This window comes from Methylophaga sp. UBA2513, assembly GCF_002341285.1.
Lineage (GTDB): Bacteria > Pseudomonadota > Gammaproteobacteria > Nitrosococcales > Methylophagaceae > Methylophaga > Methylophaga marina.
Genome location: NZ_DDNT01000021.1, coordinates 233,543 through 325,135, shown reverse-complemented (window position 1 = coordinate 325,135; position 91,593 = coordinate 233,543). Strand labels below are relative to the sequence as shown.

Below are 91,593 nucleotides of genomic sequence, written 5' to 3'. Positions count from 1 at the left end.
ATGCGTTGTTTGGGGATCCCCAACATCTCAACTTCGACTAAAGCGGTAATGCGGCTTTCCACCTCTTCCGGCGTCATACCCGGGGCTTTGAGGATAATCTTTACCTGTGTTGTCGAGACGTCTGGAAAGGCATCAATCGGTGTATCGTTAAAGGCTTTCCAGCCAAAGCCGATCAGAACGACTACCAGAATCAGCATCATCAGACGCTGCATCAATGAAAAACGAATAAGACCATCCATGTCTATTCTCCTACTGCTTGCCAGGCAGATTTAAGTGAGGACACGCCTTCTTCTACCACATAGCCTGTACTTAAGAATTCATCTGATACAGTCACTTTATTGTCTGATTGAGAAATGATATGCACAGGGCGCAGACTGATGGATTGACCATCAAAATAAAAGATATGGGTTATGCCGTCGATACGTAATATGGCTTTGTAGGGAATCTCATAAAGCACAGAACTGTTATTTTGCACAAAACAAACCTGTACAAATTCACCGGGCGTCAACAATTCTGTATGTACTGACGTTTGTGCGCGAACTAACACGCCCTGATCAATATCATGAACTTGCCTACCGACTGTCATAACAGCAGCTGAGACATCTCTGTCGCACACTACCACTTTTGTGCCAGTATTAACGTTACTGGCGATGGCAAGTGGTACATGGATTTCCAACCAGAGCGTTGATAAATCGGCCACTTCATATAAAACATCTGATGCCATTACCCGTTGGCCAATCACCGCATTTTGTGCCATGACCACACCATCACTGGCGGCGCGAACGTGTAAGTGGCTGTCCATGGTTTGTTGTTGCTTTAATGTTTTAATGGCTTCTAATGGCATTCCAGCTAGCTGCAGCGTTTTAATTTGACTATCAACCAGTGTTTTTTGCTGTTGGTAGCGTGTTTTGGCATCCAGATAACGACGCTCGGCAATAATGCCTTCATTAAATAATTGTTTATCACGCTGCATCTCGGTCAGTAATTGCGATAACAAGCCCTCAGCCTGTAAATATTGGGTTTGTAGCGTCAACAAGGCTGGACTATTAAGTGTGGCCAGCACTTGACCTGCCTTAACAACATCGCCTTCAGCTACTAACATTTGGGTGACGACACCTTCCTGACTGGTATGAACAATATGGCGGTTCGCATTAGGCACAGACACTTTGGCGGGATAATGATGACTTTTAGTTTCAGAAACGGATACCGCAGCCTGATATGACACCCCAAGATTGTCCATTTGGGTTTTATCCAGCTGCAAACTTTGCGCATATGCAGGGATCGATGATAAACCAAGAGTCATCGTCATCAATAAGGGGCGCAATATATTACTAAACATCATGTTTTCCTGAATAAAAGAGAGATGAAATAAGCGTAAAGACCAAAGAGTGTATGTGGGGAGCCAGAGCTTGTATGGTCGTTATCAGATAGCCGAATAGATGGCAGTTTTGAGGAAAAAACACAGGTGATTTTTTCAAACGGAAAGTCAAAACTGTGTTTGTCAGATGTGGTATTTGAAGATGTGTGTTGATAAGGCTTGCCAGCCCACTGTCTATCTCGATCGGGTGTTTTATTATCCCTGTTTGCATCACTTGGCTCTACTCTCATGAGATAGTCGTCATATTAGTGATGGCTTATTAACAAAACCTTAAATGATTAACAAAACTTTACATTGACTAAAATTCAAACTCAGTCAGAAAACGTAATGTGGCATCAGGGGACTGTTTGCCCACACCAAATAATACCCCGGTTTCCCAGTGAAGTTTTTTTCCTGCAGAAAAGCGAATATCGCCCAGTGCAACCGGACCAATAGCACGAGTTTCATCACCAGCATAATATTCGACAGCAGGTTCAAAGCTGGGGGATAAACGATAACGAGCTTGCATGCCTAAGGCTGTTTCAAGCTCTTCCTCAATATCATCACCCCACTCGTATTCTAACCACAGATTCGCAGCGCCTACCCATCTACCCCATTGTTTTTCCATGAGTAGTCCAGTAGCTGCTTCCCATTGATCACGAATATTGGATTTTTCAAGCTCGGTGACCAGTCCCCAGTCTATCGAGTACTCTCCCTGCTCGCTTAGTTGCCACTTTGCTTCGAGTTCATAGCTATGCAAACGAAAATTATCGTTTTCTTCACTGGCGGTAAGATAGCCTTCAACATAGAGTCGATCAGACAATGACTGCCCATAACTGAGTTTTTGTAAACTGTCGCCTTCAGCGCTAATCATCCGCCACTCGACTTCTTTTTCTAATGGCTGCACATAGGGATGGTAGATTTTATCAATGGATGAACCATCAGCCTGCACCAGGAGAGGTGTAAGAAATAAAGCACTAGCAATGGTGATTAAACGGTATTTCATGAGTTTCGGTCTCGCTTTATAAAGCTGAACATCGCCACACAAAACAAGGTAGCCATACTGAAAAGGTAGGCAATAACCTGACTAATTTGAGGGGTGGCTTCATAGCCTACTAATGCAAACAGAAGTTGCCCGGCCACAGAATGTTCATCAATGATATTAGAGCTATTCCAGATAGGTTCTGATGAGGTGAATAGATCTGCCTGAATCAGGAACTCTATCGCTTGCGACATTAAGCTTCCCGCCACAAATAACAATAATAGATAGCCAACCCACACACCATGTCGGGGGATAAGGTTCACAATAAAATAATAAATGAACACCCCCACACTGACACCCAGACCGGCGCCAACCGCACCGCCCATTAATACTGGCCCTAGTAAATCCGGTACGCCAAAGAATCCAGTGATAAATAACAACACTTCAGATCCTTCGCGCATCATAGCCAAAATAACGGTGCTCATAATGGCCAGAATGGTCAAAACTCGACAACGTCTGTCATTTTGGTGAGGCACCACATAGACAAAAAAGAGCAAGGCTATAAAAATCAGAATATTTATCGAGGCATTGACAAGCTCCTGCCCAATACCACCAAAAGCCATTGATACATGACGAATCGTTAGCGCATAAATAACGCCGCTTATCAGCCCCAGGATTAATGCCAATAACATCCATTTTAAACTGCGATTCAAAATCTGACTCAGCGCCAGAAATACACTAATAATTAATGAGGCTTCTAACACCTCGCGCAAAACAATCACTACTGCATTCAGTAACACGTCATTTACTCCGCTATGACCTTGCCTTGTGCCGTTTTAGGGAAAAATTCGCCAAAGAACGGATACACACCGGCCGGAAGTGGACCAATAAAGATAAATGCCTGACTATTGCCTGCAATTACCTTCTCCCGGTTTAGTTCATAACTTTCAAACTCTTCAGCTGTCGGATCCATATTTTTCACCAACAGTTTGACTTTGGTATTGGCAGGGATTTTGACTTCATCGGGAAAGAAAAGATGATCACGAATTTCGATTTCAATCACGGGAGGGCCAGCCAACACCGGCATTACCAAAAACGATAAGCATAAAAACAAACCAACTCTACGCATAATTGACTGCTCTCAGAGGAAATATAACATCGACTTTTAATCCATGGCCCCAAGCGGATGTCCCCAACTGAATATGGGCATGATGTAAATCAACAATATGTTTAACAATAGTCAAGCCAAGTCCACAGCCAATGACACCACTATTGTGCTGATCACCATGCAGGCGATAAAAACGTTCAAATACACGCTGATACTGTTCTTCAGGTATGCCTGGACCAGAGTCTTCGACTCGAAATAACACCCCTTCTTCATGACGCCTCACCACCACATGAATACGACCTTTCTCCGGTGTGTATTTATTCGCATTATTTAGTAAATTGCTTATCAGCGTTTCCAGTGCAAACACATTACCTTCGATGATGTGTGACTCCCCATCCATTTCTATCTCTTGCTGTTTAGACTCAAAAGCATGATAACTTCGAGCGATAAGTGATTGAACTAATTTAAATAAATCCACACTCTCAAACTTGACTGCCGCCTGATCGGGTGATGTTCGGTATAAAGCAAGAATCTGTTCGATCAGATGTCCCATACGTTCAACACCATCACGCAATAAGATGATGTCTTCGTCATCATTACCCAATCTTGCTCGCAAATTATGTAAATGCACTTTGAGCACGCTGACGGGGGTACGTAACTCATGTGCCGCATCGGCTGAGAAACGCTGTTCTCGGTCAAAAGCCTCTGCCAAACGCAATAACAGACTGTTCGTATTATTCACCACAGTCGTTAATTCTTTTGGCACACGCTCCAGTTCGATAGGCCGGAGATCATCTGCTCTTCTCTCACTCAATTGGCTGGCAAAGGTATTGAGCGGTTTAAGGCCAATCCCTACTGCAAACCAGATAATTAATGCGGCTACAGGTATTACCATCACAATAGGCAGTAATGATTCCATCACCACATCTTCAGCCAGCATATAACGAATATCGATACGCTCGGCTACTACGATCCATCGCTGTAAAACCTTGTCACGGTATACATAATTTCGCCAGCGATAGCTACCAAAATTCGTATTCTGAAAGCCTTCATCAAGGTCGCTAAGTACGCTATCGGGTGCATTTTCCGAACGTGTTAGCAAAGCCCCTTTATCATCAATTATCTGAAAAAAGGTATAAGGCGTTTGCTGATTGGTAACGGTTGCTTTACCAAGCTGACGCGAGTTGGCAGAGGCAATCAAAATCGCGGTACTTTCTAACCGGGAATCAAACAATGTTTGTGCTTTATGCATGCTTGATTGGTAGCCATGCAATAACGATACAAAGTTTACCAGCGTTATTGTGGCCAATAACGCCAATAATAAATACAGACGAATAGACTTCATTGCGTTTTAATTGTGTAACCCACACCACGCACGGTTGTGATGAAGTTCTCAGGGAGTTTCTTTCTTAAATGATGAATGTGGACTTCAATCGCATTACTGGCGATTTCCTCTCCCCAGCTGTAAAGCTTACTTTCCATGCTATCGCGGGTCTGCACTCGGCCAACATTCTCCATCAGCATTTTTAACAGCATGTATTCACGACGAAAAAAGTCGACATTCTCACCGTTAACTTTCACCTGCTGGGCACGAGTATCGATGGACACATTACCTACGGTCAGATCAGCATGTTTCAGGCTACTGAGCCTGCGTTCCAGTACACGCAGGCGCGCAAGTAACTCATCCATTTCAAACGGTTTGGCCAGATAATCATCTGCGCCACTATCGAGCCCTGCGACTTTATCCTGAATAGAATTACGTGCCGTTAAAATTAATACCGGTAATTCAGCATTACGCCGTCGAATTTGTTTCAGGACTTCATTACCGTCCATATCTGGCAGGCCCAGATCCAACACCACAATATCCGGCTCAGAAGAAGCAATACTATTAATGGCTTGCTTACCTTCACTCAAATGATTAACGATAAAACCTTCGTTTTTCAGACTGGTTTGTAAGCCTTTTGCGAGTGAAACATCATCTTCAATGAGTAATACCTGCATGTTGATCATTCCCTAGTTTGTATCTGACCTGCTGTAAGGCTTTTTCGATTTCTTGCTGTCTTCCTTCATCTGCAAGGGGTCTAGTTAGTCTGGCAGGTGCTTGTTGAGCTTTTAACAGATAAGTTTCTGCTTCTTTATACTGGTTATTATCTATTAAATACTGTGCATAGAAAAAATTACTATCTATGCCCGTTGGATTGATGGTCAAGGCTTTTTTCAACATCACTTCGGCTTTGTCATCATCGCCAAACCCAATAGGCCAACCAGGCACTTTTGCATACAAGGTTCCAAGGCTGGTATAAGCCGAACCGTCCAGTGCTGTATCATCTAGTTTCATCGCCTGTTCAAGGTCTGCTTTTGCGGCTTTGGCAAGTGATAAAGCACCAAGACCACCTTTGGCACCGGCATAACTTGATTCGATAATGCCACGCCAGATATGTGATTCCGCCGCATCTGGATATTGCTTCACCACGCTATTCGCTTTTTCAACCAAGCTTTCAAAGGCTTTTTCTTGTGCATCACCTGTTAAAGTGTAATTCACTTTAGCCCAGTCATGCTGCAAATCAGCAACACTTTGCATCACATCGGCACTGACAGGTAGACTCACCAGCCCCAGAATCATTGAGAATATATACGCTTTCATCATTTTCTCCATTAAAAATAACGTTTTATGATAGGTAGTTGTTTGATAATTGATTTATCAACAATGCCTGGCAGGATACTGTTGATTCTGACAAACAGTTTTTCAGGCCAGCCAAAATAATGTCTTCGTTTATCCGTAAGCAAAAAGTCGACAATGGCATTCGCTACTTGCTCAGGGCTGTCCATCGCACTGCCTAATGCTTTGTTCAGTTCATTGACATTGTCGTTATTAAGCGCTGTTTTTGTGGCGCGAGGTGCAAAGTAACGCACATCCACTCCGCTGCCAGCCAGTTCACGATGAAGGGCTTCACTAAAACCCCGCAAGCCAAACTTGGTAGCACAATAGACGCTATAACCGGGCATGCCGATACTTCCCAGAATAGAGCCAACATTGACGATGGTTGATGGTGCATTTTTTTCCAGTAAAGGAATGAAATCGCGTGTCAGTGCAATCTGTGAACTCAGATTAATTGTTAACATCCGTTCAATATCGTTATCTGAATGATCGGTGATGGCAGCAAAACGGTTGATACCCGCCAGATTAATGATCATTTGCAGCGGATAAGGCAGGTTTTCACAATAATCCACCAGTGACTGGCGCTGCGTTGTCTCACTAACGTCAGCGACAAAGTCGTCATGCTTTTCGCCTAAGCTGGCTTTCAGTTCAGTTAGTTTGTCTGCATTGATATCCGTCAATATCAGCTTAGCCCCCTGATCGTGTAATGCCTTAGCTAACTTTTGCCCGATACCACCGGCTGCACCGGTAATCAGAATGGTGACATCTCTCAGACTGTGCATGGCATCTTCTCTTCAGTCAGGCTACGGAAGATATTGCCGTAGAGATAATAAAAGCGTTTGGCACTGTGAATAATGAGATCTTGTTCGGCGGGATCGGTGATTTGATTCATCAGCCCTTCGAAGAATTTGACATGATCCTGATCCAGCGCCCCATGTGATCGCAGATAACTAAAGGCTTTAGTCGGTAAACCTAGTGCATTTTGAATACTTTCTGCGGCTTTATCCGCTGTGGTGATACTAGTGCCTTCCAAGACATGTACCATGCCAAAAAAACCTAGTGGATTGATGCGATGTACCATGTCATAAGCATAGGCGACCATCATTTCTGTCTGCAGATTTGGTTGACTGTGTCTGACCGCTTCTTTATCAGCACCACAGGCGGCGATATCGTTCAGTATCCACTCCTGATGGCCTAATTCTTCTTCAATATATTCAGCCACCGCATTACGTAACCATTCTTTTTGTTCAGGTAAGACACCACCAACACTCATCAAAAGTGGCACGGTATGTTTAACGTGATGATAGGCTTGTGTCAGAAAGTTAATATAAAGCTCGGTAGTGATATCGCCTGTCATCGCTTTGGCAATGATCGGTGCACTGAATAATTGCTCACGTGCTGCCGCTGTTTCTGTTTGTAATCTATCGAAAAAAAGCATTTATGCCTGCTCCTTGTATAAAGCATTTATTTGGTGAGAGTAGCTGTCTAGAATTTGTGTTCTGACGGGACGACCATTTGCCGTCAACGTGCCGTTTTCCACACTGAGTGGCCATTCAAAGCGCTGCCAGTCTGCTAGTTGCGCGTAATCCGGTAGGCGTTTGTTGACCAGGGCTATCCATTGGTCAATCATCGCATCGGTGGTAGTGTCAAAACGAGGCTGAACTAAGACACTGCAATGTGATTTTGCATCTCCAATCACCGTGCAATAGGCCAGAATAGGATTTGCCAATAACTCGCTTTCCACCCACTCCGGATTGATATTTCTGCCAAAGCTACTGATTAATAGATTTTTACGGCGCCCGTTAATATGCAAATAATGGTTGTCATCTATAAAACCTAAATCGCCGGTATTTATCTGCTGCGGATACCAACTATCAGGATGATTGATATAGCCTAAAAAGCAGTTACCTTTAACAATGATTTCACCGGACTCAATACTGACTTTTACATGGTCAAGACACTGACCGACACTGCCTATTTGCCGATAATTTGGGCTATTCAGACTGACCACCGAGCTACATTCAGATAAGCCATAACCCTCAAAAACCGGTAAGCCTAAATCACCAGCTTTCCGTAACAAGTCTGCAGATACACGGCTGCCACCCACGGCAATAAATTTCAAACTATCAGGTACTGGCCAGCCTGTTTCAGTGGCTGACACCAGAGTCAGTAATAATTCGGGTAATAACACCACACTTTCTGGCTGATGTTTGCTCAGCGTTTGTAAAAATTGCTGAACATCAAAACCTCGTCCACCATTAAAGCCAAGCTCGGCTGCTGGTAATAAGGTGACCGATCCTCTGCTTAGCAAAGGTGCGTAAATGCCGGCTAGGTTTTCCAATAAGGTGGTCAGCGGTAATACACACAGGTGTTTGATAGCTTGTAATTCTGTACGTTGGATAATGGCATCAGCCACAGCTAATTGATTATCTGTGCTCATACACACCCCTTTAGGCTGACCAGTAGAACCCGATGTAAAGGTAATTTTTTGGGTTTTCTCTGGAATTTGACTATGACCTTTCTTGGCTAATGGAAACAAAATCAGATTGTCCGTTAACGACAGATGCAACTGGTCAAACAGCTTGAGTGATTGAAATAATGTCGTGCCTTTCGATTCGATTAACGCTAATGTGCCACTTTCACTGATGGCATGATGTTGTTGTTCTGCCGAAAAAAAGGCTGGAATAGGCAAACTGATGACGCCGGCTTCATAACAGGCCAGATCAATACACGCCCAGTCGACACTGTTGTCGGCATATAAGGCAACGACATTCTGTGTATAAGGTAATAGCAGTTCAGTTAGTCTATCCACTTCGTCTATCATCTGACGCCAAGTCAGCTGATGATATGGGTCCTGCAAGGCCAGTGCGTTCGGCTGTTGTGTCGCAATCCGACGTAAACGTTCGACTAACTCAGTCATGACGAAAACTCGCGACAAATTCATTTAATTGATGTTGGTAGCTCTGACGTAAATACAACATAAGGGGGTTGTTGTTAAGTTTTGCCATGGTCTGGCGAATATGACTGGCCACCACAACAGGCTTATCATCGTAATAACTACCCCAGCTTGCCCCTTTATCTGGCAACCTGGTTGGGTCTGCAACACGGATGGCAATAGTCTCAATATCTAATTTCGCCAACCACTGAGAAACGGCTGAATTAGCCGTAAACACAACCCATTCATAACCGGCTTGATAGAACAACTCAGCAAGAAGTAAAAATAAGGTCTGAGTCGCACGTTGTCGTCCTGAGGCCAAGTTTCCGATTTCTACAATGGCATCACGTTGAACGACTGTTTGGGTAAGAATACTGAGCGTCGTTTGAATATCATTATCAAGATAATATTCAAGAAAAAGATGTGATGAATAACTGGCTGGCTGGAAACCAAGTGCTGCTGAAACTAAACCACCTGTCCTGGCAGACAAGATAAACGGCAGAAAATGGCTGATCTCTGCACCGTGTTGTTTTTCAAAGCGCTGATAAATAAATTGTTCAGCGTCCATTCGTCCCGGCTCATTGGCTTTTGCCAGTGTGAGTGGAAAAACAGGCTGAATAATTTGTCGCTCTGCGACGCGTTCAGAGCGGCTTTTATTGACAGACTGTGCCAACGATCTAGCTTCCATAAAATTCCCCTTTGGAGGTGGTATGGAGGCTAGATTAAAAAAGAAAGCTTAACGAAAAATTAAGCTTAAAAAGCTTTATTAATTATTAGACAGGATTATCCCATGCGATTGATTTAATTCAGAAATCTGTTGCTTTATTTGTACTTCCAACAGGCGCTTTCTGCTCTCATTATCATTAGCCAACGCCTGACTGCGCAATAAATCAATCAAATTAATTTCACCTAAATCAAAGGCGCGCTTTTGTAATTGATAATACTGCTGGGTAGTTTTATTTTGTTCCGTGATCAAATCCAGCTGCTGCCGACTACTGTTTAATTCTTCATGAGCAGCGACTTGTCGTGTTTTTAGATCACGCCATAATGATTGACGTGTCACCTGAGCATCAGCTAGTTCGGCTGAGGCTTGAGCGATGGCAGGCTGCCTGTATGCCTTATCATCCAACGCCATGCTAAACCCGATACCCAAGCTATTGGTATAGTCTTCCGCTCTATCACCCCGTTCTCGTCTGACGCCAACAGACAGGCTAGGATTTACTGCACCGTCATATTGTGCCAGTCCCATTTGTGCCTGTAATCTGGCTATCAACTGATCCTGTAACTGCAACTGTGGATGTTGTTGTACGTCTTCGGAAGGGGTGATGACGGTTTCTTCGACCTGTTTTGGCAGGGTGTTTTCACCGGTAATCAGTTGATAAATTTTCAACCGTTGTTGAAGCAACGATGCTGCATTGACCATTTTGCTATGTGCTTCCAGCGTGTTACTGCCTGCCAGTAGTCGTTCAGTTGAAGCAAGATCCCCCGCTTTTACCCGGGACTCCACATCGTTTTGTAACTTTTTCGCGGTTTCCCAAGTCAGTTTCGCTTGTTCTAACTGCGCTTCAGCTAATTTTACTTGCCAGATTTGCTGCCTCACTTCACCCGAGGCTTCCAGTTTCAATGCTTGCTGATAGGCAGGAAGTTCAGCCGCTATTTTTGCTGACAATGCTTGTTGCTGTTGTTTTTGGCCGGGTAACCAAAGCGGTAAGTCCACTCCCCCTTCCCACTCTTGAGAACCTCGTCCAGTACCAACTTCATCACTAAACAGACTTAAATTACCGGTGATAGGTTCTGCAAATAAGCTATTGCTGTATGAGTCATTTGCCTGCTGCAGCTGCTGATACTTACCTTCAGCTAGCAGGCCGGGTAGACGCTGATACACTTTATCAGTGAGTGAAGCCAGATCCAGTCCGGCAGAATAAGGCACTTTGCTGACGGATTCTGCATCGTTTGCAAAAGAAGTGAGCGGGCTGAAAGTGCTTATAAAAGCGGCCATCACAATAGGTGTATATCGTCGCATGTAAAATCCTTAACTCAATGCTGTTCGCTCAAATTTAAGCAGCATGCACCGTGATTATTAAGTCAGACTTAATACAGTATCAAATTGTCACTGTTTGTGTTCGCTTCGGTAGAAACTTATCTGCCATCTGCTCATAAACAGCCAGCATCGCAGGTATGACCAATAACACTAATACTGTTGAAAACATCAAACCAAATGACATAGATACAGCCATTGGAATGAGAAATTGTGCCTGTAACGAGGTTTCAAATAATAATGGTGTCAATCCGGCAATGGTGGTCAGTGAAGTCAATAATACCGCGCGAAGTCGTTGTGTAGACGCTTCGATAATGGCTTGATGTGTCGCAAGGCCAGACTCTCTCAATTGTTTGAAAAACGTCACCAGAATGATGGAATCATTCACCACAATGCCTGACAGACCAAAAATACCAAACAAAGACAAAATGGTCAGATCAATACCCAATAACCAATGACCGATTAAAGCACCGATAAGACCAAATGGAATGGCTGCCATGACAACCAATGGCCAGCCGTAAGAGGAAAAGACCCAAGCCAGCACCAGGTAAATCATCACAAAAGCCAGCAACGTGCCTTGGGCCATATCAGTCATGGTCTCTGCTTGTTCTTCGGCACGACCTTCGTACGCTATTTTCACCCCATACTTAGAGGATAAGGCCGGTAAAAACGAAGCTTTCATATCATTTAGAATGGCATTATTATTATTCACCACAGCATCAACGGTCGCCGTGATATGTATGGCTAGTTGGGTATCGGTATGTCTGAGTACATCAAAGCCTCGCCGAGACTCAAACTCAACCACACTGGATAACGGTGCACTGCCACCGTTAGGCAATCTGAGCATAAAATTTTCTAATGTCGCTAGCGTATTGCGTTCTGCATCAGGTAGCATAATGCGCACTTCTACTTCATCATCACCATCCTGAAATATCTGAACTAACTGACCATCAAATGCTGCTCGTAATTGACGTCCCACATTTTCAACAGTCAATCCCAGCACATCGCCTTGCCCTTTGATGCGATAGATTAACTGTTCCTGACCATAGGGCATATCATCTTCAATCGCACTGACACCGGCATAGTTTTTTAACTTCTCGGCGATCTCATGTGAGGCTTTTTTTAACTGCTCAGCTGTCGCGCCACTCAGACGAATATCAATATCACTACCCGGTGGACCGCCACGCATTTCACTAATCGTAAACGTTTCAATCCCGGGCGGAAGCTCGATATATTGTCGCCAGTCATGAATGAACGCTTTGTTTCTAATATCGCGTTTATCAGGCGAAATCATCTCCAGTTGAACAGAGCCAAAACGCTCATCCGCCTGACTGCTACTGACATTAGAATTGGCAGAAGATGCACTCCCTAAACGTGTCACAGCCATCTTGACGATATTTTGCTCGTAATCAGCCTCTGCTTTATCCAAAGCCAGATTGATGTGCTGCAAAAATTGCTCAACATCTTGCTTCGGGGTGCCTGCCACGAAACGGGCATTCGCTGTAATGGTTGTGCCTTCTGGCGAGGGGAAAAAGTTAAATAAAATTCTACCACTGGCCAGCAGGCTGATAGACAGAATCAATATCGCCAATGTGAGACTGATCGTGACCACACTATTTTTAACAGCCAGAGTAACCAGAGGCCTAAAAAATTGTTCACGAAATTGTTCAAATTTATCATCAAGCCAGACTCTCAACTGACCTGGCTTATCATGATGCATACTGTGAAAAGTGTGGCGTAAGTGCCCGGGAAGTATTAAAAAACTCTCCACAAGCGAGGCAATAATCACACAGATCACCACAAAAGGAATATCAAACAGAATATTGCCAATCACACCGCTTATCAGCATCAATGGCAGAAAAGCAGCAATAGTCGTTAATGACGATGAGATAACCGGCGCTAACATGCGCCTTGCGCCACCTTCTGCAGCGGACAAGGACCGCTCTCCACTTTGGTAGTGAGATAACGCATCTTCGCCCACCACGATGGCATCATCGACAATAATGCCCAATGCCATGATCAAAGCAAACAAGCTGATCATATTGATGCTGCCGCCGAGCATGTACAAAACGGTCAACGCTGCCATGAAAGACACGGGAATACCCACGGCCACCCAGAAAGCGACTCTGCCATGCAAAAATAAAAAGAGAATCGCTAATACCAGGAGAAGTCCGCCCAAACCATTACTGAGAAGCAGATTTATACGCTCCTGAATCAATGACCAACTGGCATCATAGACTCTAATATCCACGCCTTTGGGTAAAGTGGGTCTGGCTTGTTCTAGCCAGTTTTCCATAATCCTGGCAGAGGCCAATGCATCAGCATTTTCGGTTCGCAGCAGTTCAATCTCAACGGCGGGTTGGCCATGATAAAACACCTTGACCTGATCACGCATGGCACGACGCTCAACATCGGCCACATCCTCAATCAGTAAAACGCGCCCCTCATAATCACTTTTTAGGGAGATATCACCAAAGGCATCAGCATCACGGCGTTGATCGAGACTACGGATTTGGCGTGCAGTTTCACCATTACCAATCTCCCCGGCAGGCAAATCCTGACTTTGGTCAGCGACACGTTGACTGACATCACCAAAACTCAAACCCAATGACTCTAGTGTTGAAGTGCTGACTTTAATCGCCATTTCTTCATCAGGTAATCCAGTGATATTGACTCTGGAAATGCCGGCATCAAGCAACTCATGCTCAATTTGATGCACCAGTCCACGTAACTCATCTAAGTGGCCATCTGTCGTCACCAATAATCTGGCGACGTTATCGTATCGCGTCACAATACTGATTTCAGGTGTTTCAGCATCACTAGGCAGATTTCGCAAACGAGCGACATGATCTTTTACCTGATCAAGCGCCTGTCCCATCTCTGTACCCTCTTCAAACTCCAGAGTCACCAGAGACGAGCCGTAGGATGAAGTTGAGGTCATTTTATCGACGTAGTCGATGGTGCGGAGCTCTTGCTCAATGCGACTGGTCAACGCATCTTCTACATCTTCAGCGCTGGCCCCACGCCAGACAACACTGACGGTAATCACATCAAGTGCAAAGTTAGGGAAAAATTGCGTATTGAGTTTACTTAACGACACAAACCCACCGATTAACATCATCAGCATGAGTAGGTTTGCCGCTACCTTATGCTGGGCAAAAATACCAATGATATCTGTGCGATGTGCCGGCAGGCTCACAGGGCAGTCTCAACCGCTAAACCCGTGATGGCATTAGGAAGCTGTGTCGTCACGATTAAGTCACCCGCTTGTATAGCATCACTTCGGATTAACAATTGCTGAATATTATCTTCCGTGATGACTTCCCCCACCCGCTCGATGGTCATGGCTTTTAAATGTCCATCCTCTATCACATAGATACGATCCAGCCCGTATAGCGCACTAAAAGGCAGTTTAATAACATGCTGTTGTTCTGCGAGTTGGAGCTGCAGTTCGACAAACGTGCCTAAAGGTAATGTGTTGCTATGATTCATTAGCCGGAACAAGCCATCAACCCCTCCACTATCAAGTCTGACTTCTCCTGAGAGTCGCTTTAATTCTAACTTGATTGGCTCACCGTCAATGACAGTGGAGGCGATGATTTGTTGCCCGTTTTCCAACATCTTACGAATTTTCTGGCTGTAACGGCCGGGAATTTGGGCTCGTACCTCTAGATTATTTAGATCATAAACCTTAATCAGACTATCGCCTGGCCTAACACGATCGCCAATAGCAACATTCAATGTCGCAACACGACTCGCAAAAGGAGCAAGTATATCGGTACGTCCCAGATTCACCTCACTCTGTTTGAGTAAGGCTTCAGCTCGTTTTTTAGCCGCTTCTAGCTGTGCCAGTCGTGAAGGATGCTCGGCGATATCATTCTGTAATTGTTTAAGTGCCAGCACTTGTTGTTGGTAAGCTGATAAGGACTCATCCAGTGTGGCGCGAGATGTCAGCTTGTTTTGCTCGAGTTTTTTAGCTCGCTGAACCGCATTATCTGCCAGATTGACTAACTGCTTCTGATTATCCAGCAAGTTAAGGTCGCGTTGATAACGCACATTTTCATTGGCAATTGAAGCAATAATTTCATCCACATCAGCTTGGCGCTGCTGCTTGACGAGTTCAACATCCGTTTTATCAAGCTGCAGTAGTAATTCACCTCGATCAACAGTTTCACCTTCCAGCACCATTACTGATTCAACATCAGCTTCAACAGCCGCTTTAAGATTGGCATCACGTGGAGTTTCAATCCGACCATACACAGTTATTTGTGGACGTATTGTTTGGAACTCAGCGGGAATGGCATTCACCAGCCAGGCTTTTTGTTTGGTGTCTTTGGCTGTTGCTTTTGGTTTAGTGGCAATAAGTGCAGCCACAATCAGAACAGTCAGGCCAAAAATAATGAGTGGTATAACAACTTTTTTCAGCTTGACCATTCTGATATCTGTCTCTTTAGTTAGTGGGATCAGTCACAATAGCCACCCGTATGGCATCCAGCGATAATGAGGCTGATTGAATGCCAGCATTCAACTTTTCCTGGCGCTGTTTCAAATAATCCAGCTCTTGTTGTCGGATATTCGGGTTGACTTTTGCCAAGGCACTCAAACGCTGATACTCCTGCTCCAACTCATTATTCATATTAGCCAGTGCTTCCTGCTTTAATGTGTCTTCCATGTCTGTCACCGCATTTTTGGCCTGGGCGAGCAAGTTCTCGACAGGGCCACGGGCATGACGAATCAATTCCTGAGCTGTTGCTCTTGGGATGCGACCGGCTATTTTATTGAAATCATGCTCATCAAACACGGTTTGGTATTGTTTACCACGTTCATCCACCACCAGTCTAATGTGGCTTTCAGAAATAAAGCGTTGAATCTGTAGATCTCGTTCCGAAATAGTGCGCATAACAAATATGGCTTCCAGTAATAAACTGCCGGCTTTCACCTCATCAGTTGCTAAGGTACAAAATGCACTATTGCCTAAATCACTATTCAATACCATATCCATTGCGCCCAGCACCATAGGATGTTCCCATGTCAGAAAGCTCATATCCTCACGACCCAGTGCTTTGTGGCGTTGATAGGTCGCAGTCAGTCCTTCATCTGGCAGTTCCGGGAACTGTGTCTGCATATGCGTGCCAGGTTCGATGATAATGCTGTCTGTGCTATGAGGATGTTGATCTACGCCGAAGGCATCAAACACATCATCCATAAAACCGGCCAACTCAAGTGAACGGGATAACATTTCAACATCCGCCACAACTGATTCTGCCTGAGTCTCATTGAAGGAATGACGCTCAAGTAAGCGATGGCGCCCAGACTGAAGTTCTGTCAGCGTTTGCTCGGAAACTTCCTGTGTTTGTTGTATCAGACTATCTAATAAACCCTGGTTTGCTGGTTCAGCCATGGCGGCTTCCAGTGCTGGTTTTGTCACATTCGCAATACGCTGTCCTGCAGCCAACACCTGTTCAAACGCATTCATACCCTGGTGATACCACTGCAATAAAATGGATTGTGCTGTATCGGCGTAATAAGGGACATGGATATGCACATCATGATGCTGCCCGATACGATCCAATCGACCAATCCGTTGTTCCAACAAATCCGGATTAACCGGTAAGTCAAATAACACCAGATGATGTGAAAACTGAAAGTTACGTCCTTCACTGCCGATCTCGGAACAAACAAGGCACTGCGCCCCATCTTCATCATCTGCAAAATAAGCTGCAGCACGGTCACGATTCACCAGGCTCAACCCTTCATGGAACACTGCTGAACGTATGCCTTGACTGATATTGAGATGGTTCTCAAGCTGTTGGGCGGTGTCAGCCTGAGCACAGATGATTAAGATTTTATCGTCGCGATGCGCTTTAAGAAAATCAACCAGCCAACTGACGCGGCTATCGTGTTTTAACCAGTCAACATCGGTGAAATGTTGTTCAGGCAAAATAATATGACTCAGATCTTCATCAGACAAAGCATCCGGAAGCGGCAATTCATATTGGTGAAGTAGTCGATTCGGGAAGCCTTTCACCACATCACGTGTATTTCGATACAGCACCCGACCGGTGCCATGTCTGTCGAGAAGTTGTTGAATGGCATCCACTTTTGTATCGATGTACGCTTCTTCAGCACTTAACTGCTCAAATAACATCTCATCGAGATATTCCTTAAGCTGTGACTGCTGCGCTGGTGATAATTGCGTCCAACTTTCTGCGGCATCAAGCTGTTCGATTAATTCGCTGACTGGTTGATATGCTGCTTCTTGCTTCACAAATGCATCAAAATCATAAAACTTATCAGAGTCGAGCAAACGTAGGCGCGCGAAATGACTTTCAATACCTAATTGTTCAGGGGTGGCCGTTAACAATAATAATGCCGGAATCTGAGCCGCGAGCGTTTCAACCAGTTGGTAACCCTCACTTGATTGTTCAGGTGACCATGCCAGGTGATGCGCTTCATCCACAATCAACATATCCCACTCTGTCGCCAACATGTCGACCTGCATCTGTGGGTTAGCCAATAGGTTATTTAACCCACACAACACCATTTGAGCACTCTCAAAAGGATTGCCTTCATCAAGTTCTTGCAGCGCGTCGTGCCTTTCGTGGTCAATCAAGGTAAAAGTCAGATTAAAGCGGCGGAGCATTTCCACTAACCATTGATGCAATAACGCATCTGGCACAACGATAAGTGCTCGTCTGACCTGACCGGATAAGACCTGTTTGTGCAAAATCAGACCTGCTTCAATGGTTTTACCGAGTCCGACTTCATCTGCCAGTAACACACGTGGTGCAAATCGTTGCGCTACCTGCTGAGCAATATATAGCTGATGTGGTAAAAGTTGAACACGGCCGCCTAATAAGCCATATGCCGGCGATTTTAGGAGTTCATGCTGATAATTGAGTGTTTTTGCACGTAATTCAAACTGACTGTTTTTATCGACCTGACCAGCGAAAAAGCGGTCTTGAGGCTGGTTAAAGTGAACACGGCTATCCAGATCCATTTCATGGATACTGATGGGTTCACCCGTCTCGGTATCGCCTTGATAGATATAACAACCATTAAAGGGTTGCACGGCGCTAATCACAAAACTCACATCCTCACGCGTGCTGACTTTATCCCCTTCAGAATAGATGACACGGCTTAAAGGCGCATTATCAGCAGCATAAAAACGACTCTCTGCCGCCGCGGGGAAGAATACTTCAATACGACGTCCACTGCTTTCCTGAATGATACCCAGACCAAGCTCTGCTTCGCTATTACTGACCCAGCGTTGGCCTACGATAAATGCACTTTCTGACAATGTGTTTTGCTCCGTTATCTCGATGTTTAATGTTCAACGGTTATCATCGCCAAACTGATTACTGAAGCATAATGATAACCGTCTGCTCAAACGCTTTTTATGACGGATAATATGTAGCCTCGTTGACGACAAAAATGTTGTTAGGCTCGATATGGTAAATTGTTGGCTTGTTTTTTCCTATAGCCGAGTGTTCATGGCCACAGAATTTTACACCGTTGAGACCACCACTGAGGTGGAATATGAAATAAAAAAGTCCCGTTTTATTGGCGTTATTATGCCCTGCCAGAGTGAAGATGACGCCCTCCGTAAATTAGGTCAACTCGCTCGACAACATCCACAAGCCAATCACCTCGCTTTTGCCTGGCGCATTCGCCAACCAGAAGGCTTTTTAACTGAACGTTTTCATGATGCCGGTGAGCCATCAGGTACAGCGGGTCGTCCGATACTCGCTCCTTTGGAAGGACAAAGTCTTATCAATACAGTCATTGGCGTAATTCGTTATTTTGGCGGTGTAAAACTGGGCACTGGCGGACTTACCCGCGCCTATGGCGCAGCAGCAAAACAAGCGATTGCTGAGGCTGATATCGTTAAATGGGTAGAAATGGCAGAAATGACATTAGAGATTGATTACTCACAGCTACAACTCCTCGAATACCAGCTCAAACAACTACGTGGAGAAATTATCGATCAGAGTTTTACGGATAAAGTCGTGGTTAGCATCATACTGCCTGCACAACATCAGCAAGCTATCCGACAACAATTTATTAGCGACTATTAGCCTCTAACATAATCAGTCGTCCATTAATATACGGTTTATTAAAGTGACATTTATCAGCAATATAGCTGATTGTATTACGGTGATATATGAATACATGCGTCGGATCATTCTTATAATTCCAGCGATGAAAATCGATCGCCTCATGATAGATCTCCGTCATACAAAATAGTCGCCCGCCTGGTTTTAAACAATCTCTGAGCAGAGCAAAACTGTTTGCCGGTTGATGGAAATGCTCGATGACTTCACAGCTGCAAATATAGTCGTATTGTTGCTTCAACAGCTCATCATCATTAAAAAATAACGGGTCATAGGCTGCAATGGTGAAACCTGACTGATTTAAGACATGTGTAATCACCGGTGCATGTCCTGCACCGAAATCAAGCCCCTGATGATGCGATTTAAAAAACTGTTGAACAGCTTGGGTAATCGGAGAAACAAAGTGTTGAAAGCGTTTATCTTCTACATCATTTAAATGTTCCAGATAACGGCTCTGTTCTGCTTGGCGATCCGGCCATAAGGCCGGATCCATAAACACGCCATAACAAAAATCACACTGATGATATAAACGGTGTTTGAACTGATAAAACACCCTGGCCTGATGTTGGCAGAGTGGACAGGAAACCGTCATCTAAATCGGTAAAAAGCTGGTAATAAAACCAATCAAGCCGCCAAACACCCCACCCCAGACCACTAGCCAGCCTAAATGAGTGCGTATCATGTCTTGAACCATATTCTTCACCATTAGCGGCGTGAGTTCATCAAGACGTGATTCCACTATATGTTCGATTTGCATATGGATATCATCAAACACGGCATGGCTGTTGAGTTTTGAACGAATACTTTGCTGAAATGAGTCACTGTGAGCAATATCATCCAAAGAACGTGTCATTTTTTTAATAAACGGCTCACGCAGGGGTTCGAGTGCAGACTTACCACCAAACATAGAGAGCATGCTGCCAAAAGACGACTCCATAATCGTCGCAACCAGACTATCGTAGACGGGTTCTAAATCCGTATTCTCAATAACATCCGAGAAATCCAGCGGGTGTTGCGCATTATCAGCGACCAGTTCAGCCAGAAATCTATCGACATTTTCTTTGCTAAAAAACTGTTGCATGACCAGCTTATGAATACCGGCCTTAAACTCAGCAAAACGCTCTACCACGACACCAGAACCATACAATCCCGGTACTTTCTCAAATAGCATATGAATGGCTATCCAGTTTGTCAGACTACCGGCCAGTGCAAACAAGCCGGTAGCCAGAATCGCCTTTGAGGCGTTTGAATCAATAAATAATCCGGTAGCAACAAATGTGGCTGCTACCAAGTGGGTTATTAAACTCTTATTCATCGGTCCATTTAGTGAGTGCGTTGATAATTTGTGAAGCTTGGTCACGGCTTGAAATATTAAATTTAGAACGCTGGCTGTACTCGCCATTGCGTTTTTGATAACGACGAATGGTGTATTTATCAGGACCAAAGTCACCGGTTTTACGATCAAGATCCTGATAACGGAACATTACTGTTGCCCATGCGCCTTTTGTCAGAATCACTTTGTCTAGCTCTTTAACCGTCATCGTGTCACCTTCATGGTATTCAACGGTTAATTCGTCCACTGTCTCAGCCATATGGATAAAAACTCCTCAATTATTTTTGATTGAAATAGGCGGTCAATACTTTATGTAGCATCACCGCATCCTGACTACCTGCTAATTCGCGAATGGAATGCATGGCAAATGTTGGCAAACCGATATCGATCGTCTTTACACCGATATGAGATGAAGTAATAGGCCCAATGGTACTCCCACAAGCCATATCTGTTCTGACCACAAAATCTTGAACCGGTACATCATTCTGCTCGCATAATTGCCTGAATAAGGCACTGGTCTGACTACTGGTAGCATAACGCTGATTGGCATTGGTTTTAATAACCGGTCCTTTGTTTAGTAAAGGACCATGTTCAGCATCATGTTTATCTGCATAGTTAGGATGAATGGCATGGGCATTATCCGCTGAAATCATCAACGACTGTTCGACCATACGCTGATACGCTTCATTGCCATCGACGAGTCGCTGTAATACGGCTTGAAGGAAAGTGCCCTGTGCGCCAGAAACAGATTGACTACCAACCTCTTCATGATCATTACATACCAGTAATGCCGATCTTGTATTGTCTGCAGCAAGTAAAGACTGCAACCCCACATAACAGCTCAGTAAGTTATCCAGTCTGGCGCTTGTTATAAAATCTGCAGACAAGCCCATTACTGCTGCTTTTTGCGTGTCATAAAAACACATTTCATAATCCAACACCCGACCGATGTTGATCTCAGGATGCTGCTGTCGGCATTGCTGTTCTAATAGCGCCCGGAAATCAAGTTTATCTCCGTCATCCATCTGAGCAAGAATCGGAGGCAGATGCAATTGCGGGTTGATACTGCGATTTTGATTCGCCTCTCTGTCCAGATGAATGGCCAGACTGGGGATAGTGGCAATAGGGTCTTTGAAATCGATAATGACTTGAGCAATTTGGCCTTGTGGATCCTCATAACTCACTCTGCCAGCAAGTGACAAGTCACGATCAAACCATGGGTTTAATAAGGCACCACCATACACTTCAACACCAAGCTGAAACAGGCTTTGTTGCACTTTTTCTGGCTTAGGTTTCACTTTCAGGCATGGGCTATCCGTATGTGCTCCCACCATACGAATCCCCGTATTGCTTAAATCATTCCCAGTTAAGGTGAATGCAATAATCGAAGCCTCACGAATAACAAAATAATGGCCTGCGTTTAACTGTCCCCAACTATCGGCTTCATGAAGCTGCTCAAAGCCCTTATCTTCTAATAACGTCTGCAGAGAAGCTACTGCATGGTACGGGGTCGGTGAAGCATCGAGGAATTGGCATAAACCCTGGTTAAAGTCGCTTGGCGAATATTTCATAATCAACGTCACATTACATGGGAGTAATAAAAGATTGGCTTATGATACCGATTTTCAAGCGGGCTTGTTACTGATGTTAATCATCAATTATCTGACCACGGTAGATTCGCAATGGCTTTTTGACTTTCGGCGATGGTGTTTGTGACACTACAGTTCGTTCATTTTCCTCAATTTCGACGCCGCGATAGATGCGTTTTTTACTGGCTGAAACCGGGTGAGGCACATCGTCACGATCAGAATCAAATGATACATTTAAAAAACGAAATATATTGGTGTCATCATCAAGAAAACTTCGGCCAGCCAATGGCATTTTGACGTTAGGTTTAAACGAATAACGCTCTACCTCCATCTCAGACCAATGTTTTAATACTTGTTCGCCACGATGAGGACCATGAGATAAAGCCACTACCCTGCCTTGTTCAAGCAAGATATGACAGGCACGATTTTGTATTGTGGTTATAAAGAAAGTCCCAGTCTGTTCTGCCTGAGACAGCGTGTAGAGTTGTTTGAGCACTTCCATATTATCTATCATAGATTGCAGAGCGAGGGTTGATGAGTTCGGTTTAGCTTATTACAGCTCGTCATCCTCTTTCACTTTTTTTCTGGGTCGTTTCGATAAACCACCATGTAAACGACAGCGATCAGCGAGTGCGCCCATCCCCCATCCTTCAGGTGAACGGATGGCGACAGATCGTTTGCAACGCTTACCACCTGGCAGGCGCGCACCGCATTCTGGTCGATAACGTTTTACTTTTTCCCAGCCTTCTAGTGTTTGTGATGCTTTTCGAATCACTTTCACTTCTCGAGGTGCTAACTGGTTCTGGTCAACCGGATGTGTTTTCTGATCAGTTTGTCGCCACCAGTAACGCACAACAGGAACAGGGAGACCAAATCGGCGAGCCAGATCATCAGGTTTACGGTAAATCTCCATTTCAAGCAGCAGGATGGCTGCTTGCTCTAATCTGGCTGTAAACTCTCGACTCTCTTGTGGTGTCATTTAACTAGTCAGCCTCGTAACTCAGGGAAATGATGGCTTCGGTTAACTCTTCTACATCATCTTCTGGCTGTGCTATTTCACGAACTGAAATGCCGGCTTGGTGAACACTGTCTGGGTTACCAGTTATAAGAGGATGCCACTCGGGTAAATCTTCGCCTTCGGCTAAGAGACGATAGGCACAGGTCGCGGGTAACCAATCGAAATAATGCGCGTTTTCAATACTTAATTGAATACAGTCAGGTACGATGGTTTGACGATTATCGTAGTCTTTGCATCGACAGCTGTTGATATCTAATAAAGAACAGGCGGCTTTTGTGTAATACATGCGCCCATCATCTTCATCTTCTAGTTTATGAAGACAACAACGTCCACAGCCATCACACAGGCTTTCCCATTCATCGTGTGTCATCTGACTGAGACGTTTATGTTTCCAGAACTCAGTAGATGTTTTATCCTGCTTAGTCATGACTGATTCAATCGCCCTATCCAGCTTACTGACACCTCTCATCGAGCAGTTTAATCCTAAAACGATTTTAACGGCTGGAGAGACAGCAGCAAGTTGTCTGCAAACCGATAATGATACTAGATTGCAGCATCTCGCGACACCGTTTACACAGCAGCAACTTCAACATATCGAAGCGGTAGACTTGGCTGTTATCAGTCATTTAACGGAGTCCATCGACAAACCTGCTGCTCAGGCGTGGCTTGGCACAATCAAGAATCAATATGCGCCTCATGTTATTCTGATTAGCCACACTGAATTAGCGACAAACAACCAATGGCAATTTACTGATTACCTGGCGATGGGATTTAAGCATATTGCGGGAACAGAAGAAGGTTTGCGCATCTTCAGTTATGCAATAGAAAACTACCAGCCCAAACGAGATTGGCTGAACAGTCGTTTTTGGGCAAATCCGGAAATGTATGACAAATACCGCTGGTAATTCATCGCATTGTCATAAAACTGCATTATTATAAAAAAATCTGTGTAATAACGATCTGCAAAGGCAATATGACTGAAGAAAACACTCTCGATTTAAATAACCCGGCTCTTTACATCAACCGTGAATTAAGTTTACTCGAATTCAACTGGCGTGTTTTGCAGCAAGCACTTGATACCAATGTGCCTTTGCTGGAACGTCTCAATTATTTGTGTATCTCCAGCACCAATCTGGACGAGTTTTTTGAAGTACGTGTTGCTGGTTTGATTCAGCAGATTGAAATTGGTGATCCCTACATCGAGTCCGATCAAATCACGGCTCAGGAATGCCTCAAATTAATCAACCAGCGCGCGCATGAGCTGGTTGAAGAGCAATATCGTGTGCTCAATGAAGTGCTTTTACCAGAATTAGAACAAGAATCGATTCAGGTTCTACCTCGTTCACAGTGGACAGACGAGCATAATGCCTGGCTGAAAAACTACTTTCAGGAAGAAATCTTACCGATTCTCAGCCCAATGGGCCTAGATTCGGCACACCCCTTCCCTCGCTTACTCAACAAGAGTTTGAATTTTATTGTGTCACTGGTGGGTAAAGATGCATTTGGCCGTGACCGTGGTTATGCCATCTTGCAAGCACCTCGTGCACTGCCACGTGTGATTCAGCTTCCAGCTGAAATGCATGCTGAAGGCGAATATAAGTTCGTTTTCCTGTCATCCATCATCCATGCCTTTGCTGAAGATTTATTTTTTGGCATGAAAATAAAAGGCTGTTTCCAGTTCCGTGTCACACGTAACAGTGATTTAGCCATTGATACAGAAGAAACCAGTGACCTGCTGGCCACCATTGCTGACGAACTCACCCAGCGTAACTACGGTGATGAAGTTCGTTTGGAAATTGCACACAACTGTCCGGAAGATATGGTGGAATTCCTGCGTAATGAATGTGCGATGGAGCGTGATAATGTCTACCTGGTGAATGGTCCTGTCAATTTGAGTCGAATTCAAACTGTCTGCTCATTAGTTGATAGACCTGATCTGAAATTCAGACCGTTCACCCAAGGTCGTCCAAGTGGCTTAACTCTGGATGTTGATATCTTTGACGCGCTGCGTAAACAAGATATGCTTTTGCACCATCCTTACCAATCGTTTACCCCCGTCATCGACATGATTCGTCAAGCAGCAGCTGATACCAGCGTGCTTGCAATCAAACAAACCCTCTACCGTACAGGTGCTAAATCACCGATTGTAGATGCCTTGGTCAGTGCGGCTCAGGCGGGGAAAGAAGTCACAGTTGTGGTGGAATTACGTGCTCGCTTTGATGAAGAAGCCAACGTCGCGCTGGCATCTCGCTTACAGGAAGCTGGCGCCCATGTAGTGTATGGCATTGTGGGTTATAAGACACATGCCAAAATGCTACTTATTCTAAGACGAGAAAATGGTAAGTTACGTCGCTACGTTCACTTAGGTACCGGTAACTATCACCGCAGCACCTCACGCATTTATACCGATTACGGTTTACTGACCTCTGATAAACAAATTGGTGAAGATGTAAACAATCTGTTTATTCAGCTCACCAGCCTCGGTAAAATTCCGCAAATGCATAAACTGCTGCATGCCCCCTTTACCTTGCATGAAGGCTTACTGGCCAAAATTGAAAAAGAAATCGAATCTGCCAAGGCTGGCAAACCGGCCAGAATCATTGTAAAAGTCAACGCGGTTGTTGAGCAGGAAATGATTCAGGCGTTCTACCGTGCATCAATGGCTGGGGTAAAAGTCGATTTAATCGTCCGTGGTATCTGCTGTCTCAAACCTGGTGTTGAAGGCTTGTCTGACAATATTCAGGTCAGAAGTATTATCGGACGTTTCCTGGAGCATACGCGGGTTTTCTACTTTGAAAATCAAGGTTCACCTGAAATCTGGGCTGGCAGCGCCGATTTAATGAAACGAAACTTATTACGTCGTGTGGAAACCTGCTTCCCGATTGAATCTAAGAAATTACGTAATCGCATTTTGGACGACTTGGAAATCTATCTTTCAGATAATTCACAGGCGTGGATTTTAAATGCTGATGGCCGTTACCATCGTGTTGAAAAAGAAGATGACGCTCCATCAATTTCTGCGCAAACGACCTTATTAGAGCAAATGGCCAAGTCGTTCTAATCTCGTTATGGAAACTATTGCTTTTTTCAATCTGAAAGGCGGCGTCGGTAAAACGACGTCCGCCGTCAATATCGCCTGGCATGCCGCTAATGAAGGTATCCCCACACTGATATGGGACTTAGATCCACAAGGCGCATCCAGCTGGCTGTTGAATACCGATGCTCAATCGGAAACAAAACCCAAAAAATTACTCTCGGGCAAAACGCCTATCGGTGATTTGGTCAGAACTACCGAGTTTGACCACTTGGATATCATTCCCGCTGACTTTTCTTTCCGTCACTTGGATAAACAATTGAGCGAACAAAGTGATCAGGGTAAAAAGAACCTGATTGCCAAACTGGTAGAACCGTTCAGTGAAAATTATGCGTTGATGATTTTGGACTGTCCGCCTAGTTTTTCCCTACTGACAGAACAGATTTTTGCTACGGCTGATTCCTTATATCTACCGTTGATTCCGACGCATCTGTCGTTAAGAACATTTGAGCAAACCCGTGACTTCTTTAAAGAACATAAATTAAAGCCTAAACGTCTACATGCTTTTTTTAATATGGTGGACAGACGTAGAAGCATGCATCGCGTGATGCTTGCCCATCCACCTAAGATGCTGAAAAATGGATTAAAAACAGCGATCCCCTACGCTGCTGTGGTAGAAAGAATGGGGGATCACCGTCAACCATTACCGGCGTTTGATAAACAATCAAACGTCAGTCAGGCTTATGCTGAATTATGGCAAGAAATCAAACACACCTTGTCTGAATTCTAAAATCATACGGCAGGTTTGATTCGCCAGCATCGATGAATCTTTTTATTTCGCTCAAAATCACGCGGTATGGTCGTTACGCTGATATCGTTGATCGTCATTTGAATCAAAGCATCAGTATCTAATTCAAAATCACGACGGTTAGTCGAAAATATCAATTCGCCGTCTGCTGTTAATAATGCCGCTGCTTGTTTGATAAGCGCGACATGATCACGTTGAATATCAAATACGCCTTCCATCCGACTTGAGTTAGAAAACGTCGGTGGATCCAGAAAAATCAGGCCATAACGTTTGTCATCTTCTATCGCTTGTTGCAACCACTCAATACAGTTCGCACGAACATATTGATGTTGTCCACCGACGAAACCATTTAAATTCATATTATCTTCTGCCCAAGACAAATAGGTATTGGACATATCGACACTGGTCGTTGATTTTGCTTGACCTGCAGCCGCATAAACACTGGCTGAACCGGTATATGAGAACAGGTTGAGAAAGTCTTTGTCTTTGGCTAAGTCTCTCACAAGTTGTCTGGTATCACGGTGGTCCAAAAACAAGCCTGTATCTAAATAATCGGTTAGGTTGACCCAAAAACGCAGTCCATTTTCACGCACTTCTATGCGTTGATTTTTGGCTGCTTGAGCTTCGTACTGCTCTTTACCACGTTGTTTCTTCCTGACTTTCAGTGCCACCTGAGTAACAGGGACTTCTAATACTTCAGGAATGATCTGCATGGCTTCCTGTAGTCGCTCTATCGCTTTCTCAGGATCGATTTGTTTTGGGGGAGCATATTCCTGAACATGGATATGTTCGTCATAAAGATCAATCGCCAAAGCATAATCAGGCAAGTCAGCATCATAAACACGATAGCAACTGATATCTGATTTACGCGCCCATTTGGCCAGATGCTTTTTGTTTTTCTTTAAGCGATTAGCAAACATCGTTCCCTGCTCTGTCATCTCAACAGGTGCATGTTCTTTATCATCGAACTCTTCGTCCACAAATTGTGTAGGTGTTGAGCTTAACTCATTAAAACGAACAGGTCGTGGCGCACGGTAAAACAGGACATCACAGGCAATTGGCCCATTATCAAACGGCACACTGTCGAAAAGTGTTAAGCCAGTAAATTTACCTAATTGTGCATTATCGGTAATCAGTGCCGTTCTCCAGCCTGAAAACGATTCATTAATAATATTTCCCAGGCTTTCGTACAGATAATGTAATTCATCAGCACGACCGATTCGTTCACCATAGGGAGGGTTACACACAAACAAGCCTGCTTTAGGTAAATCTGCAGCCAGTTTCGGCCATTCAGTTAAATCGCGCTGATTAACCTGAATACGGTCATCTAATCCTGCTTCAGCAATATTATTTTTGGCCGCTTCAATGGCTCTCGCATCAGCATCTCCGCCGACAATAACTGGACATCTGGCCAGGCCAGACTGTCTTCTTCGCTCGGCATCGGCTTTGAGTTGTTTCCAACTATCTTTGTCGTGTTGTTTCCAGGCGGTAAACCCGTAATAGTCACGCAAAATACCGGGAGCGATGTCGGCAGCTATCATGGCAGCTTCTATCAAAAAAGTGCCAGAGCCACACATCGGATCAATCAATGCCCAACCCTGCCTGGCTAATTTTTGCCACTCCGCACTGAGCAGAATAGCGGCAGCTAAATGCTCTTTTAATGGTGCAGTCGTATTGCTGACTCGATAACCACGCTTATGCAGGCTGTCACCGGATAAATCGATACTCACAGTGGCTTGATTGTGTTTGAGGTAGACATTAATTCGCACATCCGGCTGGTATAAGTCTACCGAAGGTCGCAGACCAAACAGTGTACGAAAGCGATCGACAATCGCATCTTTCACGCGCTGTGCACCGTATTGGCTGTGTTTTATTTTTGACCGGAAACTATTGAAATCAACAGCAATGGTGCTATCAAGTTCGTGAATATGTTCTTCCCAGGGAAGTGCATTCACCCCTTCGTATAACTGCTCTGGTGTCTCAGCATGCAAATGGGCAATAGGTAATAATACCCTGATGGCTACACGAGACCATAAACAGACCATGTAAGCGTCAGCCAACGTGCCGGTGAAACGGATATTTCCCTGATCTTGCTTGGTATTTTTGATACCTAATTGTTTTAGTTCATCCGCAAGCAGTGGCAACATACCTCTTGCTGCTGTTACCGTAAACTTGTGTTGTTTAGCCATATTGCCTTCCTGATATAATCAGATCATTTTAATACAGGTGAGCACACTAATGGCAGTTACTGACAAACAAAGACGTTATCTAAAAGGGCTTGCCCACACATTAAAACCGGTTGTTATGATTGGTAACAGTGGTTTAACAGAATCTGTTCTTGCTGAAATCGATAATGCACTGGAACACCACGAGCTCATAAAGGTCCGAGTTAGTGGGCAAGAACGCGCAGATAGAAAAGCCATGTTAGACAAAATTGCAGAAGAAAGTGGCGCAGATTTAGTTCAAGTGATCGGACATATTGGCGGTTTTTATCGCCCATCAAAAAAAGCTTTAATTCAACTACCAAGGTGATTGTATGATTCAAAAACCCGCTGACACAGCTCAACCCATCGAAAAAGTCATGGCAGAACGCTGGAGTGGTCGTGCATATGACCCTACCGTTATGGTGTCCCAAGAAGAAATCACTGCACTTTGTGAAGCTGCACGCTGGGCCCCTTCATGTTTTGGGGATGAGCCATGGCGTTATCTGGTTTGCGATAAAAATACTGACCGCACTGCATGGGAAAAACTGTTATCAGCCTTGGCCCCCGGCAATCAGGAATGGGCAAAGAACGCCCCAGTGTTAATTTTAACGGCTTCAGTCCCTCTCTTCAGCCAAAATGATAAACCCAACCGTTGGTCAGGGTATGACACGGGTGCTGCCAGCATCAGCCTTTGCTTGCAAGCAACATCTATGGGGTTAATGAGCCATCAAATGGGCGGCTTTGACGATAAAAAAATCCGTGAGGCATTTGCCATTTCCGATGATATTCATATGTGGTCAGTGATCGCCATTGGTCATCAGGCGGTACTGGACAATTTGACCGAGGAACAATTAGAAAGAGAACTTTCTCCTCGTCAACGTCGTCCTTTAGAACAAGCATTTTTCATGAATAAGTGGTCATAAAAAAATAACCTTATTAGGAGAGAGAAAATGAAAAAAATGCTGATTGTGCTCGGTTTATCCATGATAGCTACCACGGCTTCTGCTTATGAAAAAGTCTATCTGGATAGGTTACTTAAATCCTTACAATGTAATTATTGTAATCTGAGCGAAGCCGATCTAAACGGCCATGAATTAAATGGTGCTGATATGAGTGAAGCTAATCTCAAGGGAATCAATTTAAGCAACGCTAAACTACATGGTGTTTGGTTCACACATTCCAGAATGCAGGGTGCGATTCTCGAAGGTGCGACCGTTACCAATGCACTGATGGATTATGCTGAATTGAATGGTGCAAACCTAAGAAAGGCCAATCTTTCTGGTGCTCAGCTCATTTTCGCGGATCTCACTGATGCGGATTTAACCGGTGCAAACCTTGAAGGCGCAAAATTACGTGGTGTGATGTACTGCAACACTACGATGCCAGATGGTGAAGTCAACAATAGCGGATGCCCATAACCGCACAACAGTATGAACGTTCAAGCAGCCTGATTCAGGCTGCTTTTTTTATGTAGGATGCGGAGGAATTCGCTAGTGTCGCCAATCAGATATCTATTATTAGCTATTTTGTTAACACCACTAGTTACGCATGCAGCCCGAAGTAAAATTGAATTGATTAACGGTGATACGCTTACCGCTGATGTCGTCGCTGAAACAGACGACACATTAAAACTTAATCACCCCTTGCTTGGTGTGATGGTTATCCCGAGAGCACGTATAAAAAGCCTTGTCTCCTCAACAGATACAACGCCTACACCGCCGCCACCAGAAAAAAAACCAGAAGTGAAACATGTAGAGGCTGACAGAGGTTTGTTCGGAACCGGGCTTTACACCAACTGGAAACGTCGGCTTGACCTTGGCTTTGGTGGTACTGCCGGTAAGTCCAGCACAAACCAACTGAACGTTGGATTTAATGCCGATTATGAATCAAAACAAATGCGGACTGCGCATAAAACCGCGTTCTTCCGAGCCGAATCTGATCATGAATTATCTTCACAAAGTTTTTTTACTTCAATGAACCGAGACTGGTTAAGACCCAACTCTCTCTGGTTTCAGTTTGCTGGTGGACGTTTTGATCTGGATGAATTCAAAGACTGGGATTACCGTGCTAATGCCAGTTCTGGATTTGGTTATGAGTTTGTGAATACAGATTCTTGGTTATTCGTGGGGAGAAGCGGTCTCGGTTTTAATAGAACCTTTGGCGGTGAGCAGCAGGACTTTACACCAGAGGGAATGTTAGGAATTGAAACCAAGTGGAGTATGAATCAATATCAGCATGTAGAGTTTTCTAATACGTACTACCCCAGCCTCAATGACCGCGATTACCGTAATCTCACCTCTTTCGACTGGATTCTGGACTTAAATAGCTTCGTGGGTGTAGCACTCAAGCTTGGTATTACCAACGAATATGACTCCACCGTACATGATGATACTGACCCCAATGATTTTAAATATACTGTCTCGTTAGCCTGGAAGCTGTAGAATACCTGCTTTTTGCTGTAAACATACTGTGAATAACGCTGAGCAAAACTTAACGCAACTTATCCAGTCCTCCATGCTATCTGATCGTTACCGTCTTCAACGTCAGTGGCAGCAATTACGTAAAAATAAGGCAGATGCTGAAAAAATCAGCGCCTTCACTCAGCGTGTGTTGCGATCCGTTGAGCGTGCGCAACAGCGCTTGAACCAGATACCCAAACCGGATTTCAGTGCTGACTTACCCGTTATCGAACGTCGACATGAAGTCGCCAAAGCCATTGAAGAAAATCAGGTCATTATTCTTTGTGGTGAGACCGGCTCAGGTAAAACTACTCAGTTACCCAAAATTTGCCTGGATTTAGGCCGTGGTGTAACTGGCATGATAGGCCATACTCAGCCACGCCGAATCGCGGCCAGAACGGTAGCGACACGTATTGCCGAAGAGTTAGGTTCAGAAATTGGGCAAACCGTGGGTTACAAAGTCCGTTTTCATGATCAAGTGAATGCTGAAAACAGTTATATCAAACTGATGACAGATGGTATTTTACTGGCTGAGACACAAAATGATCGCTTCCTGAATCAATACGATACCCTGATTATCGATGAGGCCCATGAACGCAGTCTCAATATTGATTTTTTACTCGGTTATATCAAACAGCTGTTACCCAAACGCCCTGATTTAAAAGTCATTATTACTTCGGCAACAATCGATACCGAACGCTTTTCCAAACATTTTGAGCATGCCCCGGTGATTGAAGTCAGTGGTCGTACCTACCCAGTAGAAATTCGCTACCGCCCTCTCCTCACAACCGATGAAGACTCACCCGATTATGATATGGTCTCAGGTATCGTGGCAGCAGTTGATGAGCTGTGTCGAGAAGGGCCCGGAGATGTATTGATATTCTTGGCCGGCGAGCGTGATATTCGTGATGTATCAGAAGCTTTACGCAAACATCATCCGCCACAAACTGAAATTTTACCTTTATTCGCCAGACAATCTGCTGCTGAACAAAACCGGGTGTTTAAGACCGGTGGGCAACGACGAATTATCTTATCTACTAATGTTGCTGAAACCTCATTAACGGTGCCAGGCATTCGCTACGTTGTTGACCCAGGAAATGCACGTATCAGTCGTTACAGTGTTCGCAATAAAGTACAACGTCTCCCGATAGAAAAAATTTCCCAATCCAGTGCGAATCAACGATCAGGGCGTTGTGGCCGTGTAGCCGCTGGCGTGTGTATACGGTTGTACGACGAAGAGGATTTTAATAACCGCCCGGCATTTACTGATCCAGAAGTTCTACGCACTAATCTGGCATCAGTCATTCTACAAATGTCAGCGTTGAAACTGGGTAATCCAGCTAAGTTTCCTTTTATTAATCCGCCGCCACAAAAAATGATCAACGACGGTTATCGGCTTTTAGATGAATTGGGTGCCGTCGATAAACAACGTCGTATTACTGACATTGGCAGACAGTTATCCAAGCTGCCCATCGATCCTAAAATAGCCCGGATGTTGCTTGCAGGTGCAGAACAAAACAGTCTGACTGAAGTGCTCATTATTGCCAGTGCTTTGAGTATTCAGGATCCACGTGAAAGACCGATGGACAAGCAGCAGGCGGCGGATGAGGCCCATTCTAAATATAAGGACGAACGTTCTGATTTTATTGCTTTTATTAAACTCTGGAATCATTATCACGATAAGAAAAAACACCTTAGTCAGAATAAACTAAGAAAGTATTGTAAAGAGCAATTTCTCTCCTTCTTACGCCTTCGTGAATGGCATGACATCCATCAACAACTGCATGTGCAACTGGCTGAACTGGGCTTAAAATTCAATCAACAAGAGGCCAGTTATGACAGTATTCATCGCGCACTGCTCGCTGGTTTACTGAGTCACATCGCCACAAAAACAGATAAGTTTGAATACACAGGCGGACGAAACCTCAAGCTACAAATATTTCCTGGCTCAGCTTTGCATAAAAAAGGGCCTAAATGGATCATGGCGGCTGAGCTGGTTGAAACCGGTAAATTGTATGCGCGCATTGTGGCTAAAATCGAACCCGAATGGATTGAGCCAATTGCTGGTGACCTGGTCAGACGTCAATACACTGACCCACACTGGGAGAAAAAACCCGCCCAGGTGGTTGCCTTTGAGTCAGTCACACTGAATGGCTTACCCATTGTTAATCGCAGGCGTATTCACTACGGACCTATTGACCCTTCTTTATCAAATGAAATTTTTATTCGCTCAGCATTAGTTGAAGGTGACTGGCATTGTCAGGCAAAATTTTTCCAACATAACCAACGTCTCATTGAAGAAATTGAGTTACTTGAACAAAAGTCTCGTCGCCGAGATGTGTTAGTCGATGACGATACCTTGTTTGATTTCTATCGCAGCAAAGTACCGGATAACATCATTAACGGTGCCGGTTTCGATAAATGGCGTAAGCAAGCAGAAAAGAAAGATCCTAATCTGCTCATGCTAAGCAAAGACATTCTGATGCAACATCAGGCTGAACAAGTCACCGTCGATCAGTTTCCCGATCAGATTCTTATCAATCGTGTTCCCCTGCCGCTTGAATATCATTTTGAACCCGGTAAAGCCGAAGATGGCATCACCCAGACAATTCCGCTCTCTCTGTTGAATCAGACAAGTAAAGAACGTTATGAGTGGTTGGTACCAGGCTTACTTCGCGAGAAAGTGGTTTTCTTGATTAAAGCGCTACCTAAATCATTGCGTCGTCATTTTATTCCAGTACCACAATATGCCGACCAATGCATCAAATCCATGTCGGCTGACTCGGGCGCTCTATTACCAGCGCTCAGTGAACAACTGAGAAAACTGACAGGTATTGAAATTGATGTGACGGATTGGCGTACTGAAGATCTGCCGCTATATCTGCAAATGAATTTTAAGCTGGTAGATGAGCAAGGTGAACTATTAGATGAAAGTCGTGACCTGGATAAACTAAAAGAAAACTGGGCACGAGAAGCCGCTGCCAGTTTCAGGCAAATTCCTGACAGTGACTATGAAAAGAAAGGACTGACAACCTGGTCATTTGACTCACTACCAGAACATATCACACTAGAACAAAACGGCTTACAAGTCACCGCTTATCCAGCGCTTGTCGATAGAGGGGATTGCGTTGATTTAACCTTAATGGATACAAAACCTCAGGCTCAGGCCTTAACACGACAAGGACTTCGCCGCCTTTTCATGTTAAATCAGGCAGATGCAGTCAAGTATTTACATAAAAATCTACCCGATATCAAACAGATGTGCTTGCACTATGCCAATGTGCCACCATCGCCATACTCAGATGATGCACAAACAGACCTGACGCCGTGTGAGCAACTTAAAACCGACTTAATTCATGTGGCCTTTGACCGCTGCTTTATTTTGGATAAACCGGCCGTCACAGATAAAAATGCATTCGAACAACGTATTGCCGAAAGAAAAAGTGATCTGATTAATCTAGCCGCTAAACTCGCTCAGAGTATTGCTAAGCCGCTTGCTGAATATCATGCAATTGCAAAAAGACTGTCTGGCAACATCCCACTGGCCGCCATTAACTCTGTAAACGATATCAAACAACAATTAAGCTTTTTGATTTATCAGGGGTTTGTGCATGATACGCCAGATGAAGCCTTGACCAGGTTGCCAGTATACTGTCAGGCTGCAGGTATCAGATTGGATCGTCTATTGACCGCTCCCAATAAAGACAAGCAACGCATGTCAGAAGTCATGCCTCACTGGCAAAAGTTCATCAATAAGGTCAATAAAATCGAAACACCAGCCTTTAAAGAATACCGTTGGATGCTGGAAGAATTTCGTATTTCAGTCTTTGCTCAGGAACTTAAAACGGCTTACCCCATCTCGGGTAAGCGCCTGGAAAAGCAGTGGCAAGAATGTTGATTATTATTAAATAGTCCATGGTGCGGGGCGCCCCACATGGTAGCCCTGCACAAAATCAACACCAATATGTTGCAAGCTGACTAGCGTCGTATCATCCTCAACAAACTCTGCGACCGTTTTAAGCCCCAGTACCTGACCTATACCGTTGATAGAGTTGACGATTTCCAGGTTAACTGAATTCTCCACACAATCTTTAACAAACATGCCATCAATTTTGAGGAAATCAATGGGTAATTGTTTCAAATAAGCAAAAGACGACAAACCACTACCAAAATCATCCAAGGCAAATAAACACCCTACTTTTCTCAGTTCATTAATAAAATAAAGAGCACTGTGCATATTGGTAATGGCAGCTGTTTCTGTAATTTCGAAACACAGCACCGCGCCAGAATCAACTAAATCAGCAGCATGGATTAACGAGATAATTTTGTCATAAAAGCGTGTATCGCCCAGAGATTGGCCTGATAAGTTAATACCATATACACCACTGACGTCTCGCCCTTCACTACGGGCATTATCAATACGTGACAAAACATGACTCACTGTCCACATATCAATCGATGCTGCCAGGTTATAACGCTCAGCTGCAGGTAAAAAGTGGCCTGGTGGAATAATTGAGCCATCATCATCAAGCATTCGTATCAATAACTCACAGTGAGGTAAGGTACTGTTTTTCTTTTGTGTAGCCACTATAGGTTGACTGTAGAGTACCAGCCGGTCATTACTTAATGCCTGTTGTATTCTTGAGACCCATCGCATTTCGCCACTACGTTGTACAATTTCCTGATCATGACTGCTAAACACATGGATTCGATCTCTGCCTGCCTCTTTTGCGGCGTAACAGGCGTTATCTGCTTGTTTAAAGATATCAGTCATCGTGCTCGTGGGCATGATGTTGACCATGCCAACACTGATAGAAGAGTTAAACGACAAATCATGATCAATAAATTCAAAATGACGAATTTTATCCATCACTTTGTTCAACTTCGCTTGTGCCTGTGTTGCAGACGTATCCATGAAAAGAATGGCAAACTCATCCCCACTCAGCCTGGAAAGCACATCAGAAGGCTGAAGTTCACATTTGATGAGGTGCGCGATTTGTATCAGTAATTTATCACCTGCTTTATGACCACAGGTATCGTTGATAACTTTAAACTGATCAACATCGATATAACAAAACACATGATTAGGTTCTGTTTGCTCCTGAAGTAGCAGTTGTAGGTGTTTCTCTATGGCAAATCGATTAGGTAATCCTGTCAATGTGTCATGTAGCGCAAGATACTGAAGATCTTCTGAAAGTAATTTTTGTTCCGTAATATCTTGTGCATGGATAACAATGTAATCAACTTCGTTTTTATTATTTCTCACTGCTGAGACGGTGCCTGATAACCATAATGGTTTTTTGTCACGACCCAAGCATTTTTTGGTGATCTGATATTGCTCAACATCCCCCTCAACTAATTTATAAAAATCATTTCCTGGTTGATCAGGTTCATCATCATGCAGTAGTTGCAGCATATTGATGCCTTTGAATTCTGTCTTGCTATAACCAAATAAATCGCAACCCGCTTTATTCACATCAAGAATAATTAAATCAGCATTGGTGACAAAAACGGGAACACCAGCATTTTCAAAAGTCTGTGTCAGAAATACTTCTTTATTTTGTAGCGTTTCAACAAGGTGGGTTTGTGCTTCATTTATCTGAGTTAAATGTTCTACTAGGTTTTCATTTTCTTGACGCAACTGCAGACTTTCCATGACCCTTGCATGCAGATTCTTAAATAACATTGTGCAAGCGATCATATAGGTAATTAATGTCAGCGCTTCTACTTTTAAATCAACATAAAACATAGCGGCTATGATGCAGATTAGCATCGGATAGACATAAGCGACATAACTGATGAAACTGCTTAATAAAGAATAAATTGCGCCAGAACAGAGACCAGCAATGACGAGAGGAATAATCAATTGATGATTAAATTGTGAATCACCATCAAAAGCAAATCCCAGACTACCCCACGCCAGTCCCGACAACATTACACCTGCAGCGTATATTTTCTCATAACGAACTACTGACGACTCTGTGTGATCATGTTTGACGAAATGACTCTTGAGATAGTGCACCAGTATGATTCTAAAAAGGATCGCTAAAAAAGTGACTGTAGCCCAAATAAATAGCAAAGTCGCATTTGCCGATGAATACAAAGCGATCACCGTCACGATAAGGATGACAATATTTGTCATACTGGCAATAAAGCCCTGCTGTAACAAAATGCCGACTCGCATTTTGTTGATTTCAAATTTCTGAGCATGTTGCTCTAAATGAGTTTGGCTAACCGTTTCCAACTTTATTCCAGAATCGTAAATGTATTTAATTATTTGAACTAATTCACACGATGACACAGTTAATCATACTTATTGATAATTTACGTGTGAGACAGTTCACGAGAATACGAAAAATTGATATTCAACACCAGCTTTATTCAGGAGTAGTTCAGTTTAAGTCTGCTATTGTTTTCATAATGACTGAGACGAGATGAATACGTTTTGATGGTATCTTTTGTTATTGCTATAAGGCATGAGCAATTGTATCAATTCTGCAGCGGAAGTTAAGCACGTACATTTATATGGAAATGAATAGAATAATCATGACCTGTGTCATGGCATGAAAATACGCATTAAACGAAGATAGATAGCATCAATAAACAGTACGCCAAGTGAAACTATACCATGCACATTAATGGTAATGACCATTGAGTTGAACGTATAAATAAGACAGGCTGTTGATGTTCTTTATCACTTCAATAACCATATTAAGAGCGGATATGAACCCTATAAAATCAGTTGCCATTTTGTTTTCATTCGCCAGTACACTATTAGCATCATGTCCATTGTTTGCGGATGGTAGACCATATACAGTGAAAGCAAATAACAAAGTAGACTCTGATACCTTCATTGGCTACAAAGTCTATCGAACCTGGTGTGCAAGATGTCATGGCACCTTCGGACAAGGATTGGCAGCCAGTGACTTAACAAAAACCTTAAAAACAACGGATAGAGATGAGTTTTTTACTGTTGTTGCCAGAGGAAAAAAAGGCCGAATTGGGGTAATGCCTGCTTGGCAATCGAATGATAGCGTTATGAAAAACAGAGATAGAATTTATAGTTACTTAAGGGCCAGAGCTGATGGCGCGCTTGGGGCTGTAACACCCGAGTTGATCGACTGATGTCAGTATTTATGATGAACCTTTACCATTCAATTCAGCTGCTTATATTTACACACGGAATAGTAAGGCCAAGCCATGTATAGAGTTTTATTAATACTTCTTTTTACCTGTCCACCACTCCTTGCATTAGCGGATGAACACCGACCTTACGAACAAGAGCCGGGCAACAACATTAATGAAATTGCTTTACCCTTAACGACACATACAGCAGCTGAACTGGCAAAAGTTGAAACAGGCGGAAAAATCCTTTCCGTTGAAGAAGAGCACTACGGTAGCAAAACGGTATTTCGTGTTAAAGTGCTGCATAACGATGGAAAAGTAAAAAATCACCGATTTGATCGTGACTCCGGCCATTCAGTTCCATGAGGTTGCATGCGCGTTTTATTAGTAGAAGATGAGAAACATCTTCGTGAACAAATTACCCAACAGTTAAAACAACAAAATCTCACTGTCGATGCTGTGGCTGATGGTGAAGAAGGCCTTTTCATGGGGGCAGAGTATCCCTACGATGTGGCTATTATTGATTTGGGGCTGCCGAAACTGTCTGGTATTGAACTGATTCAGTCATTACGCAAACAAGGATTTGACTACCCTATCCTGATATTAACAGCACGAGGTCGATGGCAAGATAAAGTTGAAGGCCTTGAATCTGGTGCTGACGACTACTTGGTCAAACCATTTCATTTTGAAGAGCTCATCGCACGTATCAATGCACTTAGCCGCCGCGCATCAGGTTGGTCAAATCCAACACTAAGCTGTGGTCCAATCACACTCAACCCGGCCACGCAAGAAGTCACCAAAAACGGTCAGCTAATTGAACTAACAGCTTACGAATATCGTTTACTTCATTATCTATTACTGCATGCGGGCGAAGTCATTTCAAAAACAGAACTCACCGACCATATCTACGAACAAGATCAAGATCGTGATAGTAATGTCATTGAGGTATTTGTAAAACGTTTACGTAGTAAATTGGATCCAGATAAACAACTTAATCCAATAGAAACATTACGTGGGCGTGGTTACAGGCTTAACCTGCCCCGTGAAAGTCATTAATTTCTCTTTATCCAACCGGGTTCTTGTTGCTGTCAGTCTCGTACTAACAGCGTTTCTGGGTATCTCTGCCATCAGTCTGAATAATGCATTTAAAACCAGTGCAGAGCTGGAACAAAAGAAACGTTTAAAAAACTATGTTTATACTCTACTCACAGCCGCCGAGATCAATGATAAAGGTGAGTTAAAAATGACTCACGATTTGGCAGAACCGAAATTTTCTATACCTAACTCCGGTCTTTATGCACAAATCACCAGTAACGGTAAGATTGTCTGGCAATCTCCTTCAGCAATCGGTCATTTTTTATCTCTGCCTTTTCAACCCGGGCCATCGAATGAACACTACACTGTCGTTGAAATAGATGCAGGAATGAAATTACAAAACCTGGCTTTCGGCATCGTCTGGGAAACTGAAACCGGTAAAGAGCTTGACTACACCATTAATGTGGCTGAAGACATGTCTAACATTAAAGAAACCACAGCCAGTTTTCAGCGTAGTTTGTGGTATTGGTTAGGGGGAACGGGATTAATGCTGTTATTAGCACAATGGTTAATCCTCAAGTGGAGTTTGCGCCCATTACATGACGTTGCCAAAGATTTGCATGCGATTGAAACCGGTGAGCATGATCGTTTAAATGATGAGTACCCACGTGAACTCAAGCAACTCACCAACAATATTAATGCGCTGCTTGATCATGAACAATCACGCCGTCAACGCTACAAGAATTCACTAGCTGATCTTGCACATAGTTTAAAAACGCCCTTATCTGTTTTTCGTGGCGAACTGGCTAATAACCACGAGCTGGAAAACTTGAAGAAAACAGGCTACGAGCAGCTCGACAGGATCAGTACCCTGGTTGATTATCAACTACAAAGAGCATCAACAGAAGGTAAGAGCAGCCTGCTCGCTCCCGTTTCTGTCGGTGAGATTATTCATAAAATCATAGGTAGCCTTGATAAAGTCTACAAAAACAAAAATATACATGCACAATGTGAGATTGAGCGTGATGCGTACATTCATGCAGACGAAGGTGATATGTATGAGTTATTAGGCAACTTATTGGAAAATGCTTACAAGTACGGTAAGCAAGAAGTACATGTCATTGCCACCAGTTCAGGGAATATGGTCAAAATCCGTGTCGAAGATGATGGGGCCGGAATTCCGACCCGTGCAGAAAGCTATATCATCAAACGCGGACATCGTATCGATACCCAGGCTGAGGGACAAGGCATTGGCCTGGCCATCGTCAGCGATATCATCATGGCCTATGAAGGTAATATCCACCTAGAACGTGGCCGCTTAGGTGGGGCTAGTTTTATTGTCGAATTGCCGAGAATTTAACCTTGCTGCTGTGATTGAAGGTACTGAAATAACTGCCTCGCTGACTTTGGAGGCTTGTCCTGTTTCGCTTCACGCTGTGCATTTCTGACGAGTTGTCTGACATGCTGAACATCAAAGTCATCAAAGGCATGAATAAGTTCAGCATAGACTTCATTTTCACCAGCCAGCAAACGATCACGCCATTGTTCTAGTTGATGAAACTGCTTTACCTGGCCCTGATGAGGTTGCTTTAATTGCTGTAACTTCGTATTTATCGCTTCGTGATCACTGTTTGCAATCAAGCCACCGATATAACCAACTTGTCTTTTTAATGCACCTTTGCTCATTGATTGTGCACTCAGAATAGCATCGTATAGATCTTCAGATAAATCTAGCTTTTGTAAATCTTTTGCAGGTAAAGCAATTAACGCTCGCCCAAGGTCTTTTAAGGCATTGAGCTCTTGTTTTACTTGTGTTTTACTTTTCTCAAATTCCCAATCAGCTGGCCAATCTGCATCCTGATCATGTTCAAACTCTGACATAAATTTTACTCACCTATAATGGTCACGATCACGCGACGCCGCTGTTGATGGGCACGATGTTCCCATAAATAAATACCTTGCCAAATACCGAGATCACACTGTGCAGCACTCACAGGCATGGTCAGATCGGGATTGGTTAATACCGTCCGAATGTGAGCACTCATATCGTCAGGTCCTTCGTCTTGATGTCTGAACATGGGATCACCATCCGGCACTAAATGCTGCATAAAGGTTTCAAGATCGTGACGAACATCGGGATCGGCATTCTCACAGAGCATTAATGAGGCACTGGTATGTTGAACAAAGACATGGCAAGTACCTGTGCTTATTGCGGACTCTGCAACCAATTCTTGTATATCGCGGGTGATATTGGTGGTGCCACGTCCTAGCGTCTTGAATGTTAATGTACGTTGAAAAACCATTATACGAGTCCAGCCTCAAAGTGTGATTTGGCCTGACCACTATCAATGACTTGTCTAACAATATCAGCGGCTTTTCGCTGTGACTCAATCAGGCCACAATGCCAAAGTATGATCGCCGCACCATACACTAAACTGTCGTATGCCGCCCCTTTCTCACCGGCTAGGGCTTGCAGCCCTTCATCCAATGTTCGTTGAGCTGTGACCGTATCATCCGTCTTAACACCACGCGTATCTTGTTCGATGTCAAAGTTTTCAGGTTCCAGTGTGCAGGCATCAACTGCGCCATTCACTAATCGATGATTATTTGATGCTTCTCTCAGCGTCGGGACTAGACCACCTTCCAGACCCCGTGCAATAAACGCAGAATCATAACCAAAAGCTTTTGCTAACCAAGCTAAAATATCGGGATATTCTTTATGAACAAAACCAATACCTAAATGTGTTTTTTGCTTAGCTTTAAGTGGCATAATCATTTTTTCTAATGTTGCCAAGCTCGGACGTTTAATCATTTGTGTCCGTAGCGTTTCTAATGCAAATAATGCTGGACTTGCCTGAGCTTGATCTAAATAGGCCCAGCCAATCTGGTTATTCTCTATCGCTTCAGCCGCTTGAGCTGTCGACTTTTCAGTACTATAGCCAGCCAGCTTTAAAACCTGAGCATGGGTAACACCAAATTTTGGCCCCATTTCAAATACGCCTTGTGACATTGCAGGTAAACCACAGGCTGCCAGAACAGCCGGTAAAAAGGCTGTCATCGGACAATGACGATTAAAACCATTGAATGGGTCAGAAAAAATAAATAACTGGTCGACATTGACTGATTGGCTATCGGTAATGGACTGACAGGCTCTGAGAATGCCTAAGTTCTCTTCATTAGTCTCCCGTTTCATTCGCATGGCAATAAAAAATATAGCTGCACGAACAGGGTCAGCCTGACCAGACAGAATTTCCATCATGACATCAAATGCTTCTTGCTCCGTCAGATCTTTACTGAGATGCGGTCCAGTGGCGACTTTTTTAATTGCGTCTGCGAGTGCTGTCATTATTTTTCCTGTGTTAACCAGTTTTGTAATGTTGCTTCATCAACTACATCAATACCTAATGATTCTGCTTTGGTGAGTTTCGAGCCTGCATCAGCGCCGGCAACCACATAATCGGTTTTTTTCGACACGCTCCCGGCTACTTTTGCACCGAGTGCTAATAATTTTTCCTTGGCTTCACTGCGCGATAAAGTCTGTAGCGTTCCAGTTAGCACAATAGTCTTACCACTCAAAGCCGTATTAGTCTGTTTTTTCTCTTCGTTTTGCCAGTGAATACCGACGCTTAACAAACGTTCAATCACTTCACGATTATGCGTTTGTTGGAAAAAGGTCTCAATGTGGTGAGCCACAACAGGGCCCACATCTTCAATCTCCATAAGACTCTCAGATGAGGCCTGCATCAATTCTTCCAGCGATGCATATTGCAAAGCCAAAGCACGTGCCGTGGCTTCACCCACTTCACGAATACCAAGCGCATACAGAAATCGTTGGAAACGTGTTGATTTTGCTGCATTCAACGCATTCACCAGATTTTCAGCAGATTTCTGCCCCATACGTTCCAAACTGGCGATAGTGTCGACATCTAATAAAAATAAATCGGCGACATCTTTGATGTGTCCGGCATCCACAAGTTGTTCAACTAACTTATCCCCAAGACCGTCGATATCCAGGGCTTTTCTCGATGCAAAGTGTTTGATCGCCTCTTTCCGTTGTGCGGCACAAAATAAGCCACCACTGCAACGCGATACCGCTTCCCCCTCTTCCCGCTCTACATCTGAGCCACAAATGGGACAAGCCGTTGGCATGACAAACTCACGTGCGTCATCAGGACGTTTAGTGATGATTGACTTCACGACTTCCGGAATCACATCTCCTGCACGTCGAACAATCACTGTGTCGCCGATACGCACATCTTTACGGCGAATCTCATCTTCATTGTGTAATGTGGCATTAGACACGGTTACACCACCGACAAATACCGGCTTCAAGCGTGCAACCGGAGTCAAGGCACCTGTGCGACCGACCTGGATTTCAATATCTTCTACCGTAGTCATCTCTTCCTGTGCAGGAAATTTATAGGCAATTGCCCAGCGTGGTGCTCGCGAAACAAAGCCAAGTCGTTCCTGCAAAACGGTGTCATCGACTTTAAACACCACACCATCGATATCATATTCAAGGCTGTCGCGACGTGCTGCCAGCTCATCGATATATTGCTGGCAGGCTTCTAAACCCTCTAATACTTTGAGTTCAGGTGAAATTCGACAGCCCCACTCTGCTATCAAATTCATAGCGGCAAAGTGACTGCTGGGACGCGACATACCTTCAATCACGCCAAGGCCATAACAGTAAATTTCCAGCGGTCTGGATGCGGTGATCTTTGAGTCAAGCTGACGCAACGATCCGGCCGCTGCGTTACGTGGATTGACAAACGGTTTTTTATTATTTGCCAACTGAGACTGGTTCAACTTTTCAAAACCAGCTTTAGGCATAAAAATCTCACCACGAATCTCAACAACCGCAGGAATAGGTCCACCTTGTAACTTCAATGGCACAGAATTGAGCGTGCGTACATTGGCAGTCACATCCTCACCTGTGGAACCATCGCCACGCGTTGCTGCTTGAACCAGGACACCATTTTCATAACGGATACTGATGGCAAGACCATCAAGTTTGGGTTCCGCCGCATAGGTTTGTTCTTTATCGGTATTCAACCAATCCCGCACACGTTTATCAAATGCAGCTAACTCTTGCTGATCAAACACGTTGTCCAAAGACAACATGGGGATGGCATGCTGAACTTCATCAAACTTATCTAACGCTTGACCACCAACACGCTGTGTAGGCGAATCGGCAGTGAGTAACTCAGGATGCGTTTGTTCTAAGCTCTGCAGTTCCCGAAATAAACGGTCATATTCACTATCCGGTACTTCTGGATTATCCAATACGTAATACTGGTAACTGTAGTGATTGAGAGTATCGCGCAACTCGGCAGCACGCTGCCTAACATCAATTGAAATAGTCATTCGACAGGTGATCACTTTCAGCTTGAACGGACATTTGGTACTCGAAAATTTTCGTACGCATCGACTCTATGGCGGCATCACTCACAGGCTGTCGAGTTTCATCACACAGCACGCCACCTAATGATTGCGTCATATTCTTAGCGGTATCCAGTAGGTCATCAAATAATGCCAGACCACTTATTGGTGCGGGTAATCGCGCAAAAATCAGTAAGCCCGGGGTCGACATGGACACAAATTTATCAGGTAAAAGTGTGCCAGGATCAATGATATTCGCCACACTGAATAACGACTGTTTGCGTGAACCTTGGGTAAACCGATGATAAATCTGCATATCACCAAAATGTAAGTCCTGATTTTCCAGCGCGGCCTTGACCTGCTTACCTGAAAACATCGTGCCTGACTCAGCCATAATCGTAAACGCAATAACCATGTCCCAGTCTTGCGCTGGCGCAGGTTCTGGTTTGGCTTTCTTAGCTGGTTTTTCTTGCTGAATATCCTGGAGTGGTGGCTCTGGTTCTGCACTCACAGCTTCTTCATTGGAGAGTGGCTCATCAAACAAGTCCATGTCGACTTCGCTGGATTCTGTTTCACTAAATGACGAACTTGGGCGTGGCGTCTGTTCATGCAACTCTTGTTCAAAAAGTGCGTCAAAGCGTTCTTTGAATTCGTCGTCTTCATCGTTGTGAAGATCCAGTTCACGCTCAAATTCCCTGGCACGTTGCTGGCTCTTATAATTGGCGTACCAACTGACGCCAACAAACGCGATGATAATAACGATAATGAGGATAATTATTTCAGACACTTAATATAATCTTTCACTTAAGAGATAATAGTCATTTTATTTTATTACTTTAGAGAGCATCCATGTCTACACAGCCAAGCAAACAATTAGAAACTTTCGATAATGCAACACCGGAGCGCGATTATACCATTCACATCGAAACATCTGAATTTACCTGTCTGTGTCCCAAGACCGGACAACCCGATTTTGCCACCATCAAACTGGACTATGTACCAGATGAAAAATGCGTTGAATTAAAGGCCTTTAAACTTTACATGTGGTCATACCGCGATCAAGGCGCATTTCATGAAAAAGTAACCAATACCATTCTGGATGATTTGGTAGCGGCATGTCAGCCGAGATTCATGCGCATCACAGGCATATTTAACGTTCGTGGCGGCGTTTACACCACAGTAGTCGCGGAATATCGTAAAGAAGGCTGGGTCGCACCAGAACCTGTCACACTTCCATAAATGCATAATGAGCGATACTGGTTCCAGCCAGTATCGCTTTTTTCTATATGACGCTAGTTATCAAATCTAAACACTGAATGAGGCCATTATGCGAAAAATGATCCAGGGCGCACGATACTTGATTCAGGGGTTTAGCTTAATCAATCAGCCTGGCATCAGACGATTTGCCTATTTGCCGATGCTCATTAACACCTTGCTGTTCAGTGGTGCCATCTGGTTTGGCTTATCTCATTTTGATGGTTGGCTTGAGGCGTTGATGCCCGACTGGTTACCGTCATGGTTGGAAAGTGCTCTGACCTGGATCATCTGGCCGCTGTTTGTTGTGCTACTGGCATTAATTGTGTTTTTTACCTTCTCCATAATCGCCAATATCCTTGCAGCCCCTTTTAATGGCATTCTCGCTGAAATGGTTGAAACCAAGATGTCAGGAGCCAGTCCACCCGATATGCCATGGACACAGGTGCTCAAAGACACACCAAAAATGGTGATGAATGAACTGCGTAAAACCGCTTATTTATTACGATGGATGCTGCCATTATTACTGTTGTCCTGGATACCCGGTTTAAACCTTATTGCGCCAGTCTTATGGTTTTTCTTCTCAAGCTGGACGCTTGCACTTGATTATCATGATTACCCCATGGGGAATCATTTATTAGGTTTTAAAGAACAACGTGAGAAACTTCGCCAACACCGAAGTCTGGCGCTGGGATTTGGTTTTGCTACGTTGCTTGCCACCATGATTCCTATCGTTAACTTTTTAGTGATTCCAGCCGCAGTCGCTGGGGCAACGATGCTTTACATAGAAAACCTAAAAACTTAACCATCTAAGCCCTGAACTAATTCATCCAACAATGCTTCAATATCCCATTCGCAAGAACCACAGCCAGACACGGCACCGGTTTTACGAGAGATAGTATCAATATCAACTATTCCCTGTTCAAACAGGCTTTCTATTTTGGCTCGGGTTGTGCCACTACAATCGCAAATGACTTCATCCAGACGCGTCTGGCAATCATCACTCATATTTATCTCTTCCACTTCTGTTTGATACTCATATCTATGTGAGTTGCTAACTAATTAAACTGACTCAGAACCATATCCACAGTTAGCCATAATGCAATTAGACACAAAATGACTGACATAAATCGATAACTTTTTTGCAAAACGACAGCACCTTGAACATGATTGGCAAGCAAAACATAAGCTAATTTTACCCAAGCTACGGCAATCGCAGTAGTACTTAACAACATAAGCAATGAAGATAATGTGATATCGCTGCTACCGAGATAAACAGGCAAGATGCCAAGATAAAAAAATATCGCCTTATAATCGACTAAGGTCAAAGTAAAACCAGCCATAAAGCTAGCCAAGCTAGTTTTTTTTCCTGAAGTTGCCATAGCAGCATAACGATAAGGCGAGTGCCAAAGCTGATAACTGAATAGCACTAAAATAATGATTGCCATTATTTGCAGTAGCCACCGGTGTTGCTCAAGCCAAATAGCCACTATTGTCAGTCCAAACATGGCTAGTAACAGATACAGCAAGTCTGCCGCTACAATTCCCAAGCAAACCATAACACCCTGTGATACGCCTCCTGATAAGGTACGTGATACAACCAGCATCACACTGATACTTGGCAAAGCCGCCATTGCAGAAAGCAGGAAAAATAAGGCGATGCAATCTAATATCGTCATAACACTGTCATAGGGATAAACATAAAAAAGCCCCGATGAAATGTCGAGGCTTCTTCATCATTACGTGTTTTATCTCATGGTGTTAAATTAATACTGGTACCAAATAAGCCAACTAAACCAATAATAATCAGATAAATCGCAACAATGTAACTCAATAGTCGCGGCACCATCAGAATTAAAATACCGGCAATTAATGAAATCAGTGGGGTTAAAGCTAAAGTCATTTCTCTCTCCTTGTTATTGGAACAAATGAGTATGCCTGTGAGGTTATTCAGTGGCAACTTCCGCCGCATCATCAGCTAACAACCACCCCTGTTGAGTAGCATAATCAATCTTCTCACTCAGCCATTGGTGTAGCTCTGGAAAATCATCAGCAATAAAGGCATGCGCATTTTTAACTTGTGAAGCCCTAATCTGGTGTGACTTCCAGGTTTTACCTTCAGCGGCGATATTCAATAAAAATGGCAGTAGTCTGTCGACGGCTTTCATGAGTTTTGCTTCAGTACTGTGACCAAACTCCTGCTCATCCCATAATGTAAGCAAGTCTTGAATATGATTACCACTATGTTCTGAAAAACGTTGTACACACAGCCTCTCAGCTTCATTGGACGTTTTTCTTTCTTTTGAATATAGAAAAGTATCACCGGCATCAACTTCACCTAAGTCATGCACCAATGCGTATTGCAGCAATTTAGCCATGTCGACATCAAGCTGAAAATACGCCGCTATATTCCAGCAAGCCATTGCAAGATGCCAGGAGTGCTCAGCAGAATTTTCTAAACGCTCACCACCCGTAATATAGCTACGACGTTGAATGTGCTTTAAGGCATCCAACTCCAGAAAAAAGTTGGTTACCTGATGTATATCCATCATCCCTCTACCCGTTATTGAATAGCTTGTGCAGCAAGTTTTTTTGCTGCATTCAAATCAGTCTTGCCCGTCCCCAGTTTTGGAATGTCTTCGATATATAGCAGTTTACTAGGCTGCATCAGCGGTGATAACTGCTCGCTGATAGTTTGTTTTATATCAGCCTCCGCCTGTTCTTGCGTGTATAGCAGCACCACTTTTTCGCCTTTTTTCTCATCAGCGACTGTCGTGGCCAGAATATCGACCTCCTCACTCAGGTGGGGTTTTAAAGCCGACTCAATGGCACCAAGACTAATCATTTCACCACCGACTTTGGCAAAACGAGAATAGCGGTCAACAATGACCAGAAACCCATCCTCATCAAGATGACCTTTATCTCCTGTGTGATACCAACGCACGCCATCTTGTTCAGTAATGACAGATTCCGTTTTTTCCGGATCATCAAGGTAAGCAATCATCACTTGATTACCACCAATCAAGATTAAACCATCTTCACCAGCGGGTAAGTCTTCGAATGTGTCTGGATTAACAATTCTGAAACGTGTGCCCGGTAATGGCATACCAACGGTACCTAGTTTGCTGCCAATCTGTGTGGTTAGAGTATCGGGAGCCAGTTTATCTGGAATATTGACACTAGCGACCGGGGTTGTCTCCGTTGCACCGTATCCTTCATAAATGGTTTTATTGAATTTGATTTTGAAGCTATCACGTACTTCCGGATTCAGTTTTTCTGCGCCAGAAACCACAATCCGCAAAGAGTCTAACATCAATGGTTCGACTTTACGGTTACGGACATACATGCGCAAAAATGTCGATGTACCACAAAGTATGGTGCCACGGAATGTCGCAATCCCTTTAGCAATATTCCTGACATCTGTTGGGTCGGGATGACATATCACGGGTAGCGACTCTACCAGCGGCAAAAATGTCGTGACCGTCAATCCGAAAGCGTGAAATAAAGGTAAAACAGACATCACGACATCATCACGTTCAGTATTAAGAACATCAGCTACCTGCTTGATATTACTCATAACATTTCGATGGGAAAGTAATACCCCTTTTGGTGTACCTTCACTACCGGATGAAAATAAAATGACAGCCGGGTCTTCTGCTTTGACGGCCTTCATATAACGTGCTTTGATAACTTCCAACGGCATTAACCGAACAAAAACCATCATACTAATGAAGTCGCGCTTTTTAATATTCTGACGCAAATCTTCCATATATAGTACATGTTTGGCCGTATCCAAAAGACTCGCATCAAACCCTTTATTAGCCAGTTTTTCAATAAATTTTCTAGACGTGATAATGGTATTAATATCAGCCTTCTTGCTGGCTGCTGCTAGTGCCTCAGCCGATGCAGTGAAGTTAAGGTTCACCAGTGTTTTGCCACTCAATAAACTCGCAATATTGGCTATCACTCCGGCACTGGAGCTTGGCATTAGAATGCCAATGTTTTGATGGCAATCAGCAGGTAGCTGCTTAGAAAATAAAATAGCGGCACTTAACATCCGGTGACCACTGGTGGCTGATCCAATAATATCCGCCGCAGCCATTTCACTGCCCTGCCGCTTTAAACCTTTAATGATGGCTTCAGGCAACGTTTCCAGACTTTCGGTATAGTTTGTCCAGGCATCTACCGACAGTTGTAAAACGGCTTGTTTCACAGCAAAGCGATCTGAATTGATCGCGAGAGGTTCGCCAAAGGCCACAATTAAGTCCGAAAACGACTGCTTACTTCGTAAGGTTTTCAAACGATCACTGGAGCGTGAGAAACGACTCCCCCATAAACCACGAAGATAGAACGGTACTATCACCGCATCAGCATCAGCAGCAGCCACTTCAAAACCACGTTGAAACTCACCTAAGTGCCCGTTACGGCTAATGGCGCCTTCGGGAAATAAACAGACGACTTCCCCTTTATTTAAACTTTCTCTGACCGCATCCAAGGCCTGTTTACTTGCGCCCGTCCCTACAGGAATAATGTTAAAAAACTCAAAGATAAAGCGCAGATACCAACGCTCATATATAGATTTTGCCATCACAAACCGTAGCGGACGTGGACTGGCCATTTGCACAATTGCCCAGTCAATCCAACTGATATGGTTGCCCAGCATTAATACGCCACCACTCGCTGGAATTCTTTCCATATTTAATACAGTGAGCCGATAACGAAGCGAAAACACCACTGAAACAACCAGACGCGCTAATGATTGTGGTAATTGTGTGATGGTATAGATGGCACCGATTATGGCCACCGCTAGTAAAATCGCAAAAATCCCGAGGCTATTCATGCCTGCATAAGCAGCAAGAATCGTTAGCAACAAGAAAGACAGCATGGCAATGTTTTGAACAAAGTTATTGCCCGCCAGTATTCGGCCCATCTGCCCAGACTTAGCGTGATATTGAATCAATGCATTTAGTGGAACCAGATAAAGCCCACCGAATACGCCAAGTAAAAAGAAATTAACCGCTTGTAAAAAAGGTGTAATGGCAAAACTGACAAACGCTACACTTAATGCCACGCCCATCGCGCCAAGAGGAACAAGCCCGGTTTCGATATAGTTGGACGACATCTTACCCGCTAAAAAAGCCCCAATAACGATGCCGATACCGGCAAAGGCCATCGTACCCTGAATAATGACCGTATTATCGATACCAGCAATATCTTTAGCAAAAGCAGGAAAAGTGGCCAGCATGACCTGGCAAAGAGACCAGAACACGGCAAGCCCAATAACAGACCGAAAGATTACTTGGTTGCTAGTCAAATCCTTCATAATGCCCACGGCTGAACGACCACTCAGATACGCTTTAGTATCAAACTCTTGCTCTTTGCGTACAGATGACTTCGGCTCAAGTTTTAAGGCTGCTAACCACTCGATTAGGGAAAGAGCCACTAAGACCCAACCTAGAGGCGCAATCAATGGCAAGATATCTTCTGCTTGATAATAATAGTGTTTGCTGAGTAAAGACTCGAAACCAAAACTAAAAGCCAGCGTCCCCAGCAAAATCGCGGTGGTGGTCACAGATTGAATAACACCATTACCCGAGGCTAGGTTTTTAACACCGACCAATTCCCTGATATAACCATATTTGGCGGGAGAATAAATGGCACTTTGAATCGATAAGGCCAGCGTCATCAGAAAAGCGGCCCAGAACCAAGCCATATAATAAAAAATCGTAATTAGAACCGTCGCAACAACTGCAGATAAGGCACTGTATTGCATGACTTTATTTTTCGGATATTTATCCGCAAGAAAAGATGATGGCGTCATCATCAATATGAACGGTAATAAAATTAATGCATTAACCAATGCTGACAGCATGATTTGTACATCACCATCATAGGTTTTAAAGATAGTGTTTTGAATCAGAATCTTATGCCCCAAATCAACAAAGGCATTTAAAAAAGCAATCAGGCTGAATAATAAAAATCCTTTAATAGCAAATAATGCTCGCATGCACAGTCCTTTTGATAAATCATGAATGACAGGCAACACAATACAACAGCTATTTAGTATTAGGGAAGTGTCGTACCCTTGTTGCTGATACTGGACAAATGACAGTTATCTAGGCGAGTATCGACTATAACTTTATTAATGAGTTACGCAACGTTGCGGAGAGACAATGACTGAACTCAAACCCTTTGTTTATCGTGATAAACGCCATATCTTTTTGTTATAGATAATTTGTTTTGCTGCCTGGGGTGTAGCCGCCAATATGACGGATCCCCTGGTGAAAGTATTCAGCAAAGTATTTGTCATGAGTCAGGTGGAGGCAGCATTGGTTCAGTTTGCCTATTATGGTGCCTATTTCTGCCTAGCCCTGCCAGCTGCTTTCATTAATCATCGTTACTCATACAAGACAGGTGTACTGACGGGTTTAGGTTTAGCCACATTAGGGGCTTTTGCTTTTTACCCAGCAAGCCAGGTCATGGATTATCACTTTTTTCTGATGGCCCTATTCATGCTAGCCGCCGGCCTGTCAATATTGGAAACTTCAGCCAACCCATTTGTGATGTCGCTTGGCCCGGAAGACAATGCCACGCAACGGCTGAATTTGGCTCAGGCTTTTAACCCGGTGGGTACCAACATAGGTGTGTTTCTTGCAGCGACGCTGATCCTCCCCAACCTTAATGTCGCTGATGCGACTGCACGCGCCATGATGCCACTGGAAACCTTACAGCAGGTTCAAGCAGAAGAACTAACAGCGGTCATGTTTCCTTATGTCGCCATGGCGTGCATTTTATTCATTATCTGGCTACTTATCTTGATGATAAAAATGCCGACAGCGAACAGCGTTAACCCGCAGGAAACACGCAGCAATATACAGGGCTGTTTCGGGCGCTTATATGCTAATAAACATTACCGCTATGGCGTTATTGCCCAGTTTTTTAATGTGGCTGCACAAGTCTGTATCTGGACCTATACCATTCAGTATGTACAGGAAGCCATTGGTGGAACTGAAACTCAAGCAAGTCGCTATTTACAATACAGTTTGCTTGTTTTTTTGATAGCCAGGTTCACCATGACAGGCATTATGTCACGCTTTAACCCGTCAAAGTTAATGCTGATTCTGGCATTAACAGGATCGATTTTGTGCGTCTATGCGGCTAGTGTGCCTGACATAACAGGAATATGGGCTGTGGTGATGTTATCCGCTAGTTTATCGCTGATGTTTCCAACCATTTATGGTGTGGCACTGCAAAAGCTGGGGGAAGATACAAAATTTGGCGCGGCAGGATTAGTCATGGCTATTTTAGGTGGAGCCATAATGCCTCTTCTGCAAGGCAGTTTGGTTGATAATTTTACAACGGCACTCTCATATCTGGTGCCAGCAGGTTGTTTTTTAGTTGTTGCAGCTTATGGCTATTTTGATATTCGGTATTATCGCATATAAAAACGGCTTAACTTGATGAGCAATTCCAAATCAGGGCTTATTCTTTAACGCCCTTATGTTTCGTAAAAATTAGTTTTTACAGGCCACTTGATTAGGATTAAACTTACTGCGATTTCTGAACGGCTGGTGAAGTTCAGAGCAGAAGTAGTATGGTTCCACGTCTCAATTTGTTTGTTAGCAAATTCCAATATTGGCGTCACTTCTATCATAGTATGGCGCTGACATCGTTAGTAGGACTATCTGTGTCATTGCCAGCTCTTCATACCATCAGTTTTATCACTATTTAAGTACTGTTCTCACAGTGGCGTTGGGTCGTTTGCTCTGAAAACAGATCTTAAAATTTGGAGCAACCCATGAACGCTTGGTATTTCCTCTGCTTTTTATCGGCGGTGTCGGTATTTATTGCTTTTGCTAATCAATACCTGCTCAGGTTGCAAACCACTATAGCTATCACCACAGGCTCTGTTGCCATGTCTCTGCTTTTAATCGCCTTGATTAAGTTTGGTGGCAACGATCTTGCCACGTCTATCAGTGATGCCTTCGAGGGATTGAACTTTAACCTATTATTGTTAAAGGGGATGTTAGGATTTCTGCTCTTTGCTGGTGCCTTGGAAATTGATCTCCGCCTGTTGCGTCAGCAGCGCTGGGAAATCACTATCATGGCGTTATTTTCCACGCTACTCTCCACGGTGTTGATTGGCTACGCCAGCTTTTGGGTGTTAGGACTCTTGGGCTGGGACTTGCCATTGATTTACTGCATGTTATTCGGTGCCTTAATTAGCCCAACAGATCCCATTGCTGTGCTGGCCATTATCAAAAAAATGCATGCACCAGAAAAAATATCGGTGCAGGTGGAAGGCGAATCCCTGTTTAATGACGGAGTGGGCCTAGTTGTTTTCACGACTATTTTTGCCTTAGCTTTCTCTGGTGCTGAGCCGACTTTTTCTGGCGTTGCAGAACTATTTTTAGTGGATGCTGTAGGCGGTATTGTGTTCGGTGCCGTACTGGCTTTTTTAGCTCACTGGTGTATCTGTAGAAGTAATGATTCCAGTATCGAATTACTCATTACTCTCTGTATTCCCAGCGCTGGTTATGCTCTGGCGAATGTGATTGATGTATCCGGTCCTTTGGCCATGGTTGTCAGTGGTATTGTGATTGGTAATATCACACGAACAATTGGATTCTCTGAGCACAGCCAGTTCACCCTATCTCATTTCTGGCATACCGTTGATGCTTTCCTGAATGCCCTTTTATTCCTGTTAATCGGTCTGATGCTGGTGATTTTACCAGTCAGCTGGACAGAGATTGGATTAGGACTGGTCATGATTCCACTGGTACTACTTGCCCGTTTTGCCAGCGTTGCCTTGCCATACATCGGCTTCAAACGGTTCCGCAGCTATGACGCACATGCCATCAAGATTCTGACTTGGGGTGGTTTGCGTGGTGGTCTTGCTCTGGCCATGGCCGCATCGACACCCAAAGACGTGCTATATATCAATGGCGTTGATTATCACACTTTGTTGTTAATGATGACGTATGTGGTCGTGATTTTCTCTATCGTTGTACAAGGCTCAACAATTGCGCCACTGATTAAACGTAGTATAGAAGCGCAGAAATCAACTTAGATATGACACGGCACGACTTTGACTCCGTCGTGCCGTGATTTACCTACCCAGCTTCTGGCTTAGAAGCTAGCATCCGTTAATTGAATTATTTACTGAATAAGCTGTTAAGTTTTCCAGCTTTCAGATGGTATGTCTCAGCCTAACCGTAGTGGCTACGGACATCAGGTTCAGAAGCGTGTTTGAGCAAATCGATAAAGTGGGTGAGAAATGGTCGGAAATCAGAGAAGATAGCTTCGTGTTTCCTTTCTGTGACAGCATCATTCAAGAGCGTTAATGCTGAGGCCAAGGAGGTAGCAGATTCGGTATTGAAATCCCCTCTCTTTTGCAGAGACGCTGCCATCTGTAATAACTCATCCTGATTATCAATGTGAAAAGACAGTGGTGAAAGACTATAAATAGTCGCTTGATCATTTATGTTCGGCTGCAGCATGACTTTCATTGGTTTATTCATCAGCAATGACTCCTTAGGTGTCGGCTTAGTGCTGATGAGATTTCCTGTATTACTGAAACACAGTCAACCTCATCTTTACGCAAGAGTATTGCTAAAACCCAGTTAAGGCTGGGTTAAAACTGAAAAAAATGTAAGGTCAGTGCATTAACATCAAACCCACTAACTCATATCAAACCGGCTCACTAACAGGAGCTACTTCGCTTCTTTTTTGAGGCGCTCAGCTTCCGCTTTAATCATCGATTCAAGTTCACCAATATGCGCCTGAACGCGCTTAGCACCAATTTCTCCGCCCTGACGCATAAGTTGAGGCATCAATTTAATCGCTTTTTGTCCGGTTTTACTGCCATAAAACTCACGAATATCTGTTAATTCCTGTGCAGTAAAAGCATCGGCATAGATACGAATAATGTCCGGTTTTAAGCTTTCATAACTCATATATTTACTGAAAAATTCCTTCATGACAGAGCGAAATGGCGACAAGGAAGGGTTATTATTGATTTGCACATCTAACATTTGCTGCATTGACTGCTCAAGTGCCGACTGCATACCAACGGCATCCATTAGTTTCGCCGCTTCTTTTTCTGACTCGGTATCAGCAAGCGTTATCTGTGTGCTGGCTAACAATAAGGCCAATGTGCATATTTGTATAAATTTCATTTTATCTCCATGGGTAAAAATTGGTGTTTAATTAATCAAACAAAGTCGGTCTTGAAGGGTCACATAGAAACTCCCAGGCATGTTCGATATCTGAGACAATCACCCTGCCTTGAGATAAGGGTGGGAGATCATCGATAGCAAAATAGCCGACATCATCCGTTTCCATTCCTGCTTTGATCTCCTGTTCTGGCATAGCCTCACACAAGAAAAAGAGCTTATAGAAATCCCGAATATCTGGCTTATAGTCACCTTTTGCTTTATGTCTTACTGCATATAAATGTGAGGCTTTGACCAAAATACCCGCTTCTTCATACACTTCTTTTTCAGTATTTTCTGCCGCTGATAATCCCAAGTCGGCATAACCACCAGGTAAACTCCACAAACCATCCATTTTCTCTTTCACGAGTAAGACTTGTTTCTCTTTGAAAACCACACCTCGCACATCAATTTTGGGCGTAATGTAACCGCCATCATCCACATCAGGGCGGAATAAATTTTCAATGGCAGCAAGGGGGGTATTGGCTAATGAAGCAAGCAATTGCTGAGCTAAGCCTGAAATATCCCGATAACGTTCCAGGTCATATTCGTTATGACTAAACTCACGGCCTGTCTCGGCAATGGCATGTATACGTTTTACAGCTTGTAGCCAGATATCTTCCATCCGCCTCTCCTTCCCATCACTCATTTTTTTATGCCAACACGACTGATACGGCTAGCCACCAGAAGGTATACCAAACATGAAAACACTAAAACAAATCAGCGCGATCAATGTAAAAAACACACTATGCCACATGACTTTCTTTTGATAAGCCAGTATCGCTGCCACCAGGCTTTGGATGAAATAAAACAGAGCAAACGCACGCGAGGCATAAGCGATAATCTCATTCACATTTGTAGCCCATGTCAGCAAAACAGTCACAAGGGTAATAGCTATATAGACATACCGCACGGGTAGTTTATGTTGCAAAATATCCTGAACCAAACCACCGGCACCAGAGGTGTCAGCAACAGCCGCACTGAACTGACTCCCCACAGCAGCAATCGATATCAGCATCGGTAAGACTACCGCTACCGGCAACATAATATTGGTAATCGCAGTGACATCGGCATCTAATCCGGAGTGGAATAAGACAGTGGATAGGCCAATAAATAGTAAATAGATAACGGCTGAAGCTAATTGCGCCACTCGCATTGTTTGAATACGCTCATCAGCCGAATGCTCAGCCTGCAAATAACGCGAGGTTTCAAAGCCTTGCACAACAATTAATAAACCCAGCAAGACACGAAAGTCATCCAAATTAATTGCAGATGAAATATCGGGTAGCTGCCACTCTCCCCCGCTTAATAAATGAATGTTGTATACCAATAAGGCAAACAACAATCCCGCAATCATGCCCAGGTTCAAACTGACAGCATAGGTTTCGACTTTCTCCAATTCCCCCAGTCCACGCCAAATACCGATACCACCAATAAGGATGAGCAAACTGCTTGTGATGACATTAGCGTACATTTCATCATCAACACCCATTGCTTTCAGAACAAAGGCAGCGAGTAATTGCAAATAATAGGTGACAGAAATGAAATAAGCGGCAGCCAACACAATTCGTGAGATGAAAGCAATATTTTGAACAGTACCCTTTTCGTGTTCTATAGGCTCAAAATGACGAATATTAAAGCGAATAGCATGACCCACGGCATACGCTAATAACAACAGTAAAGCCATGCAGAACACAGCAAAATTACCGACAGTATTCGCCAGCAATGGTGCGCTAATCAGAAAACCACTGCCCATAATCGATGCCAGCGGTGTGACAGTTGCTTTCCAAGAGGAAGAACTTCTCAGTCGTTTAGAAAAAGCGAGATATAACGCCACCGCCAAAGCGATAATAATGATCGAGCTATTGAGTATCATCAAAAAAACTACGGACGTTGTGGAAACTGAGGCAAGTCATCACAAATCTGATGCCATGGCGCTTTTGAACTCACAAAGATGTGTGCTTGTACTTGGATATCTACCGCCGTATCTAGTGTGCCCAAACGTAGGCGTATGAGCTCGGACATGCTGGCTCGTTTGCTGTAAAGTTGTGATCCACAATGCTGACAAAAAACTCGAAAAACACCAGATGAAGATTCATATTCAGCTAGAGCAGCCTGACCTTTCTTGAGTTTAAAATGTTCAGTCTCCACTGCTGCATTGATAGCGTAAGCTGAGCCACTGGCTTTTCGACAATTTTCACAATGACATATCATTGTGGGCCCAAGTTCTGCTTCAATCTCATACTGTACAGACTGACACAGGCAGCTGCCTTGCAACATGAATAACCTCTAGATAGTAATTGAATCACAGCGAATATCGGTGATCCGCTGTAGACGTTCATAAAAGCCTAGCTTACACCATCCCCTTTTCTTTCTGAATTGAAGATTTCCATTATTTCTTTTTATTCACGGATAATTTTCAGATTTTACCCATCCAAGTACGCAACGATGATCAATTTATGGCTTTAAAAGGAGATAGGTATGATGAGATTTGTTATGAGTGTGGTGCTCACTATTTTGTGTACTCCACTGGTGCACGCCGACCAAGCTAAAACAAAATTAGAGAATGAAGCACTACACATTGATCATCAGACTTTTCGAACGGAAATCGTTAACTATGTGAGAAGTGTGGTTTTAGACAAGGAAGATAACTCAACAAAAACAGCGCTGGTCGACATAGAAAACGCGTGGCGTAATCATTATCAACAAACGCACTGGCAAATTCACATCAGCAGTTACCACAATGGCGAGCAGATTGGCGCTGTCAGCGCTGAAGGTCCATCGCTGACGGATGTACTGCAACAAGCCACGAAGTCTTCGCTGGGTGACACACTGATTACATCAAAAACAGATCTAGATGATTATTACTTCAAAATCAGTTTTGACTATCACCCTAACCACGTCTACGCCATGGTCAATAATCAGGGTCAGGCCTATGAAATTCAGGGGGATCGCGTCATTGTCCGCCATGTCGACAGAGAACGCGTTAAGACCCAAATAAACCAGAGTAAAGCGTATTTGCTACGTGCTATTAATAGAGACTACTCAGGCGTTTACAAATTTTATGATGCCGATCAAGATACTTCTGAGAAATTGCTGCGGACCACATACTCAGCCACGACACTCAATACGCTCATTCGTTTAAATCAATTTCAAAAAGACATTGAGTTACAGTCATATTTTGATGGAATGGCACAATTTTTACTCGATAGACAGTTAACTTCTGGTCCCAATGCCGGCGGCTTTGATTATGGTGTCGATCCGCAAACAAACGAAGAAACCTGTCGTGTAGTGGTCGGCACCACATCAAAAACGCTCTTTACATTATTACAGTTACATCAAATGACACCGGAGGAAGAAAAATACTTTAAAGCCGCTCAATCTGCTGGTGATTGGCTATTAAAAATGATTCAGGAAGATGGCAAAGTGACCCCTGTGGCAGAGTGCACAAATAACGAGTGGACCTACTCCGATAAACAATCCATTCTCTATTCAGGCCAAGTGGTCTCAGCGCTCTCACGGCTCTATGCCATTACAAACAAAACAAAATACCTCGATGCGGCCAAACTCGTAGCCGGTCATTTAATACGTGAAGTCGGATTACATGGTGCACTGGTAGGTGATGACTACCGTCCCGCTAACTCAGTTTCATCAAGCTGGATCATGATGGCATTAATCGATCTGGCCAAAGTAGACCCCACACCGGTCTATAAAAAAACCATTCTACAAATTGGTGATGTGTTATTGGAACGCCAGATCAACCAGGCAGACGATGCTTATAACCATGGTCGTTATCTTGATGCGATGACCACCAGTGGTAATGGCTGGATCAATGAAGTTATGGGGGAAATGGTACCGTTTTGTGAGCAGCAGAACCTCGGCAACTGTGACCAATATCGCGATGCAGTTCGTAAAACCAGTCGCTGGTTATTACAAAATACCTATAACGAAAACAATACTTATGCGCTTGCTAACCCCAAGCAGGCTATCGGTGGTTTCATTAATAACTTCACCACACAAAAAGTCAGAACAGATGCCGTCAGTCATGGTCTGAATAGCTTACTGAGTATGCTGGAAAATGAACCCGACGACGTAGACGTTTTCATTGATTTACCAGAACGTGATCTGGCTGAACTGATGCCCTTGCTTCGAGCAGGTGAAAATAACTAATCCAATAAATAAGGCGGCCATTGGCCGCCTTATTTCTATGCGTTTAATTTTATTTATGGATTACGCAAGTCGCGTTCATCTTGTGGCGGTGGTGTCCACTGATAAATCCAGGTTTCCGTCAATGGTTGACCATTAGCTTCTAAATACACACGAAGATTGATAGGGTCGGTTGTATTATCAGGTGGAACCACATCAAACATAGCACGATAACCATCAATCGCATGTTGTGGTCGAGCTGATGTGAGTTCGACCTTACCGCCAGAAGTGGTAATGACGGGCTTAACATTTATATCATCGCCCAGCATAGATAAACTGCCACCAGCAAAGTCAATCACAAAACGTTTACTATAATATTCACGACGTTGACCAATTACACCGCCAATGCCTGTAAATGTGTCCACCACTTTGGCACGTTCTGGTTCAACAGGTGGCACACCTCCCCAATACATTTTATAGCTGTAAAGTAATTCCTCACCGGCTTTCACAGGTTGTTCTGGATTCCAGAAGGCAACAATATTATCAAAGGTTTCATCCATGGTTGGAATTTCAACCAGTTGAATCGATCCTTTACCCCAGTTGCCTTCAGGCTCAATCCACAGGCTGGGACGACGGTCATAAAATACGCCATCATCCTGATAATGATCAAAATTACGATCACGTTGCATCAGACCGAACCCTTTTGGATTGTTATCAGCATAGGCATTAAATCTAAGATGTCGTGGGTTGGTCAGTGGTCGCCAGATCCACTCGCCATTGCCCATATGTACTGACAAACCGTCAGAATCATGAATTTCAGGCCGCCAATCCCAAGCAGTACGTTTGTCGTTTTCACCCACCATATACATACTGGTCAGTGGTGCAATGCCGAGACGTTCAATAGCTTTACGTGGATATAGCGCCGAATCGACTTTCACTTTCAATCGGTCACCCGGCTGAATATCGAAGCGATAAGCCCCTGTAATACTCTCAGAGTCTAGTAAGGCATATACCGTCGTGATATCACTGCCAGGTTTAGGCTCTTCTAGCCAGAAATGGGTAAACATGGGAAACTCTTCGGCTCTAGGCAAAGCTGTATCAACCGCTAAGCCCCTTGCAGATAATCCGTACTGCATTTCTTTACCTACTGCACGAAAATAGCTGGCCCCCAGAAAAGCAATGACGTCACGTTTCCAATCGGTATGAAATTGCATTCTGAACCCTGCATAACCAAGATCCTCAGGCAAGGCTTTACCATCAATGCTTGTCTTACCGTAGTCAAACATCGTTGATGTGTATTCGATAGGTGTCGTTTTACCATCTTTGAGCTCTGAAATATGCACCGGAGTATCAAAATACAATCCTAAGTGAAATAGCTCAGCACGAAACTCACTGTCATCATCACGCCATAAAGCTTTATCTTTGTTGAACTGTAACTGCTGATAATCATCCCAGCTCATACCTTTAATGCTCTCAGGTAACTCACCTTTATGACTAACATAGGCTTTTTCTGACAAGGCCCTTGCATAGCCTTTTAGCCAAGCATAGGTGAATTTTTCTCCTGAAGGAGGAGATACCGGATCCGTCATGGCAAAAACCGCTGGGCTAACAGCGAGACCAATGACTATTGAACAGCCAACGATCAGCTGACTGAATATTGTGTTAACTAATTTAGTCAGTGTTTTCTTATCATTCTTATATTTGGGGATTAGGTTCGATTCCATAAACTCACTCATTATTAACAATTCCTGACACATTAAATAGTGGTATTCAATTAAGTCTCTCTGTTCAGAACCAGCCTGAAACCTGACACTTAAACTTACCGATATTAAGTTCTACCTTGCAGCCACTTGAGTGTGCAATAACGCGCGTTAAACCATTAGATAATACCTAGCTTAAACACATATTATGTGAAGCTGCAGTTATGTCACAACACATAACAGTTCATGCATAAAAAAGGCCCCATTAACCGTTGATTATGGATTAAATGGAGCCTTTAAATGGTATTTGTCAGCTGACTATGCGGCGTTTAATGTGTATTCAAGCACTATGTCTGCATTGAATAGTTTACTGACGGGACAGCCCAGTTTCGTTTCATGGGCAATACGGTCAAACTCTTTTTCATCAATCGCTTTCACATTCGCTGTTAAGGAAAGCTTTGAGCGGCTTATCTTAAAACCTTCACCGTCTTCGTCGAGATAAATGGAAACATCCGTATGCAAATCGCCTTCTTTGTAACCTTCGCCTTCAAGGGCAAATGAGAGAGCCATGGTAAAACAGGCGGCATGGGCTGCAGCAAGGAGTTCTTCCGGGTTAGTCCCTTTGCCACCTTCGAAGCGACTGGTGAAACCATAAGGGTGCTCATTCAGTGCTGGCGTTTCTGTACTAACGCTGGCTTCACCTTTTTTGCCTAAACTTTTATAAATGGCTGAACCCGTTTTCACAATACTCATACTGTCTCCTTATATGAATTAAAAAACTTGATAAACAAATCAATCGCTTGTCAAAAACAAATCGACATTTATTTCATCAAGTGTATAAGTTGACAGTGATAACACCCAGAATAGTTCCTAAACTGACCTGCGCTCTACCTGACAATTGTTCCTTCCCTGTCCTTTGGCTTCGTATAACGCTTTATCTGCTCGCTTGAATACATCCTCGATTGTGTCACCTTTTTCAAAACAGGCTAACCCTGCTGACGCAGTAATCGGTACAGAGATACCATTATGCTGGAACTGTGTTTTTTCAATGGTCTGACGGATTTTATTCGCCATGTCCAGAGCCTGTTCTAAATCAATTTCAGGAAATAGACCAACAAACTCTTCTCCGCCATAACGTGCTATAAAATCCGCTTGTCTTGTGGAATCCTTAAAGATACGAGCGATGGTCTTTAACACTACATCACCCGCACTATGACCAAACTTATCATTAACAGATTTAAAATAATCGACGTCCCAAATGACCATGGTTAGTGACTTTTGGTAACGCGTCCAGCGGCTGTATTCTGTCTGTAAAACCTCAGTCAGCGCCTGTCGGTTCCAGATACCTGTCAGCGGATCCTTCATCGCCAATGCCCGAGCCTTACTGGTGGCCAATCGCAGTTCATTCGCCTCAGATTCCATTTCATGTAATCGTTGCGTCAGTGCTTCGATTTGTTTTTGCGAGTTGGCAAAACGGGTATTGTCAGCGTGTTGATAATGCGTGATTTGTTCATTGAGGTGATCTAGTCGTTGGCTGAGTAGGTGTTTGATATCATCGAAGTCTGACGCACTCTCAACATCTGTTCTCAGCCCGACCATTGTCTGTTCAACATCACCAGCTAACTTGTGTCGCTCTTCATAGGCAGAGAGATCTTCTTGTACAACTTCGTATAGGTATTTATCCAGTGAGGTAATTTTTTTTGTTAAATCTCTAAGAAAGCTTTCATATTCTTTCTTCTCTGCCATCACCGATGAACTTAACTGACTGACTATGTCAGCTATGGATGAAATCGTTTTGGGGACATCCTCTGCTTTGAGACCATCATGAATTTTCAATCTGAGCTCTGAGGCTTTTGAGCTAAACTCTGTTGGTAAAGATAAACGCTCCAGTAGCTCGATCAGAAGCGCTTGAGGCGTGATAACCTTATCCTCTATCGCTTCTGACGGTGTAGTATCTGCTTTCTCATCGGATGTAGTAGATAGATTGGCGTGCGAAACGCGCGCTGTAATGTTTGTTTTATTAAGATTATGCTGACTTTGTTTATTCTGGAAAAATCTGGAAAACAGACCTCGTTCTTCATCCTCTTTTGGTGTTGAGGACATGCACTCATCAATGAGTACAGTGAGTTCATCAAGCATTTGAGGTAAGGCATCGTCAGCTTTTTTTACAGCACGCTTTCGTAATTTCAGCACATGCTTTTTCTTATTTTCTGGCCAGTCAATCTTATCTATCAGACTAATCAGTAAGGTCGTTAATGTCGACTGGGAGAGTTTATCCTCATCCATGCGACTGATAGCTGTTTCGATTTCTTCAAGGATGCTTTCAACAAGCGTCTTATCTCTGACTGAGGTGCGAAGATGTTTTCTAAGCTTATCAAGCTGGTCATCCAACGCCATATCCAAACCATGTGAGACCAGTGCTAATCTGGAAAGACCGCGCTCAAGTAAGAGTTCGTAGGCTTTTTGCTTATCTAAAGTCTGACTTAACTCCGTGAACTTTTCTTTCCACTTTTCTGCATCTTTATGATTGGTTTTCATATCCTTGGAAATACCTTTTCCCGCTTTTCGGGTTATTCTCTCATACTAAACACGGTATTGAATGCACACAAGCATTTATATACCAAAGATAAACATTTACATGGCAGCGGTTATGTTCATTAAGCAAGCATAAGTCGTTTATGAATAACATGACTAAAGCGATGATGCTCACTCTCAACAGTTTTGATTGATTGCCCTAAAACACTGACATAGACTAACTATGAACTTTTACAGGTGAATATGTTGCTGTCTCTATCACACTTACTGACAATTGCTGGCTTGTGCTTGATGCTCACCGCCGCATCTCTAGCTAATGCCGCCACATCACTATCAGGAAAAAATGTCCTCATTCTCTACAAACAAGGCGATGCCTTATCTGAAAAGATTGCTGACTTCTATACTGAAAAACGCAGTGTGCCAGCCGAACAAATGCTCGGACTATCTATCGAGGAAGCTTCATCGACGCTTTCGCCCGAACAATTTGCAGTGATTGAGTCTCAAATCAAACCGCATTTGACAGAGAACATTAAGGTTTTGTTACTGACATGGCATGCCCCCTATCGCGTCGGCTGTATGTCACTAACCAGTGCATTGAGTCTGGGCTTTGATGAAAGCTATTGTAGTCATAACAAGCAGCGGCCATCGGGTTGTCACCCTACCGCAGACAGCCCTTTTTATAATGCTAAATCAGAACATCTCTGGCAAAACACTGATAGACCTTTGAGTATGATGTTGAGCGGACGTCATCTTATCGATGCCAAAAAACTGATTGAACGAGGCATCAGAGCTGATAAAAGTGCGCCTTCAGGTCATGCTTATCTTGTCCGTACACAGGATAATCAACGTAGCACGCGTTGGCGGATGTTTAAAAAAATTGCCGATATCTGGCCAGAAAGAAACGGCATAGAAATTCATTATGTTGATGACCGCAAACGAACAAAAGGCACCAGCATAAGAAATAAACGCGATGTCATGTTTTATATGACGGGCTATGTTCAGGTACCCGATATCAGTAGTAATCTCTTTTTACCTGGTGCGATTGCCGATCATTTAACTTCTGTCGGTGGTGCAGGCATCCACAAACAAGGGCAAATGAAAGCGTATCGTTGGCTTGAGGCTGGAGCAACAGGGAGTTATGGCACGGTAGTTGAACCCTGCAATTACCCACAAAAATTTCCTAATCCCTATATCCTAATTCCCAGTTATATGGATGGTGACACACTTATTGAAGCCTATTGGAAATCAGTTCAACAGCCAGGTGAAGGCATTTTTATCGGTGAACCTCTTGCCTGCCCATGGTGTCAATAATGACTGTTTCGAAGAAATCAGTTGGTTTCCAAATTTCACCAGATGAATTAACATAGCGTTATGAATACATTAACAACAACAGCAAAATCCGTTCTACTCTCCTTGACGCTGTCAGAGAGTGTTGTGATGTATTGGTGGTTTGCATATGGCTATTTTTATAGCCAAAAGCCGGCTCACCTCTAACACTTAAAATCGTTAAGGTAGTCCGGCATCATGCTGACTACCATTAAAAAAACCCCGGATGGTCAGTCAGCCAACGGGGTTTTTTAATGCGTAGAGAAATAACAGATGCACCATTTGACTCAGTCTCGTCCTGACTGCTTAAAAGGACCATTATCATGACCGCTTCTATCGATACGTTACAACATGAATGCGATTCGGAGAGCCTCAGACTACCCACACCTGCTGAGCTCAAAGCGGCCCTTCCTATCAAACACAATCTGGAACATCAGATAGCAGAACAACGTCAATCCATCCGGCGGCTACTTAACGATGCAGACGATCGACTGATGATCATTGTGGGTCCTTGCTCAATAGACTCTGAAGAAGCCGCTCTGGAATATGGTCGACGACTGGCACAACTCTCGGCTGAACTTAAAGACGAGTTATTCATAGTGATGCGTGCGTATGTTGAAAAACCCCGAACAACGCTTGGCTGGAAAGGGCTAGCCTATGATCCATTACGTAATGGTCAAGGTAATATGGCATTGGGTTTACACAGCTCAAGACGTATTTTGCTGCAATTAACTGAACTTGGCTTGCCGATTGCTACTGAAGCACTTCATCCATTTGTTATGAACTACATTAGTGATCTTGTGAGTTGGGTAGCCATTGGAGCACGTACTTCAGAATCACAGCCTCATCGCGAACTCGTCAGTGACTTACCCTGCCCCGTCGGCATTAAAAATGGTACCGATGGTCGTATTCACAATGCCATCAATGCTATGCGAGCTTCTTCAAGTCAGCACCACACGCTGACAGTCAATGAAGATGGTCAAATTGGTATGAAAAATACAGCTGGAAACTTAGACACACATCTCGTTCTGCGCGGGGGGAATGGACTGACAAACTACGATATAGAGTCGATAGAACAAGCCATATCTTTGCTCTTATTCAATCAGTGTCGCCCCAAGGTTTTAGTTGACTGTAACCATGACAACTCGCTCAGGCAACATCGCAAACAAACGACTATTTCACACGATGTCATTGACCAACGAATAGCAGGCAATGTCAATGTGTTGGGGCTAATGCTGGAGAGTTACCTTGAGGACGGTAAGCAGGAAGATGGTCATCCCCCCATATTTGGCCAATCTGTTACTGATCCATGTCTGAGCTGGGAGGACACAGAGAATTTATTGAGATCCTTACATACAAAATTTAAATCAGGACGTGTTTAATAAAGGGTTGGGTGATTTTATTACTGTACACTGACCAGTAATAAGTCCCCTTCCTGATTGACTCGAAACTCAGCAAACTGTGCATCCTGATAGTTTGACGCCGTGCCCTCCTCAAAAAAGAAAGCATTCGTACCAAATTTGATGCTGTTGTTACGTACCCGAAAAAAGAGACGGCGTTCGTTGCCGGCTAATGGCTGATCATTATCGATTCGGATAAACTCTGCCACGTTGTCTTTATCGACTTTGACGACCACAAACGCATCTTGAGGGCGCAATGGCCTTTCCACATCATGACGCTGTTCTGCCAAGTGCATACGAATCTGTGCTGTCAGTTCGTAATCCAGGGCCATGTAGTCACCCTGCATCAACGAGCGAGGGTCCACCACTCTCAACTTCAACAATATCTTTTCACCATCAGACAATAGCTTTTCCTGCTGATACACCAATGCATTAACCGTGAGTAAAATCAACAACAAGGTCGTGACAGCCATCGCTTTATGCAGTTTCATGTTGATTCTCCAAACAGTTTGGGCAAACACCAACGTATGCCGAGCAATACTCCCCCTAAGATGGCTAGACTTAACGCTTTCACTAACAATGTTGTATCAAGTGAATAGTAATAATGGCTAATACTGAATAAAAGGTATAGGCTGCCAAGTCCAATCAATATACGATGTGTTGTCGCCAGCCCCAGAGCAAAAACAACCATGCTTGTGTGCATACCATTGATTGACCACGTAATGCCTGAAAGCACCAACACAAAAGCTAATATATACCAAGAGCTTTTCATCATTAATGATTGATATTTATTAATAATCATTAAAGAAGAATATATAACAACTGCGCCAGTCAACATTGAATTCAAATAGTAAAAATGGCCAAGCTGCTTAACTGCTACCTGATGCCCCCAATAAAATAAACCGGACTGAAAAAATGTGTTTGTTTCGATGAGCAGTAAGGAAAACAGAGAGCCATAACCTAAAGCCGTCACATATCGATACCACTTTGCATTTTTAAACTCATGAATCCAGCACCAGGCACAAATAAACAGGATCAGTGGCAAACACATACTAAAGAGACCGTATTGAGCCAAACTACCCGCTAGACAAATACAGGCAAGAAATGAAGAAAGCACTCTATGCACAAAATTGGGGATAAGAAAAATAAGAAATACATTTAAACCAAGCGCAATAAGCCACTTGAGATGATCGGCATCACTTCCCCACTGCAACATAGCAATAATTAACAAAATCTGCCCAGCAATACTGAACGCTAGCCCCAAATGCTCGACGAAGTCCGACGGCTCACTCTTAAGCACGTGATATGCGATTAATATAAAAAAACTACCAAACAGTGTAGCTGCCAATACTGAATCTAATAGTCCATTAAACAGCATGGCCAGAAAAGCAAATAAAAATACTGCCGCTAACCAAGCTGATACGGCCAGTAATGTTTTGATATACCAAGGCATAGATATGCTCAGGCCTTCAGGTCTAGGCCCCGAAACGAGACCAGATTGGCTTAATGTCATCCATACTTTGTCCTCAGTGCTCATGACTCACTCTCCCTGTGCACCTGTTTCAACCAGTAGGCTGCACCGGCCCCCATGGCCATGATCAATACTGACAACAGTAATAGTGCACCCTCGTCGCCTGACTCAATAATATGTTGGCCTAGCAGTGTCATAATGACCAAAATGGCTGATAAGCAACCACCAGCCAACATAAAAATATCAAGCCGCAATTGACGATAAGCGACCATAAAAATGATTAACCAAGCTACCCAGATAAGCAAGGGCAGCAGCTGTTCTTCCGGTTTATCCAGGCTGACATAAATCGCTAATGCCGTAATAGCCCAACCATTTATGATGGCAATAACCCGTTGTGGCCAACGCTCAGTCAGCGCCACCATTTTCTTACTGCACCACTCCCATATAAGCAATGCCAGACTATTAAGGCCAAACAAACACCAAAATAAAGTATTTTGAGCGTCAAAAACCAAACCAAAAATTGAATGAAAAGTATCGAAATACAACACTAAAGCAAGATTCAATAACATCAACCAGAGTAGCCATAAACTGGAGAATCTCGAAATAACTACCCACGGTGTGATCGCAAAGGCCCAGTAGAAAAACAGCTGCCAACTATCTGCCCCCGTTTGATAGGTTTGACCATAAAAGGCCATTAATGCCCCCACCAATAAACTGGCTAGCAATAAAGCCATTCTGCTGACCAGTTTTCTGGCCACAAAATAGCAATAGAGCATGACAGATAAAATGATACTAGCTTCCAGCAACAAGAATTTGCTGAACCGACCCATATCAGACCAGTTATAAGCGATAAAGAAAATCATTGATAAAGCCATCGCCACTATGCCAGAGGCCAGTAAAATCTGGTCAAACAGCCGCAACCAAACGCGTTTGTCAGGCATTAAACCTAAGCGTCTTAGTGCCATTGGTATCTGCTGTTTATCTATGGTACCTGCTGCAAAAAATGTGGCAACGGCACGTCGTTTTTGACTATTCAATGTATCTTCCTTGTTAGCTATTCATGTTCTAGCGATGTCAATTAATCAACATCATTAACGAATACGTCAGCAGCGTGATCGGTTTAGAATGAAGTATGCTAACTTACTGTTAATTTGCAAACCATGGTCAGGGACACTCCATGTCAGGTCAATCGCACGCCCATCTCAACCATAAACTGATTTTACAATTTACATTAATATCATTGATTGCTGTGGCCTCAGGTACAATTTTCAGGCCTCTTTTTGTAGAACTACCCAGCTACTTTACAGTGATGGGCAGTATCAATACGGTGCTTATATTTTCAGTGTATTTATTCATACGCAGTCATCGTTTTCCTGCCTATGAAATGGCGGCGCTTTTTTTTGTTGCTGTTATTTCCATTATTCCTCTGATTGCCATTTCTGGTGGCGTGAACAGTCAGTTTGCTTTTTTACTTCCACTCTATCCCATCATGGCTACATTATTCGGCAGCAAGAAACAATCTATTATCATCGGAATGGGATTGCTGATAGCAATCATTCTTTGTACGGCTTTGGGTAAATTCTTTGTGGATTTGACTGGTGAAGCCTACAACCAGAGTAAGTCTATTTCTCGAGGTTTTTGGTTGGCAATGAGCGTCCTTGTCAGTACCTATTTTGGTCTTTTCTTTCAAAACAGATACCGAGCACTGACAAACGAACTTGAACAACTGGCTCAGCAGGATCCTTTAACCTCACTCCTTAATCGTCGCGGCTTCGACATCAAGCTTAAAGCCAGTCTTGCTGAGGCAAAACGGCAGCATGCAGTTCTCAGTATCTTACTCATTGATATTGATTTTTTTAAAAGCATCAACGACCGCTATGGCCATGATATCGGTGACACTTGTTTGAAATACGTCGCCGATTGTTTAAAGCACCATATTCGTCAAACAGATGTTTTAGCTCGATTTGGCGGTGAAGAATTTATCCTGTTATTACCTGACACATCACATAAAGCCGCTTTCACTCTCGCAGAAAAACTAAGACATGTTGTATCAGATCTTAATTTGGATGAGCTTGATCAGCCACTCACCGTCACCATCGGTATTGCTTCCACCCAGTTACCACATCAACATATCGACGACATTATTAAAGCAGCCGATCTTGCACTTTATCAAGGAAAAATGAACGGGCGTAATCGCAGTGAGTTAGCTACTGATTTAGCGAATGACTAAGCACTTTGCCGCCACTTCAGCAGAAAATCATTTTTCATACCTATAAATAGGGATTAGTGCTTTTCACCTCTGTCCGAACCAGGCAGAAATAACATTGATTAACAGCACGTTAGAATGCGTATTGTAGGCTGATTTTCATACTCCAGATAAAGCCAGAATAAGGCTTATAAGTGCTCAGACTTTATGGCATGATAACGTTCAGAACAGTGAGATGTTCGCGCCTTTTTATTTTCCATTTTTTATTTATAACACGTTGTCGCAGTACAGCTACATCTTAATGTTGAGAGGTTATTAAATGAATGTATCACAACCGAATATTATTGTTTCAGAGCTAGACTTACACCGTTTAGAACATATTTTGGATGGGTTAACGCCTGTTGAAGCTGAACGAACATCCTATCTGGAAGCAGAACTGGATCGCGCCGACATTGTTGAACCTACGGCAATCCCACCGAATGTGGTAACGATGAACTCCACCGTTAAATTTTCGGTATCTTCCTCAGATCAAACTTTTTGCCTGACGCTGGTCTATCCAAAAGATATGACAACAGATGGCAAGACGATATCGATACTGGCGCCTGCTGGCAGCGCCATGCTGGGCTTAGTTGAGGGTGATGAAATTGATTGGCCAGGTCGTGATGGTCAAACCATTCGCGTGCACGTCGATGAAATCCTATACCAGCCAGAACGTGCGGGTGAATACCATCGTTAAATGACAACATAGGCTCTGGATAAACTCCAGAGCCTTGCTAAAGCATAGAATCAAACAATCCTAGACAAGATAACACTGGATACACGCTTACTGGAAGGTAAGAAACTATGGATTACAGGCAACTGAATCTGGTCTTGAATCCAATCCGTACTGACTTCAGACAAAGACACCACCCCATCATTTAACTCATCTCTAAACGGACTGTTTTTCCCATTGATGCCTTTTACGCCGACAACAGCCGTTGCTGGGCATTCACTCGCAGGAATATCCAGCATCCGTTCACTCGAGGCTAATAGCTCACCGCAGTCTTGTGTTAAGAAACGAAACATCCAATATCGGCGAAAATAAACGGCTAATCTGGATTTTTTAACAGGCGAGCCGAGCAGAAAAAGCTGTTTGGGTGCTTTGACTGAGTCGTCCATATTTGCCAGAGCAGCCCTAAGTAACACACCACCTAATGAATGCCCGATCAGAATATATTCACCGTCACTGGCTATAGCTTCGATACATTTTTCCAGGCGAGACTGAATTGACGCAAAGGATTGTCTCGACACACAGTAACTGAATGATTGTGTTCGTATTCCATGCTGTCTGAAGCGGCGCAGCATTGGCCAGCCAGATAAGGGGGAGCGGCCCATACCATGTACAAATAACACCTGCATTATGGCATGACCCATTTGGCGTAGGTGATCAGATACCTAACACTGATAGGGACTTTCACTTTCTAACTCTTCCCCTGTTTCTACATCGATAATGGTAATTGTTGCCCCAGGATAAGCGTTGCAGACGGAATTTCGTAGGGAATAAATTCCAGAACCACTCGCTCTAAGAATCAAGTTTTGATTGAGCTGCTTGCCATCGGCATCAAAAACGAAGGCTTGGTATTCACCTGATAAGGTCAGGCAGCCAGACATGAGAAGAATAATGCTTCCTAGAAGAAATTTGTTCATTTTATTTTCCTTAATCATTTTCAATTGCCCACATCCTTGGGGCAATCCTATTAAATCATGACAGCAACATAATGAGAAAGACAAGATTGAAGTGAATCTACAAGCAGGCAAGAAGACTACAACGATGTCCGAGCCCAATATCCACGTCGTCAAGTATCGATATACTTCGCTTCGTAGCCATCTGAAATCATATGACAACCGTGATGTTTAGTACTCTCCTTCTGTGGTGATATGGATGACTTCACCGCAATGTTTACAGTGAATCGCATCATGATCATGACGGTTTAAGCCGCATGATGGACATTCATAACGTACTTTGCCTGGACGAAAAATAGTTTGAATGAGCCTTAAAAATAATGAGATACCAAAGATCATGATGAGAACCGCCAGAATATGTCCATCATGTCCCACCAGCGTTATATCACCAAACCCTGTCGTCGTGAGTGTGGCTATAGTGAAATAAAGTGCATCGACATAATCATTAATATCGTCGTTTATGTGTACCTGACTCACAAAAACAACGGCAGTAATCACAAAGATAAACACAAATAGATTGACGATACTGAACAACACATCTTCATGCATTCGCACAAAACGTGACTGTTTACGAAGATTTTTCAGCATGTGGTAAGAGCGTAGTAATCGCAGCGTACGGATCACTCGTAAGAAACTAAAATTCTCGGCCAAAGATGGTGCCAGCAGGGAAATAATAACAATAATATCGGCAAGTCCAACCGGGTGAATGAGATAACGTAGTTTTGATTTACAGATATATAACCTGGCCAATAACTCCAGCAAGTAGATAACACCAATCGCCTCTTCAAGCACATGAAAATCATCAATATGATGATAAAAAGAGGCCAATAAGAAATACAGGATGGTAATGGCATCAAATGCTAATAAGCCCCAACGAAATCGTCGGGCACCGGTACTTGAGCCATGATAAAGATGGTCAATTTTATGATGTAATCGCTGCCAGAAAGTTGAATCTGGTGATGTTGCCTGCCCCATTCTGGGCTCCTGTTAATAATGTTTGCCTGAGTCTAAAACAATAACGAGTTCAGAGATAACTCTGTTTAGATAATATTTTTTCCTTCCTCAGGATCACGTGCATTTTTTGCCTGCTCAATAATATCTTGTGTATCACTGGCCAGTTCTTGTGTGCTCACATCAGCATTGTCAGTATGTGGAGATTTTGTACTAGACGGCTCTGACATCACTGCTTGTGGCTGCCCCGTTTGCACAACAGGCAATCCTTGAGGAAAGATGACCTCTCTAGCATCATCCGGCATATTGATACCTGCCGCTTCCAATTTTCGTACGGTTTTGTGCATCAGCACTGAAGCCACCTTATTTAAGGCATATTGGTGGCCATCGACCCAAAAATTAATCACGATATTAATCGTGGATGAGCCTAATGAGTCAATCAGCACCTGTGGTTCAGGATCTTTTAGCACTTCATTTTGTTCATTTAATACCGACAAAATGGTCTGCCTGGATTGCTGGATGCTGGCATCATAGGCAATGCCTATAATAAAACTGCCTCTTACCCAGGGATTCGCCGAGAAGTTTTTAATCACATTTTTATAGATGGTCGCATTGGGTATTTGAATATGATTGCCATCGAAATCAACCAAGGTTGTGCCACGGGCCGTCACCTTATTTACAACGCCTTTCAACCCTTGCACTTCGATGACATCACCAATTAAAAAGGGTCGTTGAACACTCAGCAGCAAACTTGAAATGAAATTTTCGGCGATATCTCTGAACGCAAAACCAATGATAATACCCAGCAAACCAGTACCACTGACAATGGCGAGTGCGGCCTGCGTTAAACCAACAATATTCAGAAAGATATACAAGCCGACTAAGATAATAAATAGACTGATAATGCGCCTGATCACGTTCTGAACCAGATTACTGCTACTGATATAAGCAATGGGATGCACCAGCAGAGCAGAAAAGGGCCTTGCCAGTAAAAAGAAGATAAGAAAGACCAGTAGACCAATAATAAAAGAAGGCATCACCCTTATCGTGGCCTCCCATAGTTCACTCATCTGTGCCGACAATATGCTGATCGTGTCCGTTAATCCCACTGCGTCCTGTTCCATAGTGATGCCAAGTCTTATCAATAAATCAATGTTAATTAGAATGGAGTTGAAACCATAAGGAGTACACTTTGCTTGTCTATATCCACCTTGGTTACTACCCCAGTTTTATCAATGCTTTTTATTTTGCATTGATGGAATCATCTTATAACTATTGCGTGTGGCTAAATGCACTTCTCGGAGAAAAAAAGCCAGACCAATAACCAAGGCCATCGTCGAGCCCATAAATAACGCGCCTATCATCCAACGTAAATTGAAATCAAGCAGGGCTTCTAAAAACATCACAGAGACAACGGAGCAGATTAACAAAGCAGACAACACACACATGGTAATGGCATTACTGGCTGCTCGTCGGCGTAAACCCAATACAGCTATTTCTTCTCGACAAGGCTCAGACAGTTCCTTCCCTGAGGTCATTTTATCGGTTAACACTCTTGCTCGGTCTATGATACGCGCGAGCCGGTTAGCCATTACATTGAGAATACCGGCCATGCCGGTAAGAAGGAAAGCTGGTGTCAATGCCAACTGTACAGCATGGGTGACATCACCAAGATTGGCTAACCAGTTAATCATCGTAATGAGTTCTCTTAATTATCATGCGTTTTTTTATGTTGAGAGCATGTGAGACCGTACTCTATGTAAGCAATCGTTCATGCTTGTGTTTAGCGGACATATACTGTTGTTGAATACAGCCCGCTCATGAATCATTGGCTGGCCTGTCGGTAATGCCCATGATCTATTTCAGGTAAGCTTTCAAAACCAGGTTTCGCAAAATAATATCCCTGCATGAGTTTAATTCCGGCATCTCGTAACCAGGCATATTCCTCATAGGTTTCAATGCCTTCCGCCAAGGTTGTAATATTCAACTCATCGAACATGGTTATACAGTTCTTGATAATAGCTTGACGTACCTTATTCGAATCAATATGTCTGATGAGCGCCATGTCGAGTTTAATGATATCTGTCTGGAAGTCAGCAAGCAGATTGAGACCAGAGTAGCCAGAACCAAAATCATCCACTGCAGTCTTGAACCCTAGCGACTGATAATAATCAACGATACGTTTGACATGTTCTGTATCATCTATTTTTTCCACTTCTGTAAACTCAAACATGATTCTCTCTGTGGGAAAATCATATTGTTTTGCCGCTTCGAAGGTGGTGCGAATACACCGTTCTGGTACATAAACCGCGTTAGGCAGAAAATTAATGCTCAGCATGGAAGTAATATTTAATTTTGATGCCAGCGAGATAGCTTTCACCCGGCAGAGCTGGTCGAAAAGATAACGATTACTATCGTTGACTCGAGAGATTACAGAATATGCCGACTCGTTATTGATACCTCGGACTAGAGCCTCATACCCATAAATCGTCTCATTGCTGCAATTAATGATAGGTTGAAAGGCCATGGTAAAGTCAAAATCCAAATTATTGTCTTCTGTACAGCTTTGGCAGATTTTCTCTTCTAAATTCATGGTCTATCCCCTCCTTACTTTGGTTATGGCTTGTTACTGAGTTCTGTTAGTACTTGCGCCCCACAGAAAACAACTTAGCTTCATAACCTTATCTTTTTAAGACTTAATTTTATGGCCTTGACTCAAACTCAATGCGCTACACCTACACATACTGAAGTACCTTGAAAAACTTGTCCATTACATGTCACTAACAGCAGGGCTTATACCGTTGCCAGGCTTTTTCTGAATAAGAACAGTGCCATCAAAAAAAAGACACTACCTATCATTAAGTTAGCCAATAAATCCGGCCAGATAATGGCAAAATCAGCGCCCCGGTAAAGCACAGCCTGACTGGTACTGACAAAATGTGAGGTCGGAGCGAACTGCATAATATGTTGAACAATGTCGGGCATACTATCAAAAGGTGTCATGCCGCCCGATAACATTTGTAAAGGTAATATCAATAACAGCAATAAGAGACCGAGCTGGGGCATACTACGAGCCAGTGTGCCTAATAAAATTCCCAACGATGTGGTCGAGAATAAAAAGCAAGCGGTGCCCAGCTGAAATAACGCAATAGAACCCGCAATAGTCATATTCAGCCAGCCCTGAATAACCACATATAGTGAAAAGGTACTGGTGATTAGCACCACCAGTCCCATTGACCAAATCTTGGCGATCATAATTTGAAAAGGTGTAATGGGCATCACTAAGAGATGCTCCAGCGTGCCGTGTTCACGTTCACGAATTAATGCGGCACCTGTCAGAATGACTGACAGTAAAGTGATCATATTGATCAGCTCCATCACTCCACTAAACCAAGCACTATTCAGATTGGGATTAAATCGCATGCGAATAATTTGTTGCACAGCTGTTGACGACGCTGTGTTAGTAGTTTTCAGCAAATGTTGCACTTCTCTATCAATGATTTCGCTAATATAACCAGCGCCAATAAACGCCTGACTCATCATGGTGGCATCTATAGCCAGCTGAATTTCAGGCTGGCGACCAGCTAATAAATCTTTTTGAAAATCAGGGGGAATATCTAATACAAAGGTATACATTCCTGTATCAAGAGATTGATTCATCTGTGCGAGCGATATCTGTTCTGCCGGTTTAAAATGCGGTTCATAGAACGCCTCTGCAATATTGATAGATATCGGTGATTGATCCTCATCCACGATGGCAATGGGTGTGTTCTGGAGTTCTGTTGAGACGCTTTTGCCTGCTGAGTAGACCATCAATGTAAAAGCGATCAAAATGACCATCACCATTACGGGGTCCTGCACCAATGTCCGTAACTCTTTTACGCCAAGATTGACAATATTTTTCATACTACTCATTCAGCGATCCTGTTTCTTGAGTAATACAAAACTCAGACACATGATGACGACAATAGCCATGATCATAGGCCAATAAAAAGCTGTTAATTCCTCAAAACCCAATCCTTTGGTAAACGCGCCACGACATATCAACAAATAATAAGAGGCCGGATACATATGCCCTATGACATAGCCAGCGCCTTCAAGAGAGTTAATCGGATTGATAAGTCCTGCGTAATTCACACAAGGCACAATACTGCTAATCATGGCCAGAAAGATGGCTGCTATCTGGGTGTTGGTAAAGGCAGAGATAAACTGCCCCATGCAAGTAGCCACAATAATATAAAGAAAAGTCCCCACCAGTAAGGCCCAAAAACTACCCGTTAAGGGCACATCAAAGACCATATAAACCAGCCACATCAACATCAGAAAGTTCATCATGCCAATAATGATGTATGGCAATTGTTTACCTAATAAAAACTCAAGTCTATTGACCGGCGTGGCGTAGAAATTAGTGATGGATCCCAATTCTTTTTCTCTGACAATCGACAAGGCGGTGAGCATTGAGGTAATCATCAACAATAAAATGGGCATCACACCAGGCACCATTGAAATCAGACTCTCAACCTGAGGGTTGTACCGATACCTCGACACTAACTGATAGCTAGGGGTTACCTGAATACCTGACTCTCTGATACTGAGTTCTGACAAATAGCTAAGATGAAAGCCCTGCATATAGCCTTTGATCGTTTCAGCACGATATGGCATCGAACCATCAACCCAAACACCCACACTGGGCTGCTTACCATGACGCATATCTTTGCCATAGTCAGGCGGTATTTCGATAGCCACACCCAGTTCACCACTTCGCATGCGTTCATCCATGTCAGTGTCACTATAAAGTGGCTTTTTTTCTTCAAAATAGCGCGAGCCCGCCAGGCTTTGAATGTAATCTCGGCTCTCAGGAGACTGATCCCTATCCATCACCGCAAAGGGAATATCTTCCACATCAAGGCTGATTCCATATCCCAACACAAAAAGCAGAATCACCGTCCCTAAAAAAGCAAAGACCAAACGCACCGGATCGCGTGTAATTTCTAAAGCCTCACGCAGACTATAGGCGAGTAATCGTGTTAATGAAAAACCACCATGATGGATTTTATCTTGTTGGCTAGACATCGCTTTATCGGATAACAACTCGCTATCATCACTCTCTTCAACTTGCTGCTCTGTCAAGTAGGCAATAAACGCATCTTCAAGATTATCGCCCCCCTTGCTCTTACACAGTGCGTCGGGTGAATCCGTGGCAAGTACCGTTCCCGCATGCATGAGCGATATTCGGTCACAGCGCTGGGCTTCATTCATAAAATGAGTTGAGACAAAGATGGTCACACCCTGCTCTCGTGACAAGCTAATCAATATCTGCCAAAACTCATCACGTGCAATCGGATCAACACCAGATGTGGGCTCATCGAGAATGAGAATTTCGGGTTCATGAATGATCGCAACGGCCAGTGATAAACGTTGACGGATGCCTAATGGTAGATCCTTAGCGACATGAGCCTGATAACGTTTAAGGTCAAAATCGTTCAGCAGCTTATCAATACGTTGTTGTTGGTAAGCTTTTGCCAAATCAAACAACCTGGCATGTAATACCAGGTTTTGTCTGACCGTCAGTTCTTCATACAGAGAAAAGCCTTGTGACATAAAACCAACACGTTGGCGTATAGCGATATCTTTAGCATCGACAACGTCACCAAACAATCGTGCTTCACCAGAACTGGCCGGCAATAAGCCTGTTAACATTTTCATGGTCGTGGTCTTACCACAACCATTTGAACCCAGGAACCCGAAAATCTCACCACGCTCTATTTCAAAATTGACCTGATTAACCGCCGTAAAATCACCAAAGGTCTTTGATAAGTCTTTGGCTGAAATCGCGATCTTCTCAGACTGTTGTCGTGGCGGAACAGTGATTGTTTTATGGCCCTGCCGCTTATCCTCAGGTAACAGAGCGATGAATGCCTCGTCGAGATTACTTTGTCCGGTGTGTTTGATAAGTTCGGCAGGACTGCCAGTACCGAGTACTTGCCCCTCATCCATCGCAACCAAAAAATCAAAATTAGCCGCTTCATCCATATAAGCCGTGGCGATCAAGACACTCATCTGTGGTCGCTGGGCACGAATACGATCAATCAATGTCCAGAATTGACGGCGAGATAGCGGATCAACACCCGTGGTAGGCTCATCCAGAATTAATAAATCCGGGTTATGAATCAACGCGCAACATAAACCCAGTTTCTGTTTCATGCCGCCAGATAATTGACCAGCAGGTCGATCACGAAACTCATTCAATCCCGTGCTTTTTAATAAAAGCGTGATACGTGCCTCACGTTCATGAGGGGCTAAATTAAACAGACGAGCAAAGAAAATCAGATTTTCATGCACAGACAAGGTCATATAAAGATTTTTACCCAGACCTTGTGGCATGTATGCGATTCTTGAGCAAATAGCATGACGCTCGCGATTATCAGCCATATCAGCAGCTAAAACCTGACATTGCCCGCTTTGTATCTTTTTTACTCCCGCAATAAGTCCTAGTAATGTGGACTTGCCAACACCATCAGGCCCAATAAACCCAACGCGTTGACCAGCTGGGATATCAACTGACATCGATGCCAATGCCTGTGTATCACCATATCGATGACTGACATTATCAAGGCTAACGACTATATCGGCTGACATAACGTGTTAGTAAGTGGCGAGAGGTGGCACTTTTTCTGGCCACTGTGCATTGTCATCCAGCTTGATATACGCCACACCGGGAACGCCGGTTTTCACCTGCTCTGCATATTTCCTTAGAATGTCTTCTTCAATTTTGACTTTCACCCGAAACATCAGCTTTTCACGTTCTTCCTCTGTCTCAACAGACTTGGGGGTAAACTGCGCTTGTGGTGCGACAAAAGACACATGAGCCGGAATAGATACATTGGGATAGGCATCCAGGACAATTCTTACTTCTGCCCCTACACGGGTTTGTCCTGCTTGGTCTGTAGGTAAAAACAGATACATATAAACATCACTGACATCAATCAGCGTAATGACTTTACCACCAGCAGGCAGAACTTCACCCGGCTCAGCCAAGCGATAAAGCACTCGACCGTTACGAGGTGTGGTGAGTTGGCTGTCAGCAATCACCACTTGTGCTTTTGTCACCTCAGCCTTAGCTGCTTCAATTGCTGCTTGAGCTTCGGCAACTTGTACCGATGCAGCTTGCATGGCCGCTTGAGCCGTCGCTTTTTGTGTTTCTTTCTGATCCATCACTTCCTGACTCAGGTGACCTTTTTTGACCAAGACCTGAGTCCGTTCAAGTTCTTTTCTTGCCAGCGTGACTTCACTGCGTCGCTGCGCCAAAATAGCCTGTGCGTATTTTTTGGATTCATTGGCTTTATTCAGATTCGCATTGGCTACTGCCAGATTCGCCTCAGCTTGCTCGGTATCCATGACGGCTAGCACCTGACCTTGCTTTACCCAGTCACCTTCATTCACCTGAATGTGCTCAACTTTCCCCGCCGTTTTTGTCGCCACATCAACTTCGGTCGCTTCAATTCGGCTATTTCCAGCAGCAAAGCCAGTGGGTAAACTCAACTCTTGTTCAGACTTCCAGTAATAGCTGGCCGCAGCGACGGCAACCACTATCAGTAATAAAATCAAATTTCGTAGTCGCAGCATGTGTTGTCTTTGTTATTGAAGAGGGATTGGCGTAAACATTACCCCAATAATACACGATAGCGAAATAACTGAAATGACAGAGATCAATCTATTGATCAAAATGACCTAGTTTCAGTTGCTTAACAGGCCAGAACTTCCATAACAAGCAGGATACTGTCCAGCAGATAAATGCCGAGGTGATGTCATGACTGATGAAATGGGCGCCACGTAATTGTTGTGCGAGACCGAAGATAACGCCAAAAGAGATGACGCCATACAACACTTTTTTAGCATGCTGAGGAAAAAGCTGCGTGCTGACAAAATACAGGCCAAAAAACATATAGGCAGAACTGGCATGCCCAGCAGGAAAGCAATGATCTGCACCTTGCATTGGCGACCATACACTATGCAACCAAAACTGATAGGGTCGCTCGCCACCAAACTCCACTACAGACCAGGGACAATCCACCTGAGTCAGCCTTTTTATAGCACTTACCATGAGTGTCGATACAGGAATACTGATACTAAGATACGCTAAAGCATGACGATAGCGTGATAAATAGCGGTTCCTGACACTCATCCCATAACTTAATAATACAACACTGAACAAAATGACGGCTAGGTCATGACCTCCATCATGTAACCACGTTTGCGTCAGCCAAAAATGCTTCAATTGCCATTGACCACCTTCAAGCTGATACCAGATGGACGCTACTAATTTATCCAGTTCTGTGATGGCAATCATGCTCATCAGAACAAAATACAGCCCCCATAAACGTACTAAATGATGCAGCATAGATTTAGCTATGCTGACAGCTGGCAAAGATATCTAAGGCCAGATCATATTTACCTGGCAGTAAGACATTGTTCATCCCTAATAATGAATGGAAAATATTGTCGTGGCTGACCGCTTTGCCAGTTTCATTTTTCATACATACTGGGTCGATGTGATAGTCACGTTTATAGTTATCTGACAACCACACCACCATAGGTACATGGGTTTGCTGGCTGGGGGCAGCGAAATAGGGTGTACCATGTAGATACAGATTATGTTCACCTAAAGACTCGCCATGGTCTGAGACATAAATCATAGCGGTATCAATCGATTGAGAAGATAAATTATCCAGATACTGAATCAATTGAGCCAACACATGATCGGTGTATAAAATCGTATTGTCATAGGCATTTCTCAGTTCTTCATTTGAACATTTCTGTAGTTCAGCGGTTTCGCAGATTGGTTTAAATTTCTCAAATGCAGACGGCACACGTTTGAAATAGGCAGGTCCGTGACTACCCTTCTGATGTAAGAGAATCAACTGATCATCATCTGACTTAGCCACCAAGACTTTTAGATTAGTCAGTAATACTTCGTCATAACACTCACCATCAGGACATAAATCTGTCAGATTAACGTCAGTTACTTTCTGGTGTTCTACACGATCACACACGCCTTTACAGCCGCTGTTATTATCCAGCCAACTGACCTTCACACCGGCAGCAGAAATAGCGTCCAGTACACTTTCATAACCATGGCCTTTTTCATCGTCATAATCATCACGAGAAAATGGTGAGAACATACATGGCACTGACGTCGCCGTGGCTGTGCCACAAGACGAGGCATTATTAAAATACAGGCTGTTAGTTTTCTCTAACTCTGGTGTTGTCTCACGTTCATAACCATTCAGATGAAATGATTCTGCTCTCGCTGTTTCACCGACGACCATCACGGTCACTGTGCGATGCTTTTTCTCATGCGCTAAGCTGCCAAGTGCGGCATTTTGTGAAATAGGGATTAATGGTTTATCCGCTTCTGCAAACTGTTGTTTGGCAATTTTAGTGACCGCATAAATATAACTGGTCGGATTAATTAAATAACGTAAATCGCGATGATTTCGGAATGTTGACGCGTAATCCTGATAGAAAAAGGCAGCAACCAACCCCATAGCTAAAATACTCATGGTGATAGAAAACGAGCTCATCAATAATTGCTTTGTCCAACGGACATGAACAATCCGTACTTTAGCTATCAAAAATGCTGGCAAAACACCCCATAGCAAGAAATGAATAATAAAATCTTTACTCAATAATTCCTTTGTTTCTGAGGTATCGGTTTCTAACACGTTTTGAATCATCGAGCTGTCGATATGTACACCATAACTATCGATAAAATAGCTGGCTGCAGCAGAACACAACACAATGAAAATCAATACTGGTTTTATCAGGTGCCGGGATGACACCAAATTGAATATCAGATTAAACAATGCCGTCATAAAGATGGCACATGAGCCTAAAAACAATAGATTATGCTGGGTGATTAATTGATTGGCCTGAACGATGCCTACCCATAAACCATTGTTATAAGCAAGCATCAAGAACACAGAGAACAGTAAGACTAAATACTGAGAAGGAATTGCACGACGCATGGTAAACCTCGACCAAATTAATTTTGGCCAAGATTAATCCCTGCAACTTAAAAAATACTTAAACAAAAAAGCCACTGACAAATCAGTGGCTTTTCCATAGTCAAACAAACAAAACTTAAGCGAATCGGCCGTGACGATAATCATCAAAGGCTTGTTCAATCTGCTCGCGAGTGTTCATCACAAATGGACCGCCTCTGGCAATAGGTTCATTCAAAGGCTGTCCTGATACAAGCACAAACTCCGTATCACGTTCACTGTTGACTCGCACTTTTGATCCGGTCTCCAATACGGCGAGTTGGCCAGCATTAAGTGGTCGCTGTTTATCGCCGACCTGTATCTGACCTTTCATCAGATACAGGAACGTGTTGTCCGTTTCCTTCACTGTCTGCTCAAACGTGACTCCTGCAGATAAAAAAACATGCAGGTATAGCGGATTAACAAACGGGTTATCAATCACACCACTCACGCCACTATCTGTCTGCCCAGCAATGACCTTGATTGCGGTACCATTGTCTAATCTAGCCACTGGAATCTGCTCAGCATCAAATTCCTGATACTTCGGTTCATTCATTTTTTCTGTTGCCGGCAGGTTAACCCACAACTGGAACCCGGCTAAGCGTCCTTCTTTCTGCTCTGGCATTTCCGAATGAATAATCCCTTTACCTGCCGTCATCCATTGCACACCGCCCGTTTCAATTACCCCGGCATTGCCTGCACTGTCTTCATGACGCATACGCCCTTCTAACATATAAGTCACCGTCTCAAAGCCACGGTGTGGATGTGGAGGAAAGCCAGCAATATAGTCCTGAGGTTTATCGGAACCAAAGGCATCAAACATCAGAAAAGGGTCAAGCATATTGAGCTGTGGTGAGCCGATAATACGAGTAAGCTGTACACCTGCACCGTCTGAGACCCTGTCTCCATTGATGATTTGTCTTAATTCCCTTGTCTGAGTCATCACATTCTCCTGATAAATATTAGCTGACGAGATCAGCAACTTTTTGAGTCAATGTTTCTGTGTCTTGAATCAGACTGCCAGCATCCACCACAGTGACATCATGAATACCCAGAAAATTCATGACCTGATTCAGGTAAGTAGAAGCGTAATCCACTTCACTCCCCAGAGGCACGCCGCCAGAAGCCATCACCAGATACGCTTTTTTCGCCTTCAGCAAACCTTCAGGACCATTTTCTGTGTAACGAAACGTCACTCTTGCTCTGGCAACTTGATCGATCCAGGCTTTTAATACGGCTGGCACACTAAAATTATAAATAGGCGATGCAATGACCAGAATCTCAGCAGCCTGCAACTCTTCTACTAATTGATCCGACGTTTTTAATGCCTGTTTGTTTTGTTCAGTACGTTGCTCGGGGTCGGTAAAATTGGCATGAATCCAATCTTCGTTAATAAATGGAATACCCTTCACTAGATCACGAGATTTGATAGCTAGCCCAGACTGCTTTTGTAATTGCGAGACGAGTTCAGCAGACACCTGGCGTGTCACAGAGTCCTGAATACGTTCACTACTATTGATATGTAAAATCGTGTTATTCATGTTTATTCTCCTGTTTTCGATAACATTATTTAATATTGTCGATAGCCAAATTACCCGCACCATTAGCCACCAGTAACAACAAACCACCGGCAATGGCTAAATCTTTCATAAACAAAATACTCTGCATTTGGTCGGCAAAATTATTATGGAAAATAGCTGCCGCTATCAGCGTAAAACCTGCTAGCAAAAACGCAGAAATACGTGTTTTGAAACCAACTAAGATAGCCAAACCACCTAAAATTTCTGTTGCTATCACTAAAGGTAACAGTGATGCAGGTACTCCCATCATGCTCATATAGCCTTGTGTCGCTTCATAACCTGCACCGAGTTTTCCAATACCCGCTGAAATAAACATCAGACTTAACAAAAACCGACCTGTGACTGTTGCTAATCCTGTGACTGCATTCATGTAATTTTTCCTTTTTGTTGTGTTGTTAAGATGGTTCACAGTTTATCGTTTCCATATTTTTATAAAACAGTGTATTAATGAACTTATTGTTACCAAATAGAGAACAATAGAGATGAGTCAGTTAGAAGAAATGCAGTGTTTTGTGCGGGTAGTGGAAGCTGGCAGTATCACCAAAGCTGCAGAGCAAATGAATACGGTGAAATCTGCTATCAGTAAACGTTTAACTGATTTAGAGAAACGACTGGGTATCAGCTTGCTTAAACGAACAACGCGTAAACAAACGCTTACCGATGCCGGTCGCAGTTACTACCAGCATTGTGTCCGTATTCTCGATGATATTTATGAGGTTGAAAATGCGTTAGGCAATGAGCAAACATCATTATCTGGTCGTATCAGATTATCTGCCCCCATTAGCTTTGGTTTGCTGCACTTGAGTCCGGCTCTACGCGAGTTTAATCAAATGCATCCAGACATCATTTTTGATATTGATTTTAGTGACAGACATCAGGACTTAGTCGCTGAAGGTTTAGATTTGGCCATACGTATATCTAATCTTACTGACTCAAGTATGATCGCACGTAAACTGGCCTCTACCCGTCTTTATATCTGCGGCAGTCCTGATTACTTTGCTCAAAATGGCTTACCTGAACAAACTGAAGACTTGTTTTACGGGCACGTAAAGCTGCAATATTCACATGTCAGTAGCAGTTGGTCATTACTGGACCATCAAGGTGAGGTGATGTCTGTTAATTTGCCTACAGTACTGTCTTCAAATAATGGCGAATATCTACGGGATGTCTGTATAGATGGAAAAGGGTTAATTTTGAGCCCTGATTTTATTGCATTTTCTGCGCTCAAATCGGGCAAGTTGATCACTGTTCTCGATAAGGCACTGGTTCAGAAAGATATTGGTATTTATGCCATCTATCCACAGACACGCTTTTTATCACACCGCGTCAGGATTCTGATTGATTTTTTACAAGAATATTTTAGCCGGCTAAAAGACTGGGATAGTCCGAGTCTGTAATTACTTATCCATCGAGAGATAATAACTTAGCTCGGTTTGCTGACGCTTAACACAGGCGATCCCTTCTTTGATGGCTTCATCTGCACGATAAAACTCCAGAATACCGATATGAGAAAGGCGAGGATTTAAAATAATTTCAGGTGGATCACCGGCCATTCGGCTGCGGGTAATTCTGTCCTGTGTAATATTAATCGATGCGGCAATGGCATCTAATAAAGCAGGCGCTTCTTCTTTTTGTTCACGACGTTTGGGAAACAAATTATTGGTGTAGTCCGTCACCATGTGACTGACTTTTCCAGTCCAACTTTTTGGTGGTTCTGATGCTATTGATGGCTCTACATCATCAATATCTGTTCTGAAATGTTTGCCCACAATGCCGCTATTGAGGTTCACAGCAATCACCACATCCGCGCCCATGGCTCGGCATAAAGACACCGGCACAGGATTAACGAGCCCTCCATCAATCAACCATCGATTATTATGCTTTATTGCCGGAAACAAGCCAGGTAAAGACATGGAAGACCATACTGCATCCATCATATTGCCACGTGTATTCCATATTTCGCGGCCACTATACAAATCTGTTGCAACAGTAGCAAAACAGCTCTGCATATTCTCTATCTCAAGCTCCTGTTCCACCACATATTCATTAAGAAATGTGCGCAGACGGTTTTTGTTTACAAAACCTTGCAGAGACCGGTTAATGGCAAAGTATTGAGCCGTTTTTAATTTATCCAATTGCAACACCCAGTCATTCAGTTTGCCGAGATTATTAGCGACATAAGCAGCCCCAACCAAAGCGCCTATTGACGTACCCGTTACAATGTCTGGAGTGATGCCAAGTTTGTCCAGTTGCTTGATAATACCGATGTGCGCCCAACCACGTGCAGCGCCGCTACCCAAAGCAAGACCGACCTTTAACTTACTGCTCAACTTAACACCTATTTGTTATATTTTTCATATAAATAAAGAGTATTTTTAAAGTAATGACCGAACAAAGTGAACTGTTATTCGTATACGGTACATTGATGAAAGATACACATCATCCCATGGCAAAGTTACTTGCAGAACACAGCGAGTTCATCTGTCGTGCCACTCTGCAAGCACAACTCTATCTCATTGACTATTATCCTGGTGCCATTTTATCTAATAATGAACACGACATCGTATACGGTGATTTATATAAGTTGTCTTCAACTGGCTGGCTACTGAATCAGCTCGATGATTATGAAGAATGTTCTTCTGCTTTTCCTGAACCACATGAGTATCAACGTCAGCAGGTGACGGTTCAAACTATAAATAGCACTCTCAAAATATCGACCGCTTGGGCTTACCTTTACCAATACCCTGTTGAGAATAAACAGCGAATCAGTGATGGACAATTCAATATGCACTTTTCTGATGGCAAATAATATCTAAAGCTTTTTCAAAGTATTCCGATAGTTAAGTATATAAATTGACTTTTCATAGACAATGAACGAAATACCTAAGCTTTATCACAATGCGATGATCACCATTAGCCCACCATCACAGGTCGAGCCCGCTCGCCCTGCTGCACAGGAAGCGAAACTGACCAACGATGCAGATCGTCGCCAACGTTATGATCGTAGAAAACGTAATCAAAAACCATTCATAGAACGCCGCGTTTCTTCAGACCGTAGAGCACACAGGTTTGAAGCAAAAGCCTAGCAGCATTAATCAGATAAAGGTGGAAAATCCGCCGCATATTTTTGAATCCATTCCTGTGCTGCCTCGTCACTTGTCAGTTGACGTCCTGTTTTAGCTTTGATGCGCTTTTTATAATCTTCTATATAACAAATTTGTTCGACCATCCTGAGAGCATATCGGACGGCTTTATTCTGAAATGAAATACCCACCAGATACTCATCTCCTTCCGGTTTACACCAACTCACTATGCCTTTTGCAGTAAAGGTGGGTTTTGAGGTGAGAATATTTACTTCAACGACATTGCCTGTAGCAAGCGTCACTTGTGAACGAAAACATAGACCTCCCTTGCTGACATCTTTCAAAGGTACCTGTTTTTTCTCTTCGCCTCGCTTAACCTGAATAGGCACACTACTGGGGTGACGGATAAACCGTCTGATTTCTTCTATCATTTCAAAAAACTTTCAATCCTTTTCAGCACATTTTTAAAACAATTTTTTCAGTTTATCCTGAACAAGACCCAAGCGGCCTGTTTTCACAGCCCCACGTCGTATTCCTTTGACAGGTGCTATGTAATATAAATCACCATTTTTCCCTTCAAGTTGCTCGGGCACCCCCACTGACTTTGCCAGTCTGGCATTGGCTCTAAGGTGTTGAAACTCCCCATGAACAGGAATAGCACAAGCGGGTCTAACCCAGCGATACATGGCTTTCAACTCTTCCATTGCCGGATGACCTGAAGCATGAATTTCCAGTCGGCTGTTATCCTCCGTAATCACATCCACCTGCATGGCCTTGAGCCGTTCAATTAATGCTTCAATCGGTAATTCATTACCAGGAATCACTTTGGAACTGAAAATTACCGTATCCCCGGCTTCTAATTCAATATCACGGAAACTGTTCTGACTGAGTCGGTTTAACGCTGTTCTGGGTTCGCCCTGACTTCCCGTTGCAACTAATAGAACAGTATCGCGCGGCAAAAAACCTAAATGATGCGGGTCGACAAAGGTTTCAATGCCATTCCATAGACCCACACGTTTGGCTGCTGAATACGTGTTTAATAGCGAGCGACCTAATAAGCCGAGGTGTCTTCCCGTTTCTTTAGCAATATCTGCTACCGTTCGTAAACGGGCAATATTGCTGCCAAAGCAGGTGACTACAACCCGCCCTTTTGCCTGTTCTACATGATGTTTCAGGCCTTTGTACAACGTTGCTTCAGATGTTGACCAACCAGGTACATTAGCATTGGTCGAATCACACACCATCGCATCAACGCCCAGCTCAGCCAACCGCGCATAATCTTCTTCTTTATAGGGTTCGCCCACCACCGGTGCGGAATCAAGCTTCCAGTCAGCGGTATGAAACGCTTTACCAACAGGGGTGGTGATCAATAAAGCAAACGGATCAGGAATGGAATGTGTTAGCTGGATCCACTGCACATTAAAGACCCCTATTTGTCTTGATGCATGTGCCTCAACCACATGGACTTTCACTTTTTTGATTAACCCGGCTTCAGCCAGTTTTCTGCGCAGAATTTCTGCCGTATAAGCTGTGGTATAGATAGGACAACGAAACCGTTCCCACAAATAAGGAACAGCACCGATGTGGTCTTCATGAGCATGGGTGATGACCAGACCATCCAGTTGTTCTTTTCGATCGACAATAAATTGTGGATCAGCCATCTGCACATGGGCTTGAGCACCTTCTACTGGTTCACCGTCAATATCTGTTTTTGCCTCAAACGTCACCCCACAGTCCACCATTAACCAACGGCCATCATGACCATAAAGGTTCAGGTTCATGCCTATTTCGCCGGTTCCTCCCAGTGGCAAAAACCAGAAGTCAGACTCATCAGGTGTCATACGTGTCCTTTTGTAGCTTGCTATCGTTTACAGTTAGTTTGGCAGGGTTTTGTCAGATAGGAAAATATCATACGCATTCTGAATCGATTACGGTTACAACAGAATCGTATTTTTTACTATTACTCTTTTAAAAATAAGGAGTTCCGGCTCAGTGATTCGTTCGAGGTTCAACAATGGTATAATTGCCGGCTGCTTTTTTGTAAGTCATTGATTTAATGACCTAAGAAAACCAATGGAGAGAGACCATAATAATGACAACATCAAACTTAATGACAGAAGGTTTAAACCTGATGCTTATCGGCATGAGCTTCGTCTTTATATTTCTGACTTTGCTGGTGTTTGCCACCACCATCATGTCACGCATTATCACCAGTTACGAAAAAAATGTAGGTGTCTTACCCGAAGAAGGTATTTCCTCACCTACGGCCGTCATCAGTCCGGCGATGAATCAATCCCAACATGCTAATGATGACAAAAACCTCATTACTGTGCTCTCAGCGGCAGTACACAAATTTCGTTCACGCCACAAATAACCCCAGATTTAGGCTATTTCGAACCAATTAAAAGGCCATGAATATGACCGAAGTAAAAAAACCTCTAGGCATCACAGATGTCGTTTTACGTGACGCCCACCAATCACTCTTTGCAACACGTCTTAGACTCGATGATATGTTACCCATCGCTGATAAGCTTGACCAAATCGGCTTCTGGTCAGTAGAAAGCTGGGGTGGTGCCACTTTTGATGCCTGCATTCGTTATCTTGGTGAAGATCCTTGGCATCGCATTCGTTCACTGAAAGAAGCCATGCCTAATACTCGTCAGCAAATGCTGCTACGTGGTCAGAATTTATTAGGCTATCGTCACTATGCGGATGATGTCGTTAAAAAGTTTGTCGAAAGAGCGGCGATCAATGGCGTTGACGTGTTCCGCGTGTTTGATGC

General features: G+C 43.5%; 89 protein-coding genes and 1 pseudogene. 27 read left to right on the top strand and 63 right to left on the bottom strand.

The window, feature by feature from the left end; translation table 11 throughout:
• The 16 genes from B3V56_RS14090 to rapA form a co-directional block, all read right to left on the bottom strand.
• Positions 1–239: efflux RND transporter permease subunit (locus B3V56_RS14090; protein ID WP_289284440.1), on the bottom strand; the 239-nt coding region annotated here is incomplete at its 3' end.
• A gap of 2 nt (positions 240–241) precedes the next feature.
• On the bottom strand, positions 242–1,339 hold the full coding sequence (locus B3V56_RS14085; RefSeq protein WP_289282130.1) for an efflux RND transporter periplasmic adaptor subunit: 1,098 nt from the start codon (positions 1,337–1,339) through the stop codon (positions 242–244).
• A 337-nt stretch (positions 1,340–1,676) separates the two neighbouring features.
• Entirely contained in the window at positions 1,677–2,363 is a 687-nt protein-coding gene (locus B3V56_RS14080) for a hypothetical protein (protein ID WP_286304574.1), read from the bottom strand.
• Positions 2,360–3,139 carry an FTR1 family protein gene (locus B3V56_RS14075; protein ID WP_289282131.1) on the bottom strand — a complete coding sequence of 260 codons (780 nt, stop codon included), beginning with the start codon at positions 3,137–3,139 and terminating at the stop codon, positions 2,360–2,362. The genes B3V56_RS14080 and B3V56_RS14075 overlap by 4 nt, the downstream gene beginning before the upstream one ends.
• A gap of 5 nt (positions 3,140–3,144) precedes the next feature.
• A complete protein-coding gene (locus B3V56_RS14070) occupies positions 3,145–3,468 on the bottom strand; it encodes a cupredoxin domain-containing protein (protein WP_286304572.1) in 324 nt (107 codons plus the stop codon).
• Positions 3,461–4,792: an ATP-binding protein gene (locus B3V56_RS14065; RefSeq protein ID WP_289282132.1), complete on the bottom strand. Its 1,332-nt coding sequence runs from the start codon at positions 4,790–4,792 to the stop codon at positions 3,461–3,463. The genes B3V56_RS14070 and B3V56_RS14065 overlap by 8 nt, the downstream gene beginning before the upstream one ends.
• Complete coding sequence (locus B3V56_RS14060) at positions 4,789–5,448, bottom strand: response regulator (RefSeq protein ID WP_286304570.1); 660 nt, start codon at positions 5,446–5,448, stop codon at positions 4,789–4,791. Before B3V56_RS14060 ends, B3V56_RS14065 begins: the two co-directional genes overlap by 4 nt.
• The gene (locus B3V56_RS14055) at positions 5,429–6,091 is read right to left on the bottom strand and encodes a tetratricopeptide repeat protein (RefSeq protein WP_289282133.1); all 663 of its coding nucleotides are present in this window, start codon (positions 6,089–6,091) and stop codon (positions 5,429–5,431) included. Before B3V56_RS14055 ends, B3V56_RS14060 begins: the two co-directional genes overlap by 20 nt.
• An 11-nt stretch (positions 6,092–6,102) precedes the next feature.
• Positions 6,103–6,888 carry an SDR family oxidoreductase gene (locus B3V56_RS14050; RefSeq protein ID WP_289284439.1) on the bottom strand — a complete coding sequence of 262 codons (786 nt, stop codon included), beginning with the start codon at positions 6,886–6,888 and terminating at the stop codon, positions 6,103–6,105.
• Entirely contained in the window at positions 6,876–7,544 is a 669-nt protein-coding gene (locus tag B3V56_RS14045; RefSeq protein WP_289282135.1) for a TenA family transcriptional regulator, read from the bottom strand. The genes B3V56_RS14050 and B3V56_RS14045 overlap by 13 nt, the downstream gene beginning before the upstream one ends.
• Positions 7,545–9,026 carry an AMP-binding protein gene (locus tag B3V56_RS14040; RefSeq protein ID WP_289282136.1) on the bottom strand — a complete coding sequence of 494 codons (1,482 nt, stop codon included), beginning with the start codon at positions 9,024–9,026 and terminating at the stop codon, positions 7,545–7,547.
• Positions 9,019–9,729, bottom strand: a complete 711-nt coding sequence (locus B3V56_RS14035) for a thermostable hemolysin (RefSeq protein WP_289282137.1) — start codon at positions 9,727–9,729, stop codon at positions 9,019–9,021. Before B3V56_RS14035 ends, B3V56_RS14040 begins: the two co-directional genes overlap by 8 nt.
• A gap of 78 nt (positions 9,730–9,807) precedes the next feature.
• Entirely contained in the window at positions 9,808–11,064 is a 1,257-nt protein-coding gene (locus B3V56_RS14030; RefSeq protein ID WP_289282138.1) for a TolC family protein, read from the bottom strand.
• 79 nt (positions 11,065–11,143) lie between these two features.
• Positions 11,144–14,278 carry an efflux RND transporter permease subunit gene (locus B3V56_RS14025; protein WP_289284438.1) on the bottom strand — a complete coding sequence of 1,045 codons (3,135 nt, stop codon included), beginning with the start codon at positions 14,276–14,278 and terminating at the stop codon, positions 11,144–11,146.
• Positions 14,275–15,513, bottom strand: coding sequence for an efflux RND transporter periplasmic adaptor subunit (locus tag B3V56_RS14020; protein ID WP_289284437.1), 1,239 nt, complete (start codon positions 15,511–15,513; stop codon positions 14,275–14,277). Before B3V56_RS14020 ends, B3V56_RS14025 begins: the two co-directional genes overlap by 4 nt.
• A 16-nt stretch (positions 15,514–15,529) precedes the next feature.
• Positions 15,530–18,379: an RNA polymerase-associated protein RapA gene (gene rapA, locus B3V56_RS14015; RefSeq protein ID WP_289282143.1), complete on the bottom strand. Its 2,850-nt coding sequence runs from the start codon at positions 18,377–18,379 to the stop codon at positions 15,530–15,532.
• Between the two features lie 193 nt (positions 18,380–18,572).
• On the opposite strand from rapA, the gene B3V56_RS14010 reads away from it, so the two are divergent.
• Entirely contained in the window at positions 18,573–19,157 is a 585-nt protein-coding gene (locus B3V56_RS14010; RefSeq protein ID WP_289282144.1) for a YigZ family protein, read from the top strand.
• On the opposite strand, the gene B3V56_RS14005 is transcribed toward B3V56_RS14010, so the two are convergent.
• The 7 genes from B3V56_RS14005 to B3V56_RS13975 all read right to left on the bottom strand — a co-directional run bounded on the left by B3V56_RS14005 (position 19,144) and on the right by B3V56_RS13975 (position 23,560).
• On the bottom strand, positions 19,144–19,785 hold the full coding sequence (locus B3V56_RS14005; RefSeq protein ID WP_289282145.1) for a class I SAM-dependent methyltransferase: 642 nt from the start codon (positions 19,783–19,785) through the stop codon (positions 19,144–19,146). The genes B3V56_RS14010 and B3V56_RS14005 overlap by 14 nt on opposite strands.
• Positions 19,786–20,508, bottom strand: coding sequence for a DUF445 domain-containing protein (locus B3V56_RS14000; protein ID WP_289282146.1), 723 nt, complete (start codon positions 20,506–20,508; stop codon positions 19,786–19,788).
• Complete coding sequence (locus tag B3V56_RS13995) at positions 20,501–20,785, bottom strand: hypothetical protein (RefSeq protein WP_289284436.1); 285 nt, start codon at positions 20,783–20,785, stop codon at positions 20,501–20,503. The genes B3V56_RS14000 and B3V56_RS13995 overlap by 8 nt, the downstream gene beginning before the upstream one ends.
• Before the next feature lie 19 nt (positions 20,786–20,804).
• Positions 20,805–22,097 carry a M18 family aminopeptidase gene (locus tag B3V56_RS13990; protein ID WP_289283582.1) on the bottom strand — a complete coding sequence of 431 codons (1,293 nt, stop codon included), beginning with the start codon at positions 22,095–22,097 and terminating at the stop codon, positions 20,805–20,807.
• Positions 22,098–22,173: 76 nt separating this feature from the next.
• Positions 22,174–22,617 carry a hypothetical protein gene (locus B3V56_RS13985; RefSeq protein WP_289284435.1) on the bottom strand — a complete coding sequence of 148 codons (444 nt, stop codon included), beginning with the start codon at positions 22,615–22,617 and terminating at the stop codon, positions 22,174–22,176.
• Positions 22,618–22,668: 51 nt separating this feature from the next.
• Positions 22,669–23,094 carry a hypothetical protein gene (locus tag B3V56_RS13980; protein WP_289244341.1) on the bottom strand — a complete coding sequence of 142 codons (426 nt, stop codon included), beginning with the start codon at positions 23,092–23,094 and terminating at the stop codon, positions 22,669–22,671.
• 4 nt (positions 23,095–23,098) lie between these two features.
• On the bottom strand, positions 23,099–23,560 hold the full coding sequence (locus tag B3V56_RS13975) for a YcgN family cysteine cluster protein (protein ID WP_286304552.1): 462 nt from the start codon (positions 23,558–23,560) through the stop codon (positions 23,099–23,101).
• On the opposite strand from B3V56_RS13975, the gene B3V56_RS13970 reads away from it, so the two are divergent.
• The 3 genes from B3V56_RS13970 to B3V56_RS13960 all read left to right on the top strand — a co-directional run bounded on the left by B3V56_RS13970 (position 23,559) and on the right by B3V56_RS13960 (position 26,957).
• A complete protein-coding gene (locus B3V56_RS13970; RefSeq protein WP_286304551.1) occupies positions 23,559–24,038 on the top strand; it encodes a DUF6231 family protein in 480 nt (159 codons plus the stop codon). The two genes, B3V56_RS13975 and B3V56_RS13970, sit on opposite strands and share 2 nt — an antisense overlap.
• A gap of 68 nt (positions 24,039–24,106) precedes the next feature.
• Complete coding sequence (ppk1, locus tag B3V56_RS13965) at positions 24,107–26,194, top strand: polyphosphate kinase 1 (protein ID WP_289284434.1); 2,088 nt, start codon at positions 24,107–24,109, stop codon at positions 26,192–26,194.
• A gap of 7 nt (positions 26,195–26,201) precedes the next feature.
• A complete protein-coding gene (locus tag B3V56_RS13960) occupies positions 26,202–26,957 on the top strand; it encodes a ParA family protein (RefSeq protein ID WP_289283585.1) in 756 nt (251 codons plus the stop codon).
• Positions 26,958–26,959: 2 nt separating this feature from the next.
• Here B3V56_RS13960 and rlmKL read toward each other — a convergent pair whose 3' ends face one another.
• Positions 26,960–29,164 (bottom strand): bifunctional 23S rRNA (guanine(2069)-N(7))-methyltransferase RlmK/23S rRNA (guanine(2445)-N(2))-methyltransferase RlmL, encoded by a 2,205-nt coding sequence (gene rlmKL, locus B3V56_RS13955; RefSeq protein WP_289284433.1) that lies wholly within the window; start codon positions 29,162–29,164, stop codon positions 26,960–26,962.
• Between the two features lie 49 nt (positions 29,165–29,213).
• Here rlmKL and yhbY point away from each other — a divergent pair, with 49 nt between their 5' ends.
• The 5 genes from yhbY (at position 29,214) to hrpA (ending at position 35,536) form a co-directional block, all read left to right on the top strand.
• Positions 29,214–29,507 carry a ribosome assembly RNA-binding protein YhbY gene (gene yhbY, locus B3V56_RS13950; protein ID WP_286304546.1) on the top strand — a complete coding sequence of 98 codons (294 nt, stop codon included), beginning with the start codon at positions 29,214–29,216 and terminating at the stop codon, positions 29,505–29,507.
• Positions 29,508–29,511: 4 nt separating this feature from the next.
• Positions 29,512–30,102, top strand: coding sequence for a nitroreductase family protein (locus tag B3V56_RS13945; protein WP_289283588.1), 591 nt, complete (start codon positions 29,512–29,514; stop codon positions 30,100–30,102).
• 27 nt (positions 30,103–30,129) lie between these two features.
• On the top strand, positions 30,130–30,597 hold the full coding sequence (locus B3V56_RS13940) for a pentapeptide repeat-containing protein (protein ID WP_289283589.1): 468 nt from the start codon (positions 30,130–30,132) through the stop codon (positions 30,595–30,597).
• Positions 30,598–30,672: 75 nt separating this feature from the next.
• Positions 30,673–31,620 (top strand): DUF481 domain-containing protein, encoded by a 948-nt coding sequence (locus tag B3V56_RS13935; protein WP_289284432.1) that lies wholly within the window; start codon positions 30,673–30,675, stop codon positions 31,618–31,620.
• 28 nt (positions 31,621–31,648) lie between these two features.
• Complete coding sequence (gene hrpA / locus B3V56_RS13930) at positions 31,649–35,536, top strand: ATP-dependent RNA helicase HrpA (RefSeq protein ID WP_289283591.1); 3,888 nt, start codon at positions 31,649–31,651, stop codon at positions 35,534–35,536.
• A 6-nt stretch (positions 35,537–35,542) separates the two neighbouring features.
• Here the strand turns inward: hrpA and B3V56_RS13925 are convergent, their stop codons facing one another.
• Positions 35,543–37,882 carry a putative bifunctional diguanylate cyclase/phosphodiesterase gene (locus B3V56_RS13925; protein ID WP_289283592.1) on the bottom strand — a complete coding sequence of 780 codons (2,340 nt, stop codon included), beginning with the start codon at positions 37,880–37,882 and terminating at the stop codon, positions 35,543–35,545.
• Between the two features lie 479 nt (positions 37,883–38,361).
• Here B3V56_RS13925 and B3V56_RS13920 point away from each other — a divergent pair, with 479 nt between their 5' ends.
• The 4 genes from B3V56_RS13920 (at position 38,362) to B3V56_RS13905 (ending at position 41,158) form a co-directional block, all read left to right on the top strand.
• Entirely contained in the window at positions 38,362–38,763 is a 402-nt protein-coding gene (locus B3V56_RS13920) for a c-type cytochrome (RefSeq protein ID WP_286304539.1), read from the top strand.
• Positions 38,764–38,838: 75 nt separating this feature from the next.
• A complete protein-coding gene (locus B3V56_RS13915) occupies positions 38,839–39,129 on the top strand; it encodes a PepSY domain-containing protein (protein WP_289283593.1) in 291 nt (96 codons plus the stop codon).
• Positions 39,130–39,135: 6 nt separating this feature from the next.
• Positions 39,136–39,819, top strand: a complete 684-nt coding sequence (locus B3V56_RS13910) for a response regulator transcription factor (protein ID WP_286304537.1) — start codon at positions 39,136–39,138, stop codon at positions 39,817–39,819.
• A complete protein-coding gene (locus B3V56_RS13905; protein WP_289283594.1) occupies positions 39,806–41,158 on the top strand; it encodes an ATP-binding protein in 1,353 nt (450 codons plus the stop codon). The genes B3V56_RS13910 and B3V56_RS13905 overlap by 14 nt, the downstream gene beginning before the upstream one ends.
• Here B3V56_RS13905 and yjgA read toward each other — a convergent pair.
• From yjgA to B3V56_RS13880, 5 genes are read right to left on the bottom strand one after another with little or no spacing between them, the layout of a single operon-like run.
• A complete protein-coding gene (gene yjgA / locus B3V56_RS13900; protein ID WP_289284431.1) occupies positions 41,155–41,679 on the bottom strand; it encodes a ribosome biogenesis factor YjgA in 525 nt (174 codons plus the stop codon). The two genes, B3V56_RS13905 and yjgA, sit on opposite strands and share 4 nt — an antisense overlap.
• Positions 41,680–41,684: 5 nt before the next feature.
• Positions 41,685–42,101: a secondary thiamine-phosphate synthase enzyme YjbQ gene (locus B3V56_RS13895; protein ID WP_286304534.1), complete on the bottom strand. Its 417-nt coding sequence runs from the start codon at positions 42,099–42,101 to the stop codon at positions 41,685–41,687.
• The gene (locus B3V56_RS13890) at positions 42,101–43,144 is read right to left on the bottom strand and encodes an anthranilate phosphoribosyltransferase (RefSeq protein WP_289283597.1); all 1,044 of its coding nucleotides are present in this window, start codon (positions 43,142–43,144) and stop codon (positions 42,101–42,103) included. Before B3V56_RS13890 ends, B3V56_RS13895 begins: the two co-directional genes overlap by 1 nt.
• Positions 43,144–45,165 (bottom strand): NAD-dependent DNA ligase LigA, encoded by a 2,022-nt coding sequence (gene ligA, locus B3V56_RS13885; protein ID WP_289284430.1) that lies wholly within the window; start codon positions 45,163–45,165, stop codon positions 43,144–43,146. The genes B3V56_RS13890 and ligA overlap by 1 nt, the downstream gene beginning before the upstream one ends.
• The gene (locus tag B3V56_RS13880) at positions 45,149–45,967 is read right to left on the bottom strand and encodes a cell division protein ZipA C-terminal FtsZ-binding domain-containing protein (RefSeq protein WP_289283599.1); all 819 of its coding nucleotides are present in this window, start codon (positions 45,965–45,967) and stop codon (positions 45,149–45,151) included. The genes ligA and B3V56_RS13880 overlap by 17 nt, the downstream gene beginning before the upstream one ends.
• A 62-nt stretch (positions 45,968–46,029) precedes the next feature.
• Between B3V56_RS13880 and queF the strand changes: the two genes are divergently transcribed.
• Together queF and cysZ are read left to right on the top strand one after the other, a co-directional pair.
• Positions 46,030–46,419, top strand: a complete 390-nt coding sequence (queF, locus tag B3V56_RS13875) for a preQ(1) synthase (protein ID WP_091713966.1) — start codon at positions 46,030–46,032, stop codon at positions 46,417–46,419.
• 88 nt (positions 46,420–46,507) lie between these two features.
• Positions 46,508–47,239 (top strand): sulfate transporter CysZ, encoded by a 732-nt coding sequence (cysZ, locus tag B3V56_RS13870; protein ID WP_289283601.1) that lies wholly within the window; start codon positions 46,508–46,510, stop codon positions 47,237–47,239.
• Here the strand turns inward: cysZ and B3V56_RS13865 are convergent.
• The 5 genes from B3V56_RS13865 to B3V56_RS13845 all read right to left on the bottom strand — a co-directional run bounded on the left by B3V56_RS13865 (position 47,236) and on the right by B3V56_RS13845 (position 52,441).
• Complete coding sequence (locus B3V56_RS13865; RefSeq protein ID WP_286304530.1) at positions 47,236–47,442, bottom strand: (2Fe-2S)-binding protein; 207 nt, start codon at positions 47,440–47,442, stop codon at positions 47,236–47,238. The genes cysZ and B3V56_RS13865 overlap by 4 nt on opposite strands.
• Before the next feature lie 50 nt (positions 47,443–47,492).
• A complete protein-coding gene (locus B3V56_RS13860; RefSeq protein ID WP_289283602.1) occupies positions 47,493–48,113 on the bottom strand; it encodes a LysE family translocator in 621 nt (206 codons plus the stop codon).
• A 74-nt stretch (positions 48,114–48,187) separates the two neighbouring features.
• On the bottom strand, positions 48,188–48,337 hold the full coding sequence (locus B3V56_RS13855) for a DUF3096 domain-containing protein (protein ID WP_286304528.1): 150 nt from the start codon (positions 48,335–48,337) through the stop codon (positions 48,188–48,190).
• Between the two features lie 43 nt (positions 48,338–48,380).
• The gene (locus B3V56_RS13850) at positions 48,381–48,986 is read right to left on the bottom strand and encodes an HD domain-containing protein (protein WP_289283603.1); all 606 of its coding nucleotides are present in this window, start codon (positions 48,984–48,986) and stop codon (positions 48,381–48,383) included.
• 11 nt (positions 48,987–48,997) lie between these two features.
• Positions 48,998–52,441: an acyl-[ACP]--phospholipid O-acyltransferase gene (locus B3V56_RS13845; RefSeq protein WP_289284429.1), complete on the bottom strand. Its 3,444-nt coding sequence runs from the start codon at positions 52,439–52,441 to the stop codon at positions 48,998–49,000.
• A gap of 223 nt (positions 52,442–52,664) precedes the next feature.
• On the opposite strand from B3V56_RS13845, the gene fucP reads away from it, so the two are divergent.
• Both fucP and B3V56_RS13835 read left to right on the top strand, forming a co-directional pair.
• A complete protein-coding gene (fucP, locus tag B3V56_RS13840; protein WP_349676211.1) occupies positions 52,665–53,879 on the top strand; it encodes an L-fucose:H+ symporter permease in 1,215 nt (404 codons plus the stop codon).
• 353 nt (positions 53,880–54,232) lie between these two features.
• The gene (locus B3V56_RS13835; protein WP_289283606.1) at positions 54,233–55,504 is read left to right on the top strand and encodes a cation:proton antiporter; all 1,272 of its coding nucleotides are present in this window, start codon (positions 54,233–54,235) and stop codon (positions 55,502–55,504) included.
• A gap of 139 nt (positions 55,505–55,643) precedes the next feature.
• On the opposite strand, the gene B3V56_RS13830 is transcribed toward B3V56_RS13835, so the two are convergent.
• The 5 genes from B3V56_RS13830 to B3V56_RS13810 all read right to left on the bottom strand — a co-directional run bounded on the left by B3V56_RS13830 (position 55,644) and on the right by B3V56_RS13810 (position 58,928).
• Complete coding sequence (locus tag B3V56_RS13830; protein WP_286304523.1) at positions 55,644–55,955, bottom strand: DUF3861 family protein; 312 nt, start codon at positions 55,953–55,955, stop codon at positions 55,644–55,646.
• Positions 55,956–56,147: 192 nt separating this feature from the next.
• The gene (locus B3V56_RS13825) at positions 56,148–56,612 is read right to left on the bottom strand and encodes a DUF2059 domain-containing protein (protein ID WP_286304522.1); all 465 of its coding nucleotides are present in this window, start codon (positions 56,610–56,612) and stop codon (positions 56,148–56,150) included.
• Between the two features lie 31 nt (positions 56,613–56,643).
• A complete protein-coding gene (locus tag B3V56_RS13820) occupies positions 56,644–57,273 on the bottom strand; it encodes an NUDIX hydrolase (RefSeq protein WP_289283607.1) in 630 nt (209 codons plus the stop codon).
• Between the two features lie 51 nt (positions 57,274–57,324).
• The gene (locus tag B3V56_RS13815; RefSeq protein ID WP_289283608.1) at positions 57,325–58,524 is read right to left on the bottom strand and encodes a hypothetical protein; all 1,200 of its coding nucleotides are present in this window, start codon (positions 58,522–58,524) and stop codon (positions 57,325–57,327) included.
• 8 nt (positions 58,525–58,532) lie between these two features.
• Positions 58,533–58,928, bottom strand: coding sequence for a GFA family protein (locus B3V56_RS13810; protein WP_289284428.1), 396 nt, complete (start codon positions 58,926–58,928; stop codon positions 58,533–58,535).
• A gap of 201 nt (positions 58,929–59,129) precedes the next feature.
• On the opposite strand from B3V56_RS13810, the gene B3V56_RS13805 reads away from it, so the two are divergent.
• Complete coding sequence (locus B3V56_RS13805) at positions 59,130–60,818, top strand: hypothetical protein (RefSeq protein WP_289284427.1); 1,689 nt, start codon at positions 59,130–59,132, stop codon at positions 60,816–60,818.
• A gap of 53 nt (positions 60,819–60,871) precedes the next feature.
• Here the strand turns inward: B3V56_RS13805 and B3V56_RS13800 are convergent, their stop codons facing one another.
• The 3 genes from B3V56_RS13800 to B3V56_RS13790 form a co-directional block, all read right to left on the bottom strand.
• A complete protein-coding gene (locus B3V56_RS13800) occupies positions 60,872–62,518 on the bottom strand; it encodes a glucan biosynthesis protein (protein ID WP_289284426.1) in 1,647 nt (548 codons plus the stop codon).
• Between the two features lie 294 nt (positions 62,519–62,812).
• Positions 62,813–63,247 (bottom strand): OsmC family peroxiredoxin, encoded by a 435-nt coding sequence (locus B3V56_RS13795; protein WP_289283627.1) that lies wholly within the window; start codon positions 63,245–63,247, stop codon positions 62,813–62,815.
• Positions 63,248–63,364: 117 nt separating this feature from the next.
• On the bottom strand, positions 63,365–65,032 hold the full coding sequence (locus tag B3V56_RS13790; protein WP_289283626.1) for a GGDEF domain-containing protein: 1,668 nt from the start codon (positions 65,030–65,032) through the stop codon (positions 63,365–63,367).
• Positions 65,033–65,272: 240 nt separating this feature from the next.
• Between B3V56_RS13790 and B3V56_RS13785 the strand changes: the two genes are divergently transcribed.
• Entirely contained in the window at positions 65,273–66,340 is a 1,068-nt protein-coding gene (locus B3V56_RS13785) for a TIGR03790 family protein (protein WP_289284425.1), read from the top strand.
• Between the two features lie 338 nt (positions 66,341–66,678).
• Positions 66,679–67,737 (top strand): 3-deoxy-7-phosphoheptulonate synthase, encoded by a 1,059-nt coding sequence (locus B3V56_RS13780; RefSeq protein WP_289283623.1) that lies wholly within the window; start codon positions 66,679–66,681, stop codon positions 67,735–67,737.
• Positions 67,738–67,757: 20 nt separating this feature from the next.
• Here B3V56_RS13780 and B3V56_RS13775 read toward each other — a convergent pair whose 3' ends face one another.
• Genes B3V56_RS13775 through B3V56_RS13765 form a run of 3 tightly spaced genes read right to left on the bottom strand, consistent with a single transcriptional unit; the run spans position 67,758 to position 70,263 of the window.
• Positions 67,758–68,246: a GDYXXLXY domain-containing protein gene (locus B3V56_RS13775; RefSeq protein ID WP_289283622.1), complete on the bottom strand. Its 489-nt coding sequence runs from the start codon at positions 68,244–68,246 to the stop codon at positions 67,758–67,760.
• The gene (locus B3V56_RS13770; protein ID WP_289283621.1) at positions 68,243–69,292 is read right to left on the bottom strand and encodes a DUF4401 domain-containing protein; all 1,050 of its coding nucleotides are present in this window, start codon (positions 69,290–69,292) and stop codon (positions 68,243–68,245) included. Before B3V56_RS13770 ends, B3V56_RS13775 begins: the two co-directional genes overlap by 4 nt.
• Complete coding sequence (locus B3V56_RS13765; RefSeq protein WP_289284424.1) at positions 69,289–70,263, bottom strand: DUF2157 domain-containing protein; 975 nt, start codon at positions 70,261–70,263, stop codon at positions 69,289–69,291. Before B3V56_RS13765 ends, B3V56_RS13770 begins: the two co-directional genes overlap by 4 nt.
• Before the next feature lie 140 nt (positions 70,264–70,403).
• Here B3V56_RS13765 and B3V56_RS13760 point away from each other — a divergent pair, with 140 nt between their 5' ends.
• Together B3V56_RS13760 and rnk are read left to right on the top strand one after the other, a co-directional pair.
• Entirely contained in the window at positions 70,404–71,456 is a 1,053-nt protein-coding gene (locus B3V56_RS13760) for a GGDEF domain-containing protein (protein WP_289283618.1), read from the top strand.
• A 295-nt stretch (positions 71,457–71,751) separates the two neighbouring features.
• Entirely contained in the window at positions 71,752–72,168 is a 417-nt protein-coding gene (gene rnk / locus B3V56_RS13755) for a nucleoside diphosphate kinase regulator (protein ID WP_286304506.1), read from the top strand.
• 50 nt (positions 72,169–72,218) lie between these two features.
• Here rnk and B3V56_RS13750 read toward each other — a convergent pair whose 3' ends face one another.
• The 14 genes from B3V56_RS13750 to B3V56_RS13685 form a co-directional block, all read right to left on the bottom strand.
• Positions 72,219–72,830 (bottom strand): esterase/lipase family protein, encoded by a 612-nt coding sequence (locus B3V56_RS13750; protein ID WP_289283617.1) that lies wholly within the window; start codon positions 72,828–72,830, stop codon positions 72,219–72,221.
• A gap of 36 nt (positions 72,831–72,866) precedes the next feature.
• Positions 72,867–73,118, bottom strand: coding sequence for a hypothetical protein (locus tag B3V56_RS13745; RefSeq protein ID WP_286304504.1), 252 nt, complete (start codon positions 73,116–73,118; stop codon positions 72,867–72,869).
• 207 nt (positions 73,119–73,325) lie between these two features.
• Positions 73,326–74,129 (bottom strand): ion transporter, encoded by an 804-nt coding sequence (locus B3V56_RS13740; protein WP_289283616.1) that lies wholly within the window; start codon positions 74,127–74,129, stop codon positions 73,326–73,328.
• 65 nt (positions 74,130–74,194) lie between these two features.
• The gene (locus tag B3V56_RS13735; protein WP_289284423.1) at positions 74,195–75,229 is read right to left on the bottom strand and encodes a mechanosensitive ion channel family protein; all 1,035 of its coding nucleotides are present in this window, start codon (positions 75,227–75,229) and stop codon (positions 74,195–74,197) included.
• 108 nt (positions 75,230–75,337) lie between these two features.
• The gene (locus B3V56_RS13730; protein ID WP_289244381.1) at positions 75,338–75,799 is read right to left on the bottom strand and encodes a DUF2721 domain-containing protein; all 462 of its coding nucleotides are present in this window, start codon (positions 75,797–75,799) and stop codon (positions 75,338–75,340) included.
• A gap of 131 nt (positions 75,800–75,930) precedes the next feature.
• Positions 75,931–76,698 (bottom strand): EAL domain-containing protein, encoded by a 768-nt coding sequence (locus B3V56_RS13725; RefSeq protein WP_289283614.1) that lies wholly within the window; start codon positions 76,696–76,698, stop codon positions 75,931–75,933.
• Between the two features lie 200 nt (positions 76,699–76,898).
• Positions 76,899–78,020 carry an ABC transporter permease gene (locus tag B3V56_RS13720; protein ID WP_289283613.1) on the bottom strand — a complete coding sequence of 374 codons (1,122 nt, stop codon included), beginning with the start codon at positions 78,018–78,020 and terminating at the stop codon, positions 76,899–76,901.
• On the bottom strand, positions 78,021–80,744 hold the full coding sequence (rbbA, locus tag B3V56_RS13715) for a ribosome-associated ATPase/putative transporter RbbA (protein ID WP_289284422.1): 2,724 nt from the start codon (positions 80,742–80,744) through the stop codon (positions 78,021–78,023).
• A gap of 6 nt (positions 80,745–80,750) precedes the next feature.
• Positions 80,751–81,731, bottom strand: a complete 981-nt coding sequence (locus B3V56_RS13710; protein WP_289282776.1) for an HlyD family secretion protein — start codon at positions 81,729–81,731, stop codon at positions 80,751–80,753.
• Positions 81,732–81,819: 88 nt separating this feature from the next.
• Positions 81,820–82,506, bottom strand: a complete 687-nt coding sequence (locus B3V56_RS13705) for a phosphatase PAP2 family protein (RefSeq protein ID WP_289282775.1) — start codon at positions 82,504–82,506, stop codon at positions 81,820–81,822.
• A 4-nt stretch (positions 82,507–82,510) separates the two neighbouring features.
• Positions 82,511–84,133 (bottom strand): phosphoethanolamine transferase, encoded by a 1,623-nt coding sequence (locus B3V56_RS13700; RefSeq protein ID WP_289284421.1) that lies wholly within the window; start codon positions 84,131–84,133, stop codon positions 82,511–82,513.
• 115 nt (positions 84,134–84,248) lie between these two features.
• Complete coding sequence (locus B3V56_RS13695; RefSeq protein WP_289284420.1) at positions 84,249–85,091, bottom strand: pirin family protein; 843 nt, start codon at positions 85,089–85,091, stop codon at positions 84,249–84,251.
• Positions 85,092–85,110: 19 nt separating this feature from the next.
• Positions 85,111–85,689, bottom strand: coding sequence for an FMN-dependent NADH-azoreductase (locus B3V56_RS13690; protein WP_289282771.1), 579 nt, complete (start codon positions 85,687–85,689; stop codon positions 85,111–85,113).
• 25 nt (positions 85,690–85,714) lie between these two features.
• Positions 85,715–86,098 carry a DoxX family protein gene (locus tag B3V56_RS13685; protein ID WP_289284419.1) on the bottom strand — a complete coding sequence of 128 codons (384 nt, stop codon included), beginning with the start codon at positions 86,096–86,098 and terminating at the stop codon, positions 85,715–85,717.
• 112 nt (positions 86,099–86,210) lie between these two features.
• Between B3V56_RS13685 and B3V56_RS13680 the strand changes: the two genes are divergently transcribed.
• Positions 86,211–87,125, top strand: a complete 915-nt coding sequence (locus B3V56_RS13680; RefSeq protein WP_289282768.1) for a LysR family transcriptional regulator — start codon at positions 86,211–86,213, stop codon at positions 87,123–87,125.
• Here B3V56_RS13680 and B3V56_RS13675 read toward each other — a convergent pair whose 3' ends face one another.
• Positions 87,126–88,058: a patatin-like phospholipase family protein gene (locus B3V56_RS13675; protein ID WP_289284418.1), complete on the bottom strand. Its 933-nt coding sequence runs from the start codon at positions 88,056–88,058 to the stop codon at positions 87,126–87,128.
• A 53-nt stretch (positions 88,059–88,111) separates the two neighbouring features.
• Between B3V56_RS13675 and B3V56_RS13670 the strand changes: the two genes are divergently transcribed.
• Both B3V56_RS13670 and B3V56_RS13665 read left to right on the top strand, forming a co-directional pair.
• Positions 88,112–88,537 (top strand): gamma-glutamylcyclotransferase family protein, encoded by a 426-nt coding sequence (locus tag B3V56_RS13670; RefSeq protein ID WP_286304491.1) that lies wholly within the window; start codon positions 88,112–88,114, stop codon positions 88,535–88,537.
• Between the two features lie 61 nt (positions 88,538–88,598).
• Positions 88,599–88,814, top strand: coding sequence for a hypothetical protein (locus B3V56_RS13665; protein ID WP_289282766.1), 216 nt, complete (start codon positions 88,599–88,601; stop codon positions 88,812–88,814).
• Positions 88,815–88,819: 5 nt separating this feature from the next.
• Here B3V56_RS13665 and B3V56_RS13660 read toward each other — a convergent pair whose 3' ends face one another.
• Both B3V56_RS13660 and B3V56_RS13655 read right to left on the bottom strand, forming a co-directional pair.
• A complete protein-coding gene (locus B3V56_RS13660) occupies positions 88,820–89,242 on the bottom strand; it encodes a PilZ domain-containing protein (protein WP_289282765.1) in 423 nt (140 codons plus the stop codon).
• Positions 89,243–89,275: 33 nt separating this feature from the next.
• Positions 89,276–90,652, bottom strand: a complete 1,377-nt coding sequence (locus B3V56_RS13655) for a ribonuclease J (protein WP_289282764.1) — start codon at positions 90,650–90,652, stop codon at positions 89,276–89,278.
• A 251-nt stretch (positions 90,653–90,903) separates the two neighbouring features.
• Between B3V56_RS13655 and B3V56_RS13650 the strand changes: the two genes are divergently transcribed.
• Together B3V56_RS13650 and B3V56_RS13645 are read left to right on the top strand one after the other, a co-directional pair.
• Positions 90,904–91,185 (top strand): OadG family protein, encoded by a 282-nt coding sequence (locus tag B3V56_RS13650; protein WP_286304488.1) that lies wholly within the window; start codon positions 90,904–90,906, stop codon positions 91,183–91,185.
• A 43-nt stretch (positions 91,186–91,228) separates the two neighbouring features.
• Positions 91,229–91,593, top strand: a pseudogene (locus tag B3V56_RS13645) (oxaloacetate decarboxylase); the annotation flags it as partial.

What these genes read in the sequence shown, in the direction of transcription:
- B3V56_RS14085 (WP_289282130.1), bottom strand. Translation starts at nt 1,339, where the DNA reads ATGTTTAGTAATATATTGCGCCCCTTATTGATGACGATGACTCTTGGT.
- B3V56_RS14080 (WP_286304574.1), bottom strand. Translation starts at nt 2,363, where the DNA reads ATGAAATACCGTTTAATCACCATTGCTAGTGCTTTATTTCTTACACCT.
- B3V56_RS14070 (WP_286304572.1), bottom strand. Translation starts at nt 3,468, where the DNA reads ATGCGTAGAGTTGGTTTGTTTTTATGCTTATCGTTTTTGGTAATGCCG.
- B3V56_RS14065 (WP_289282132.1), bottom strand. Translation starts at nt 4,792, where the DNA reads ATGAAGTCTATTCGTCTGTATTTATTATTGGCGTTATTGGCCACAATA.
- B3V56_RS14060 (WP_286304570.1), bottom strand. Translation starts at nt 5,448, where the DNA reads ATGCAGGTATTACTCATTGAAGATGATGTTTCACTCGCAAAAGGCTTA.
- B3V56_RS14055 (WP_289282133.1), bottom strand. Translation starts at nt 6,091, where the DNA reads ATGAAAGCGTATATATTCTCAATGATTCTGGGGCTGGTGAGTCTACCT.
- B3V56_RS14050 (WP_289284439.1), bottom strand. Translation starts at nt 6,888, where the DNA reads ATGCACAGTCTGAGAGATGTCACCATTCTGATTACCGGTGCAGCCGGT.
- B3V56_RS14045 (WP_289282135.1), bottom strand. Translation starts at nt 7,544, where the DNA reads ATGCTTTTTTTCGATAGATTACAAACAGAAACAGCGGCAGCACGTGAG.
- B3V56_RS14040 (WP_289282136.1), bottom strand. Translation starts at nt 9,026, where the DNA reads ATGACTGAGTTAGTCGAACGTTTACGTCGGATTGCGACACAACAGCCG.
- B3V56_RS14035 (WP_289282137.1), bottom strand. Translation starts at nt 9,729, where the DNA reads ATGGAAGCTAGATCGTTGGCACAGTCTGTCAATAAAAGCCGCTCTGAA.
- B3V56_RS14030 (WP_289282138.1), bottom strand. Translation starts at nt 11,064, where the DNA reads ATGCGACGATATACACCTATTGTGATGGCCGCTTTTATAAGCACTTTC.
- B3V56_RS14020 (WP_289284437.1), bottom strand. Translation starts at nt 15,513, where the DNA reads ATGGTCAAGCTGAAAAAAGTTGTTATACCACTCATTATTTTTGGCCTG.
- B3V56_RS14010 (WP_289282144.1), top strand. Translation starts at nt 18,573, where the DNA reads ATGGCCACAGAATTTTACACCGTTGAGACCACCACTGAGGTGGAATAT.
- B3V56_RS14005 (WP_289282145.1), bottom strand. Translation starts at nt 19,785, where the DNA reads ATGACGGTTTCCTGTCCACTCTGCCAACATCAGGCCAGGGTGTTTTAT.
- B3V56_RS14000 (WP_289282146.1), bottom strand. Translation starts at nt 20,508, where the DNA reads ATGAATAAGAGTTTAATAACCCACTTGGTAGCAGCCACATTTGTTGCT.
- B3V56_RS13995 (WP_289284436.1), bottom strand. Translation starts at nt 20,785, where the DNA reads ATGGCTGAGACAGTGGACGAATTAACCGTTGAATACCATGAAGGTGAC.
- B3V56_RS13990 (WP_289283582.1), bottom strand. Translation starts at nt 22,097, where the DNA reads ATGAAATATTCGCCAAGCGACTTTAACCAGGGTTTATGCCAATTCCTC.
- B3V56_RS13985 (WP_289284435.1), bottom strand. Translation starts at nt 22,617, where the DNA reads ATGGAAGTGCTCAAACAACTCTACACGCTGTCTCAGGCAGAACAGACT.
- B3V56_RS13980 (WP_289244341.1), bottom strand. Translation starts at nt 23,094, where the DNA reads ATGACACCACAAGAGAGTCGAGAGTTTACAGCCAGATTAGAGCAAGCA.
- B3V56_RS13970 (WP_286304551.1), top strand. Translation starts at nt 23,559, where the DNA reads ATGACTGATTCAATCGCCCTATCCAGCTTACTGACACCTCTCATCGAG.
- B3V56_RS13975 (WP_286304552.1), bottom strand. Translation starts at nt 23,560, where the DNA reads ATGACTAAGCAGGATAAAACATCTACTGAGTTCTGGAAACATAAACGT.
- ppk1 (WP_289284434.1), top strand. Translation starts at nt 24,107, where the DNA reads ATGACTGAAGAAAACACTCTCGATTTAAATAACCCGGCTCTTTACATC.
- B3V56_RS13960 (WP_289283585.1), top strand. Translation starts at nt 26,202, where the DNA reads ATGGAAACTATTGCTTTTTTCAATCTGAAAGGCGGCGTCGGTAAAACG.
- rlmKL (WP_289284433.1), bottom strand. Translation starts at nt 29,164, where the DNA reads ATGGCTAAACAACACAAGTTTACGGTAACAGCAGCAAGAGGTATGTTG.
- yhbY (WP_286304546.1), top strand. Translation starts at nt 29,214, where the DNA reads ATGGCAGTTACTGACAAACAAAGACGTTATCTAAAAGGGCTTGCCCAC.
- B3V56_RS13945 (WP_289283588.1), top strand. Translation starts at nt 29,512, where the DNA reads ATGATTCAAAAACCCGCTGACACAGCTCAACCCATCGAAAAAGTCATG.
- B3V56_RS13940 (WP_289283589.1), top strand. Translation starts at nt 30,130, where the DNA reads ATGAAAAAAATGCTGATTGTGCTCGGTTTATCCATGATAGCTACCACG.
- B3V56_RS13920 (WP_286304539.1), top strand. Translation starts at nt 38,362, where the DNA reads ATGAACCCTATAAAATCAGTTGCCATTTTGTTTTCATTCGCCAGTACA.
- B3V56_RS13915 (WP_289283593.1), top strand. Translation starts at nt 38,839, where the DNA reads ATGTATAGAGTTTTATTAATACTTCTTTTTACCTGTCCACCACTCCTT.
- B3V56_RS13910 (WP_286304537.1), top strand. Translation starts at nt 39,136, where the DNA reads ATGCGCGTTTTATTAGTAGAAGATGAGAAACATCTTCGTGAACAAATT.
- yjgA (WP_289284431.1), bottom strand. Translation starts at nt 41,679, where the DNA reads ATGTCAGAGTTTGAACATGATCAGGATGCAGATTGGCCAGCTGATTGG.
- B3V56_RS13895 (WP_286304534.1), bottom strand. Translation starts at nt 42,101, where the DNA reads ATGGTTTTTCAACGTACATTAACATTCAAGACGCTAGGACGTGGCACC.
- B3V56_RS13890 (WP_289283597.1), bottom strand. Translation starts at nt 43,144, where the DNA reads ATGACAGCACTCGCAGACGCAATTAAAAAAGTCGCCACTGGACCGCAT.
- ligA (WP_289284430.1), bottom strand. Translation starts at nt 45,165, where the DNA reads ATGACTATTTCAATTGATGTTAGGCAGCGTGCTGCCGAGTTGCGCGAT.
- queF (WP_091713966.1), top strand. Translation starts at nt 46,030, where the DNA reads ATGTCTACACAGCCAAGCAAACAATTAGAAACTTTCGATAATGCAACA.
- cysZ (WP_289283601.1), top strand. Translation starts at nt 46,508, where the DNA reads ATGCGAAAAATGATCCAGGGCGCACGATACTTGATTCAGGGGTTTAGC.
- B3V56_RS13865 (WP_286304530.1), bottom strand. Translation starts at nt 47,442, where the DNA reads ATGAGTGATGATTGCCAGACGCGTCTGGATGAAGTCATTTGCGATTGT.
- B3V56_RS13860 (WP_289283602.1), bottom strand. Translation starts at nt 48,113, where the DNA reads ATGACGATATTAGATTGCATCGCCTTATTTTTCCTGCTTTCTGCAATG.
- B3V56_RS13855 (WP_286304528.1), bottom strand. Translation starts at nt 48,337, where the DNA reads ATGACTTTAGCTTTAACCCCACTGATTTCATTAATTGCCGGTATTTTA.
- B3V56_RS13850 (WP_289283603.1), bottom strand. Translation starts at nt 48,986, where the DNA reads ATGATGGATATACATCAGGTAACCAACTTTTTTCTGGAGTTGGATGCC.
- B3V56_RS13845 (WP_289284429.1), bottom strand. Translation starts at nt 52,441, where the DNA reads ATGCGAGCATTATTTGCTATTAAAGGATTTTTATTATTCAGCCTGATT.
- B3V56_RS13835 (WP_289283606.1), top strand. Translation starts at nt 54,233, where the DNA reads ATGAACGCTTGGTATTTCCTCTGCTTTTTATCGGCGGTGTCGGTATTT.
- B3V56_RS13830 (WP_286304523.1), bottom strand. Translation starts at nt 55,955, where the DNA reads ATGAATAAACCAATGAAAGTCATGCTGCAGCCGAACATAAATGATCAA.
- B3V56_RS13825 (WP_286304522.1), bottom strand. Translation starts at nt 56,612, where the DNA reads ATGAAATTTATACAAATATGCACATTGGCCTTATTGTTAGCCAGCACA.
- B3V56_RS13820 (WP_289283607.1), bottom strand. Translation starts at nt 57,273, where the DNA reads ATGGAAGATATCTGGCTACAAGCTGTAAAACGTATACATGCCATTGCC.
- B3V56_RS13815 (WP_289283608.1), bottom strand. Translation starts at nt 58,524, where the DNA reads ATGATACTCAATAGCTCGATCATTATTATCGCTTTGGCGGTGGCGTTA.
- B3V56_RS13810 (WP_289284428.1), bottom strand. Translation starts at nt 58,928, where the DNA reads ATGTTGCAAGGCAGCTGCCTGTGTCAGTCTGTACAGTATGAGATTGAA.
- B3V56_RS13805 (WP_289284427.1), top strand. Translation starts at nt 59,130, where the DNA reads ATGATGAGATTTGTTATGAGTGTGGTGCTCACTATTTTGTGTACTCCA.
- B3V56_RS13800 (WP_289284426.1), bottom strand. Translation starts at nt 62,518, where the DNA reads ATGGAATCGAACCTAATCCCCAAATATAAGAATGATAAGAAAACACTG.
- B3V56_RS13795 (WP_289283627.1), bottom strand. Translation starts at nt 63,247, where the DNA reads ATGAGTATTGTGAAAACGGGTTCAGCCATTTATAAAAGTTTAGGCAAA.
- B3V56_RS13790 (WP_289283626.1), bottom strand. Translation starts at nt 65,032, where the DNA reads ATGAAAACCAATCATAAAGATGCAGAAAAGTGGAAAGAAAAGTTCACG.
- B3V56_RS13785 (WP_289284425.1), top strand. Translation starts at nt 65,273, where the DNA reads ATGTTGCTGTCTCTATCACACTTACTGACAATTGCTGGCTTGTGCTTG.
- B3V56_RS13780 (WP_289283623.1), top strand. Translation starts at nt 66,679, where the DNA reads ATGACCGCTTCTATCGATACGTTACAACATGAATGCGATTCGGAGAGC.
- B3V56_RS13775 (WP_289283622.1), bottom strand. Translation starts at nt 68,246, where the DNA reads ATGAAACTGCATAAAGCGATGGCTGTCACGACCTTGTTGTTGATTTTA.
- B3V56_RS13770 (WP_289283621.1), bottom strand. Translation starts at nt 69,292, where the DNA reads ATGAGCACTGAGGACAAAGTATGGATGACATTAAGCCAATCTGGTCTC.
- B3V56_RS13760 (WP_289283618.1), top strand. Translation starts at nt 70,404, where the DNA reads ATGTCAGGTCAATCGCACGCCCATCTCAACCATAAACTGATTTTACAA.
- rnk (WP_286304506.1), top strand. Translation starts at nt 71,752, where the DNA reads ATGAATGTATCACAACCGAATATTATTGTTTCAGAGCTAGACTTACAC.
- B3V56_RS13750 (WP_289283617.1), bottom strand. Translation starts at nt 72,830, where the DNA reads ATGCAGGTGTTATTTGTACATGGTATGGGCCGCTCCCCCTTATCTGGC.
- B3V56_RS13745 (WP_286304504.1), bottom strand. Translation starts at nt 73,118, where the DNA reads ATGAACAAATTTCTTCTAGGAAGCATTATTCTTCTCATGTCTGGCTGC.
- B3V56_RS13740 (WP_289283616.1), bottom strand. Translation starts at nt 74,129, where the DNA reads ATGGGGCAGGCAACATCACCAGATTCAACTTTCTGGCAGCGATTACAT.
- B3V56_RS13735 (WP_289284423.1), bottom strand. Translation starts at nt 75,229, where the DNA reads ATGGAACAGGACGCAGTGGGATTAACGGACACGATCAGCATATTGTCG.
- B3V56_RS13730 (WP_289244381.1), bottom strand. Translation starts at nt 75,799, where the DNA reads ATGATTAACTGGTTAGCCAATCTTGGTGATGTCACCCATGCTGTACAG.
- B3V56_RS13725 (WP_289283614.1), bottom strand. Translation starts at nt 76,698, where the DNA reads ATGAATTTAGAAGAGAAAATCTGCCAAAGCTGTACAGAAGACAATAAT.
- B3V56_RS13720 (WP_289283613.1), bottom strand. Translation starts at nt 78,020, where the DNA reads ATGAGTAGTATGAAAAATATTGTCAATCTTGGCGTAAAAGAGTTACGG.
- rbbA (WP_289284422.1), bottom strand. Translation starts at nt 80,744, where the DNA reads ATGTCAGCCGATATAGTCGTTAGCCTTGATAATGTCAGTCATCGATAT.
- B3V56_RS13710 (WP_289282776.1), bottom strand. Translation starts at nt 81,731, where the DNA reads ATGCTGCGACTACGAAATTTGATTTTATTACTGATAGTGGTTGCCGTC.
- B3V56_RS13705 (WP_289282775.1), bottom strand. Translation starts at nt 82,506, where the DNA reads ATGCTGCATCATTTAGTACGTTTATGGGGGCTGTATTTTGTTCTGATG.
- B3V56_RS13700 (WP_289284421.1), bottom strand. Translation starts at nt 84,133, where the DNA reads ATGCGTCGTGCAATTCCTTCTCAGTATTTAGTCTTACTGTTCTCTGTG.
- B3V56_RS13695 (WP_289284420.1), bottom strand. Translation starts at nt 85,091, where the DNA reads ATGACTCAGACAAGGGAATTAAGACAAATCATCAATGGAGACAGGGTC.
- B3V56_RS13690 (WP_289282771.1), bottom strand. Translation starts at nt 85,689, where the DNA reads ATGAATAACACGATTTTACATATCAATAGTAGTGAACGTATTCAGGAC.
- B3V56_RS13685 (WP_289284419.1), bottom strand. Translation starts at nt 86,098, where the DNA reads ATGAATGCAGTCACAGGATTAGCAACAGTCACAGGTCGGTTTTTGTTA.
- B3V56_RS13680 (WP_289282768.1), top strand. Translation starts at nt 86,211, where the DNA reads ATGAGTCAGTTAGAAGAAATGCAGTGTTTTGTGCGGGTAGTGGAAGCT.
- B3V56_RS13670 (WP_286304491.1), top strand. Translation starts at nt 88,112, where the DNA reads ATGACCGAACAAAGTGAACTGTTATTCGTATACGGTACATTGATGAAA.
- B3V56_RS13665 (WP_289282766.1), top strand. Translation starts at nt 88,599, where the DNA reads ATGAACGAAATACCTAAGCTTTATCACAATGCGATGATCACCATTAGC.
- B3V56_RS13660 (WP_289282765.1), bottom strand. Translation starts at nt 89,242, where the DNA reads ATGATAGAAGAAATCAGACGGTTTATCCGTCACCCCAGTAGTGTGCCT.
- B3V56_RS13655 (WP_289282764.1), bottom strand. Translation starts at nt 90,652, where the DNA reads ATGACACCTGATGAGTCTGACTTCTGGTTTTTGCCACTGGGAGGAACC.
- B3V56_RS13650 (WP_286304488.1), top strand. Translation starts at nt 90,904, where the DNA reads ATGACAACATCAAACTTAATGACAGAAGGTTTAAACCTGATGCTTATC.